This window comes from Tepidicaulis sp., assembly GCF_965222285.1.
GTDB lineage: Bacteria > Pseudomonadota > Alphaproteobacteria > Parvibaculales > Parvibaculaceae > Tepidicaulis.
In genome coordinates, this window is sequence record NZ_OZ244942.1 from 2,691,363 (window position 1) to 2,803,582 (window position 112,220).

The 112,220-nt window shown below is 60.0% G+C and carries 107 protein-coding genes and 1 pseudogene (2 of these 108 cut by a window edge); 33 read left to right on the forward strand and 75 right to left on the reverse strand.

The annotated features are described in order from the left end of the window. A protein-coding gene (locus ACOQOT_RS12850; protein WP_420559651.1) for an NAD(P)/FAD-dependent oxidoreductase crosses the window boundary here: on the reverse strand, nt 1-757 show its 5' portion. The gene continues 623 nt to the left of window position 1, outside the view; the window shows 757 of its 1,380 coding nt (coding positions 1-757); its start codon is at nt 755-757; its stop codon lies beyond the left edge, outside the window. 287 nt (nt 758-1,044) lie between these two features. Here ACOQOT_RS12850 and ACOQOT_RS12855 point away from each other — a divergent pair, with 287 nt between their 5' ends. Both ACOQOT_RS12855 and ACOQOT_RS12860 read left to right on the forward strand, forming a co-directional pair. After that, the gene (locus ACOQOT_RS12855) at nt 1,045-1,617 is read left to right on the forward strand and encodes a sigma-70 family RNA polymerase sigma factor (protein ID WP_420559652.1); all 573 of its coding nucleotides are present in this window, start codon (nt 1,045-1,047) and stop codon (nt 1,615-1,617) included. After that, nucleotides 1,614-2,330 (forward strand): ChrR family anti-sigma-E factor, encoded by a 717-nt coding sequence (locus ACOQOT_RS12860; RefSeq protein WP_420559653.1) that lies wholly within the window; start codon nt 1,614-1,616, stop codon nt 2,328-2,330. Before ACOQOT_RS12855 ends, ACOQOT_RS12860 begins: the two co-directional genes overlap by 4 nt. Before the next feature lie 79 nt (nt 2,331-2,409). Here the strand turns inward: ACOQOT_RS12860 and ACOQOT_RS12865 are convergent, their stop codons facing one another. Further along, nucleotides 2,410-3,837, reverse strand: coding sequence for an aldehyde dehydrogenase family protein (locus ACOQOT_RS12865; protein WP_420559654.1), 1,428 nt, complete (start codon nt 3,835-3,837; stop codon nt 2,410-2,412). 381 nt (nt 3,838-4,218) lie between these two features. Here ACOQOT_RS12865 and ACOQOT_RS12870 point away from each other — a divergent pair, with 381 nt between their 5' ends. Continuing rightward, a complete protein-coding gene (locus ACOQOT_RS12870) occupies nt 4,219-5,538 on the forward strand; it encodes an MFS transporter (RefSeq protein WP_420559655.1) in 1,320 nt (439 codons plus the stop codon). Nucleotides 5,539-5,547: 9 nt separating this feature from the next. Here ACOQOT_RS12870 and ACOQOT_RS12875 read toward each other — a convergent pair whose 3' ends face one another. Further along, entirely contained in the window at nt 5,548-6,945 is a 1,398-nt protein-coding gene (locus tag ACOQOT_RS12875; protein ID WP_420559656.1) for a dipeptidase, read from the reverse strand. A gap of 178 nt (nt 6,946-7,123) precedes the next feature. Continuing rightward, nucleotides 7,124-7,555 carry a hypothetical protein gene (locus ACOQOT_RS12880; RefSeq protein ID WP_420559657.1) on the reverse strand — a complete coding sequence of 144 codons (432 nt, stop codon included), beginning with the start codon at nt 7,553-7,555 and terminating at the stop codon, nt 7,124-7,126. 221 nt (nt 7,556-7,776) lie between these two features. On the opposite strand from ACOQOT_RS12880, the gene ACOQOT_RS12885 reads away from it, so the two are divergent. Then, nucleotides 7,777-9,036: a cytochrome P450 gene (locus ACOQOT_RS12885; protein WP_420559658.1), complete on the forward strand. Its 1,260-nt coding sequence runs from the start codon at nt 7,777-7,779 to the stop codon at nt 9,034-9,036. Between the two features lie 125 nt (nt 9,037-9,161). Continuing rightward, complete coding sequence (gene rimO, locus ACOQOT_RS12890) at nt 9,162-10,511, forward strand: 30S ribosomal protein S12 methylthiotransferase RimO (protein ID WP_420559659.1); 1,350 nt, start codon at nt 9,162-9,164, stop codon at nt 10,509-10,511. A 17-nt stretch (nt 10,512-10,528) separates the two neighbouring features. Here the strand turns inward: rimO and ACOQOT_RS12895 are convergent, their stop codons facing one another. After that, nucleotides 10,529-11,239 carry a glutamine amidotransferase gene (locus ACOQOT_RS12895; protein ID WP_420559660.1) on the reverse strand — a complete coding sequence of 237 codons (711 nt, stop codon included), beginning with the start codon at nt 11,237-11,239 and terminating at the stop codon, nt 10,529-10,531. A 142-nt stretch (nt 11,240-11,381) separates the two neighbouring features. Between ACOQOT_RS12895 and ACOQOT_RS12900 the strand changes: the two genes are divergently transcribed. Next, a complete protein-coding gene (locus tag ACOQOT_RS12900) occupies nt 11,382-12,110 on the forward strand; it encodes an SDR family NAD(P)-dependent oxidoreductase (RefSeq protein WP_420559661.1) in 729 nt (242 codons plus the stop codon). Between the two features lie 72 nt (nt 12,111-12,182). Continuing rightward, a complete protein-coding gene (locus ACOQOT_RS12905; RefSeq protein WP_420559662.1) occupies nt 12,183-13,295 on the forward strand; it encodes a hypothetical protein in 1,113 nt (370 codons plus the stop codon). Here ACOQOT_RS12905 and ACOQOT_RS12910 read toward each other — a convergent pair. The 17 genes and pseudogenes from ACOQOT_RS12910 to ACOQOT_RS12990 form a co-directional block, all read right to left on the reverse strand. Further along, the gene (locus ACOQOT_RS12910; RefSeq protein WP_420559663.1) at nt 13,267-16,482 is read right to left on the reverse strand and encodes an error-prone DNA polymerase; all 3,216 of its coding nucleotides are present in this window, start codon (nt 16,480-16,482) and stop codon (nt 13,267-13,269) included. The genes ACOQOT_RS12905 and ACOQOT_RS12910 overlap by 29 nt on opposite strands. A gap of 6 nt (nt 16,483-16,488) precedes the next feature. Further along, a complete protein-coding gene (locus ACOQOT_RS12915) occupies nt 16,489-18,003 on the reverse strand; it encodes a Y-family DNA polymerase (protein WP_420561949.1) in 1,515 nt (504 codons plus the stop codon). Between the two features lie 31 nt (nt 18,004-18,034). Continuing rightward, nucleotides 18,035-18,862, reverse strand: a complete 828-nt coding sequence (locus tag ACOQOT_RS12920) for an ImuA family protein (RefSeq protein ID WP_420559664.1) — start codon at nt 18,860-18,862, stop codon at nt 18,035-18,037. A gap of 94 nt (nt 18,863-18,956) precedes the next feature. Beyond that, nucleotides 18,957-19,979, reverse strand: a complete 1,023-nt coding sequence (locus ACOQOT_RS12925; RefSeq protein WP_420559665.1) for a threonine aldolase family protein — start codon at nt 19,977-19,979, stop codon at nt 18,957-18,959. 32 nt (nt 19,980-20,011) lie between these two features. Next, on the reverse strand, nt 20,012-20,677 hold the full coding sequence (locus ACOQOT_RS12930; protein ID WP_420559666.1) for a glutathione S-transferase: 666 nt from the start codon (nt 20,675-20,677) through the stop codon (nt 20,012-20,014). 62 nt (nt 20,678-20,739) lie between these two features. Then, nucleotides 20,740-21,642: pseudogene (locus tag ACOQOT_RS12935) on the reverse strand (rhodanese-related sulfurtransferase); the annotation flags it as partial. Nucleotides 21,643-21,773: 131 nt separating this feature from the next. Continuing rightward, the gene (locus tag ACOQOT_RS12940) at nt 21,774-22,544 is read right to left on the reverse strand and encodes a hypothetical protein (protein ID WP_420559667.1); all 771 of its coding nucleotides are present in this window, start codon (nt 22,542-22,544) and stop codon (nt 21,774-21,776) included. After that, nucleotides 22,541-22,939: a phage holin family protein gene (locus ACOQOT_RS12945; RefSeq protein ID WP_420559668.1), complete on the reverse strand. Its 399-nt coding sequence runs from the start codon at nt 22,937-22,939 to the stop codon at nt 22,541-22,543. The genes ACOQOT_RS12940 and ACOQOT_RS12945 overlap by 4 nt, the downstream gene beginning before the upstream one ends. Before the next feature lie 10 nt (nt 22,940-22,949). After that, nucleotides 22,950-23,357, reverse strand: a complete 408-nt coding sequence (locus tag ACOQOT_RS12950) for a hypothetical protein (protein WP_420559669.1) — start codon at nt 23,355-23,357, stop codon at nt 22,950-22,952. A gap of 141 nt (nt 23,358-23,498) precedes the next feature. After that, nucleotides 23,499-24,056: a type 1 glutamine amidotransferase domain-containing protein gene (locus ACOQOT_RS12955; protein ID WP_420559670.1), complete on the reverse strand. Its 558-nt coding sequence runs from the start codon at nt 24,054-24,056 to the stop codon at nt 23,499-23,501. 103 nt (nt 24,057-24,159) lie between these two features. Further along, complete coding sequence (locus ACOQOT_RS12960) at nt 24,160-26,169, reverse strand: BCCT family transporter (protein ID WP_420559671.1); 2,010 nt, start codon at nt 26,167-26,169, stop codon at nt 24,160-24,162. 43 nt (nt 26,170-26,212) lie between these two features. After that, nucleotides 26,213-27,352: a hypothetical protein gene (locus ACOQOT_RS12965; RefSeq protein WP_420559672.1), complete on the reverse strand. Its 1,140-nt coding sequence runs from the start codon at nt 27,350-27,352 to the stop codon at nt 26,213-26,215. Nucleotides 27,353-27,551: 199 nt separating this feature from the next. Continuing rightward, nucleotides 27,552-28,787: a hypothetical protein gene (locus ACOQOT_RS12970; RefSeq protein ID WP_420559673.1), complete on the reverse strand. Its 1,236-nt coding sequence runs from the start codon at nt 28,785-28,787 to the stop codon at nt 27,552-27,554. Between the two features lie 195 nt (nt 28,788-28,982). Then, nucleotides 28,983-30,260 carry an arylsulfotransferase family protein gene (locus tag ACOQOT_RS12975; protein ID WP_420559674.1) on the reverse strand — a complete coding sequence of 426 codons (1,278 nt, stop codon included), beginning with the start codon at nt 30,258-30,260 and terminating at the stop codon, nt 28,983-28,985. A gap of 17 nt (nt 30,261-30,277) precedes the next feature. Next, the gene (locus tag ACOQOT_RS12980) at nt 30,278-31,384 is read right to left on the reverse strand and encodes a sulfotransferase (RefSeq protein ID WP_420559675.1); all 1,107 of its coding nucleotides are present in this window, start codon (nt 31,382-31,384) and stop codon (nt 30,278-30,280) included. Between the two features lie 30 nt (nt 31,385-31,414). Further along, entirely contained in the window at nt 31,415-31,786 is a 372-nt protein-coding gene (locus tag ACOQOT_RS12985) for a hypothetical protein (RefSeq protein WP_420559676.1), read from the reverse strand. 10 nt (nt 31,787-31,796) lie between these two features. After that, the gene (locus ACOQOT_RS12990) at nt 31,797-32,078 is read right to left on the reverse strand and encodes a hypothetical protein (RefSeq protein WP_420559677.1); all 282 of its coding nucleotides are present in this window, start codon (nt 32,076-32,078) and stop codon (nt 31,797-31,799) included. Between the two features lie 409 nt (nt 32,079-32,487). Between ACOQOT_RS12990 and ACOQOT_RS12995 the strand changes: the two genes are divergently transcribed. From ACOQOT_RS12995 to ACOQOT_RS13010, 4 genes are all read left to right on the forward strand, one after another. Further along, the gene (locus ACOQOT_RS12995; RefSeq protein WP_420559678.1) at nt 32,488-32,775 is read left to right on the forward strand and encodes a DUF2282 domain-containing protein; all 288 of its coding nucleotides are present in this window, start codon (nt 32,488-32,490) and stop codon (nt 32,773-32,775) included. A 69-nt stretch (nt 32,776-32,844) separates the two neighbouring features. Further along, nucleotides 32,845-33,780: a DUF692 domain-containing protein gene (locus ACOQOT_RS13000; RefSeq protein WP_420559679.1), complete on the forward strand. Its 936-nt coding sequence runs from the start codon at nt 32,845-32,847 to the stop codon at nt 33,778-33,780. Beyond that, nucleotides 33,764-34,594, forward strand: a complete 831-nt coding sequence (locus ACOQOT_RS13005; protein ID WP_420559680.1) for a DNA-binding domain-containing protein — start codon at nt 33,764-33,766, stop codon at nt 34,592-34,594. The genes ACOQOT_RS13000 and ACOQOT_RS13005 overlap by 17 nt, the downstream gene beginning before the upstream one ends. Nucleotides 34,595-34,599: 5 nt before the next feature. Further along, complete coding sequence (locus tag ACOQOT_RS13010; RefSeq protein WP_420559681.1) at nt 34,600-35,070, forward strand: DoxX family protein; 471 nt, start codon at nt 34,600-34,602, stop codon at nt 35,068-35,070. Between the two features lie 124 nt (nt 35,071-35,194). On the opposite strand, the gene ACOQOT_RS13015 is transcribed toward ACOQOT_RS13010, so the two are convergent. After that, entirely contained in the window at nt 35,195-35,866 is a 672-nt protein-coding gene (locus ACOQOT_RS13015) for a hypothetical protein (RefSeq protein ID WP_420559682.1), read from the reverse strand. Continuing rightward, on the reverse strand, nt 35,863-36,249 hold the full coding sequence (locus tag ACOQOT_RS13020; protein ID WP_420559683.1) for a hypothetical protein: 387 nt from the start codon (nt 36,247-36,249) through the stop codon (nt 35,863-35,865). The genes ACOQOT_RS13015 and ACOQOT_RS13020 overlap by 4 nt, the downstream gene beginning before the upstream one ends. A 141-nt stretch (nt 36,250-36,390) precedes the next feature. Between ACOQOT_RS13020 and ACOQOT_RS13025 the strand changes: the two genes are divergently transcribed. After that, nucleotides 36,391-37,008, forward strand: coding sequence for a LuxR C-terminal-related transcriptional regulator (locus ACOQOT_RS13025; protein ID WP_420559684.1), 618 nt, complete (start codon nt 36,391-36,393; stop codon nt 37,006-37,008). Nucleotides 37,009-37,013: 5 nt separating this feature from the next. On the opposite strand, the gene ACOQOT_RS13030 is transcribed toward ACOQOT_RS13025, so the two are convergent. Both ACOQOT_RS13030 and ACOQOT_RS13035 read right to left on the reverse strand, forming a co-directional pair. Continuing rightward, nucleotides 37,014-38,813, reverse strand: a complete 1,800-nt coding sequence (locus tag ACOQOT_RS13030; RefSeq protein ID WP_420559685.1) for a hybrid sensor histidine kinase/response regulator — start codon at nt 38,811-38,813, stop codon at nt 37,014-37,016. A gap of 101 nt (nt 38,814-38,914) precedes the next feature. Then, on the reverse strand, nt 38,915-39,409 hold the full coding sequence (locus tag ACOQOT_RS13035; protein ID WP_420559686.1) for a hypothetical protein: 495 nt from the start codon (nt 39,407-39,409) through the stop codon (nt 38,915-38,917). A 338-nt stretch (nt 39,410-39,747) separates the two neighbouring features. Between ACOQOT_RS13035 and ACOQOT_RS13040 the strand changes: the two genes are divergently transcribed. Both ACOQOT_RS13040 and ACOQOT_RS13045 read left to right on the forward strand, forming a co-directional pair. Further along, nucleotides 39,748-40,275, forward strand: a complete 528-nt coding sequence (locus ACOQOT_RS13040) for a DUF4142 domain-containing protein (RefSeq protein WP_420559687.1) — start codon at nt 39,748-39,750, stop codon at nt 40,273-40,275. Next, nucleotides 40,266-40,622, forward strand: coding sequence for a cupredoxin domain-containing protein (locus ACOQOT_RS13045; protein WP_420559688.1), 357 nt, complete (start codon nt 40,266-40,268; stop codon nt 40,620-40,622). The genes ACOQOT_RS13040 and ACOQOT_RS13045 overlap by 10 nt, the downstream gene beginning before the upstream one ends. 11 nt (nt 40,623-40,633) lie before the next feature. Here the strand turns inward: ACOQOT_RS13045 and ACOQOT_RS13050 are convergent, their stop codons facing one another. The 3 genes from ACOQOT_RS13050 to ACOQOT_RS13060 are packed head-to-tail and all read right to left on the reverse strand — an operon-like array spanning nt 40,634 to nt 44,210. Continuing rightward, nucleotides 40,634-41,557, reverse strand: coding sequence for a hypothetical protein (locus ACOQOT_RS13050; protein ID WP_420559689.1), 924 nt, complete (start codon nt 41,555-41,557; stop codon nt 40,634-40,636). A gap of 19 nt (nt 41,558-41,576) precedes the next feature. Next, nucleotides 41,577-43,370: a hypothetical protein gene (locus ACOQOT_RS13055; protein WP_420559690.1), complete on the reverse strand. Its 1,794-nt coding sequence runs from the start codon at nt 43,368-43,370 to the stop codon at nt 41,577-41,579. A 6-nt stretch (nt 43,371-43,376) separates the two neighbouring features. Then, complete coding sequence (locus ACOQOT_RS13060; protein WP_420559691.1) at nt 43,377-44,210, reverse strand: SH3 domain-containing protein; 834 nt, start codon at nt 44,208-44,210, stop codon at nt 43,377-43,379. A 257-nt stretch (nt 44,211-44,467) separates the two neighbouring features. Here ACOQOT_RS13060 and ACOQOT_RS13065 point away from each other — a divergent pair, with 257 nt between their 5' ends. Continuing rightward, complete coding sequence (locus tag ACOQOT_RS13065) at nt 44,468-45,043, forward strand: hypothetical protein (protein ID WP_420559692.1); 576 nt, start codon at nt 44,468-44,470, stop codon at nt 45,041-45,043. A 7-nt stretch (nt 45,044-45,050) separates the two neighbouring features. Here ACOQOT_RS13065 and ACOQOT_RS13070 read toward each other — a convergent pair whose 3' ends face one another. Together ACOQOT_RS13070 and ACOQOT_RS13075 are read right to left on the reverse strand one after the other, a co-directional pair. Beyond that, nucleotides 45,051-45,653 carry a hypothetical protein gene (locus ACOQOT_RS13070; RefSeq protein WP_420559693.1) on the reverse strand — a complete coding sequence of 201 codons (603 nt, stop codon included), beginning with the start codon at nt 45,651-45,653 and terminating at the stop codon, nt 45,051-45,053. A 9-nt stretch (nt 45,654-45,662) separates the two neighbouring features. Further along, a complete protein-coding gene (locus ACOQOT_RS13075) occupies nt 45,663-46,676 on the reverse strand; it encodes a DUF4424 family protein (protein WP_420559694.1) in 1,014 nt (337 codons plus the stop codon). Nucleotides 46,677-46,904: 228 nt separating this feature from the next. On the opposite strand from ACOQOT_RS13075, the gene ACOQOT_RS13080 reads away from it, so the two are divergent. After that, nucleotides 46,905-48,218, forward strand: a complete 1,314-nt coding sequence (locus ACOQOT_RS13080) for a flavin monoamine oxidase family protein (RefSeq protein WP_420559695.1) — start codon at nt 46,905-46,907, stop codon at nt 48,216-48,218. A gap of 24 nt (nt 48,219-48,242) precedes the next feature. Here the strand turns inward: ACOQOT_RS13080 and ACOQOT_RS13085 are convergent, their stop codons facing one another. From ACOQOT_RS13085 to ACOQOT_RS13140, 12 genes are all read right to left on the reverse strand, one after another. Next, the gene (locus ACOQOT_RS13085) at nt 48,243-48,953 is read right to left on the reverse strand and encodes a phosphatase PAP2 family protein (protein WP_420559696.1); all 711 of its coding nucleotides are present in this window, start codon (nt 48,951-48,953) and stop codon (nt 48,243-48,245) included. A gap of 2 nt (nt 48,954-48,955) precedes the next feature. Then, nucleotides 48,956-50,677 (reverse strand): phosphoethanolamine transferase, encoded by a 1,722-nt coding sequence (locus tag ACOQOT_RS13090; protein WP_420559697.1) that lies wholly within the window; start codon nt 50,675-50,677, stop codon nt 48,956-48,958. A gap of 17 nt (nt 50,678-50,694) precedes the next feature. Further along, complete coding sequence (locus tag ACOQOT_RS13095) at nt 50,695-51,342, reverse strand: cytochrome b/b6 domain-containing protein (RefSeq protein WP_420559698.1); 648 nt, start codon at nt 51,340-51,342, stop codon at nt 50,695-50,697. A 58-nt stretch (nt 51,343-51,400) separates the two neighbouring features. Continuing rightward, nucleotides 51,401-52,168 carry a hypothetical protein gene (locus ACOQOT_RS13100; RefSeq protein WP_420559699.1) on the reverse strand — a complete coding sequence of 256 codons (768 nt, stop codon included), beginning with the start codon at nt 52,166-52,168 and terminating at the stop codon, nt 51,401-51,403. A 17-nt stretch (nt 52,169-52,185) separates the two neighbouring features. Beyond that, nucleotides 52,186-53,007: an SDR family NAD(P)-dependent oxidoreductase gene (locus ACOQOT_RS13105; RefSeq protein WP_420559700.1), complete on the reverse strand. Its 822-nt coding sequence runs from the start codon at nt 53,005-53,007 to the stop codon at nt 52,186-52,188. After that, the gene (locus tag ACOQOT_RS13110; protein WP_420559701.1) at nt 52,997-53,683 is read right to left on the reverse strand and encodes a TenA family transcriptional regulator; all 687 of its coding nucleotides are present in this window, start codon (nt 53,681-53,683) and stop codon (nt 52,997-52,999) included. The genes ACOQOT_RS13105 and ACOQOT_RS13110 overlap by 11 nt, the downstream gene beginning before the upstream one ends. Next, entirely contained in the window at nt 53,680-55,182 is a 1,503-nt protein-coding gene (locus ACOQOT_RS13115; RefSeq protein ID WP_420559702.1) for an AMP-binding protein, read from the reverse strand. The genes ACOQOT_RS13110 and ACOQOT_RS13115 overlap by 4 nt, the downstream gene beginning before the upstream one ends. Continuing rightward, nucleotides 55,175-55,804, reverse strand: coding sequence for a thermostable hemolysin (locus ACOQOT_RS13120; protein ID WP_420559703.1), 630 nt, complete (start codon nt 55,802-55,804; stop codon nt 55,175-55,177). The genes ACOQOT_RS13115 and ACOQOT_RS13120 overlap by 8 nt, the downstream gene beginning before the upstream one ends. A gap of 69 nt (nt 55,805-55,873) precedes the next feature. After that, nucleotides 55,874-57,313, reverse strand: coding sequence for a sensor histidine kinase (locus tag ACOQOT_RS13125; protein ID WP_420559704.1), 1,440 nt, complete (start codon nt 57,311-57,313; stop codon nt 55,874-55,876). Next, the gene (locus ACOQOT_RS13130) at nt 57,310-57,996 is read right to left on the reverse strand and encodes a response regulator (protein WP_420559705.1); all 687 of its coding nucleotides are present in this window, start codon (nt 57,994-57,996) and stop codon (nt 57,310-57,312) included. Before ACOQOT_RS13130 ends, ACOQOT_RS13125 begins: the two co-directional genes overlap by 4 nt. A gap of 21 nt (nt 57,997-58,017) precedes the next feature. Next, nucleotides 58,018-58,665: a DUF6134 family protein gene (locus tag ACOQOT_RS13135; RefSeq protein WP_420559706.1), complete on the reverse strand. Its 648-nt coding sequence runs from the start codon at nt 58,663-58,665 to the stop codon at nt 58,018-58,020. 304 nt (nt 58,666-58,969) lie between these two features. Then, nucleotides 58,970-59,248, reverse strand: a complete 279-nt coding sequence (locus tag ACOQOT_RS13140; protein WP_420559707.1) for a DUF5676 family membrane protein — start codon at nt 59,246-59,248, stop codon at nt 58,970-58,972. Between the two features lie 252 nt (nt 59,249-59,500). Between ACOQOT_RS13140 and ACOQOT_RS13145 the strand changes: the two genes are divergently transcribed. Next, nucleotides 59,501-60,820: an APC family permease gene (locus ACOQOT_RS13145; RefSeq protein WP_420561950.1), complete on the forward strand. Its 1,320-nt coding sequence runs from the start codon at nt 59,501-59,503 to the stop codon at nt 60,818-60,820. A gap of 51 nt (nt 60,821-60,871) precedes the next feature. Then, on the forward strand, nt 60,872-61,090 hold the full coding sequence (locus tag ACOQOT_RS13150; RefSeq protein WP_420559708.1) for a hypothetical protein: 219 nt from the start codon (nt 60,872-60,874) through the stop codon (nt 61,088-61,090). Between the two features lie 33 nt (nt 61,091-61,123). On the opposite strand, the gene ACOQOT_RS13155 is transcribed toward ACOQOT_RS13150, so the two are convergent. Beyond that, the gene (locus tag ACOQOT_RS13155) at nt 61,124-61,312 is read right to left on the reverse strand and encodes a GDCCVxC domain-containing (seleno)protein (RefSeq protein WP_081875314.1); all 189 of its coding nucleotides are present in this window, start codon (nt 61,310-61,312) and stop codon (nt 61,124-61,126) included. A 140-nt stretch (nt 61,313-61,452) separates the two neighbouring features. Here ACOQOT_RS13155 and ACOQOT_RS13160 point away from each other — a divergent pair, with 140 nt between their 5' ends. The 4 genes from ACOQOT_RS13160 to ACOQOT_RS13175 all read left to right on the forward strand — a co-directional run bounded on the left by ACOQOT_RS13160 (nt 61,453) and on the right by ACOQOT_RS13175 (nt 67,919). Beyond that, the gene (locus ACOQOT_RS13160; protein WP_420559709.1) at nt 61,453-61,866 is read left to right on the forward strand and encodes a hypothetical protein; all 414 of its coding nucleotides are present in this window, start codon (nt 61,453-61,455) and stop codon (nt 61,864-61,866) included. Nucleotides 61,867-61,961: 95 nt separating this feature from the next. Beyond that, nucleotides 61,962-63,221 (forward strand): TolC family protein, encoded by a 1,260-nt coding sequence (locus tag ACOQOT_RS13165; protein WP_420559710.1) that lies wholly within the window; start codon nt 61,962-61,964, stop codon nt 63,219-63,221. Continuing rightward, nucleotides 63,214-64,797, forward strand: a complete 1,584-nt coding sequence (locus tag ACOQOT_RS13170) for an efflux RND transporter periplasmic adaptor subunit (RefSeq protein ID WP_420559711.1) — start codon at nt 63,214-63,216, stop codon at nt 64,795-64,797. Before ACOQOT_RS13165 ends, ACOQOT_RS13170 begins: the two co-directional genes overlap by 8 nt. Beyond that, the gene (locus tag ACOQOT_RS13175; protein ID WP_420559712.1) at nt 64,794-67,919 is read left to right on the forward strand and encodes an efflux RND transporter permease subunit; all 3,126 of its coding nucleotides are present in this window, start codon (nt 64,794-64,796) and stop codon (nt 67,917-67,919) included. The genes ACOQOT_RS13170 and ACOQOT_RS13175 overlap by 4 nt, the downstream gene beginning before the upstream one ends. 142 nt (nt 67,920-68,061) lie before the next feature. On the opposite strand, the gene ACOQOT_RS13180 is transcribed toward ACOQOT_RS13175, so the two are convergent. From ACOQOT_RS13180 to ACOQOT_RS13195, 4 genes are all read right to left on the reverse strand, one after another. Further along, complete coding sequence (locus ACOQOT_RS13180; protein ID WP_420559713.1) at nt 68,062-68,646, reverse strand: hypothetical protein; 585 nt, start codon at nt 68,644-68,646, stop codon at nt 68,062-68,064. Further along, nucleotides 68,643-69,236 carry a hypothetical protein gene (locus tag ACOQOT_RS13185; RefSeq protein ID WP_420559714.1) on the reverse strand — a complete coding sequence of 198 codons (594 nt, stop codon included), beginning with the start codon at nt 69,234-69,236 and terminating at the stop codon, nt 68,643-68,645. Before ACOQOT_RS13185 ends, ACOQOT_RS13180 begins: the two co-directional genes overlap by 4 nt. After that, nucleotides 69,233-70,309: a hypothetical protein gene (locus ACOQOT_RS13190; protein WP_420559715.1), complete on the reverse strand. Its 1,077-nt coding sequence runs from the start codon at nt 70,307-70,309 to the stop codon at nt 69,233-69,235. Before ACOQOT_RS13190 ends, ACOQOT_RS13185 begins: the two co-directional genes overlap by 4 nt. Before the next feature lie 87 nt (nt 70,310-70,396). Then, nucleotides 70,397-71,206 carry a hypothetical protein gene (locus ACOQOT_RS13195; protein ID WP_420559716.1) on the reverse strand — a complete coding sequence of 270 codons (810 nt, stop codon included), beginning with the start codon at nt 71,204-71,206 and terminating at the stop codon, nt 70,397-70,399. Between the two features lie 366 nt (nt 71,207-71,572). Between ACOQOT_RS13195 and ACOQOT_RS13200 the strand changes: the two genes are divergently transcribed. From ACOQOT_RS13200 to ACOQOT_RS13220, 5 genes are all read left to right on the forward strand, one after another. Next, complete coding sequence (locus ACOQOT_RS13200; protein WP_420559717.1) at nt 71,573-72,217, forward strand: N-6 DNA methylase; 645 nt, start codon at nt 71,573-71,575, stop codon at nt 72,215-72,217. Nucleotides 72,218-72,221: 4 nt separating this feature from the next. Next, nucleotides 72,222-73,877: an Eco57I restriction-modification methylase domain-containing protein gene (locus ACOQOT_RS13205; RefSeq protein ID WP_420559718.1), complete on the forward strand. Its 1,656-nt coding sequence runs from the start codon at nt 72,222-72,224 to the stop codon at nt 73,875-73,877. After that, on the forward strand, nt 73,870-76,410 hold the full coding sequence (locus tag ACOQOT_RS13210; RefSeq protein ID WP_420561951.1) for a restriction endonuclease: 2,541 nt from the start codon (nt 73,870-73,872) through the stop codon (nt 76,408-76,410). Before ACOQOT_RS13205 ends, ACOQOT_RS13210 begins: the two co-directional genes overlap by 8 nt. 405 nt (nt 76,411-76,815) lie before the next feature. Beyond that, nucleotides 76,816-77,919, forward strand: coding sequence for a MobV family relaxase (gene mobV, locus ACOQOT_RS13215; protein ID WP_420559719.1), 1,104 nt, complete (start codon nt 76,816-76,818; stop codon nt 77,917-77,919). An 80-nt stretch (nt 77,920-77,999) separates the two neighbouring features. Next, on the forward strand, nt 78,000-78,284 hold the full coding sequence (locus tag ACOQOT_RS13220) for a hypothetical protein (protein ID WP_420559720.1): 285 nt from the start codon (nt 78,000-78,002) through the stop codon (nt 78,282-78,284). A gap of 67 nt (nt 78,285-78,351) precedes the next feature. On the opposite strand, the gene ACOQOT_RS13225 is transcribed toward ACOQOT_RS13220, so the two are convergent. Further along, nucleotides 78,352-79,512, reverse strand: a complete 1,161-nt coding sequence (locus tag ACOQOT_RS13225; protein ID WP_420559721.1) for a hypothetical protein — start codon at nt 79,510-79,512, stop codon at nt 78,352-78,354. Between the two features lie 75 nt (nt 79,513-79,587). Beyond that, on the reverse strand, nt 79,588-79,818 hold the full coding sequence (locus ACOQOT_RS13230; RefSeq protein ID WP_420559722.1) for a hypothetical protein: 231 nt from the start codon (nt 79,816-79,818) through the stop codon (nt 79,588-79,590). 291 nt (nt 79,819-80,109) lie between these two features. On the opposite strand from ACOQOT_RS13230, the gene ACOQOT_RS13235 reads away from it, so the two are divergent. Continuing rightward, nucleotides 80,110-81,276: an AAA family ATPase gene (locus ACOQOT_RS13235; RefSeq protein WP_420559723.1), complete on the forward strand. Its 1,167-nt coding sequence runs from the start codon at nt 80,110-80,112 to the stop codon at nt 81,274-81,276. A gap of 63 nt (nt 81,277-81,339) precedes the next feature. Then, the gene (locus ACOQOT_RS13240) at nt 81,340-83,043 is read left to right on the forward strand and encodes a recombinase family protein (protein ID WP_420559724.1); all 1,704 of its coding nucleotides are present in this window, start codon (nt 81,340-81,342) and stop codon (nt 83,041-83,043) included. A 47-nt stretch (nt 83,044-83,090) separates the two neighbouring features. Here ACOQOT_RS13240 and ACOQOT_RS13245 read toward each other — a convergent pair whose 3' ends face one another. The 4 genes from ACOQOT_RS13245 to ACOQOT_RS13260 all read right to left on the reverse strand — a co-directional run bounded on the left by ACOQOT_RS13245 (nt 83,091) and on the right by ACOQOT_RS13260 (nt 87,495). Continuing rightward, a complete protein-coding gene (locus tag ACOQOT_RS13245) occupies nt 83,091-84,173 on the reverse strand; it encodes an SAVED domain-containing protein (protein ID WP_348323353.1) in 1,083 nt (360 codons plus the stop codon). A 1-nt stretch (nt 84,174) separates the two neighbouring features. Then, on the reverse strand, nt 84,175-84,636 hold the full coding sequence (locus ACOQOT_RS13250) for a Mov34/MPN/PAD-1 family protein (RefSeq protein ID WP_293323555.1): 462 nt from the start codon (nt 84,634-84,636) through the stop codon (nt 84,175-84,177). Further along, nucleotides 84,626-86,227, reverse strand: a complete 1,602-nt coding sequence (locus tag ACOQOT_RS13255) for a ThiF family adenylyltransferase (protein ID WP_348323352.1) — start codon at nt 86,225-86,227, stop codon at nt 84,626-84,628. The genes ACOQOT_RS13250 and ACOQOT_RS13255 overlap by 11 nt, the downstream gene beginning before the upstream one ends. 113 nt (nt 86,228-86,340) lie before the next feature. Further along, nucleotides 86,341-87,495: a nucleotidyltransferase gene (locus ACOQOT_RS13260; protein WP_420559725.1), complete on the reverse strand. Its 1,155-nt coding sequence runs from the start codon at nt 87,493-87,495 to the stop codon at nt 86,341-86,343. Here ACOQOT_RS13260 and istA point away from each other — a divergent pair. Further along, on the forward strand, nt 87,494-89,020 hold the full coding sequence (gene istA / locus ACOQOT_RS13265; protein WP_121881979.1) for an IS21 family transposase: 1,527 nt from the start codon (nt 87,494-87,496) through the stop codon (nt 89,018-89,020). The two genes, ACOQOT_RS13260 and istA, sit on opposite strands and share 2 nt — an antisense overlap. Further along, nucleotides 89,010-89,801 carry an IS21-like element helper ATPase IstB gene (gene istB / locus ACOQOT_RS13270; RefSeq protein WP_121881981.1) on the forward strand — a complete coding sequence of 264 codons (792 nt, stop codon included), beginning with the start codon at nt 89,010-89,012 and terminating at the stop codon, nt 89,799-89,801. Before istA ends, istB begins: the two co-directional genes overlap by 11 nt. Before the next feature lie 226 nt (nt 89,802-90,027). Here istB and ACOQOT_RS13275 read toward each other — a convergent pair whose 3' ends face one another. The 14 genes from ACOQOT_RS13275 to ACOQOT_RS13340 form a co-directional block, all read right to left on the reverse strand. Beyond that, nucleotides 90,028-91,137 (reverse strand): type IV toxin-antitoxin system AbiEi family antitoxin, encoded by a 1,110-nt coding sequence (locus ACOQOT_RS13275; RefSeq protein ID WP_293328711.1) that lies wholly within the window; start codon nt 91,135-91,137, stop codon nt 90,028-90,030. Nucleotides 91,138-91,391: 254 nt separating this feature from the next. After that, entirely contained in the window at nt 91,392-91,700 is a 309-nt protein-coding gene (locus ACOQOT_RS13280; protein ID WP_293328712.1) for a DUF736 domain-containing protein, read from the reverse strand. A 1-nt stretch (nt 91,701) separates the two neighbouring features. Next, nucleotides 91,702-92,010, reverse strand: coding sequence for a DUF2274 domain-containing protein (locus ACOQOT_RS13285; protein ID WP_293328713.1), 309 nt, complete (start codon nt 92,008-92,010; stop codon nt 91,702-91,704). A gap of 5 nt (nt 92,011-92,015) precedes the next feature. Further along, nucleotides 92,016-93,284, reverse strand: a complete 1,269-nt coding sequence (locus ACOQOT_RS13290; RefSeq protein WP_293328714.1) for a TrbI/VirB10 family protein — start codon at nt 93,282-93,284, stop codon at nt 92,016-92,018. Nucleotides 93,285-93,293: 9 nt separating this feature from the next. After that, the gene (trbG, locus tag ACOQOT_RS13295; protein WP_420559726.1) at nt 93,294-94,313 is read right to left on the reverse strand and encodes a P-type conjugative transfer protein TrbG; all 1,020 of its coding nucleotides are present in this window, start codon (nt 94,311-94,313) and stop codon (nt 93,294-93,296) included. 14 nt (nt 94,314-94,327) lie between these two features. Beyond that, entirely contained in the window at nt 94,328-95,026 is a 699-nt protein-coding gene (gene trbF, locus ACOQOT_RS13300) for a conjugal transfer protein TrbF (RefSeq protein ID WP_290891757.1), read from the reverse strand. Then, the gene (trbL, locus tag ACOQOT_RS13305; RefSeq protein WP_420559727.1) at nt 95,026-96,189 is read right to left on the reverse strand and encodes a P-type conjugative transfer protein TrbL; all 1,164 of its coding nucleotides are present in this window, start codon (nt 96,187-96,189) and stop codon (nt 95,026-95,028) included. Before trbL ends, trbF begins: the two co-directional genes overlap by 1 nt. A 47-nt stretch (nt 96,190-96,236) precedes the next feature. Then, a complete protein-coding gene (gene trbJ / locus ACOQOT_RS13310) occupies nt 96,237-96,962 on the reverse strand; it encodes a P-type conjugative transfer protein TrbJ (protein ID WP_290891755.1) in 726 nt (241 codons plus the stop codon). Continuing rightward, nucleotides 96,959-99,403, reverse strand: coding sequence for a conjugal transfer protein TrbE (gene trbE / locus ACOQOT_RS13315; RefSeq protein WP_420559728.1), 2,445 nt, complete (start codon nt 99,401-99,403; stop codon nt 96,959-96,961). The genes trbJ and trbE overlap by 4 nt, the downstream gene beginning before the upstream one ends. Beyond that, nucleotides 99,397-99,660 (reverse strand): VirB3 family type IV secretion system protein, encoded by a 264-nt coding sequence (locus ACOQOT_RS13320; protein ID WP_420559729.1) that lies wholly within the window; start codon nt 99,658-99,660, stop codon nt 99,397-99,399. The genes trbE and ACOQOT_RS13320 overlap by 7 nt, the downstream gene beginning before the upstream one ends. Next, nucleotides 99,657-99,923, reverse strand: coding sequence for a TrbC/VirB2 family protein (locus ACOQOT_RS13325; RefSeq protein WP_420561952.1), 267 nt, complete (start codon nt 99,921-99,923; stop codon nt 99,657-99,659). The genes ACOQOT_RS13320 and ACOQOT_RS13325 overlap by 4 nt, the downstream gene beginning before the upstream one ends. A gap of 74 nt (nt 99,924-99,997) precedes the next feature. After that, a complete protein-coding gene (trbB, locus tag ACOQOT_RS13330) occupies nt 99,998-100,975 on the reverse strand; it encodes a P-type conjugative transfer ATPase TrbB (RefSeq protein WP_420559730.1) in 978 nt (325 codons plus the stop codon). Further along, a complete protein-coding gene (locus ACOQOT_RS13335) occupies nt 100,972-101,400 on the reverse strand; it encodes a CopG family transcriptional regulator (protein ID WP_420561953.1) in 429 nt (142 codons plus the stop codon). Before ACOQOT_RS13335 ends, trbB begins: the two co-directional genes overlap by 4 nt. A 2-nt stretch (nt 101,401-101,402) precedes the next feature. Then, nucleotides 101,403-103,466, reverse strand: coding sequence for a conjugal transfer protein TraG (locus tag ACOQOT_RS13340; protein WP_348323345.1), 2,064 nt, complete (start codon nt 103,464-103,466; stop codon nt 101,403-101,405). A 270-nt stretch (nt 103,467-103,736) separates the two neighbouring features. Here ACOQOT_RS13340 and ACOQOT_RS13345 point away from each other — a divergent pair, with 270 nt between their 5' ends. Continuing rightward, nucleotides 103,737-104,120, forward strand: a complete 384-nt coding sequence (locus ACOQOT_RS13345; RefSeq protein ID WP_293323670.1) for a hypothetical protein — start codon at nt 103,737-103,739, stop codon at nt 104,118-104,120. Between the two features lie 159 nt (nt 104,121-104,279). Next, on the forward strand, nt 104,280-105,665 hold the full coding sequence (locus ACOQOT_RS13350) for a transposase (protein ID WP_420559731.1): 1,386 nt from the start codon (nt 104,280-104,282) through the stop codon (nt 105,663-105,665). Nucleotides 105,666-105,807: 142 nt separating this feature from the next. Here the strand turns inward: ACOQOT_RS13350 and rlxS are convergent, their stop codons facing one another. From rlxS to ACOQOT_RS13385, 7 genes are all read right to left on the reverse strand, one after another. After that, complete coding sequence (gene rlxS / locus ACOQOT_RS13355; RefSeq protein WP_293323664.1) at nt 105,808-107,793, reverse strand: relaxase/mobilization nuclease RlxS; 1,986 nt, start codon at nt 107,791-107,793, stop codon at nt 105,808-105,810. 258 nt (nt 107,794-108,051) lie between these two features. Further along, nucleotides 108,052-108,807 (reverse strand): lytic transglycosylase domain-containing protein, encoded by a 756-nt coding sequence (locus ACOQOT_RS13360; protein WP_293323661.1) that lies wholly within the window; start codon nt 108,805-108,807, stop codon nt 108,052-108,054. Continuing rightward, the gene (locus ACOQOT_RS13365) at nt 108,795-109,373 is read right to left on the reverse strand and encodes a S26 family signal peptidase (RefSeq protein ID WP_293323658.1); all 579 of its coding nucleotides are present in this window, start codon (nt 109,371-109,373) and stop codon (nt 108,795-108,797) included. The genes ACOQOT_RS13360 and ACOQOT_RS13365 overlap by 13 nt, the downstream gene beginning before the upstream one ends. Next, entirely contained in the window at nt 109,366-109,593 is a 228-nt protein-coding gene (locus ACOQOT_RS13370; RefSeq protein ID WP_041535925.1) for a helix-turn-helix transcriptional regulator, read from the reverse strand. The genes ACOQOT_RS13365 and ACOQOT_RS13370 overlap by 8 nt, the downstream gene beginning before the upstream one ends. A 181-nt stretch (nt 109,594-109,774) precedes the next feature. Next, nucleotides 109,775-110,098, reverse strand: coding sequence for a DUF736 domain-containing protein (locus tag ACOQOT_RS13375; RefSeq protein ID WP_293323652.1), 324 nt, complete (start codon nt 110,096-110,098; stop codon nt 109,775-109,777). Between the two features lie 640 nt (nt 110,099-110,738). Continuing rightward, nucleotides 110,739-110,969, reverse strand: a complete 231-nt coding sequence (locus ACOQOT_RS13380) for a hypothetical protein (RefSeq protein ID WP_420559732.1) — start codon at nt 110,967-110,969, stop codon at nt 110,739-110,741. Continuing rightward, a protein-coding gene (locus tag ACOQOT_RS13385) for a ParB/RepB/Spo0J family partition protein (protein WP_420559733.1) crosses the window boundary here: on the reverse strand, nt 110,954-112,220 show its 3' portion. 248 nt of this gene lie beyond the right edge of the window; 1,267 of the gene's 1,515 nt are visible here — the last part of the coding sequence; the start codon falls outside the window, past its right edge; it ends in the stop codon at nt 110,954-110,956. The genes ACOQOT_RS13380 and ACOQOT_RS13385 overlap by 16 nt, the downstream gene beginning before the upstream one ends.

Sequence of the window (112,220 nt, forward strand, 5' to 3'; positions counted from 1 at the left end):
TCACACGCTCGATCCGCGCCCCGAGGCGGACATCGGCCTGCATGTCGCCGGCAAGCGCCTCCACGTAAGTGCGTGAGCCGCCCGCCACCGTGCGCCACATGGGCCGGTCCTTGATGCGCATCAGGCCGTGATTCTCAAAGAACCGCAGGAAGGCGAGCGCGGGATATTGCTCTACCTGCTCCACCGGCAAAGACCAGATCGCCGCGCACATGGGCAAGAGATGATCGCGCTGGAAAGAACGAGAATAGCCATGCGCCTCCAGGAAGACTCGGAGCGGCTGCTCGGCCAGGGAAAGATCGCCGGCAAGACGCGGGCCTGCGCGGTAGAGTTTCAGAATATCCCGGATCATCCGCCACATACGCGGGCGCAGCACATTGCGCCGATCGGCGAAGAGGCCTTTCATGCCCGAGCCGGAATATTCAAAGGCGCCGTTTTCAAGCGAGGCAGCAAAGGACATGTTGCTTTCGGCCGTCGGCACACCCAGATGCGCGAAGAGCTTTACGAGATTGGGATAGTTGGGCGCATTATAGACGATGAAGCCCGTATCGACGGGAATGGAGCCCTCCGCCAGCGGCACATCCACCGTATGCGCATGGCCGCCCAGACGTTCTTCTTTTTCAAAAAGCGTCACCTCATGGCTTTTGGACAGCAGCCATGCGGCGGAGAGCCCGGAAATACCCGAGCCGATAACGGCGATCTTGCGGGAGGATACGGGCCGGCGCGGCGTCTCGGCAGCCTGGAAAAAAGGGCGGGTCATAAAAATCCTCGCTAACTGAATGTAGCCCTCTTACGCGGCGGCAGAGCCCGCGGATCATTGGTCCTCAAGCTGGCGTCATCTAAGTAAAGAAACCATTGCCGTGCATTTTCCGCTCAATATTTAGAGATTGCGGCGTTTTGCTTTAGGGTGATCCGGCAAATGAGCTTTCCCGTAAGAGGTGTATGCGTGCGACCCTTGCCCTTGAGACCGATCTTGCAGGCGCCTGGCTTCCGGCAGGCGGCGCGCATTTGTCTACGCCGCACCGGAACGGTAAAAAGGGCCGGCGCATGAGTGAGGCCAGATCCGCAGATCCGGATATAGCCGCTCTCAACGCCTGCCTGCAGAAGATTGCATCATCAGCGGACCGCGGCGCCTTCATGCAGCTTTTCGACCATTTCGGCCCGAGGCTGAAATATTTCCTGCTGCAAAAGGGATGCACGGACGGCGAGGCCGAAGATCTGGTGCAGGACGTGATGCTGACCGTCTGGCGCAAGGCGAAGCAGTTCGATCCGGGCAAGGCGGCGGCAAGCACTTGGATTTTTACCATCGCGCGCAACCGCTTCATCGACACCAAACGCCGCGAGCGCGTGATGGTCGATTTCGACACCTGCCCGGAAGCCGAGCAGGTGAGCGAGGAAACGGCGGAAGACGAGATCACCCAGAGCGAACTTGCCGCCGATGTCGCCGCCGCCATGGCCGAATTGCCGCAGGCACAAGCAGAAGTGATCCAAATGGCCTTTATCGACGGTAAAAGCCACAGTGAAATTGCAGAGGAGCTGGGCGTCCCGCTCGGCACCGTAAAATCGAGGATAAGACTGGCATTTGCCAGATTGCGTGAGGTTCTGGAGTCCCACAGATGAGCGTTGCAAACTCCCAAAACCTAAAAGCGCCGCAAACGGCCCCCAAGCACCGGTTGGGCGATGAATGGCTGGTGGGGCTGGCAAGCGGCACCTTGAGCGAAGGTGAAGCGATGTTTGCGCGCACCTGCCTGTCCTTCGTGCCCGAAGCGGCGAACGATCTGGCGCTTGCGCAAACGCTGGGCGGCGCGGCTTTGGAACGCGCGCCGAAAGCCGCTCTCAATGCCGGTGCGCGCGCTTCGCTTCTTGCCGCGCTCGATGGCGCGGAGATGGAACCTGCCGCGCCCAGCCCCGCACCCGACCCCGCAACCCGCAAAGAGCGCCAGCAAGGCGGCGTCATGCCCGCCGTGCTGCAGGACTATGCCGGGGGCGATATCGACCGGATGAAATGGTCCTATCTCGGCCCCGGCATGAAAAAAGTGCGGCTCTGGCAGAACGACAAAGGCCAAACGCTCTGGATGCTGCGCGCCCAGCCCGGCGTCAAAATTCCCGAACACACCCATGAGGGAACGGAACTGACGCTGGTCCTCAAAGGCAGCTTCCATGATGCCTTCGGCCATTACGGGCCGGGCGATGTGGAAGAGACCGATGACAGCCACACCCATGACCTCGTCATCGATGAGGGCGGGGAATGTATCTGCCTGGCGCTGACCGACCGGCCGCTCAAATTCAAAGGCTGGATTGCCCGGGCCATGCAGCCCTTTATCGGGCTCTAAACCGGTCTTTCAGGGCAGCACCGCCCAAACAAAAACGGCCCCCGGAAGGGGGCCGTTTCGTTTGTTCTGGCAGGATGCCTTAAGCAGCCGTGTAGCCCAGCATGGCTTTGACTTCGAGGAATTCCTCAAACCCGTGATCGCCCCATTCACGGCCATTGCCCGACTGCTTGTAGCCGCCGAACGGCGCGCCGAAATCGGGACCTGCACCATTGATGTGGACGTTGCCGGTGCGCAGCTGCGCGGCCACTTTACGGGCATGTTCCGGCTCGCCGGACACATAGCCGGAAAGACCGTAAACCGTGTCATTGGCAATCTCGATCGCCTCGGCTTCATCCTTGTAAGGCAGGATGGTAAGAACCGGGCCGAAGATTTCCTCGCGTGCAATCGTCATATCATTGGTGACATTGGCGAAGATGGTCGGGCGCACATAGTAGCCCTTGTTCAGCCCTTCCGGACGGCCGACGCCGCCAGCCACAAGCTGCGCGCCTTCGTCGATGCCCTTCTGGATGAGATCCTGGATCTTGTTGAACTGGACCTCGCTGACAACCGGACCGATCGTCGTGCCTTCGGCGGTCGGATCGCCGGGCTTGACCTGCTCAGCCGTTGCGCGGGCGATTTCCACCGCCTCGTCGTGACGGCTGGCCGGCACGAGCATACGGCTCGGTGCGTTACAGGACTGGCCCGAATTCGTCATCATGCTCATGACGCCGCCGGACACGGCTTTCTGCAGGTCGGCATCTTCCAGAATGACATTGGCCGACTTGCCGCCCAGTTCCTGCGCCACGCGCTTGACCGTATCGGCAGCGTTTTTCGCGACCGCGATGCCGGCGCGGGTGGAACCGGTGAAGGAGACCATGTCCACATCCGGATGCGAGGAAAGCGGAACGCCGACGCCCATGCCATCGCCATCAACGAGGTTGAAGACGCCTTTGGGCACACCGGCTTCATCGAAAATTTCGGCCAGGATATGCGCATTGAGCGGGGCGACTTCGGAAGGCTTCAGCACCATGGTGCAGCCTGCGGCCAGCGCCGGGGCGACTTTACAGATGATCTGGTTGACCGGCCAGTTCCACGGCGTGATGAAACCGCACACACCGATCGGCTCTTTAGCGATGCGGGTGGCGCCGCGGTCTTCTTCGAATTCGTAATCCTTCAGGATTTCCAGCGTCTTGGCGAGATGGCCAAGGCCGGTTGCGGCCTGCGCGGCTTTGGAGAGCCAGAGCGGCGCGCCCATTTCCTCGGAAATCGTCGTGACGATATCGTCATAACGCTTCTGATAGACCTCGATGACCTTCTGAAGCAGCGCCATGCGCTCTTCACGGGTCGTGCGCGAATAGGTCTTGAAGGCTTCCTTCGCGGCGGCGACGGCCTTGTCCACATCGGCGGCGCTGCCGAGGCTGATCTTCGCGAAAGGCTCTTCGGTCGCCGGGTTGATGACCTCGAAATCGTTCGCTTTTACCGGATCGACCCACTGGCCATTGATATAAAATTTGCGGCAGTCCTTCATCTCGTCCTCCGTGTGATGCCGTCCCTGCTGGGTCTTGTTGGGCTTTGCCCAGCTCAGACTAATATTTGGCTGGTTACGATGGCTCTGGCCTGTCCGCTTTTCAAGCGCCCGCTTTTGCTTTTCCCTCGGGCGCCGGGGGAAACCGGAACAGAGCGGTTTGCGTGCCGGAAACCTGACACAGAGCCAGCCCGGCGGTCCAGCAAAAATGGGGTAATTACCCCATTTCCATCAGGTAATTTGTGCTTTCCGGCTACCCGTACAAGGGCTTTAAAGCATAAAACAGGCGCAGCCCCGTTGAAACACAAATGAACCGGCGGGTGCATTTTCAGGCGAAGGCGCATAGACTGCCGCCCGATAACAAATCCGCGAGTCGCCCCGTCCATGAGTTCCCCGCCCCCTGCAGCCGCCCTTTCAGATGCCGACAGCGCCGCGCCCCGTTCAAGGGAAGAGGCGGAAGCGGCCTATGAGGCGCAGGTCTGGCGCGACCTGCCGCGCAATTACGCGGCCCATCTCGTGCACGGGCTTTTGGGGCAAACGGGTTTCCGCCTCGTCCATGCACCCACCTTCGTACCCGCCTATATCTATCTGCTCTCAGGCTCTGAAATTGCCGTCGGCCTTGCCCTTGCCGCGCAATATCTCGGCGCCGCGCTTTCTTCCGTTTTCGGCGCCACTTTGATCGAACACCGCAAACGCGTGCTGCCCGTGGGTTTCGTCACCGGGGGCCTGATGCGTCTTCAGGTGCTCGGCCTGGCGCTGAGCGGGCTTTTTCTTTCAAGCGACTACGCGCTCGCCGCCGCAACGCTGTTCCTCGGGCTGTTCGGCTTTTTCAACGGCATGCAGGCGGTGATGTTCAACTACCTGCTCTCCAAGGTCATTCCCGTGGCGCGGCGCGGGCGGCTGACGGGCCTGCGCAATTTCCTTGCCGGCATCACCGCCTCGGCGGTCGCCTATTTCGGCGGCTCCTATTTCGTCGAGACGAATGCGCTTGGCAACGGCTATTCGGCGACCTTCCTTGTCGCCTTCGCCATGACGAGCGCCGGGCTCTTGATGCTGCTCTTCGTGCGCGAACCGGAACCGCCGGTGGTGCGCAGCCAGTCGAAATTCGCAAGCCGCCTGAAAGAGCTGCCCGCCATGCTGAAGACGGACCCGGCCTATACGAAATTCTTTCTCGCCCGCGCGCTTTCCGCCTTCGGCACCATCGCCGTGCCGTTCTATGTGCTTTATGCGGGCCAGCGCATCGGCCTGTCCGGTTATATTGTCGGCATTCTCTCGATCGCGTTTTTGCTGACGCAAACAGCGACGAACCTTGCCTGGGGCGCGCTTGCCGACCGCACGGGCAACCGGCTTGTCTTCATCGCCTCACTCGGGCTTTGGGTCGCCTCGACGCTGCTCCTGATGGGCGCGGAAGATATCTGGCTCGTCTCCATCGCATTCGGCGGGCTCGGCGCGGGTTTCGGCGGCTGGCAGATCGCTTCGCAAAATCTCGTGCTGGAATTCGGTGCGCGCGAGGATTTGCCTATGCGCATTGCCGTGTCGAATTCGGCCACCTGGGCGATGATGGCGGCGGGCCCCGCCTTTGGCGGCGTGCTGGCCTCGAGCGGCACCTTCGAAAGCGTTTTTGCCGTCGCCATGGCCTGCCAGACGGCAGCGCTATTGCTTGTATTTTTCTTCGTGGATGAACCGCGCCGCCGCAGAGGTTAAAGAACCTGCTCAACCGCCATTCGGCCCCAGCGCATGTTCGGCCGGGGCGATATTTTCATCCGGCAGGAAGGTTTCTTCGGCGTCCGGCTGCATGTCAGCCTCCGCCTCCCGGCGCTCCGCAAGCCGCACCGCAACTTTTTCCACCTCTCCCCAGACGCGCAGCAGATTGCCGCCCCAGAGCTTTTCGATGTCTTCGTCAGAATAGCCGCGCCGGATGAGCTCGGCGGTGACATTGACGGTCTCCGCCGCATTGTCCCAGCCCTTCACGCCGCCGCCGCCGCCGAAGTCGGAGGAAATGCCGACATGGTCGATCCCCATCACCTTCACGGCATGGTCGATATGATCGACGAATTCTTCAAGGCTCGCGCGGTCATAGCGTGCGCCGATTTCCTTCATGCCATTGACGAAAGCGGGCAGCTTGCCGTGCTTGATATAGCTAAAATGCGCATCCCCCGCAGCCCGCGCGACGCGGCTGCGCAGCCCGCGCTCTTCGGCGGCGCGCGCCGCATCCACCTTCACATAGGCCGAGAAAGCAACGACCTGCATCACCCCGCCGGTGCGCGCCAAGGCTTCCATCTGCTCATCGGAAAGATTGCGCGGATGATTGCCGAGCTCGGAGACGGCGGAATGAGAGGCAATGACGGGCGCGGCGGAAACGCGCAGCGCCTCCATCATCGCATCGCGGGAAATATGGGAAACATCGACCATCATGCCGAGCCGGTTCATCTCGGCCACCACCTCGCGCCCGAAAGCGCTGAGCCCCCCATGCTCGATTTCCGCATCCCCAAGATGGGAAAGCGGAATGGAACTGTCGCAAATATCGTTATGGCCGATATGGGCGAGCGTCATGTACCGAGCGCCGAGATGGTAATATTTCTCAAGAAGAGAAATGTCCTTGCCGATCACATAGCCGTTCTCGATGCCGATCAGCGCGGCCTTTTTGCCGGCCGCATGAATGCGCGCCACATCTTCCGCCCGCACCCCAAGCTCGATTTCATCGGGATAAAGCTCTTCGGCCATGCGGCGGATAGCAGTGAATTTCAAAAGCGCCGCGTCTTTAGCCGCTTCATAGCCTTCCGGCGTGCGCGGACCCTGGCCCACATAAACAATGAAGAAGGCCGCATCCATGCCGCCCCGGTGCATCTTGGGCAGATCGACCTGCATGCCCGTCAGGCGGCCGGGATCATGCTCGGGCACTTTCGTATAATCGGGCGGAATATCCACATGGCTGTCGAGCGCAATGACGCGGCGCTGCAAGGCCCGCGCATGGGAGAGAACGGACTTTTCGCGCACCGCTTCAGGCAGGCCATCCTTCAAATGCACGACAAGAGCAATCGGCGCGGCGACAAGTCCGGCAAACCCCAAACCAAAAGCAATTGCCGCCAATCCCCCAGAGGCTTTCCGCATCGCATCCTCGCCTTGCCCGTTCAACGCCAACCGGCCAAGCCTACACACCGCCCGCGCGCTCAAACGCGGGAAGGCTCTTACCGGTGAATCGGGTGCGATGCTGGCACAGACCCGCCCCCCGCGCCACCCATCCGGCATTTTAACCGGCCAGGCCGTAAGGGATGCCCATGCTTAGTGCTTAGCCCTGCATGAGCCGCATGACCTCAAGGCGCAGCACGATGGAAAGCGCCTCGCCCAGCGCCTGGCGGTCCCGCATTTCCAGCCCGCCCTCTTCCAGCGCCTTCTGCCAGCTCTTGACCCAATCGACGGGCGCGTCTTCTCCCTGCCCATGGGCGCCCGTTCCGCAGAGCTCCCCGCCGCGCAGCAGCGCGGCATGAAGGACCGGCGAAATCAGCTCGGCCGCCGCCAAATGGTCGGCAAGAACGGCCAGGTGAGACGCCGGCAGGGCACGGACATCATAGCGCCCGGCAATATGTGCCCAGACGGCAGTCCGTGCCTGTTCCCGGCCGATGAGCCGGACTTGGCCGCGGGGTTTGGGAGTGCCCGGATTTGCAGAGTTTTCTGCGGTTTCAGAAAGATCTTCGACGAAGAAAAGGTCAAGCATGCTCATCAATTCGGGCCTCCATAAGCAGGGTTTGGAAAGAGCATCGCAAGCCCCTTGCCAGTTTTGGCCCGCTTCGCATCTTGCATCGGCGGGCGCGAAACGCGCGGGATGTCCCCCGCCCCGCACCCCCTTGGCAAAAGGCGCGGGATCGGTCATGTTATTGACCAAGTGACAAGTTACAAACACCGGCGCAGACCGGACAATTGTGCTCAGGGGAGGATGGAAGAATGGCGGACCACGCACTCGACAATGAAATGGTGGACCCGAGAACCTTCGGGAAAGAGAACCGGCTGCACGAAATCTATAGCGAGCTGCGCCGGGAGGACCCGGTGCATTGGACCGAGCCCGACGAATACCGCCCCTTCTGGGCCGTGACGAAACATGCCGACATTCTGGAAATCGAACGCCAGTCCGACATTTTTCTGAACGATCCGCGCACCACCCTGCTCACCCGCCAGCAGGAAGCCGATGTGCTGGAATTTACCGGCGGCAGCCACATCGCCATCCGCTCGCTCGTGCAGATGGACAATCCCGACCACCGCGTCTTGCGCGCGCTGACCCAGTCCTGGTTTATGCCGCCCAATCTGAAAAAGATGGATGGCGCGCTTGCCAGCCTGTCCAAGGAATTCGTGGACAAGATGGAAGGGCTTGGCGGGGAATGCGACTTCGTCACCGATGTCGCCGTCTGGTACCCGCTGCGCGTAATCATGAACATTTTGGGCGTGCCGCGCGAAGACGAGCCGCTGATGCTGAAGCTGACGCAGGAACTGTTCGGCTCCTCAGACCCGGACATGCAGCGTGAAGACAAGCAGGCCATGTTCGATTCCAATGTCATCACCGACTTCTTCAACTATTTCACGAAGATGACGGAAGACCGCCGGGCCAACCCGACCGACGATGTGGCCAGCGTCATCGCCAATGCCACAGTGCATGGTGAGCCGATCAACCATATCGACGCCATGGGCTATTACATCATCGTGGCAACGGCCGGCCATGACACGACGTCCTCTTCGACGGCAGGCCTTCTGCTGGCGCTGTTGCAGAACCCGGATCAGATGGCGAAGCTGAAAGCCGATCTGAGCCTCCTGCCCGGCGCCATTGAAGAGGCGATCCGCTGGGTAACGCCGGTCAAACACTTCTTCCGCACCGCGACGCAGGATTATGAGCTGCGCGGCAAGAAGATCAAAAAGGGCGACTCTCTTTTGATGTGCTATCCTTCCGCGAACCGCGACGAGGACGTCTTCGAGAACCCCTTCACCTTCGATATCGAGCGCAAACCCAACAAACATGCCGCCTTCGGCCATGGGGCGCATCTGTGCCTGGGCATGCACTTGGCGCGCATGGAGATCAAGGCGCTCTTCAGCGAGCTTCTGCCCCGGCTCGACCATGTGGAGCTCGCAGGCGAGCCTTCCTGGGTGCAGGCGAATTTCGTCAGCGGCCTGAAGCACCTGCCGATCCGCTATCAGATGCAGCGCAAAGCCGCTTAAATCTTCCGGCCCAAACGCCGGAAAACCGCCAAAAAAGCCGCCTCTCCCGGAAACCGGAGGGGCGGCTTTTTCGTGAGGCTTTATGCCGCTGGAACCAGCCGCGCTTTTGGCGTAGATAGGCGCCCATGAGCGAGACCTTGACCCCCACCGCCCCGCGCCGCCTGGCGAGCGCCCCGAAGATCGGCATTGTGAGCCTCGGCTGCCCCAAGGCGCTGGTGGATTCCGAACGTATTCTCACGCGCCTGCGCGCCGAAGGCTATGAAGTCTCCCCGACCTATGACGGGGCGGACGCCGTGATCGTCAATACCTGCGGCTTTCTCGATAGCGCCAAGGCGGAGTCGCTTTCGGCGATCGGCGAGGCGCTGGCCGAAAACGGCCGCGTCATCGTGACAGGCTGCATGGGCGGCGACGAAGCCTCGATCCGCGATACGCACCCGGGTGTTCTCGCCGTCACCGGCCCGCATCAATATGAAGCCGTGGTCGCCGCCGTGCATGAAGCCGTGCCGCCCGCACCCGAACCCTTCATCGATCTCGTGCCCGAGCAGGGGATCAAGCTCACCCCGCGCCATTATGCCTATTTGAAGATTTCAGAGGGCTGCAACCACCGCTGCTCCTTCTGCATCATTCCGAGCCTGCGCGGGGACCTGGCGAGCCGGCCCGCCGCCCATGTGCTCACCGAAGCCGAGCGCCTTGCCAAAGCCGGGGTGAAGGAGCTGATGGTGATCTCCCAGGACACCAGCGCCTATGGCCTCGATATCGGCTATGCGGCAAGCAGCTGGCGCGGCAAGGAACGGCGCGCCCATATCACCGATCTGGCAGACGCGCTGGGCGAGCTCGGCATCTGGGTGCGGATGCATTACGTCTATCCTTATCCGCATGTGGACGATCTTCTGCCGCTCATGGCGGAAGGGAAAATCCTTCCCTATCTCGACATTCCCTTCCAGCACGCAAGCCCCAGGGTGCTCAAAGCCATGCGCCGCCCGGCCAATCAGGAAAAGGTGCTGCACCGGATCGCCAAATGGCGCGAGATCTGCCCCGATCTCGCCATCCGCTCCACTTTCATTGTCGGCTTTCCGGGGGAGACGGAAGAAGACGTGGACTTCCTTTGCGGCTGGCTGCAGGAAGCCGAACTCGACCGTGTGGGCTGCTTCAAGTATGAGCCCGTGGAAGGGGCCGCCGCCAACGAGCTGGAAGGCGCGGTGCCCGAAGACGTGAAACAGGCGCGCTGGGAACGCTTCATGCAGACCCAGCAGGAAATCAGCGCCAAGCGCCTTGCCCGCAAGGTCGGCACCATGATCGACGTCATCGTCGATGAAGTGGACGGCGAAGGCGCGATTGCCCGCTCCAAAGCGGACGCGCCGGAAATCGACGGCAATGTCTTTTTGAACGGGGATACAGACGTCAAACCCGGCGACATCGTTCAGGTGCGCGTCGAACATGCCGACGAATACGACCTCTGGGCGATCCGGCCTTAAGATTTAAGGTTTAAGGCTCAAAGCCCTGCCCCATCGAAAAATGCGCCAAGTGCGAGCCGTCCCTGCCGCTCAAGGACGGGCGAATATTTCTCGGTATCGGCGCGCAGGCCCTGAACGCTTACGCCTTCCGTCGCGTTGATCTCGCCCGTATGCCCGACGAACCAACGCTCGAGCGGGGCGCCGCAGGCTTCCAGATGAAATTGCAGGCCGAGTGCATGAGTGCCGATTGAAAACGCCTGCACCGGACAAAGCGGGGTCGAGGCGAGCCGCACCGCCCCGTCCGGCAGATCGCAAATATCCCCGTGCCAATGAAGGACGGGCGTGATCTCCCCGCTCACATGAGAAAGCGGTGAGCCCGCGCCTTCTTCCGTCAGCTCGATAGGCGCCCAGCCGATTTCTTTTCCCCGGCCGGGGCGCACATCCGCGCCGAGCGCTTTGGCCATAAGCTGCGCGCCAAGGCAAATGCCGAGCACCGGCTTTTGCGCCGCAAGCCGCGCTTTGATGAAAGCGGTTTCTTCGGCAAGCCAGGGATAATCCGCTTCCTCGTAAACGCCGATCGGCCCGCCGAGAACAAGCAGCAGATCGGGCGCCAAAGGATCGAGCCCTTGCAGTCCGCCCATCGGCACATCCGCATAGGAAAGCGCAATGCCGCGCTCTTCCAGAACGGACGCAATAAGCCCGGCATCTTCGAAACCGACATGAATAAGAGCAAGAGCGCTGCGCGTCATGGAACCTCATCAAACAAGCGTGACTGAAAAAATCCGCCATACCTTCTTATATAAGGGGCAGCGGCGCGGAATGGAAAAGCCAATCTGAAGATTTCCGCTAGATACAACGGATACGCCAGAGAAGACAAAACGGGAGGACGGCATGAGCGGAAAAGTGGCCATCATATTCGGCGTCGGCGCGGTGCACGGGCTGGGCGCGGCGCTCGCGCGCAAATTCGCAAGCGAAGGCATGAACGTGCTTCTTGCCGGGCGCACGCAGGAAAAATTAGGCAAGGCCGCCGAAAGCATTGCCGAAGGCGGCGGCAAGGCGGCAACGGCCATTGCCGATGTGACGCGCCCCGACGAGGTGGCCCGCGCCTTCGATGCCGCCGAAAAGCTCGGCGAGCTCGAGGCCGTTCTTTATAACGCAGGCAATAACGCCATCATTCCGTTTATGGAGCTGACGCCGGAGCGCTTTGAAGAGTTCTGGCGCGTCGGCTGCCTTGGCGGGTTTCATGTCGGCCAGGAAGCGGTACGCCGCCTTTTGCCGCGCGGGCACGGCTCCATTCTTTTCACCGGCGCCTCGGGCTCACTGCGCGGCAAAGCCAATTTTGCGCATTTCGCCTCCGCCAAAGCCGCGCTGCGCAACATGGTGCAATCCATGGCGCGCGAGTTCGGCCCTCAAGGTCTTCATATCGGCCATGTCGTGATCGACGGCGTGATCAACGGGGAGATGGCCCGCTCGCGCTTTCAGGCCTATCTCGACAAGCTGGGCGATGACGGCGCGCTGGAACCCGATGCAATTGCCGAGGCTTTCTGGGCTTTACATGAACAGCCGCGCAGCGCCTGGACGCATGAGCTCGACCTGCGGCCCTTCAAGGAAAACTGGTAAGCGCGCCCTCAAAGCATCTGCGGGATTTTGCCCGGCGGCAATTATGGGTAGGCTGGCAAAAAAGGAAACGCCATGCCAGTCAATCCCTTCGCCCGCATTCTGAACGAAAAGCGCGCGCCTGAAACACCGGAAGCGGCGATCAAGGCCGCCGCCACGCTCTATCATGCCTGGTTCACCGGCCTGATGCTGCATCTGACCTTACGCAAAGGCGCGGAAGTGGCGGGCAAATGGACCTTCCGCCTCTTCCGCCGCCAGCATCTGGAAAAATTCAAATCAAGCTTCGATAAGCTGGGCCTCACTCATCTGCCCGATGCCGTGGCGGCGGCGCAATATCACTATCTCTCGAACTCCGTCGGCGGGGTGGAGGTCGAGTTCATTCCCGAAAGCGACACCAAGGCCTGGGTGCATTTTTGCCATCCGCGCTGGATGTTTCAGGGCACCGCGCTTTGCGGCCTGCCGGTCGAAGTGAGCCGCGGCTTCCTGGAAGGCTGGTACGGGCATAACGGCGTTTCATTGAACAATCCGCGCCTCGGCTTTGTCTGCGTCAGCGAAGATATGACTGGCCAATACGGCCTTGCCGGATATTTCAAGGAGTTCGGCCGCGAACTCGCGCCCCATGAGCGCCTGCAATTTGCGCCGGGCGAGACCGCCCCGCCTTTCGATCCCGGCAAGGCGCCGGGCCTCGATGCGGAAAGCTGGCCGCCTGCCCGGCTTATCAAAGCCAACCGCAATTATGCGATGGAATATATCAAGACCGGGCTCAACGAGCTTTGCGCGCTGATCGGCCCGGCGGAGGCACGCGATATTGCAGGTCATGCCGCCACATTGATCGGCCGGCAATTTTACCGCGAGCTGCAAAGCCTGATGGGACTGCCTGAGGACGATGACAGCCCCGCCGCCTTTGCCCGTTTCATGGAGCGCATGGCGGGCGCGCAGGACGATAAGCTTTCATGGGAAGAAAAAGACGGCGCGCTTTTCTTGCATCTCGATGGCTGGCGGCTGATGCGTGGGCGCGAGAATGTGCCTCATGAAGCCTATGAGGCCTGGATGCGGCTTTGGGAAGGCTGCCTTGCCGTCCATAACCGGTTTTTGAAACTCGACATGATCGCCCGGCAGGATTACGGCGACCCGCACACCGTGCTGCGCATCCGCGCCGTCAGTGAAAATCGCGCGAACCCGGCATGATGCGCTGATTACGCGGATGCCCGCCCGCCCGGCTTTGAGCAGGAATGGGGCGCATCTCCGCCGGGTCGGGGCCCATGAGCTCGCCCAGAAGATCCGTCCAGTCTTCCATCTGCTCGGCCACTACATGGGTGACGCCTTCCTGCTTTTGCAAGCGCCCGCGCACTTTCATGATGCGCGCGCCCATGACGATGCGCCGGTAGCGTTCGAACACCCGCACCCAGATCACGCAATTGACGATGCCGGTCTCATCTTCCAGCGTTACGAAAATCGCCTTGCCGCCGCCGGGGCGCTGTCGCACCAGAACGACGCCCGCCACTTCGACATATTTGCCGTCCGCCGTCTTTTCGAGCCGCGCCGAGGAATGAATTTTCCGCTCTTCCAAAATGGGCCTTAAGAAGGAAAGCGGGTGCGCTTTAAGCGAGAGCCGCAGGGTCTGATAATCGGCCACCACATGCTCGGGCAATCCCATGACCGGCAGCGGGACGGAGGCTTTTTCCTCGCCCTCGTCGCGCGCCTTGGCATGGGCGAAAAGCGGCAGCGGCTTTTCGGTTTTCAGCGCCCGCACTTCCCAAAGCGCCTGACGCCGGTCGAGCCCCATGGAGCGGAAGGCATCCGCCGCCGCAAGCTTCTCCAGCGCCGCAACAGGCACATCGGAAAGAGCGCGCAAATCGCGCAGATCGGCAAACCCTTCCCGGCGCGCCGCCACCAGCGCTTCGGCATGTTCTTCGCTAAGCCCGCTTACTTGCCGCATGCCGAGGCGCAGCGCATGGCGCATGCCCGCCAAAGGCTCGAGCGTATTGTCCCAATCGCTGTGATTGATATCGACCGGGCGCACCTCCACCCCGTGATCACGCGCGCAAGAGACAATTTGCGCGGGCGCATAGAACCCCATGGGCTGCGCATTCAACAGCCCGCAGGCAAAAACCTCCGGATAAAAATGTTTCAACCAGGAGGAAACATAAACAAGCTTGGCAAAGCTTGCCGCATGGCTTTCTGGAAAACCGTAATCGCCGAACCCTTCGATCTGCTTGAAGCAGCGCTCGGCAAAATCAGAGGGGTAGCCGCGCCCGGTCATCCGGCTGATGAATTTCTCCCGCAAGGTGCCGATCGTGCCGCGCCGGCGGAACGTCGCCATGGCATGGCGCAGCTCATTCGCTTCATCGGACGTGAATTTCGCCGCCACGATGGCGATCTTCATTGCCTGCTCTTGGAAAAGCGGCACGCCGAGCGTCTTGTTGAGCACCCGGCGCAATTCTTCCGGATCACCGTGTTCGGGCGCCGGGCCTTCAATCTTGACTTCTTCCTTGCCGCTGCGCCGCCTCAGATAAGGATGGACCATATTCCCCTGAATGGGCCCGGGCCGCACGATCGCAACTTCGATGACAAGATCGTAAAACGTGCGAGGCTTGAGGCGCGGCAACATGCTCATTTGCGCGCGGCTTTCGATCTGGAAAACGCCGACCGTATCCGCCTTGCAGATCATGTCGTAAACCGCCGGCTCTTCCGTCGGCACGCTCGCCAGCGTCCAGCGCTCGCCGTAATGCTCTTCGATGAGATCGAAACATTTGCGGATACAGGTGAGCATACCGAGCCCCAGCACATCCACTTTCAAAATGCCGAGCGCATCGAGATCGTCTTTATCCCACTCGACAAAGGTGCGGTCCTCCATCGCCGCATTGCCGATGGGCACGCTCTCGCATAACGGGCCGCGCGTGAGCACAAAGCCGCCCACATGCTGGGAAAGATGACGGGGAAAACCTTGCAATTCATGGGCAAGCTCAAGCGTGCGGCGCAGATAGGGATCGTTTGGATCGAGCCCGGCTTCGGCCACGCGCTCGGGCTTGAAGCTTTGCCCGCCATAAGAGCCCCAGACCGTGCCGGCCAGCGCGCCCGTCACGTCTTCGCTGAGCCCCATGGCTTTGCCCACTTCGCGCACGGCAGAGCGGGAGCGGTAGGAAATCACCGTCGCGGCAATGCCCGCGCGCATGCGCCCATAACGCCGGTAGATATACTGAATGACCTCTTCGCGCCGCTCATGTTCGAAATCGACATCGATATCGGGCGGCTCGGTGCGCGCTTCGCTGATGAAGCGATCGAAGAGCAGATCCATATCCACCGGGTCGATGGCGGTGATGCCGAGGCAATAACAGACGGCGGAATTCGCCGCCGAGCCGCGCCCCTGGCAGAGAATGTCCTGACTGCGCGCAAAGCTGACAATGTCATGCACGGTCAGAAAGTATGGCGCGTAGTCGCGCTTGGCGATGAGGGAAAGCTCGCGCTTGAGAACGGCGCGCACGTTTTCCGGCACCGCGCCGTCATAAATGCGCTGCGCGCCCGCCTCAACAAGGTCTTCCAAATGGCTTTGCGCGTCTTTCCCTTCCGGCACCGGTTCTTCCGGGTATTCATAGCGCAGCTCATCAAGCGAGAACGTGCAGCGCTCCGCAATCTCCTGCGTCGCAGCAAGGGCTTCTTCATAGCCTTTGAAAAGCCGGGCCATTTCGGCCGAACCTTTCAAATGCCGCTCGGCATTGCCCTCAAGACGCAGGCCGGCCTCAGCAACCGTGCAGCCGAGCCGGATGGCGGCCAGCACATCGGCAAGCGGGCGGCGCTCCGGCACATGATAGAGCACGTCATTCGTGGCAAGGGCGCGCAAGCCGCAACGCGCGCCCAGCGCCGAAAGGGCGGCAAGACGTGCTTTATCGTTTCCCCGGTAAAGATAGGAAAGCGCAAGAAAGGGCGGCTCCCCTTGAAGCGCGCGCAATTGCGCCGCCATTTCTTCAAGTTGCGCCTCGAAAGCATCGTCCCAGACCGGCGGCGGCAGGATGATGACCACCTGCCCGTCGGCATGGGCGTAAACGTCTTCCAGATAAAGATGGCAGGCACCTTTTTCCGCCCGCCCCTTGCCAAGCGTTAAAAGCCGGGAAAGGCGGCCATAAGCGGCCCGGTCCTTTGGATAGAAAATCAGGCTCGGCCCGTCTTCAAGATCGAGCCGCGCACCGACCAGCAGCTTTAGGCCGCGCGCTTTTGCCGCCACATGGGCACGCACCACGCCCGAGAGCGTGTTGCGGTCGGCAAGGCCGATGGCGGAAAGGCCGAGCTCGGCAGCGCGCGCCACAAGCTCTTCTGCGTGGCTGCCCCCTTCCAGGAAACTGAAATTGCTTAAGACCTGAAGCTCCGCGTAACTCATGAAGCCTCACGCAAAAAAGCCATGCAGGAACCAGGAGGGCGCGCCGCCCGGCAAAGCATGATTCTGGGCACGGTCCTGATAAAGCCCGGCGCGGAAGACCCAATAGCGCCGCCCGCGCACATCCTCGATGCGGAAATAATCGCGCACTTCTTCAAAGATACCGTCCTGGAGACGCCACCATTCCGGCGCGATCCGCTCCGGCCCTTCGGCGCGCGTTACCTGATGGGGCACATGGCGCCAGCGGAAATGCATGGGCGGGCCGTCCGGCACTTCCGCCATCACCTCGATCGGCTCGGGCTTCGTTAAAAGGCGCAGCGGCCGCAGCGGGCGCGGCGGCGGGCTGCGCAGAGGCGCGGAAGGAAGAGAGGGAGAAGAAGACCAGGCAATTTCTTTCATGGCCGCCCCCTCCAACGCCGGGCGGCTCTGCACAGCGCGCTCGGGCACATGGCTGTCCTGCGGGCCTTGCAGGCGCAGCGCCTCCGCGCCAAGGCGCACGGACAGCCGGTCGATGAGCCCGGCCAGCGCCTCTTCCTGCCTGCTCGCGCTCCCCCCTTCCTCGTTCTCTGCCCAGCTGCTCTGGCTTTGCGCAAAAGGGGCCGCTTCGTCGGCTGAGAGAATGAAATATTCCGCCCCGAGCCCGAGATCCATCTGCTCGAAACGCTCTTTGAAAAGCCGTGCCAAATGCGCTTCCTCGCGCACCGGCTGCGCCGTGCGCAAAGAAAGCGCCGCCACCTGCCCGTCCACCCGCAGCGCCCGAAAAGTCCAGCGCGTGCCGCCCTGACCTTCACGCACCAGCATGGATTTAAGATCCGCGCTCAAGCGGCGCAGCACTTCCGGCAGAAAACTCAAATCCTGCACCGGCTCGCTATAGCCTGCATGAGCGCGGAAGGACGGGGCGGGATGCAGCGGGTTCAGACTTTCCGGCTGGCGCCCGAGCGCCTGATCGAGGCGGAAAAGCACCGCCTCTTCGGCAACGCGCGAGCGGAACCTGCGGGCGAGCGCCAGGCGCGGCATGGCGTAAAGCTGACCGATCTTGGTCAGGCCAAGGCGCTGCAGCAGAAGCAGCACCTGCGGCTCAAGCCGCAAAGCCGCCATGGGCAAGGCGGAGAGCGCTTCGCTGACGCCGCCTTGCGGGGCGATGGCGCGGGGCGGGCCGAAACGGGCAAGCGCGCTTGCCGCGCCCACCGTCTGCGCCATGCCGAGATAGGCTTTAAGCCCCAGCTTTGCGAACTGGCTTTCCATGCGCGCCAGCATCGCCTCTTCCCCGCCGAAAAGATGCGCGCAGCCCGTCGCATCGATGAGAAGCCCGTCCTCTCCATCTGCCGCTACGAAAGGGCTGTAGCGCAGACACCATTCGGCCAACCCTTGAAGAGCGGCGCGGTCGCCTTCCATATCTGCGGGGGCATGAAGAAGACCGGGCAGCCGCGCCTTGGCATCGGTCAGCATCATGCCGCGCGTCAGCCCAAGCCGTGCTGCTCTCTCATCCACCGCATGAAGGCGCACCGCGCTTTGCTCCTGCACGGTCAAAACGAAAGGCGGAACGTCTTTTGCCTTAGCCGGTGCGCGCGAGGGGGAGAATGGCGGCCTCTCCCGCAGGCGGGCTTTGCGTTTTTGGTGCCGCCGGAAGCGCTCGATCGGCCAATGGGGCAACCATATGGAAACAATGCGTCTCATGATCCCATTCCATCGTGACCCTGAAGGGCATGGGCCCTGCCTTCGCTTTTTCCAGCTCCACCTGCCAGCGCGCGGCGCCGGGCGCGGCAAGGTCATGCACCTGGCGCCCGCTCGGTGCCGGGCGGATGCGCAGCCGGGTCAGCGCGGCACTCGCCTCTTTGCGTTCAAGCGGGCGGATGAGCCAGCAGGGCATCCGGTGCTCCGCTGCCAAAAGCGAAAGCCGCCGGCTTTCGGTGAGCCCGACATCGCCGGCCTCCCCAAGCGCCCCGGCAAGCGCGCCTGCCTTCAAGCCCTCTTCCAGCGCCCAAAGCACATCGAGACTTGAGCGCGCATAAAGCGTGAGAAGGCGCTCCGGCGACACCCTCGCATCCAAAAGCCCCGGCCCGTAGGGCGCGCCGAACTCGCGCCGGTCTTCAAGCCGCATTGCCCATAAAAAGGCGGCCTGCCCCCTTCTCTGCCTTTGCCGCTGCCGGGCCGCCAGCACGGCAAGGGCAAAGCCGCGCGCCGCGCTCATATCCTCATAAGAAGCAGTCAGCTCATGCAGCCCCGGCCGCAGGATGAGCCGCGCCGGGTCTGCTCCTTCTTCACGGGACCGGGCAGCCGGTGCCTCTTCCAGAACCGGCGCGCTCTGCTCGATTTCGGCAATAGACTGCCGAAGCCGCGCCATAAGGGCGCTGCGGGATGTGCCGCGGGTCTCCCCGGACATGGGCTTACCTCTTTCGATATTTCCCTATGTTCTTATTTTGTTCTCATGCTGGAGTCAAGCCGCCAGAAATCCGGAACAGCGACAGAAAGAGGGCTTAAAGCAGCTGCAGCACCGCCTCGACATCCGCTTTTTCAGTGGAAAAAGAAGCAACGAAGCGGGCAAGCGGCCGGCTTTCCCCGGCAATATCCCAGGGCGCGAACTGTACGCCTGCCTTGAAAAGCGCCCGCTGCTGCTCTTTGGAGAGAAATGCAAAAACCTCATTGCCCTCTGCCGGATAGGCAAGCGCGATGCCCCTTTCCTGGAAGCCCACGGCAAGCAAGGAGGCCATCTCGTTCGCCTGCCGGGCGAGCCGCAGCCAGAGGTCTCCTTCCAGATAGGCTTCCATCTGCGCGGCAAGAAAACGGCCCTTGGAGAAAAGCTGGCCGCCGCGTTTACGCAGCCGGGCAAAATCGCGCGCTTTTTCAGGATCGAAAAAGATCACCGCCTCGACACCAAGCGCGCCGTTCTTCGTTGCCCCGAAACAGAGAACATCCACCCCTACCTTCCAGCTCATCTCGGCGGGCGTACAGCCAAGCGCAGCGAGCGCATTGGCAAAGCGCGCGCCGTCCATATGAACGGCCATGTTCTTTTCATGCGCAAGGGCGCTTAAAGCGCGCAATTCATCGAGACTGTAAAGCGTGCCCGCCTCGCTTTGCTGCGTCAGGCTCAAAAGCGCGGGCTGCTGGCGGTGCACACCGCCGGAGCTCCAGAAGGTCAGCGCCTCTTCCAGCGCGGCACGGGTGATACGCCCCGCCTCCCCGCCCACGGGCACAAGCTTTGCGCCATGGGTGAAAAATTCCGGCGCGCCGCATTCATCCACATGGATGTGGCTTTCTTCATGGCAAAGCACGGCGCGGTGCGGAGGTACATAAGTGGAAAGCGCCAGGGAATTGGCCGCCGTGCCCGTTGCCACCAGAAAGGCGGAAAGCTCGCACTCGAAAATCTCGGCAAGGCGCGCCTCGACACGTTTCGTGATCTCATCGCTGCCATAAGAGGCGCTATAGCCGCCCGCCGCCCTTGCCAGCGCCTCGATAACCTCCGGCGCCGCACCGCTCGTATTGTCACTGCCGAAATGCATGCGCGCTCCAAAACAAAAAAGAGGGAGAAAAATCAGACTCGGTCTTCCGGCGGGAAAAGCGGTTCGGGATCGCCGCTTTTCCACTGCGGATATTTTTTCATCACAGCCGCAAAAAGCGCGCTGGACAAGAAGTTTTCCAGCCAGCGCTGCACGCCCGGCAAAGACTGTTCATCGAACCAGGCTTTATCCACGAAAGCAAACTGGCGCACGAACGGCGCGATCGCGATATCCGCATAAGATTTTTTAGCACCGAAAAGGAAAGGCTCATCACCAAGACGCGCCTCAAGCCGTTGAAGAAAGGCAAGGCCTGCCTCCCGGTGTTCTTCCGGCTCCGCGCCTTCATAGCGGTTTGCGTATTTATAGCGGTCGAGATGGGGTTTGAACTCTTCTTCCGTCTCAGCGATCAGCGCTTCGGCCTCTTCACGTTCGCCCGGCGACAGCGCCATCAAGCCTTCCGGGTCGCGCTGCTCCAGCGCCCAGCGCATGACATCGAAACTTTCTTCCACCACCTTGCCGCCGGGCAGGACAAGCACCGGCACCGTTCCCTTGGGCGAAGCTTTCAGCATTTCGGCCGGCTTATCGCGCAGCACCACTTCGCGCAAACGGCAGGGAATGCCCGCGGAGAAAAGCGCCATGCGCGCGCGCATCGCATAAGGACAGCGGCGGAAGCTGTAAAGAATGGGAAGCGGGGCATCCATCAGGAGGCCTCTTTCTTCAAATCCAGCTTCTTCTTCAAATCCAGCTTCTGGCCCGGCTTGTCGCCCAGATGCACTTCGCCGCGCGCTTCGGCAAGTTCCATCTGCATCTGGCGCTGGGCGAAGCGGTAGCGCTGCTCCTCGCTCAAATCCGCATGGCAATGCGGGCAGGAAACACCTTCCATATAATGAGGCGAGGCTTTGTCTTCCGCGCTGATGGGATGGCGGCAACCATGGCAAAGATCATATGTCCCCTCGCCAAGGCCGTGCGTGACCGCGACGCGCTGATCGAAGACGAAACATTCCCCGCGCCACAGGCTTTCTTCTTCGGGCACGGTTTCCAGATATTTCAGAATGCCGCCTTCAAGGTGATAGACCTCATTGAAGCCCTTTTCCTTCATGAGAGCGGTTGCCTTTTCGCAGCGGATGCCGCCGGTGCAGAACATTGCCACCTTCGGCTTGTTCTTCAGCGCCGTGGCTTCTTCCACCCAGGCGGGAAACTCCCGGAAACTATGAGTGCGCGGATTGACCGCGCCCTCGAAAGTGCCGATCTCCACCTCATAATCGTTGCGCGTATCGATGACGATGACATCGGGCGCGGAAATGAGCGCGTTCCAGTCTTCCGGTTTGACATACGTGCCGACATTGCGGACGGGGTCGAGCCCCGGCACGCCAAGCGTGACGATCTCTTTCTTCAGCCGCACTTTAAGGCGCAGGAACGGCATCTCCGCCGCCCAGCTTTCTTTATGCTCAAGGCCTGCGAAACGCGCATCCTCGCGCAGCCAGGAAAGAAACCCGCGCATCGCCCGCTCGGGCCCGGCAATGGTGCCGTTGATCCCTTCATGGGCGAGCAGCAGCGTGCCCTTGATGCCGCCGGCGCGCGCCATTTCCTCGATCTTCGGCTGCAGCGCGGCAAAATCCGGCAGATCGACAAACTTATAAAGAGCGGCGACCAGAAAACGGCTCATCGCAAAATCCCTCAAAAAACTCCGGCCCTTATAGCTCTTTGGCGGGGAAACGTAAAATACCGGCCCTTGAAATGAGACACGAAAAAGCCGGGCAGGAAGCCCGGCTTCATCGCATCCATCGGGAAACAGCGTTAATGGCGAAGGAGCCCGTCCCGCGCCTGGTCCAGCTTCTCGCTGGCCTTGCGCATGGCCTCGGCGGCCTTTTCATCCGCCGCGCGGGCATAGCGCGAGCCTTCTTCCTTAGCTTTGCGCATCACCGCGTCGCGGGCCTCGCCCATCGTCACGTCCTCGGCTCTTGTGCGGGAGAAATACCCGGCCAGCGCCGCCCCGGCGGCAAGGCCGATAAGGCCCGTGACGAGGGGATGGGCCTCATAGGTTTCCTTCACCTTGCGCCCGGCCTGGCGGGAGGCTTCGGCGGCTTCTTCGCCCGCATGACGGGCACGTTCCTGCGCGGCGCGCATTTTCTCGCGTCCGGCAGCCGCCGCCCTTGAAACAGGCCCATGGCCGTTGAAACGGCCCGCCTCGTAGCGCTCATCTTCCGCCGACGGGCTTTCATAAACAAAACCGTCATCGGCGCGCTCATCCGCACTGCGGGTACGTGCCGCTTCTACCGCGCGTTTCGGTTTTTGCGTGCCCAGCGAATAGGCGAGCCAGGCAATGCCCGCCGCCGTCAGAGCGGAGGGAAGCGGGTGTTCCTGCACCGTGCGTTTGGCTTGATCCATCATTTTTCCGGTATCCACATCTCTCAGGCTTTCCAGCGCGAAATCCACGATCTGGTTCGCCGAAATCGAATTTCTGAGCTCGTCGAAATCGGATTGCACGGCCGAGCGGGCCGCACGCACCTGCGCTTGTGCTTCTTCGGCGGTCTCTTTCGGGAAGTCGTTCACCTGTCGCTTATTCATGAGAAATTCTCCTTTATTGCCGATTTGTCGCGTCTGAATTCACGGATCGTGCGGCGGGGCAGAAGGTTCTCGCGGCGGAGCCGGCTAAGGCCCCAATAGATGCAAACCGCACCAATACTGCCGACCCCGACCGCAACGAGGAGCGCGGCCCAAGGCAGACTGAGACCGGCATCCACCAGCACCGCGATAAGCGCGGCGATAAGGCAAAGCAGCGCCGCCAGCGCCAGAAGGAACCCGGCCAGCACGGCCAATCCGGCCCGCACAAGCTGCGATGACTTTTCTTCCGCCTCCCGCTTGAGCAGATCGAATTCCTGCTCAAGGAGGCGGGAAAGGTTACGCAACAGATCGCTCAGGATCTGGGTGATGCCGCGCGGCTCTTTCGGATCTAAGGCCATAGTGCCTCGCTCACGCGCGCGGCGGCCGGCTGTTCAAGAAACGCATGAGCACGAAGCCCGCTGCTGCCGCTCCAAGCGCAAATTCCACGGGCCGCTCTTCGGCAAATGCCGATGCCTTGCCGTAAAGCTCGCGCGGCGAGGAGCGGTCGAGCTCCTGCGATACTTTATCGAGCAGCACCGCCACTTGCTCGGCGCAAGCGCCGATCATGGCATCTTCCGGCTCGACCGTGCGCGCCACTTGGCGGAAATGATCGCCATAGCCGCGCGCAAATTCCGCCGCCGGATGAAAAGGCTCATCCAAAAAGGAACGGGCCTCTTCCTTGGCCTCTTGCGCGTGCTCCCGGAATTCCTTCCAGGCCTCGCTGCTTTCCTGAAACTGCGAGGCGGCGAAATCTTCTGCTTCTTGGCGCGTGACCATAGCTGCCTCCCGTCTCTTCAGACATTACGCGCACCTGCCAAAGCACCGGGCACAAGACGCCGGGCCCGGCAGGCCGTCTAGAAAATAAACGCGCCAAAGCCCGCGCAGTTCACGGAACGAGGCAGCAAAACGGGAGAGAGATCAGGCCGCGCGCTGGTGGCGGCCCTCTTCCACTTCTTCCGCGATTTTGGCAATGAAATGGGGAAGATCATCCGGCTTGCGGCTCGTCACGATGCCCCAATCGGACACGACGGGTTCGTCCGTCCATTTACCGCCTGCATTTTCCATATCCGTGCGGATCGAATGATAAGATGTGACTTTGCGTCCCTTCACGAGACCTGCCTCGATGAGAAGCCAGGGCGCATGGCAGATCGCGCCGATCACCTTGCCCTTATCGGCAAACGCCTTGATGAGCTCCAGCGCCTGCGGATTGACCCGCAAGAGATCGGGATTGATCTGCCCGCCGGGCAAGACCAGCGCATCATAGTCAGCTTCGCTGACCTTGCTGAGAGGGACGTCGACGGGCACCGCCGCGCCCCAATCGCCGCCATCCCAGCCGCGAATTTGCCCTTCTTCCGGCGAGGCGACGTCCACCTTCGCGCCCTTCGCCCGCAGCTCTTCCAGAGGCTTGAGAAGCTCGCTCTGCTCGAACCCATGCGTAGCAAGAATAAGGATTTTCGCATTACCTATCTTCGGCATAACCAGCTCCTTGGATTCTGTGTCAGCTATGCCAGGAAAACGCAAAAAGGGCTCTGCCTGTTCCGGCAAAGCCCTTTCCTTAACGGATTGCGATGGTTGGGCGCTAAGCGCGCACCATATGCAGAAACTGCGCGTGGCGCTCATATTGCGCCAGCGCATCGGCAATGATCTGATCCTGCGTATAGCCCATCACATCGTAATGCTGGCTGCCTTCGGGCAGAAACACCTCGGCCCGGTAATAATGCCGCCCCTGCTGGCTGCGCACATGGCGCTGCTCGACCACGAAGGACGGCGCTTCATAATCGTGCAGTCGGACGGAATAATAAAAATCCTGCTCGCCGCCATGGCTGACTTCGATGTAACAGGTCCGCCCTTCTTCCGCATCGACATTCGCTTCATAGCCGAGTTTCGAGAACTCTTCCGCTGCCCGCTCCAGGGCCGGGCGCACCGTCTCGCGCAGGAAACGCTGCGCCTCGGGCAATTGCGGGTGATGCAGAAGCGCGCGCAAGCGCTGCTCCCAAGGGATATTCACCCCCTGCACCCCCGCACTTGAGGCAGACGCAATATCGAGACTGTTGCGCCGTACCGCTTCGAGATCGAGCGCCTTGTAAAGCCCGTAACAAATGAAAAGCATGATGACGGAGAAAGGCAGCGCCGCCGCGATCGAAGCGGTTTGCAATGCCCCAAGCCCGCCGGCAAGCAGCAGCCCTGCCGCAACGAAGCCTTCGGTAAAAGCCCAGAAGACCCGCTGCCAGACCGGCGCATCGTCCTCGCCGCCGGAGGTGAGCATATCGATCACCAAAGAACCTGAGTCCGATGAGGTGACGAAAAACGTCACGACCAAAATGGTTGCAACGATGGAAGTGATCCCGGCAAGGGGAAGATATTCGAAAAATTTGAAAAGCGCGGTTGCTGTGTTTTCCGACACGGCGGCGGCAATCGCCCCGCCGGCAACGCCGAGATCGAGCGCAATCGCGGTGTTCCCGAACACCGTCATCCATAAAAACGTGAAGCCAACGGGAATGAAAAGCACGCCGGTGACGAATTCGCGGATCGTGCGCCCGCGCGAAATGCGCGCGATGAACATGCCCACGAAAGGCGACCAGGCAATCCACCAGGCCCAATAGAACAGCGTCCAGCCGCCGATCCAGCCTTTCTTTTCATAGGCGTAAAGATTGAACGTCTTTTGCACCACCTCGGAAAGATAAGTGCCGACATTCTGAAAATAGGCTTCGAAAAGGAAAAGCGTCGGCCCGGTGATCAGCGTAAAAAGCACAAGCACCACGGCAAGACCCAGGTTGAGCTCGGAGATACGCCGGATGCCGCCATCGAGGCCCATCACAACAGAGCCCGTCGCAATCAGCGTGATAATCGCGATCAGCACGAGCTGCACGCTCACCGTCTCCGGCACGCCGAAGAGATAAGCAAGGCCGGAATTGACCTGCGAAACACCGAAGCCGAGCGAGGTCGCCACGCCGAACATCGTGCCGAGCACCGCGAAAATATCCACCGCATGGCCGATGGGCCCATGGATGCGCTCGCCGATAAGCGGATAGAGCGCGGAGCGGATGGTCAGCGGCAGATTGTGCCGGAAGCCGAAATAGGCAAGCGACAGGCCGATCACCGCATAGATCGCCCAAGCATGAATACCCCAATGAAAGAAGGTGATGGAAAGCGCCTCGCGCGCCGCATCCACCGAGCCCGGCTCACCCACAGGCGGCGCCATGAAATGCTGCACTGGCTCCGCCACCGAAAAGAACATGAGCCCGATGCCCATGCCCGCGCTGAACAGCATGGCGATCCAGGACCAATAGGAAAACTCCGGCACCGAGCCGTCCGGCCCGAGCCTCACTTGACCATGAGTGGTGAAGGCGAGAAAGGAAACGAAAGCGAGAAAAACCGCCACGCAGAAAATATAGAACCAGCCGAATGTCGAAACGATCCAGTTCTGCACAACGCCGAAAACGCTACTGGCAAGTTCCGGTGCGCTTACCCCCCAAATAACAAAGCCTAAGATCAGGATCGCCGAACCGAAAAAGACCGGCGGATTGATGATCGCTTTGGGTTTCTTTCCTTCTTCGCCGAATTCGGTGCCCTCTGTGCGCATATCCATGAGACGGCCCTTTCTTGTTTTTAATGCGTCGGCATTTCTAGCGTCAGAAATAGAACCCGACATTGATATTGAAACGGTGCTGCCAGCCGCCATCCGTGGCGCCCGGCCCAAAGGCGGTGCCGTAATCGGGGCTGGCATAGGCGTGATTGCGCCCGCTCAAGAGATCGACATAGACGAAAGCGGGGCCTTCGAAATCGAGCGACACGCCGAGCACATTTTGCTGCGTATCGGCAAAGCCGGAGGCGGCTTTCTCCATATAGGCGTAATCGTCATAAAGCGTGAGGCTTTGCAGCCCGAATACGCTCATCTCCCAGCTATGAGAAAGTCCGGCGGAGTAAACATAAGCTTCAGAGGCCACCTGATAGGGAAAGTCATAAGCACCCATAACGACGAACCGGTCGTCCTGGCCCACCGGGTTCTTCAAATCGATATCGTAATAGACCGCCTCGGTGATGATGTTCCAGGGACCGAAATCACCAACCCAGTGCAGGCCCGCCGCAACGCGCGAACCGGTCTCCCCCGTCGCGCCGTTTGGAATTTCTCCATAAAGAAGCGAGAGTCCCGCCTCGCTCGTTCCGTTGCCTGCATGATCGAACTTATAGGCAGCGCGGCCCGTCAGCTGGTTCTCTTCTTTATTGGAGCGGCCCATATCCGAGACGATGTCATAGGAATAACGCGCGCTGTCATTCGACTTGCCGTGATAATTGCCTTCATCGGCAAGAAAGTACGCCGCATCGAAACTCCAGGCGCCCTGCTGCGTGTGATAGGCAAGGCCGAGATCGTAATCGTCCTCAAGGCCGAGATAATAAAAGATGGAAAAGAAATAGCTGTGCGAGGCGAAGGGCAGCGGACCGAAAGGCACCTTCTGCACACCGGCGCGCACATAATCGGTTTCGGAAAACCGGTATCCCGCCCAGCCGTGATGCAGGAAATGCGAGCTGTAATCGGGATCGGCATAATAATAGAGACGGTACTGCGCAGAAGCTTCCCAATTGCCGTCGGAATAATCCACATCCAGGATCGCCGTATCGAAGTCCCAATAATCCCGAGGCTTCGTTTCATCGACCCAGCTTTTATCGAAAAGATTGACGCGGACCGCGCCGCCGATTTCCACCGGCCCGAGTTTCAGCGGCTCACTGTGAGCAGGCAAAGCCGCCAGTAAAAGCCCCGCCGGAAGGAGCATACGCAGACAAAAATGCTTCCGGCTGCGGGGAGCGAATGCACGCCGCATGATGCCTCACACTTATTTTTGCTGTGAGGTGAAGCGTAGAACAAAAAAGAGCCGGGCACAACGCCGCCGCCCGCGTGCATGACGCCGCGTCATGCAAACGCAAAGCGCCGGGTGAGAATAAGCGAGTCACCGCAAACTTTTTTAGCCAGGCCTAAATGCCCGCAACAAAGTTCAAATCGGCTTTGCACACCTGCGCCACCTCGCGCGTCGACATGAAACGGCTCAGCTCTCCGAAAAGCGCTGCAACGCTCACCGGCGCGCCTTGCCGGTCATAGAAAAGCCAGCGATTGGCCCGCGCCGCCGACGGCAGAATGGAAGCGGCAAGCGTGCCCGCGGATTTTTCGCGCGTGCGAATGAGCTTTACCGCGCCGCCCGCGCCGAAAACATGAGCAGCATAAAGCTCGCCGTGATTGGGCGTACGGTCCAGCATCCGCTCCAGCGCCTTGCGGTTGGAAACGGTAAGCTCACCGGCCATCAAAGCCGCCGCATGCGGATCGGAACGCAGCACAAGAAGTTTTTCTCCCGCCTCATCCGAAACGGGCCGGTAGCGTCCGCCCTCTTCTTCAAGCATCTGTGCTTCTTCCGCAAAGCCGTGCTTGGCGCCATGCGCGCCCAGCATCTGATACCAGGTCTGGCGCACGAACTGAAAAGGACCATTGGCCGAAGACGTCGGCGCCTGAGCCGTCAGCACCAAACCGCTCTCGCGCATCGCGATATGAAGAAGATAGCCGGAATTGGCGCCCGTCGCTTTGGAGGCGGCAACGATTGCGCTGAGAAGATCGGGGCCCAGCAAATCGATCGCATCTTCCACAAGCTCCGTATCGGCGGGTTTTGCTTCAGTGGGAACATCGTCCGGCCCCGCAAGGCTGGCCATCTCAGCCGCCGGGTCATCGCTGCCGGGTTTTTCAGCCGGTTCGGAAAGTCCTGCCGTCTCACCCGCAGCCTCTTCCTTTTCTTCGGCAATCACGGTGCTTGCCTGCTGCAATTCGGCAAGCGCCTTGGCAATCGCCGTAATGTCATCGGCGGACAATTGATGACGTTTATCACCGGGCGGCGGGGGCGGCACAACAGTAAGGCCGGTAGAAACGCCGGAGGAAGTGTCCAGTGAAGAGGTTTCATCGGTCTGCGCCTCAGCCGAGGCAAGTTTGACCGGCTCGCCCTTTGCTTTGGAGGCAAGCAGCGTTGCCGTTGCCAAAGCGGACTCCGACGCGAAATCCGACACATCGCGGGCGAGCGATCCGTCTTTCACATATTCCACCGCCTCGGCCACCGGCTCGATTTTCATCAGCTCGGTTTGCGCGCGGCCAAGAGCCGATTGGCCATCGTCTGCGGTAACGTAATCCCATGCCAGAAAGGCGATCAGGAGGAAGGAAAATTTCATCCACATAGCAGGTGCTCCTTTTAAAGCGTGGCGCTGCTGCGCCGTCCTGCCCCCAGTTCGGGATGAAACTATCAGGTCTTCTGTGAACGCCGGCTGGTAGGCCTATTCATCTCGCCTTTATAAAGCGGCCGTTTCATTGCCGAATGCAAAATATTCGCTCGCAATCTGCAAGAATCACGCGGTGCTTGTTGGCGAGGCCCATCACTCCGGCTGCGGCGTGCAGGTTTTCAACGCACCGACAGCGAAGAAACCGTCCGGCAGGAGCACCGCCTTGTTGAGCACGCCGTTGCGTGTCTCGTCATAGCGGTTGTTATATTCCCAAAGCGGCGCGCCCTCTTTGCTGACCATGAAAGCGCGGCCATGTTCCGCCTCGACAATGAGCTGGTCGCCATTTCCGAAAAGCTGATGCTTGCCGCGCCGCCAGCTATAGAAGGGCACATCGTCCGTCCCCTCAAAAACAACCTGCGTTTCCATGGTCGCCGGATCGATCGTCACGATCTGCGAGTGCTCGAAGCCCATATTGTTGTTGTAAACGGAGATCGTGCCGTCGGGGGCAAAATGCGGCTCATGCTGGCGGTGCCAGGGCCCGATGCTGAACCATTTGATGTTGAAAGTGTCCGGATCAAGCACCGCGACCATGTTCAAGGAACGCATGGAAATGAGAAGATCGCCCGCTTCGAACACCGGAAACGCGCCCGCCATCTCCGGCGCCAGTGCTTCGATATGATTGAGATGGAAGGGATCGGGCGACATGCGCAGCCCCGCCGGCCCTTCTTCGGATTGAATGGCCAGCACGCCCTGCAGATTATGCTTCTTGAGCACATCCACCATCATGCCGGCTTCCTTGAGGATGGTCCCGCTTTCCGCGTCGACCTGAACGAGTTTGTCGTCCCGCAACGTCCAGAGCGTACCGTCGAAAGAGCGCGTCACGGCATGGTGGAAATTACCTTCCGTCTTCCACATCACCTTGCCGCAGGAGTTAAGCCGCGCCAGCACACGCCCGGAATCGAAATTGACGACGATGGAGCCGTCCTCGAAGACATCGAGCCCGTGCAGGAAAACGTTTTCAGGCCCCGGCCCTTCCGGATCGATCTCGCTGTAATTGACCGGCCAGGCATGAACCTCCTCGCCCTTGGCATCGAGCAGCAGCACGGAATTAAGTGCTTCGCGCTCCGGCGTAAGGCCAGAGACCATGAGGAGGCGCCCTTCATAAGCGCCTTCACCGAAAATGCGGAAACGGGCCTCATGTCCCTCGCGCATCGGTACAAGATGGCGGTTCGCCTCGAGCCCGAAATCGTTTTTCCAATAGCGCTGGAGATCGCGCACATTCTCGTAAAGCTTCCAGACCTGATAGGCCGGCGGCAGGTTCCAGATACCCGCCACGATGCCGTAGGAAAAAGCCGAGAACACCAAAGCAAAGACGAAGAGATAGACGGGGAGCTTGTCTTTCGTCTCTTCACTGATTTGAGGCATCTTCATCGAAGGCAGGTCCTGCTTTAAGGAATGGAAGGAGAGGCGGCAAAAAGCGGCCCGAAGGCCCGGTAAATCTCTTCGGCGCGGCTGAGCCGCGCCGGATCGTAATCTTCTTTTGCCTCATAAGGCGTCGGCGCGCGGAAGCGGGAAGCGGCAGCACCCAGGCCCGTTTCTTCAAGCCCGCATACCCGCGCAAGGCGCGCAAGGCCCGGTGAAGGGTTCCGGCAAAGCCCGTCATAATCAACGAAGAGCACATGCGAGGAGGGCGTACTGAGAAGCGCGTCATGCGCCGCGGCCCAATAGGCAAGCCAGAAATCGAGCCCCTCTGGATTAAAGGCCGCCGGATCGAGCCCCTCACCCTCCCGCGCCATCCAGCCGCGGAAATCGATAGGCTTCAGCGCCGCGCCGAACTCGTAATGACCGAGCCATTCCATATAGCGGCGGGCAAATGCGTCTTCGGCATGGAGCGCGCTGAACTGCACATGCTGGCGGCGGAGCGAGCGGGCATGATCGAGCGGGCTGCGCACCGGCACGATGATGCGGCAATCGGGGAAAAGTTCGGGCAGCAGAGACAGCCGCGCGATATTCGCATTGTTCTTACAAAGATAGCGCGGCACACCGTCCCCTTCCGCCGCCGAAAGCGCCAGCACTTTGCGGATATGCTGGAAGTAAAACGCTTCGAATTCTTCGTTCCGGTCCTCAGGCCCCCAAAGCCTGATAGAAGCCTTGCCGTATTTCTCCGGCCAATAGGCTTTCCAGACAACTTCCTCGAAGGCTTCCGGACTGTCGAACCCCACCGCCACGCCGTCCCCATGCGCGCGCTCGGCAAGCGCGGCTTCCTTGCGGAACGAACCCGAGAGCCGGTTCCAGGTAAAGGGGCAGAGAAGAAACGGCATGTGCCGGTAGGTATGGGAGGTAAAGTCGGGCAGCTCCGCCAGAATTTGCAGAAGCAGCGTTGTGCCTGCGCGCGGCAGCCCGGCGACGAAAAGCGGGCGCTCGATAGTGATACCCGCACTCGAACCGAAAAGCCCTTCTTCTATATCGGCGAGCGCGATTTGCGCGGGCACAGAGGCGAACGCCAACCGGTGCAAAAGCCGCTCGGCCCGCGAATAGGATTCCGGCCCGCTCATCACACCACCCTTCTCATCGTGCCCACCTTCTCATCGGGTCAGCCGCCAGGCGGCGATCATGACAAGGCTCGAAACGATGATGAACACCCAGTCCGTTGCCGCCGCTTCCGCCTCGCCTAGCGAGACAAGCCCGGCGAGATCGGCAAGGTAAGCCGCGCCAAGCGGCACGGCGAGCGCAACGGCCACCGAGAGCGTGATAAGGAAAAAAGCGCCGAACATGGCAAGCGCCGCTTTCTGCACCGCTGCCTCCTTTTCATCGTCACTGAGCACCGGGTTTCGCATGACGGCAAGCGCGCGGCGCCCTGCCGCCCCCGCCGCTTCGACGCGGGAAACGAGGCCGGTCACTTTCAAGGAACCCATGAAAAGCAGAAGGCACAGCGCGAGAAGGCCGTAAACCAGCATGGCCCTGCCGTCAGGACTTACGGGAAGAGGCAGCGTTCTGGGCGCTCTCCTCCCCTGCGCCCGGAGCGCCGGAAGAAGAAATGGCGCCCGCGCCGGGTTTCTTACGGAAAAGCCGTTTCAGCGGGTACCAGACGAAGCCGACAAGCGCGAGACCCACCGCCGCAATCAGCGCTAGAATTGTCCCGATGGCCGACAGGCCCGTCCCCGGCCCCACATAGGCGAAGCTCGTGCTCGGCACGATGAAAAACGCCGAACTGGCTGCTGCCAGGACAAAAAAATCTCTACGCCGCATGGCCTTCATTCGCTCCTGAAAGAAATGGCACGTCTCACGACTATGTAAACGGCAATATACGCAGAAAGTGCCATAAAAGTGGCGCGAAAAAGGAAGCTCCAAGGCAGACAAAAATGCCGCAGCCACCCCCGCTTTCCTCGCCCTGCCCCAGTTCTAGCCGGATGGGCGCTTGACACCCCCCGCAGGCCGCCCGCACACGCATCCCGCCGGCACGCAAAAGTTGCAAGTTGCAGCCTCACAGGCTCTCACACGAGCTTGATGGAATTGGAAGCAACGTGATTTCCAATCGCCAGCCCCTCTTCCCATTATTTAGGAGCAGAGAGCGCGGTACCCCCCCTTTGCCGCGCCCTGAGTGAGTTGAGTGAGTACCCCCGAAAACGCTTCAAAAAACACTGGATAGGAGAGATCCATGAACTCGAAGACCTCTGCCCTGGCGCTTGCCGGTGCCGTTGCCGCCGCGCTGACGCTGTCGGCGAACACCTCCTTCGCCGCTGACGCAGCAGGCATGGAAAAGTGCTACGGCATTTCCCTCGCCGGCAAGAACGACTGCGCCGCAGGCCCGGGCACGAGCTGCGCCGGCACGTCGAAAGTCGATTATCAGGGCGATGCCTGGAAGCTGGTTCCGGCCGGCACCTGCGCCGACATCGAAACCCCGTTCGGCCCCGGCAGCCTTGAGCCTGTCGACCGCCCGGCTTAATTGACGCCCGGACGCCGGAGCCTGTTGCCCATGTCTTATCCCCCTCAGACATCCCCCCCAGCGGCAACCGTGCCCGATCTTTTGATCGGTGCGAAGAAAGCTCCGGCGTCCACCCCCGCTCCCGCCAAAATCCCCTCCGTCACCGGCGTGGGCCTGAAACCCGGTCATTACCGCGATATTCTGGAAGCCGGCCCGGCGGACATTCCCGCCGCAGGCTGGTTCGAAATCCACGCGGAAAATTACATGGGCGAGGGCGGCGCGCCTCATGCCTATCTCAGCGCCATCCGCGAACGCTTTCCCCTGTCCATTCACGGCGTCGGGCTGTCGCTCGGCAGCAACGGCCCGCTCGATGAAGCGCATCTGAAGCGGCTGAAGGGGTTGGTGGAGCGATACCGGCCCGGCCTCATCTCCGAACATCTTGCCTGGTGCAGCGCCGGGGGGACGTTTTTCAACGATCTTTTTCCCGTGCCGCTTACCCATGAAACGCTCCGGAAAGTCGGTGATCACATCAATCAGACTCAGGATTATCTCTCCCGGCGCATCCTGATCGAAAATCCCTCGACATATCTCAAGACCGTCGACGATGAGATGAGCGAACCGGAGTTTCTGGAATTCCTGAGCGAGCGCACCGGCTGCGGCATTCTGCTCGACCTCAATAATGTCGCCGTCTCCTGCGCCAACAAGGCCGAAAGCACGGCAGATTATCTTGCGCATTTTCCGGGCTCCGAAGTCGGCGAGATCCATCTGGCCGGTCACAGCATCGATACGGGCCATGATTGGGAGCTGCGCATCGACGATCATGGCAGCCGCGTCAGCGAAGAAGTCTGGGCACTCTTTAAAGATTTTTGCGAGCGCTGGGGCCCCCGGCCCACCTTGATCGAATGGGATACGGACGTGCCCGCTTTCCCCGTGCTTCTGGAAGAAGCGGGCAAAGCGCGCGAGATCATGCAGAACGCGGCGGCATTCGGCCCCCTCATGGGAAATTCCCATGCCGTCACTCGCTGATTTTCAGCGCAATTTCGTGCGCGCCCTCCAGTCCTCTCCCAATCACTCGCTGCGCCGGCGCATGAGCGCGCCGGGCGGTGCGCCGCTGGAGCAGCGCTTCGCCGTTTACCGCAACAATGTCTATCACTCGCTGACAGAAGCCCTAAGCGCGGCCTTTCCCGTGATCCGCCGGCTGGTGGGCGATGAGTTTTTCAAGATCACCGCGCGCACCTTTCTCGACCGCGAGATGCCGGGCCGCCCGACACTGATCGGCTATGGGGAAGGCTTCCCCGAGTTTCTGGAAAGCTTCCCGCCCGCCCAGAACCTTGCTTACCTCGGCGATGTGGCGCGGCTCGAACTTAGCTTTCTCAGCGCTTATCACGCCGCCGACGCCGAGCCGCTGAGCGGAGAAGCCTTTGCGCAAATCCCGCCCGAGGCGCTGGAGACGGCGCGGATCACGCTGCACCCGGCACTGCGCCTCTTAACCTCACCCTATCCCGTCTTCGATATCTGGCAGGCCAACCAAGACGGCGCGGCGGCGCCAAGTAAACCCATCAAACTTTCCGATGCCGGCCAATGCGGGCTCTGCGTGCGCCCGGCGCTCTCCGTTCTCCTGAGCGTTTTGCCCGAAGGGGAATATGCCTTTCTCAGCGCGCTAAAAGCGGGGGCATCGCTTGGCGAGGCGGCAGGAAGCGCCGCCGAGATCAGCCAAGATTTCGATCTTGCAGGCGCGCTTGCCCGCGCTTTTCAGCTCGGCCTTTTCGCCATGATCGAAGGGCACGGCATTCCCCTCTCCTCCCCCCAAGGACGCACCAAGGACCCAGCCAAGGATTAAGCCTCATGATCGACACACGCCTCACCCAAGCCCCGGGAAGCGGCGCCGCCGCCCTCGTCTCAAGCCTGATCGCCCTTGCAGAACGTATTCCCGCCTCGGTTTACGCGCTTGCCATGCGCGCCGCGATCGCCTCCGTGTTCTTTCTCTCCGGCCGCACCAAGGTGGAAGGACTTCTCACGCTGAAGTCGAGCACGTTCTATCTCTTCGAACATGAATATGCGCTGCCGGTGATCTCTTCCTCGCTTGCCGCGCATCTGGCGACCTATGCCGAGCATCTCTTTCCGCTTCTGCTGGTGATCGGCCTTGCCAGCCGCTTTTCCGCCGCCGCGCTCCTTACCATGACGCTGGTCATTCAGATTTTCGTTTATCCGGGCGCCTGGTCCACGCACCTCCTCTGGGCCTCGATCCTGCTTTACCTCATCGCCCGCGGCCCCGGCGCACTCTCGCTCGATCATGCGATTGCCCGGCGCATGTGATCGCCCGGCGTCTATGATCGCCCGGCGTTTGGACGGCGCTTGAGACTCCCACAAGCGCCGCAGCGCCTCTTCCTGCCAGAATTAGCCCCAGGCCGGAAGAGGCGCGCCCTTACAGGAAAATCCCTCAGCTTCCACCCGCAAAGCGGGCTTTGAACTCTATCTCCAGAATGCAGCTTTGCGGCGAAAGTCCGCTGCCTTGCGCAGGCGCTGTATAATAGTCCCCCTCCAGCGCCACATGAGCGCGCGCAGGTTCAGGATAAGGCGCGCGGTAAGCGGCAATATCGTTTGTGACGGCCGGCCTGATATCGACCGGCCAATGTGCAGCTGTCTCGTTGAGATAGTAGCGCCCGCCAAGCGGTGTTTCGTGCCAATGGGACGCGGGCGGCCGCTCGGCTTCGAAAGGATCGCTCATCCGGCCATAGGTCTTTTCAAGCGCGGCAAGCACAGCGCTAAAGCCTTGCGCACAGGCGGAAGGCGCCGTGCCGCCCGCCACATACTTCAAACTGAGAACGCCAAGCCGCCCGCCCGGCGCGAAAATCGCCATCGGCTCGAACATCCTGCCTGCGACCTCCGCCCGCTCATCACTTAAAAGCCAGCAGCTCTTTTCCGGAAGCTGCGCCCTGCATTCTTCGGCGCTTGCCGCCGTCCAGCTCACGCCGGGAGAGGCGGCGAGCGTTTCTTCCAGTTCCATACCGGGCGCAAGCCCCCGCCAACCGGGCCCCTCAGCCCGCGCGCTGCCCGCCGCGCAGAACAGCGCCAGAATCGCCGCAAACGCATCTTTCGCAATCTCCTTCATGAGGGTCCCGCATAGCGGTAGAGGACCCAGCGGTAGCCCAGCCCGATGAGCAGGCAGGGAAGGGAGAAAGGCAGCGCCACCATGAAAAGCCCGATGGCGAGCATCGGCAGGTTGAGAGGCGAGAGTATATTGATCGCGAGAAACGCGCTGATAAGCGGGGCGAGCGCCCCGGCGATACCGGCGCGCGCGAAGGAGACGGGCGGACGCATCAAGGCCCAGGAGACAAATCCGCCGAAAAAGGCAGAGAGCGCGAGAAAGGCAGGAAAGTCGAACATATCCGGCGTCCCGATGCCCATATCCGCGCTTGCCGCAAGCATAAGCAACCCGGCGGTCAGCGCCCCTATAAGCCCGAAGCCGAGCGCGTGGAGATACCGTTCATCCATGGCGGCCCCTTTCACTCCTGCACCTTTTAGCCAAGGCCGAGACTGGGATGGCATTTTACGCCCGGCAACTAGTACAATTGCCGTAATATGAACGCGGCGCATTCGCTGGCAGATTTGGGGCAACGCAACCTGGAGAGAAAAGTGCGCAGCGGCCGCATCATTATTGCAGATGACCATCCGGTGTTCCGGGATGGCTTGAGGCGGATCGTGCAAAAAGCCTGTCCGTCGGCCGAGATCGTCGAGGCGGATACGTTCGACGGCGTCGAGAAACTTGCCGAAGGCGGCGAGAGCGCGCCGGATACCTTCGTGCTCGATCTCTCCTTTCCCGGTTTCGAGCAGGCCGCCTCGATCAACAAATTGCGCCGCGCCTATCAGCAATCCTCCATCATCATCGTTTCCATGAGCGATGATCCGGCAACGATCGAGAAGGTCATGGCGGCAGGCGCCGACGGCTTTATCGGCAAGGCGGTGCTGCCCGGGGAAATCGGCGAGGCGATCAAAGCCATTCAGGAAGGTGAGATCATCGTCAAACGGGTTTCCGACGGCCCGGCGCAGCGCGAGGACCCGTTTGCCCATTTGCCGCCCCGCCAGCTCGAAGTGCTGCGCTTCATCGCGCAAGGCAAGTCCAACAAGGAAATCGCCCGCGAGCTCGACATTTCTCCCTTTACGGTCAGGGTGCATGTCTCCGCGCTTTTGCGCGCGCTCAACGTCTCCTCCCGCGCGGCGGCAGCCGCTCTCGCCGCCGAAGCAGGTTATTAAGCGCGCTATTGGGCGGCCGTGCGGCCCGCCTCCATCATCAGCTTTTGCGCCGTGATCGTGGAGCGCAGCTGCGCCGGGCGCACGGGTTTGGCAAGCACCGGCACCGCGTCATCGCCAAGCTGCTTGCGCACTTCTTCCTCGCCGTGGCCGGTGATGATGACGGCGGGAATATCCGCCCCTTCCAAAGCGCGGATATCTTTCAGGCACTGCGCCGCCGTATAACCGCCGCCAAGATCGAAATCCGTCACGATCAGATCACAGCCGGTTTTCTCCTCCGGCAGGCGCGAGGCTTCCGACACCACGCAGCCCCATTTTGCAAGCAGCATGGCGGTTGCCGCGAGCACGCTTTCATCATCATCGATCAGCAGGATATGAAGCCCGCGCAAAGGATGCGCCGGCAAAGCCGGGCCCTGGCGCGGCCCGGCGCCGCGCGCACCGGCCAGGGCGAGCCCGTCGATCATGACGCGTGTGCCCTGCCCGCGCACGGAACGCACCTTCACCTCGAGCCCTTGCAGCGCGGCAAGGCGGCGGACGATGGAAAGCCCGAGCCCCAGCCCTTCCTGCGCCCGCTGGGCCGGCTCGTCGACGCGGTAGAACTCATCGAAAATCTTGCCGACATCCGCCTGAGGAATGCCGGGGCCCTGATCGCAGATTTCAACGCTCAAGCGGCCGCCCCGCCGCCGGCACCCGATCAGCACCTTGCTGCCGGGTGCATATTTGATCGCGTTGGAAACGATATTCTGCGCCATCGTGGCGAGCAGCGCGGGGTCCGCGCTAACCCAAAGATCGCAGGGCACACGGGTAAGGCGGATGCCGGCGTGACCGGCAAGCTGCGCATTCTGCCGGACGACATCTTCCAGAATCTCGCCGATCGCGACGGGAACAAGTTTCGCCTCCACCTTGCCGACATCGAGCGCGGCAATATCGAGAAGCGAACGGAAAAGCCCTGAAACACTGTGCAGCGAGCGGTCGATATTATCGACCATTTGCTGTTCTTCCGCGCCGAGCCCGGCATCGCGCAGGCAGGCGGTGAAAAGACTGATCGCGTGAATGGGTTGGCGCAAATCATGGCTTGCCTGCGCCAGGAAGCGGGATTTCGAGAGGTTCGCCTCTTCCGCATCCCGGCGCGCAAGGTCAAGCTCGCGGGTGATTTCCGTCATCTCCACCAATTGCCTATCAAGACGGCGGGTCAGTTCCACATTGGAAAACAGAAAATCATTCATCCGCACGGAAAGGATCGTCAGGATCAGCGCATAGAGCATGATGAGCGAAGCATTGACGGCGGAAGGCGGAAAATTGGCATGCATGAAATGCGCGCCCGCCAGAAGCGGGATGGAGGTCCACAGGCTGATGAAACAGGAGCGCAGCATCGCATGCTGGGAGGAGACGGCGCCGAGCGCCGTGCCGCCCAGCGCCAGCGTATAAATGAGCAGCACCTGAAAAGAGCCTTGCGCGGCGCCGAAGGCCCCGCCGCCCCAGAAAAGTCCGACCAGCGCCGTGAACGCGCTATGGGCCCAGCCCGCTTTCAGCGCCGAGGGCAGAGGCACCGGCTGGCGGCTGACATAGACCCGGCAGAGCGCGGCAAGACTTGCGGAAAGCACCGCCATGCCCGCGCCCCAGAACAGCACCCAGGGCGCATAATCGAAACTATACGCCAGAAAGAAGCTCGTCAGCGCGATGACGCCCATATGCACGACCCAGCCCTGGAAGCCGAGATCGAAGAGATAATCGAGCTGCCATTTCTCGACCGAGGCAATACGCCGGCGCGCCTCGCGCAGCCGGTCTTTCGTGCTTTGTGCGCTCACGTTCTCATCCCCAAAACGTGCCTCAAGTCTGCCTGCGGCAAGGCCGGGGCTCAAGAAACATTCGCCCGCATCGTTAAGGCGCGTTTGACCTGCAGGCGCTGCTAGGGAGAAAGACAGGCTTTGAGATTGCCGATCGCCTCATCCGCACCGTCGAGCGAGAAGCGCGCCGCCACGTTCCCGCGGTAAATCACCTGAAGCTGCTTCCCCTGCCGCATTTTTTCCACGTAAAATACAGGCGGCATGGCACTGCTGAGGCAGCCATGTTCGCCGCCGAAACATTCAAAGCTCTGATCGAAAAGCGCCTCATCCACCGCAAGCTGCATGAGAAGGGGACCGGCAGGTTCCGGCGGGGCTTCACTTTGCACAGGATCGGGGAAAAGCCCGAAAGCCGGCCCGCCGCCATTGCCGCATTCCACCTCGAACCGCTGGCCCGATTCGTTTTGCGTATAGGCGACACCTTCAAGGCCGGGGCGCGACTCATAGATCCAGGCGCCGCTCTCAACGACACGCGCTTCTTCAGGCACGCAGGCAAAAAGCCCGCCGATTGCCAGCAGGAGGAAACCCCGCAAAACCGCCTTACCCGTCACTCTCATCATCGCACCCATCGCCGCACCGGCCTTTCAGCGCAAGCTTGCCCGGGAGGGCGCACAAAGGCGATTACGCCAAATGTGCTAGTCGCCCGGCGGGAGGTGCCAAGCGCGGCGCATAGGACAAAAACACCCCTCAAACCGGCCTAGGAGGCCCCTGAAAAACCCTACTTTTTCGCGGTTTTTTGCAGATGCTCCTTATTGATTTGCAGATGATCCGGGAGCGCGCCCGCTCAATTGATTACTTCTCCCACCCCGCCCAATCTCCTTCCCGTCGACGGATGCAGCAATCCCTTCAGGTCCTGCCGATCCGACAGACATGAAACGAACCGGGAAAGGAACTCTCCGTGATCAACAAGAAAACCTGTGCGGCCGCCCTCGTGGCCTTCGCCTTCTCCATGCCGGCTGTTGCCGAAGAGCCGATGAACGATCTGGAAATCGCACACACCGCCTATACGGCCGGTCAGATCGACATTCGCTATGCGCATCTGGCGCTGGCCCTCTCGCAGAACGAAGACGTGCGCGCCTTCGCCGCCACGATGGTCCGCGACCACACAGCTGTGAACGACGCTGCCGGCGCGCTCATCACCGAGCTCAATGTCACGCCGCAGGATAACGCCCTCAGCCAAGCACTGGTGAAAGGCGCTGGCGAGAAAGTCGAAGAGCTGACCGGCCTGCGCGGCAAAGCCTTCGACTGTGCTTACGCAACGAACGAGCTCGGCTACCACCAGGTCGTCAACCAGACCGTGGAAGGCAAGTTCATTCCGAACACCACCGTCGAGCCGCTCAAAGAGCTGCTGACGGACGCGCTTGCCACGTTCAAACAGCATGAAAAACATGCTGAAAACATGGTCAGTGGCCTGAAGTGCTCGTAAAGCGCACATATTCCCGCAGGCAGGCCGGCGCCCTTCTGGGTGCCGGCTTCGCCGCGCTTTTCCTCTCCGGCACGCCGTGCGCCAGCGAGACGCCGCGCAGCCATAAGGTCGATATAAGGAAGTTCAAATTCGCGCCTGCCGCGCTGACCATCAAAGCCGGCGACAGCGTGGAATGGACCAACCACGATATCGCCCCCCACACCGCCACCCATGAGGAAGGCGGCTGGGACACGGGCACGCTCTCCCGCGGCCAAAGCGCCGTCCTCACTTTTGAGACGCCCGGCACCTACAGCTATTTCTGCGCCTTCCACCCGCAAATGACGGCAACGCTTACCGTCGAGGCGTGAGAACGTTCCGGTTAGAGACCGGAAACGCTCATGTTTCCGTCTTCTATGAAACGGGAAACAGGTTTTTGGTAAGATGCCCGCAAAGAAATTTCTCGGTTCAGTTCTATCGTCAGCTTACCGCCCGGCCTCCGATAGTTTTGGATAAGCTGTTGAATGGAAACGTTTTCCAGAGCCGGCGCTCCATAGGGCACCTTCTCCTCACCATACAATTGCCGTTCATAGGCAGCAATCTCGCCCAACACCCTAAAAGCGCCGAGATCTTCCAGGGAAACCTCCCCTTGCGAAAGTTGAAGCGAGTTCAATTGTTGTTCTAGAAGTAAACCCAAAGCGAATAGTTGACCCAGCGTTACTCCGGCTGATGCCTCATCGCCTGCTCCTGTCAGAACACCTGCAAGCCCTCCTTGAAGACCGGAGTCGATTCCTTTCAAATCGCTTTCCGCTGCAATAACGGCAATATCGTCGACACGGATCTCCGTTTCAAAATGCAGCAGCCCTTCCTCTTCATCGAAGGAATGGTAGAGCTCGAACGTACCGGAGAAAGTTTCCTCTCCCGTACTGGCCTGCAGAGTGTTTATTTCTGCAGAAGAAAACCCGAGTAACGAAAGTACGTTCGGACCAAAACTGACACCGCTTGCTCGTATGTGGGCTTCGACCGGCACACCCTCATGGAGCTCCACCAAGGACACACGCAGTTCATCTATTTTGGAGAGGTTCAAGAAACGCGCATATTCTGACGTCGCGCGCACCTGTTTCAAGGTCAGGCTGCGGCTCAAAGCCCCGACAGAAACCTTCTCATACTCAATGTGATCCTTGAGAAAGCTACTTTGTATCTGTTGGTCAACTTTTTTGGAGAGACCGCTTTCAACATACGAAAGCCCACCCCAACCTATTACACCGGCCGCGAAGACAGCGCCTATAATATAAAGTTTCCGCATTGCTTTTGCCCATTCTCGCTCAGCGCGGCGTTTTTCCCGCTATTTTGCCATATACAGATTGAAGAATATCACTCGATATGCGCTGAACGTCCGGCACTTGAAACCCTGCGTCTGTGTCAGGTGTCTTTTGCGTATCCCGGTCATCGCCAACCCTACTTGCCAGTATCCGCACAAAACGTTCTTTCATTCTCTCATCTTCGAAATGTGGCGGCGCCGCGAACTCGCTCACCCACTTTTCATAAAGCCAATCCAATTCATCAAACTCCGCGCAAGCATCCTTCGCGCAAGGATAGGCAAATGATGCCCGTAGCAAAGCAGTCCCACGGGGCCCATTCGTCAGAAGTTCGGGACGGCCTTGCACGAAGTACCATTTATCACGCTCAAACGTGGTTTTCGTGGGCGAAGCATCCAAAACAACGCGGCTTGGCCAACGCGCAGCTGTATAATCACTCTCTGGGGCACCCGCTTGCAGCAATACCCCGAACGAAGCGTCTGTATTCCGGCCGGCACTCGCCGGCACCGGATGTACTGGCCGGTTGTTACTGGAGTCAAAAACACGCGCAAGACGATAAAAGCGATCGGGCTGCCTCACGAACTCCCTCAAACGAGCGTTGATCTCCTGAGCTTTCTCGGAAACCTGTGCCGAGAAGTTACGGAACTGGTATTCGGCCGCTGCCACCCGTTGCAGCTCTTCAATCTCGAGCGCTGACAACTCATAAATGAGCATTTCCCTTTTTCTGTCCCAGAAGGTCAGACGTGAAAGCGTTACGTCCAGGACAGGTACATCCAATCGGCCTTTGCCAACCTTCTTCGCTTTGCCAATCGGCGAAAACTCGATATCGACAAGCACGTTTCTGGGGTAACCAGTTTTCTTGATGAGCTGCTCTGCAGTCTTGGGAGAAATTGGCAACGCAGAGAGAATTGCGTGCTCCCCAAGATTGATTTGCAACTCGGGCTGGCCATGCCTCGGAAAAATATATGCCCCGTAGCACGAGCGTGAGTACCGCAATGCAAGCTTCTGCGCGCCGAATGGAGCAATCGGCAACACCTCGGAAGAAAAGTCGTATTGGTCGTATTTGAGCATCAGAGGAAAGATGTATTGCGCACCTAACCGCTCGCTTTTCCCTTCCTGAATCTTGCGAAGTTCCGGCAGCCAGTGATCCCGCAGCCGTTTCCTGTCGAATTCGTTATTGACGTTTCCGTAGGCCTTACAATCATAGATATAAGAGGTGAGATCGACGACCTTGCTCTCGTCGAGGTCTTCTTTTCGGATGTGAGCGACCGCGAAATCGTGCAAAGCCGGATTGCCGACCAGCCGTATCGGCTCCAGCGATGCTATGGACACCTCTTGCTGGTCGTTTTGACCATCATTCGCATCATGCCCAGTCTCGTCGTCTTTTACGTCAGATACCAGAGGCGGCGGAAGATCAGCTGCATTTGGGGGTTCTGATGCGTCCACCGCCCGCGCAACCCAACCCTGCTCTCGTTCAGCTAAAACGATATAGGCAGCCTTCGCACCGCCCTCCTCTACAATGTGAGCTTCATAGGATGTAGCTTTTTCACATTCCGCACCGATAGGCCCGCTTAACTGATTGGCTAAGCCCAACAAAGCAGCCTGGTCACCGCGCAGTAAACTGTCGTCTCTCAAGCGGATCTCCAGATTCAGCTTTTCACTGCACCACGCCTCCCCGGTCGCAACGACATCCACGCCTCGCGAATCGGAGAACGCAATCCGCTGATCGGCAAGGAGGGGAGATGCACCAAGACTGCTGCACAGGGCAAGAACCCAAAGTGTTTTCTTACATCCGGACATTCAGCCTCACCCCAGCTTCCAGGCTCCATCAGGCGCCTTGCAGCTTTCGACAACCTCTTTCTCCGCACCCAATTCATAGGAGACGTCCCGGCAAGTTACTTTCGACTGAACGACGGTTTCAGCCCGTGGAGCGGCATCAAGATCCACACCCCCGGTCATTTCCGGCTCAGCCTCGGCGACTGTTACAGTCTCGGCCGTTTCCAGCGGGCTGATGAAATCTCCGTGGACATAACCAATGGCAACACCGTTCCGTGAAACGAGATGCCAACTACCATCTGCCGTCCGCCCGGCAACCTGAATGCGGTCGCCAGCTTGAAAACCGCCGATAACGTTATTGTCATCGAGATTCGGAGTCGCCCGCAGCCGTAGACTTGCTGTCGCGCGATAAGGCAGCCCCAGAACCTCGAAACCTGCGCCGGGTGCTGCAACTTGCGTAATGCGCTCCACTTTCAGATCACGCTCTGCGGTACGCGTATTGGACGTTGTAATTTTTATGTTTTTTCCCGATTCCGGAGCCTGCCACACACGGCTTTCCCCATCGGGCAGGTCGCGCAACGCATCGTCCGATGCCTGGGCTAGCGCTGTTCTGTCTGTCTGCGACAGAGATTGCGCAATAGCGCTCCCGACCAACCCACCGACGACACCGCCGATAATCGAAGCCGCCACGCGCCCGCTGCCGCTGCCAAATGCTTGGCCGATCGCCACACCGACGGCAGCGCCTCCAAGTGCACCCAAGGTCTGGTTCAGTTCACGGCTATTCTGCGCACAGCCTGCTACCGAGGCCGCCAAAACGAGGGCAATAATTCCCCTAGAGTGCGACATTGACCGATTTTTCTCCATATTGATTCCCTTCCAAGCGGCCCGAACCGAATCGCGGCGTAGATGCGCAACCATTCCCTACCCCGGTTAACAACGAGGTAAAATACATGTTTCGATTTGAGGTGTTTCAAAGTTCCGTGTAGACGAAGAAAGGTGCAAATAGACATGCCAGGGAGCATGCGGGCATTAAGCAATATCCGGGTTAGTGCATCTGTCTTAATTCCCTGACGCCCGAAAGCAGGTCAAGTTTGCCTCTGAAACGATGAAAGAGGCAGTTGATGAGACGGATCCTTGCCCTTGCCGCGCTCCTTGCAGCGCTCCCCTTAGCGTTCAGCGCCGCCGAGGCCTCGAACCTTTCCGGCACCTATCTGATGTTCGGCGATCTGGACGGCAAATGCGCCAATGAGAACTGGAACCGGCAGGGTTTTGCCCGCGCTTGCGCCGGCGTCAATCTGCGCGTCCAGCGATCGGGCTCAGCCTGGGTGGGCAAGGTCGTTCATGCACCGCCGCGCGGGCCCACGGGCTATCAGAACCGCGGCATGGGCTGGATGGCGTTCAATGTGAGACCGAACATGTCCGGCCCCGCTTCATGCATGGCGGGGGGGCAGTCCGCCGCGCTGCTTTATGGCAGTGTCTTCGATCAGGTAAGCGGCATGATGAAGGCGGGGTATATTCTCGCCGTGCCGCGCAGCACCACCTACGGTGCGGGCGCCGATATGGAGATCTATTTCCTACCGGGTGTGAGCGATCCCGTTCTGCCGGGCGGTCAGTGCAACAACCGCGCGACCTACGGCAAAGACCGCTTCACCAAACTGACACCGGATACGGGGCCGATGCCCTGGCACGGCAACTAGGACGGCGTTAGAACTCGCGCCCGCCCGCTGCCGGTTTTTTGGCGGGCGGCTGGCCGCCTTCATAGGAAATAGTGATCTCACAAGTTTGCGCCTTGTTACCGGAGGGCTTCTCGCTCCATCCGGTATCGATGGCGAATTTCTTGAAACCGTTCTCCTTGCTCCACCATTGTTTGAAGGCCGAATAGCGGGAGAAACGGTGTTCGGTGTCGCGGTGCTCATGGCGTTTCAGAGAACCGTAGCGCGTGCCGGCCCGCTCCAAAATCTCGCCATGCTTTTGCGCGCAGCGTGCCTCTGAAATATCCCTGCGCTGCCATGACAGGCGGATGGCGCTTAGCCAGCCTTCCGTGAAATCTTCGCCCACCGCAAAATCGACAAAGACCCGGAAGGGCGTCCCGCCCACCTCCACATCACTTGCCGAATGCAAGGTCTTTTGCGACCCACGGCTTTCCTTATCCCCTTCCTCGAAAGAAAGGCCGGGCACGGCCGCCGCCTCTTCCAGCGTCATACCGAAGCGGTATGCGTCCCAGCCCGGAGGCGCCTCTTGCGCATGGGCAGGCACAGCCGCAAACACCAGGAGGGATACTGAGCAAAGCAATGAGCGCGATGTCATGGCAGGGTCTCACTCCATTTCAAGATGCGGGGAATAGGTCATGAAGATGATGTCCTCTTCCGGCGTGAAATTTTTGGCGGAAAATTCGAGACGCTGAGGACCCGTCTGTTCAAGCGGATGCGGCCAGCAGCTAGCAAAAACGGCGCCGGGCGCACCCGTGTCGATGGTCAGATGAAAATGCCCGATAGGGCCGTTCCAATTCGCCCCGCTCGTCAGCACATAGCCCACTTCGCGGGCAAAATAAGAATAACGCTCTTCTTCCGGCAAAGCGGCGAGCGCCGTAAATTCTTCGTCGCCGAGGCAATAGCGCTCACGAAACCAGCTATCGAACGCATCGAGTTTTTCCGCTTCCTGCCAGTTGCGCATGAAGGAGAGCATGAAAGCCCCGGCAACGGGCTTGTAGCTGTGCCGCACTTCCACCTTCTCACCGGCGGGAAACACCGCCTCCCAGAGATAGGTGATACGCGTTTTCCATTTGCGGCTTTCGAAATTACCGAGAAGACCAAGCTCGGCCATGCGCTCTTTTATGGGCGCCGTGCGCGCCTCATCCCCGTACCAGGTCGAGGGCTGCCAAAGCTCGTCATAAGGCGCGAGCGGCCAGCCTTCTTCGCGGAAAAGCTCCGTAATATTCTCTCCCTCAAGGGAAATGATCTCCACGACTTCCCGCGCTTCGGCAGGCTTGCCGTCAAAGGTGGTGGTAAAATCGATAAACCGTACTTTTTCCGGTGCCGGCGGCCATTGCTCGCCAATGTCATCGGCAAATGTGTCGGGAAACGGAAAGGCGATAGTGAGCGCCGCATCCTCTTCCGTCACGTTTTCAAATTCATAGGCAACCTCGATACGCGAGGGGGAAAGAAACAGATCCTCGCGCAAAAGCCGTACGGCTTCGTTCTCTTCCAGCACGATACCGCCCGCCACGATGCTAGCCGCGCTGTCATTGGCCCGCGCTGGGAAAGCCGCCGCGCCGGTAAAGAGAACGGCAGCCACGAGAGAAAGCGGCAGAAAGGCCGAACCTTTTTTCATGGATAGAACCCCTTCCGGCAAAGCTTCAATGGCGCCTGCCCGCATAACGGCCTTTTATCCATCAGCCTGGCCGAGGCAGCGGCAGGGAACAATTAGTACAGATGCCGTAACGGGGTGGAAGGACTTTCATAAGAAACACTGCCTTTCGCTCAGCCCAGTGCTTAAACTCCCGCCAAGATGAGCAGGGCACCGGTATTCCGGAAAGAGCGGCGGCGGATAATCGCCCAAATGAGCGCGGCCGGCCTTTTGGCGGCTGCCGGCAGCGGAGCGCGGGCAGCTTCCCGCCCTGCCGCGCCCATCCTCATCATAGGCGCAGGCCTCGCCGGCCTTGCCGCCGCAAGAACGCTGAAGGACGCAGGACACGAAATTCTTATCCTCGAGGCACGCGGCAGAATCGGAGGCCGTCTTCATACCTCCCGCCTCTGGCCGGACATGCCCATGGATCTCGGCGCAAGCTGGATCCACGGGATACGCGGCAACCCGCTCAGCGCCCTTGCACGCGCAGCAGGCACAGCGCTGGCCGAAACGAGCTATAGCTCTTCTCTGCTGCTTGGACCGGACGGCGCCCCCTTCCGCGGCGACACCGGCAAAGCCGAAAAGATTCTGCACCGCGCCCTCAAGGCGGCAGGCACGCGCAAGAGCGACATCTCCATCGCACAGGCGCTCGAGGCCTCGCCCGGCTGGCGCGGCGCCTCGGCTGACGAGCGGCGCCTGTTGGATTACCTCGTCAACAGCACGCTCGAACATGAATATGGCGCGCCCGCGCGGCAGCTTTCAGCCTGGTACGGCGATGAAGATGAAACATTCCCCGGGCCGGACGCGCTCCTGCCCGGCGGCTTTGACCGACTTGCCGCATACCTCGCGCAAGGTCTCGACATCCGCTTTCATAGCGAGGTGAGCGGCATCGCCCCCGGCCTTGTAACGCTTGCCGATGGCAGCAGGTTCAAGGCGAGCCGCATCATCTGCACCCTGCCGCTCGGCGTGCTTGCCGGCGGCAATGTCCGGTTCGCCGAGCCGCTTGCGCCCGCGCGCCTGAAAGCGATAGAGACGCTCGGCATGGGGCTCCTCAACAAATGCATTCTCAGGTTCGAGAAGCCTCACTGGCCGGAGGGTCCCGACTGGATCGGCTGGCTGAGCGAGCCGCCAGGTCTTTGGGCGGAATGGGTCTCGCTTACACCAAGCCTCGGCATGCCGGTTCTCGTGGGCTTTAACGCAGGGGATGAGGCTGCGGCTATCGAAAACCTGAGCGACCGCGACACGGTAGCCTCCGCCCATGCGGCTTTGAAGGCCATGTTCGGCACGCGTTTTCCCGCGCCAAGCAGCGCGCAAATAACCCGCTGGGGAAAAGACCCGTTCAGCCTCAGCAGCTACAGCTTCAATGCGGTCGGCACAAACGGCCAAACCCGCCGCGCCCTTTCCGGTGCGGACTGGGGCGGCAGGCTCTGGTTCGCCGGGGAAGCGGCAATGGCGGATTATTTCGGCACCGCCCACGGCGCTTTTCTCTCAGGCAAGCAGGTGGCCGAAGCCATTCTTTCCGGTTGAGGGGCGCCATGGGGCATGGCCGCGCTAGGCACCGCTGACGCACCGCGCCTCTTTCATAAAAAGCGCCATGATGAGGCTCGATATGCCCCAGGCAAGCAGCATGCTGACAAGCGTGTGTGAAAAATAGTGCTGGCCGCGCGCCATCTGGAAGAGCCCCATCAGCCAGCCCATGGCAATGCCCGGCAACCAGTAAATAGCGGCTGGCAAGGATGGCATCCGCAAAGGCTGCAGGAACCTCACCCCGAGCAGGGCAAACCCGCCTGCGGCATGCCCCGCCGGCCAGCACTGAAAATGCGCCGAAGAAGAAAACGGCGCCGCCAGCCGGTCCCAGATACTGAAAGCTCCATAAGGCCCGCCGAAGGAGAGCTCCTGCACCGGACAGGAAACGCCCGTCACCCCCTTCAATAGCCCCGCCGCAAGCGGCACCAAAGCCAGAACGAGCAAGGCAGCCCAAAGCGCGCGGGCATGGGAGCAGGGACGGCCGGAAAGGCGCCTTGCGCAAAGATAGAGAACAAGTAGCGAAGCCGAGGCGACAAGCAGGATTTTCGGCAACTTATAAAACGCCCAGAATAAGAGCCCGCGCTCTTCAGGTTGGACGAGCCATCCGCCTGCCGCCGGGTCGAAGAAAAAGCTTTGCAGCCATCCGTCGAGGAACTGAAGCTCAGGCAGCATAAGAACGAGCACGATAAGTGCCAGACAAATGGCGCTTTCCAGAAAAAGCCCGCTCTTCCGCACGCTTAGGCCCCGTGACCGCCGGGTTGCGGCGCAGCTTTTTCTTCCGCCGCGCCTGCCGAAAAAAGATCGAGCGCGCGGTCGTAAAGCTCGGTCTCCACGTTAAGAGCGCCCAATATCGTATGGAAGATCGCATCATGGGTTGCCGGCAGCCGGGCCCGGCGGGAAAGCGCTGCCCGCTCGATCCCGAACCGTGCCGCATAGCCATCCGATATCCAAAGCAGGAAAGGGATGTGCCGCTGCACATCCGGCGAAAACGCATATGGCAGGCCGTGCAGGTAAAGCCCCATCTCGCCAAGCGACTCGCCATGATCGGAAGCATAGAGAAGGGCTGTGTCGGCATCGGCCCGGTGCTGCTGAAGTACACCGATCACACCGGCCAGCACATGGTCCGTATACCGTATGGAATTGTCATAAGTATTGCGTATCTCGTCCGAAGAGCAGGATTGCAAATTCACCGTGCCGCAGACCGGCGCAAAGATACCGAACCGGGCAGGATAGCGTTTGTAATAGGCCGGCCCGTGCGAACCCATCTGATGCAGCACGATAACCATATCCCGCTTCAACGTGCGCACCCGCCGTTTTAGCGCCTCCACCAGCACTTCATCCGGGCAGCCGGCCTGCGTGCAAAGATCCGGATAGGTTTTTGTGTCCGGCTGTTCCGTCTCGATGCGTGCACAGACGCCTTTGCAGCCGGAATTGTTCTCCACCCACAGGACATCGACGTCCGCGCGCTTGAGAATGTCGAGCGCGTTTTCCGAGCGCATGGCATCGGCTCGGTCATAAACCTCCCGCCCGGCGGCGGAAAACATGCAAGGCAGGGACTCGGCCGTAGAAGTGCCGCATGAATAAGCGTTTTTGAAACTGACAACGCCGAGCGCCGCCAGTTCAGGGTTTGTTTCACGTTCATAGCCGTTAAGGGAAAAGTCGGCGGCCCGCGCCGTCTCGCCCACCACCACGACAAAGAGAAGCGGCTTGCCGGGCCCGCCCATTTCTTTCCCGCGACGCACAGTTTTTGCCAGACGGCGTATCTCCCCGCCGCCCGCACCGCCCCGCTCACCTTCCGTGAGATATTTCGCCGAATAATAGATCGGTGAGGTCGGGTTGATCATATGCCGGAGATACCGGTTGTTCCGGATGAGCGAAGCATAATCCTGAAAGAAGAATGCGCCGCTCAGCCCGATAATGACAAGGCAGGTAACGAGGCTGCCCGCGCGCAGGAAAAGCTCGCGCCGCCAACCCGGCCAGCGCAGCGGCACCCGAAAAATCAGCGCCGCCGGAAGAACGCCCAATAAGAGCATATGAAGAAGAAAGGGGACTGAGAGAAGATCGCCCGCCTCGCCCGTATCGGTTTCAACGATATTGGCAATCATGGTCTGGTCGAACATCACCCCGTAAGAGGAGGTAAACCAGGAGGTAGCTGCCGCCAGAAGAAAAAGCACGGCCAAGACAGGCTTCATAATGCGCGGCAACGCGGCGAGCTGCAGCAGAAGAAAAAACAAAGCGCACAGAACAAGACCGAGAGAGCCGAGAAAGGCATAGTCTTCCAGAGAGCGTCCCGGCCAGGCCTGCCAAATGGTCTGCCATAGCCGGACATTATAAAAAAGCAGCAGCGCCGCGCTTGCGCCAAACGCGAGAAGCAGCGGATGCACTCCCTGCTCCTGCCCGCCTGCGCCGCCTGCCGAACGCCGGCGCAGCGCACTTGATATGGTGGTTTTATAGGTCATGAGGCCTTGCAAGAAACTCAGGAGCGCCGTTTAAAACCGGTCACCATGGCGCGCGGCAAATTCTCCCGATGCGCGATGCTGGAGGCGGCCACCCCCGCCAGATGCAGGAAAACCAGAACGAGTGTCAGATTGGCGGCAAGCTCATGGATTTCTTCCAAGAGCTCCGCACCTTCATGGCCTTCATGGCTACCATCCGTTTCATAGTCATCATCGGCACGGGCCGGCGTGATGAAGGAAATCTCCCGCATCTGGCCGTTGGCAAAAAGCGGGGCAAGCGGCCCCTCGCCTTCTTCGGCGGCAAGCAATGCCATGCCGCTCAGGGCTGTCACGGCAAGCATGAAAAGAAGGGCGATTACCATTGCACCGCCCGCCGGGCTGTGCCCGAGATGGCGCGGAGCACTGCCTGTCAAAAGGCCGCGCAAATAGCCCAGCACCGCGCGCGGCGGCGCGATGAAATTCGCAAAGCGGGCGGGGGCCGGCCCGGCAAATCCCCAAAGAACCCGCAGCATGACATAAGCGCCGATCCCGTACCCCGCCCAGCTATGCAGCCACAAAGGCTCGCCTTCGCTCAGATAAGCCACGGCAAAGCAAAGCGCCAGAAACCAGTGCCCATAACGCACGAGCGGGTCCCACACACGGACCTGATCCTCATCCTTTGCGTTCACGCCCGATCCCGCCTCAAACGGGCGCGGGCCGCTTCCTGTCTCTGATTTTACGGACACCTTAAAACTCCAGCTCGTATTCCAACATCCATTTGACGGTGTCGTCCGCCGTTGCCCCGGTCAGACCGCGCAGGTAGCCGACCTCGGCCTTGATCTCGCCGGGCACACCGTCAAGCTCGAACGCGCCGCCCAGAACGGGGCCGGCCCGGTGTTCCTGATCCTTGCTGCTTTTAAAATCGTGCACAGGCCCCAGCGAGCCGAAGGCCTCGATCCCGGCATAGAACTCATCGGAGAATTCATAATGAATGCCCGCGCCATATTCGACGCCGAGCCCGCTATCGCGCCCTGCGCCTATTTCGCGCTCGAAAAGCAGGTTGGCCCGGGTCACGGTATTACCGATACGCTTTTCGATGAGCGGGCCGAATTCGAATTTATCGGGCTGCCCGCCATCGCCTTTGAGATATTCGACCAGCAAACCGAAATCGACGAAATGCGAACCGTCGCCAATGATTTCCAGACGGTTCTCCCATTTCGTGGCATCGAACCGGGTGTTACCCGTTCCCGGATCGCGCACCCATTCCCCGCCGATCTCGGCAAACCAATAATCTGTCAGCCCGTAGCCGATGCTTGCCGAATAGAACTGCTCGTTATCGAGACTGCTCTTGCTGTCGCTGGTCACGAAGCCGCGCTGCTCAATCTCCAGCGCGCCTTCTTCGACGAGCGGTGAATAAAGCTTCGTGCCCGCCAAAGCCGGGGAAGAAACACAGGTGCAAACCGCTGCAACAGAGGCGGCCAAAGCCAGCGCGCGGGATCCTGCGATATATGTCATCATCTGCCCCCGATACATCACGATACGCGTGCCTCCCTTTCATCGCCTCCAGCCGCAGCGCCGCGATAGGCGGTAAATTGTTTGATGAGCCCCCCATCCACGGCGCCCGGCAGAAGGCGCTGAAGCAGCACGAAGAAGCGCTCGGGACCCGCCGGATAGACACTGCGTTTTTGCTTTTCCGCCGCCCGCCAGATGCGCCGCGCCACTTTGGCCGGATCATCGAGTTTCATCCCGAACGGCTCGACCAATTCCTCGAAAGACTGTGCCGCCGGCGTGCGCACCGCGCGCGGGGCGGCGTATGTCACCCCCACACCGTCAGGCGCAAGCTCGCGGCGCAGCGCATCGGAAAGCCCGCGCAGGCCGAATTTCGTTGCCGAATAGGCGGCAAAAAGCGGAAAGGCGATATCGCCGAACATCGAGCCGACATTGACGATGCGCGGCGCGGCGGCGCGTTTGAGGAAAGGCAGCAGATCCCGGCTGAGAAGCAGCGGCGCGGCAAGATTGGTCTGCAGCATTTCCATCACCGCAGCCTCCGTCATGCCCGCGATGGAGCCGGTGCGCACCGCGCCTGCATTGTTAATCAATATGTCGAGTTTGCCGCCAGCACCTGCAACCGCTTCGGCAATCGCCGTGCGCCCTTCCGCTCTCGTGATGTCCGCTTGAACCAGTATGGGCTCAGAGCTGGCTGGAAGATGGGCAGCCGTTTCTTCAAGTGCCTCCTTGCGCCGCCCGGCGAGAATGAGCCGCGCGCCCGCGCGTGCCGCCTCTCCGGCAAGCGCCGCGCCGATGCCCGAACCTGCCCCGGTAATGACGACCAGCCGGTCTTTCTTACGCCGCATGCTGCGCCTCCCCAAGCCCGGCATCGCGGGCAAGCTTGGCGAACATCTCTCCCCAAAGCCGGTACACCATGTTTGCCGTATCGATGACGGCGCGCCGGTTCTCCTCGCCTTCGACCTGATCGACGAGATTCTCAAAAAAGGCGATATGGTCCTGATCGAGCGCCCCATGCGAGGTGAGGTATGTGAAGCCCTTGGCCTGACCCTCCATCCCGAGGCGCTTGCGCACCGCATCGGCTCCTGCCGACGCGATATCGACGGACGTGCCCTCCAGCACCAGCACCATGCCCAGCATGGAATAGGGATTGACGAACTGAACGGCGTAATAAACGAATGCCACCATCGCGCGCACCGGCCAGTCGCCATCTCCGGCCCGCACCCGCTCCGCGTCTCCGCCGAGATGGGCAATATCGTTCAGGATCCATTCTTCGTGTCCCTGCTCTTCGGAAAGATATTCCAGAAGCGCACTGCGGTAGGTCCTGTCGCCTTTCGGGCAATGGGCGAGCGCATGCGCCAGAAGCGGGCATGTGTGTTTGACGTGATGATAGGCCTCGGTCAGATAGGCGATATAGAGATCGCGGCCGACACCGTTCTGCGCCGCCTCCAGCACGATGGGGATGGAAAAAAACGCGTCCCGCGCGGCCTGCGTCTCCTGAAGAAGTGTATCGTAAAAACTCATGCGGACTTTTCCTCCATGCGTGAGGCGGTTTTGAGCCGGGCCTGACCTTCCGGCCCCTTGATCCAGGTTTCGATTTCCTTGCGCCGCGGACGTCCATTGGGGCTGAGAAGGCCGAATGCCTGCATCTCATCGCCCGTCAACACGGCGAAACTGCGCGGCAGCGCATAATCCGGTATGCCCGTCAAAACGCCCTGCAGCGCCTCGATGATTGCCGCAGGTTCCGCTGTCTGAAAAAAATCGCCGGCAAAAACGCCCGCCACGATGAGCGCTATGGGATAAGGCGCGCCATGACCGCAGAGCACCGCGCGCAAAATACGCGGATCGCCCTGAAGCTGCGCTTCGATCCATTCCGGCTGCACATTGCGCCCATAGGCCGTCACCAGCATCGCGTCTTTCCGGCCCTCAACGATGAGATTACCCGCCGCATCGAACCGGCCAAGATCGCCCGTGCGCCATGGCCCCTGATGATCTGGGGCCCCTGCATAGCCGCTCATGACGCTCGGGCCCGACACCGTGATCTCACCCTCTTCGATCGTGACGGTAAGCCCGTCCAGCACCTTGCCGGCTGTTCCGGCGGCAGCACCGCCCGGCCGGTTGACCGCGACGACCGAGCCGCATTCGGAAAGCCCGTAACCTTCAAGACAGGGAATGCCGAGCGAGGCGGCCGCCTGAAGCACTTGCGGCGGTACCGGCGCGCCGCCCACCGCAACGGCGCGCAGAGAGGAAGGCGCGTGGGCGTCTGCGAGCAACAGCGCGCCCACCCAGGCACGTAAAAGCTCGGGCACCAGCACGCTCACGCTGGGGCGCACCTCTTCAAAGGCAAGGCGGATTGCATCGAGATCGCCGCCCGCGCAGGCCCCGGCGACATGGCGCCGGATAACGGAAAGCCCGCCAACGAGAATGGGCACGTGAATGCCGCACAGTTCTTCAAGCAGCAGAGGGAAGGGAAGAATGGAAAGATAACTATCCGCGCTGGTCGCCGAAATGGCGCGGGCCAAGGCAGCGGAAATATGATCGAGCTGCCGGTCGCCGAGCCGCACCCCTTTCGGCCTGCCGGTCGAACCGGAGGTATAAATAATTCGCTGGCCGGGCCGGTGCGCGCGCAGCAGCCCGGTATCCGCCTTGCCAATAACATCCGGCCCGAAAAGCGTCTCGACTGGGGCAAGGCGGGCCGCGCGGGCTTTGTTGTCCTCATCGCAAAGAATGAGAGAAAGCCCCGCATCCCCTGCCACATGGGCAAGCTGTTCATCGGAAAAGAAGGGTGGCAGCGGCACAAGGCAGCGGCCCGACGCTGTCACCGCAAGATCGGCCACCACCCAGTCGATACCGTTCGCCCCCATCAATCCGACGGGGCCGGCGCCTTCGGCCAGCCTTTCCGCCGCCCCCGCCACACGGGCGGCAAGCTCACGGAAGCTGCAGGACGTTTCATCGTCACGAAAAGCGGTCCGGTCCGGCCACGTTTCTGCGGCGCGCGCCAGGGCGGCAATAACCTCAGCCATGAAGAGCACATTCTTTCAAAGGGGAAGAAAAGGCGGGCGCCGGAGAGGAAGCCGGCGTCAGAGCGGGCACGGAAAGGCTGGCCCGCGGAAAAGCAGCATGCGCCGGGTCGCGCATCAAACAAACCCAGGGGTCCATCTCATAATAGCTGCCCCAGCTTTGCGCGTTGCCGATCCGCTCCGCCCGTGCCGGGACAAGCGCCGTGAAGGGAATGCCAAGCCGCAGGAAGAGCGCACGCAGCGGGGCGGTGATCGTGAAAAGTCCGGCGGTCAGCCCGCGCGCACGGCCATAATCGAGCAGCGCCGCCATAAGCGGAAAAAGCGCGAAGGGCGAGGCGCTGACCAGCGTCGTAATTTCGATAAAGGCGTGGGAAGAAGGCCCGCCCCAAAGCTCCGCCGCAATGTCGCAAAGCGGTTTGTCGAGATAGGCTTCGGAGAAAAACCCGTCCGCGGCAAGTCGGATACCGGCCCCGGCAAGCGGCGCGCCGCCATTGCGCTGAACGACACAGAGCTGTGCGGGAAAATTTTCAAGCTGCGCGCCATAAGCCCGCGCATAACCGGCTTTCAGGAACGCTTCCGCTTCTGCGCGGCCGCTGCTCGCCCGGCCCAAAATCGTGGCTTGCACCTATCCGCCTCCGTTACACATGAGCCCTTTAAGACAGGCTCATGCTGAAGGGGCCGGCTTACACCAACCTTACGGCGCGGAAGGGGCCGCTTCATGGGCAGACGGGTCGGCGGAAAACTCAGGGAAAACAAGCGTAAACAGCGCGCCGCCGCCTGGATTTTGCGCAGCCTCCGCCCGCCCGCCATGGGCCGCCATGATCTGCTGAACGATGGAAAGGCCGAGACCCGCGCCATCCTCCACCTTGCGGTCAGCACGCCAGAAACGGTCGAACACGAGGCCGAGCCGGCTCTTCTCGATGCCGCAACCCCGGTCGATCACGCTTATTTTTCCGGGCCGTTCCACCCTCACCGTCACAGCCTCCCCTGCCGGGGAATATTGCAACGCGTTTTCAATCAGATTGCGCAAGGCAACGGCGATGAAGGACCGGTTGCCGCGCACGAAAAGCGCGCCCTCCGGCGCCTCGAGCGCAACCTCCTGACCGCGCTTCAAAGCAAAAGGCGCGAGCGCCGCCACCGTTTCTTCAGCCACCTCGTGAAGATCCGTTTGTTCATGCAGCGCCAATTGAAAATTATCCGCCTGCGCAAGATGCAGAAATTGCTGCACAAGACGCTCCAGCGCGCGCACTTCTCCCAAGGCTTCGGCGCGGTCGAGCTCGCGGTTTTCCAAATCCGCCCGCAAAATGGTCAAAGGCGTGCGCAGCTGATGGGCGGCATTGGCGGTAAACTCCCGCTGGCGCCGGTACCCGTCCTCGATCTTGCGCAGCGCCTCGTTGACCGCCTCGACGATCGGCAGGACTTCCGACGGGATACCCTCCGTTTCCAGCCGCGCATCGAGAGAGGCCGGCCCAAGCGAGCGGGCAACGCGCGAAACCGCACCAATGGAACGCAAGGAGAGACGCACCGTCAGCACCACCGTTGCAATGATGGCCACAAGAAAAAGCAGAAAAGCCCACCACTGGCGCTCGAAAAACTCCTCAATCACCGTATCGGCCAGCACATCGGAATGAACGGGGCCTTGCGCGACCTGCACCGTATAAGGTTGCTCCCCGAGCCACACCCGCATGCTCGCACCATAAAAAGTTTGCCCGCGCTCCAGATCACGGAATTCGAAATAGCTGACGCGCTCCCTTCCCGCACCCGGGTCGAACCAGTCTTCCGGCAAGTGACCGGCAAGGCGCATCCCGTAATTGGAATGCATCAGCGGCGCGCCCTCCGCATCGGAAATCAAGAAGAGATACTGCCCGTCCGGCGCGCTATAGGCTTTTTCAAGTTCGGACGGCAAGGCAAGCCGCACCTCGCCAGCCTCCCTTCGCAAATGAACCGCCACATCTTTTGCCTGCCATTCAAGCGACCGGTCGCGCAGCGTATCCTGCTCCACCGCCATTTGCACCGAGAGCACGCCGAGGATGATCGCCACCGCTCCGATGACGATGAGAGAAAGCGAAACGGAGAGCCGGCCGGTCAGCGAACTCATCCAGCGCGGGCCTTTCAGCTGCAGCAGCGCTCTCATGAGCCCACCGCCTCGTTCTCGCTCAGCAGATAGCCGACGCCGCGCACCGTGTGAATGCCGACGCTCGCGCCTGCTTTTTCCAGATTGCGCCTGAGCCGGTAAACGCAGACTTCCACCGAGTTGGACGCGACTTCATCGCCGAAGGCATAAAGATTTTCTTCGATCGCCGATTTCGATACGACGCGGCCCGCCCGCCGCATCATCAGCTCGAGAAGATCGGTTTCCCGGCGTGAAAGCACGAGAGGCACCTCTCCTACCGCGACGCTCCGGCCCGTCGTGTCGAGACGGACATTGCCGCAGGCAAGCTCAACGCCGAGCGCGCCCCCGGGGCGGCGCAATAGCGCCCGGACACGCGCGGCAAGCTCTTCCGGCGCAAAGGGTTTGGTCAGATAGTCGTCCGCGCCGAGATTGAGCCCTTCGACCCGCTCCTTGATATCGTCACGCGCCGTGAGGATGAGAACGGGGATATCTTTTCCTTCCTGGCGCAGGCGGCGCAGGAAAACGAAGCCGTCCGTGTCGGGCAGGCCGAGATCAAGCACCAGCACATCGTAGCGCACACCGGAAAGGGCGAGGGCGCCGTCTTCTGCCGTCATGCAAATATCCGCAACAAGACCGGCGCCCTGGACCGTCTCGGCGACGATCCGGGCGATCCGGTCATTGTCTTCGATAATAAGTGCCCGCATGAAGACCGCTATCCAGTGAACCTACTGGAGAATATAGCTGATCTGCGACCCATCCGAACCGGCAAACTGCACTTGTACGAGCACGCCGTTCGCATCGTACCAGAGCTCCCGGTTAAGCTGACCGGTCACAGAATAATGCGTCGCACTTACATTGCGCCCGCCCGCCTCCACGATTTCCGCACCGACCCGCGTCACGGTTACCGGCATATGGCTGCCATCGAGCGTGTTGAGAAGCGCGCTTTGCTTGACGAGTTCCTCGTTCCAGAGCGAGGCGGGAATAACGCCCGGCTCTTCCGGACCTTGGCGGCCATCACCGTCCACAACAAGCTTACCGTCTTCCAGGCGGACGGCGAGATGGTGCGCCTTACCGTCGTCATTGGTTTTGGAATTGAGCTGCACAAGCTGGCCGTCGCGCCAGACCTCATGGCCCTCATGCTCGAACCGGTAAAGCGCGATGCCGAGCACCTTCACCGCCACATCGGTCTCGATTTCAACTTCAAGCGCGCCGCTTTTCTGCTCGAACTCGATCTCATGCGTGCCGATTTCATCGCCTTCGCGCATCACCGTGAAATGCAATTCGCCGCTCGCCGGCACCGCCGCGCCCGCCGTCTGGACCAGGCCCAAGAAAAGCCCCGCACCCAGCACCGCCCCGGCAATTTCCCTTTTCATGCAAAGCCCCTTCCGCATCACTGTTTGGCCGCATCAGAGCCCGGCTCGCTTACGGCATCCTTACGGACTCCGCAGAAATGTGGGGGCGCGGCTTGACGCCTCCCCTTTCCTGGCAAGCAAGGTTAAGGGTATCTGCCATAAGGACGACAAAGGGTATTACCCGTTTCAGCCATGAACCTTCAATTGAGCTCCGCCGGGGTTAGCTTGGGCGTCCCGGCCGCATTGCCAAAACTAGAAATTTGCATTACGGCCGCACTTACCCTGCCTTGGCACAGCAGCTAACCAATGTGGTCTCGCGTCTTCTTTAACCTCTTGCGTGAAAAAAGTTGCGGAGGGGCACGAACACAACGGCGATGTACCAACCGTAGAGATAGGCGCCGATCAACCCGAAAAAGAACCCCTGCACCGTTAGCCATTCAAAACCGGGAAGGAGCGGCGCCCAGGCCTCATACATCCGCATCGGTTCCGGCGCGACAAGGCCGAAGGCGACGCACAAAAGATAGCTAATGAGTAGAAAGAGGGACAAGCTGTGCCCGACGGGCACAATGCGAAGCCGTTTTTCTATTGCTGGCGTTTCTGTCATGGCATCCTCCGGTTCTTTATCGGTCCATCGGCTGCTTTCGCTTTGAAAAGCGTGAACCTATGGCCGTTGATTGTCCAGACTGCAATCCCGGTGAACGGTCATTTAATTTATTCCTAAGCAGATCAAATTGAAGAAACTCTGCAGAGATAAGGCCGTTTGACATAGAACAAACCCGTTCTCCTTGCGTTGCAATACTGGCCGATTCATGCGGGAGTGGGGCTGACTGCTCAAGCATGGCAAACGGAGGGAAAAATGGATAACGAAGACCGCTCTCCCAAATACGCAAAAAACAGTTTGACGCTCGCCGGCGCCGTCATGCTGGGAACGGGCGTGATGATCGGTGCGGGGATTTTCGCTCTAACCGGGCAAATGGCCGAACTTTCCGGTCCGTTATTTCCGATTGCCTTTCTCTCCGCCGCCATCGTCGTTCTCTTCAGCGCGTATTCTTACGTAAAAATGTCCGCCGCTTATCCCTCGGCAGGCGGCATCGCAATGTATCTGCACAAGGCCTATGGAGACACACTGCCCACAGCCTTCAACGCGCTGCTTATGTATTTTTCCATGGTCATCGCGCAGAGTTTCCTGGCCCGCACATTCGGCGCCTACACGCTGCAGCTTTTCGATATGCCCGATAACAGTATTTGGGTGCCGGTCCTCGGTGTAGCGCTTCTGATTGCGGCTTTCCTGATCAACCTGTCAAAGAACCAGATCATCGAAGCCGTCGCTTCATTCATCGGTATCCTCAAACTCGTCGGTATCGTGCTCTTCGGCGCCGTCGGCGTATGGCTGGCGGAAGATATTGCCGCAGACTTCACTCAGGCGGACCCCCGCGCCTCATGGGAAGGGTTTCTGGCGGCCACCGCGCTTGGGATTCTTGCTTTTAAAGGCTTTACAACCATCACGAATAGCGGCTCGGAGCTCACCGAACCCCATAAGAATGTGGGTCGGGCAATTCTGATCTCTATTGCCCTATGCGTCGTGATTTACGCGCTGGTCGGTTTTGCCGTGGCAAGCAATCTGTCGATCGATCAAATCATAGAAACAAAAAACTATTCTCTTGCCGCCGCGGCCCGCCCGGCGCTCGGTGATCTCGGTCTCTGGTTCACCGTTATTCTGGCGATGGCGGCAACAGCGGGCGGCATTATCGCCAGCATCTTCGCGGTGTCGCGCATGCTTGCCATGCTTACGCAAATGCGTCTGGTCGCTCATAGCCATTTCGGCATGCCCGGCAGCATTCAGAAACACACCCTCGTTTACACGGTGGTTCTGGGCATTGTTCTCACGGCTTTCTTCGACCTCACCCGGATCGCGGCACTGGGGATTATCTTCTATCTAATTATGGATATCGCCGTGCATTGGGGCATCCTTAGATATCTGCGTAAAGAAATCGGCGCAAATGCCATGGTCCTGATATCCGCCATTCTGCTCGACCTCATCGTTCTTGGCGGCTTTGTCTGGGTTAAACTTGGCTCCGACATCACCGTGGTCGGCGTCGCTCTGGGCGCGATGGCGGTCATCTTCGTTTCCGAGGTGATTTTTTTGAAACACCGCAAGAGTGAGGGACACCAGTAACAAGGCCCGGCGCAAAAGAAAGCAACCGCTTCCAAGGAAGGAGACGTTTTGATGATGCAAGAAAATATGGCAGGTGCGCATCTTATCTGGATGCTCATCTTGGCGCTCGTTGTTGTCATTCCTTTCTGGCGCATCTGTCAGAAAGCGGGCTATCCGGGCATACTGGGGCTCTTGTCCATCGTGCCCATTGCCAATATCGCCCTGATTTATTTTCTGGCCTTCGCCAGATGGCCTGCGCATAAAAGCGTGCAGCAAGACCCGTCCTCGTAAACCGCACTTCTGCCAAGCAGCCCGCCGGGGCACTCAATGAGCTTGTTTCGGCGGGCAAGGCCTGTCGCCATAGGAACAGAAAACACAGCAATCGCCGGGTAGAGGGCGCAGAAGTCTGCCGCAGGATTTGCATTCGTAGAAATACTGGCACGCATCCGTTGGCATCTGCTCTACGGCTTTATGGCCGCATGCCGGACATGTAATTAAGGATTCGGTCATCATGAGGCCGGTCCCCATCCAAGTGAGCCGGACCGCAAGCCTATCCCTTTGGGCAGATTACGCTTCTTCACAAGATGCGGAGCATATCGCCGCATAACAGGTTTTTCTCTGGACCGGGCGGGCGGAGAGGCTAGGATGGCTTCATGATCCGCTATCTTTTATATCCGCTGCTTGCCTTGGCGCTGCTGGTTGCGCCCGGCACGTTTTTGCCTGCGGATATGGGCCCCTTTGCCGCCCAGGCAGATCAAGGCTCGGCGCCCTCCCCTGACGCAGGGAAAATAAGTGCTGTAGCGGAAGTGAACGCGTCCGCAGGGGAAATGCACGATTGCGGCACCTGCGGCACCTGCGCGGAAAACGGTGACTGCACGGCGGGCAATGGCGACGCCGCCTGCGATAAAACATGCCTTACAGCTTGCAGCACCGGCTCTCTTTCCAGCTTTCATGCCCCGGCTTGCGCCATAACGGCGCGCTCCGGCGGCGATAAGGTCCGTATTCCCGGAAGTCGGATCGCCGCGCATCTTGTCCCCGCCAGCGATCCACCTCCCCCCCGCCTCTAACAGATCACGCGTGTAGCGCCGCTGCGCCGCGCGCGCCCTTCCTCCGGCATGGAGCCGGAAGGATCTCCAGATCTGTTCGAGGAGACGATACTCTCATGACGCCCTTTTCCCGGATCGCGCAAACCGCACTGGTTTGCGCAGGCATCCTTGCCTGGACCTATCCGCTCCACGCGGAAGAAACAGCCCTCGGTTTCGAGGAGGCTGCCCACCTTGCTGCTACAGCACAGGACCCTGCACTCGAGCATTTCGACGCCCGCGCCGAAAGTCTTGAAGAACGCGCCATCGCCGATTCCGCGCTGCCCGACCCGACGGTTCGCACCGGCCTCGCCAATTTTCCCGTCGATACGCTGCGCGACGTTCAAGAGCCCATGACGCAGTATCAGGTTGCGCTGCGTCAGGAATTTCTGCCTGGCGACACACTTGCGCTCCGGGGCCGTGAACGGCACGCGGAAGCAGCGATCGAGCGGCAGAAAAAAGAACTACTGCTCCGCCGGATCGTCTTCGATGTGCGCCGGGCTTGGCTCGATCTTTATCACGCGGAAAAATCCCGCCGCATCATCAAGGCCAATCTCAGTGCGCTCCAAAACCTGGCGAGCGCCCAAACCGGCGCTTTTGCGAGCGGCGCATCGAGCAGCCAGAACATCTTCCGGGCTGATCTTGAAATCGCGCTGATGAAAGACCGGCTTTCCGCACTGGCCCAGCACGGGAAAAATGCGGCGGCGGAGCTTGCCAGATATATCGGCGCGCATGCCAATCGCCCGCCGGTGGGCGAGCTTCCGCTGCTGAACGAACCGCGCGCGCCAGCGGCACTGAAAGAAGCTTTGAGCGCGCATCCGGCAATAGACGTCGAGCGGGCGGCGGAGGAGCGCGAGGAAGTACGTATCGGCCTTGCGAAAGAAGCCTATAAACCCTCCTGGAGTGTGGATGCGGGATATGGCTACCGGGCAGGCGGACGGGCCGATTTCGCCAGTGTCGGGCTGACATTCTCCGTCCCGCTTTTCGCGCAAGGACGCCAGGACCGGCGTTTATCGGCCGCCATGAAAGAGCGGCAAGCCGCGCGCCTCACCCGTCAGAGCCTGCTGAAGGACTTGGAACGGGAACTCGATATCGCCCTGGCCGATTGGCATGAACTCGGCCGGCGCCTGCGGCTTTACGAGCAAGCCGTCACCCGCAGGGCGCACGATGCAGCTCAGGCCTCACTCGGTTCCTATGCCGATGGCCGCGCCGACTTTCCCGAAATCATCCGCGACCGTCTGGCCGTTCTCGATGCGGAACTGACTTATCTCGACCTGCAAGTCGACCGCGCCAAAACCTGGGCCAAGCTTTCCTATCTCGCTGGAGACACACATGAATAGAACTTTCATCGCGATCTGCGCCGGTATTGCCGCCGCTTCGCTTGCGGCCGGATATGGCGCGGGAACCTGGATGGGCGGGAGCACAGGCTCCGCCGGGGCGGGCGCAATGCAAGGCGAGGACGAAATCCTTTATTGGGTCGCGCCGATGGACCCGAATTTCCGCCGCGATGCGCCGGGAAAATCTCCCATGGGCATGGACCTTATCCCCGTCTATGCCGATGGCGATAAAGACAAATCGGACGAGCCTGCGCTGCAGATCAGCGCTGCCGCCGTGAACAATATCGGTGTGCGCACCGCACCGGTGCGACGCGAGACCCTTCCTTTCCAGGTCGACACCGTCGGCTTCATCGCGCCGGACGAAGAGCGTCTTTCCAGCATCAACGTGCGCACCGAAGGCTGGATCGAGGAGCTGATGGTAGAGACCGCCGGAGAACAAGTGGAAAAAGGCCAGGTTCTCTTCCGCCTCTATGCGCCGGAGATTTTGACGGCACAGCGTGAATATCTTCAGGCAAAACGGCTGGGGCAATCTGAAATGATTGCGGCCGGCAAGGAGCGCCTGGTAGCGCTCGGCATGAGCGGCGATCAGATCGAAGAGCTGTCCCAGCGCAGAAAAATCATCCGCCTCGTGGATGTGCGTGCGCCGCGCTCGGGCATCTTGCTGTCATTGGATGTACGCCAAGGAAGTTTCGTGCGCCCGTCGGATGTCGCCATGCGCCTTGCCGATCTTTCCAGCGTGTGGGTCATGGCGGATCTCTTCGAAGCGACCGTGGGGCGCGTTGCCGCGGGCCAGAAAGCGGAAGTCACCCTGCCCTCCTTTCCCGGCAAAACCTGGGAGGGGCAAGTGGACTACGTCTACCCGATGGCCGACCCGCGCACCCGCACCATTCCGGTGCGCCTGCGGCTGGAAAATCCCGACCGGCTGCTCAAACCCGCCATGTTCGCGAATGTCGAGATCGAGGGGAAACCGGCGATGGATACGTTGACGGTGCCGGCCTCCGCCCTCATCCGCCACTCCTCGCAAGACCGGGTAATCGTCGCGCTGGGCGAAGGGCGGTTCCGCCCCACCCCGGTCAAGGCGGGGCTTGAATCGGGCGGGCGCGTCCAGGTTCTGGAAGGCGTTTCGGAGGGCGAGGAAATCGTGACGGCCGCTCAATTCCTGATCGATTCCGAGGCGAGCCTCGATCCGGCGCTTCTGCGCATGACATCGGCTACGCCCGAAGATGAGCTGAAAAATAAGATGGGCAAAGACATGGAAGAGAACATGGACGAAGCCATGGACATGAGCATGGATATGCCGGCAAGCCAGCCGGGAACCGATACGGATGCTTATGAAACCACGGCAAACGTCCTCTCGGTCAATCCGGAAACCCGGCAGGTGACGCTCGACCATGAGCCTGTGGCTGAGCTTGGCTGGCCTTCCATGCAAATGGGCTTTGCCGTTTCCGAGAAAGTCGGCCTCATGGGCATAGAGCCTGGCACAAAAGTCCATGTCCGGTTCCGGAAAAGCGACATGGGATATGAGATCGTCGCGCTGCATCCCCTCTCGGGAATGGCCGATGAGGAGGACGCGGAATGATCGAGTTCCTTATCAGATGGTCGATTGCCAACCGTTTTCTTGTCGTCATTCTGGCCCTTATTCTGGCCGTTGCAGGCGTTATGGCGATCCGCACGACACCGCTCGATGCCATTCCCGATCTTTCGGATGTGCAGGTCATCGTAAAAACCACCTATCCGGGCCAGGCTCCGCAAGTCGTCGAGGATCAGGTCACCTATCCATTGGCCACTGCCATGCTTTCCGTGCCTGGCGCCGTCAGTGTGCGCGGCTATTCGTTTTTCAATGATTCCTACGTCTATGTGATCTTCAAAGACGGAACCGATCTTTACTGGGCGCGCGCCCGCGTGCTCGAATATCTGAGCCAGGTCGCACCCAACCTGCCCGAAGGGGCCCGCCCAGCGCTCGGGCCGGACGCAACCGGTGTCGGCTGGGTTTTCCAATATGCGCTTGTCGACCGCACCGGCCAGCAGGACGGGTATCAATTACGCGCCTTGCAAGACTGGTTCCTGAAATACGAGCTGCAGGCCGTGGAAGGCGTGTCCGAGGTCGCCACGATCGGCGGCATGGTCAAACAATACCAGGTCGTCGCCGACCCCAACAAATTACGCGCGCATGGCATTTCGCTTTCCCGGCTGCGCCGGGCGATCGAGCGCGGCAATCAGGAAACCGGGGGCCGCGTTATCGAAATGGCAGAAGCGGAATATGTGATCCGCGCCAACGGCTATGTCAGCTCGATAGAAGACCTGGCGCAAATTCCGCTTCATACGGATGAGGGGGGCACCCCCGTTCTCCTTCGCGATGTTGCCGAGATCCGGCTCGGCCCCGATCTCCGGCGCGGTGTAAGCGAGCTCGGCGGCGAGGGAGAAGCCGTCGGCGGGGTCGTGGTCATGCGGTATGGCGAGAACGCGCTAGCCACCATCGACCGCGTCAAAGAAAAACTCGCCAGCCTGGCAAAGAGTCTGCCGGATGGTGTGGAAATCGTCACGACCTATGACAGATCTGCCCTGATAGGAAGAGCTGCTTCGACATTACGTGAAAAGCTCATCGAAGAATTCATCATTGTCGCGCTCGTATGCGCGGTCTTCCTTTTTCACTTCCGCTCCTCGCTGGTCGTCGTCATCAGCCTGCCCCTGGGCGTACTGGCCGCCTTTATCGTGATGAGGGCACAAGGGATCAATGCCAACATCATGTCACTGGGCGGGATTATCATCGCCGTCGGCACGATGGTGGACGCCGCCATCGTTATGATCGAAAACGCGCACAAGAAGCTGGAGGGAAGGGAGGCGTCTGGCCCGGATCGCTGGAAAATCATTGGCGAGGCTTGCGCCGAAGTCGGGCCGCCGATTTTCTTTTCCGTGCTCATCATCACCTTGAGCTTCCTGCCCATTCTGACGCTGGAGGCACAAGAAGGGCGGATGTTCTCTCCCCTCGCCTATACGAAAACCTACGCCATGGCCGCCTCGGCAGCCCTTTCGGTGACCCTGGTGCCTGTGCTTATCGGTTTTTTGGTACGCGGACGCATTACCTCCGAGGACAAAAATCCCGTCAACCGGTTCCTGACGGTGCTTTACCGGCCGCTGATCAACTTCGCCGTGGCCCGGCCACTGGTCGTTTTGGCAGCGTCCGGCGTGCTGCTCGTAAGCGCTGCCTTGCCGCTCTCACGGATTGGCTCGGAATTCATGCCGGAGCTGAACGAAGGCGATCTTCTTTATATGCCCAGCGCCTTTCCCGGCGCTTCCGCCGGCACGATGTCTTATCTGCTGCAGCAAACGAACAAGCTGATCAAGATGGTGCCCGAGGTGGAAAACGTTCATGGCAAGGCTGGGCGCGCCGATACGGCAACCGACCCTGCGCCCCTTTCCATGATCGAGACGGTGATCAGGTTGAAACCCCGGTCGCAGTGGCGCGAGGACATGACCCTCGAGAAACTGAAAGCCGAGCTCAACCGGATCGTCGACATTCCAGGCCTCACCAATGTCTGGATCATGCCGATCAAAAACCGGCTCGACATGCTGGCAACCGGCATCAAAACTCCCGTCGGCATCAAGGTTGCTGGACCCGATCTCAATGTGATCGATCAAATCGGCAGCCGGATCGAAAGCATTTTGGAAACTGTCGAAGGCACCTCCTCCGTTTATGCGGAACGGGTAACGGGCGGGCGTTTCGTCGATATCGACATCGATCGGGAGCGCGCCGCCCGTCTCGGACTCAACATCGCGGACGTTCACGACGTCATCCGCACAGCGATTGGCGGTATGGTGCTGGGGGAAAGCGTAGAAGGGCTTGAGCGTTTTCCGATCAGCCTGCGCTACCCGCAAACGGTGCGGCAAACGCCCGCCGCCTTGCGCCTGCTTCCCATCGTAACGGAAGACGGTGCGCATATCCCCTTGGGTCAAGTCGCGGATATCCGCACTGTCGAAGGGCCGAGCATGATCCGCAGCGAAAATGCACGGCTGAACGGCTGGATCTATGTCGACATTGCAGGCCGCGATATCGGTTCTTATGTGGCCGATGCGAAGGAAGCGGTAAACGGCGCGCTCGATCTGCCCGCCGGTTATTCCATTTCCTGGTCCGGGCAGTATGAGTATCTCTTGCGGGCACAGGAACGGCTGATGCTGCTGGGGCCCGTCATGGTGCTCATCATCGCCATGCTGCTTTATTTTGCCTTCAAAGATGTCCGCGACGTGCTGATCATCATGGGCACCCTGCCATTCGCCTTGGTGGGCAGCTTATGGCTGATCGACATTCTGGGATACAACCTCTCTGTTGCCGTAGCCGTCGGGTTCATCGCGCTGGCAGGGGTCGCCATCGAGGTGGGCGTGCTGATGATCATGTATCTGAGGCAGGAGCTGAAGGCCTTGCGTGAACGTACGTTGAACGAGGGCCGCGCCCCATCGCGCGAAGAAGTGGAGAACGCCATCCGCCAGGGCGCATTGCGGCGCTTGCGTCCGATCGTCATGACCTTCCTGACAGTGATCGCAGGGCTCTTGCCTGTCATGCTCCTGGAAGGAACGGGAACGGAGGTCATGGCCCCTATCGCAGCGCCGATGATCGGCGGCATCCTGAGCGCCACGGCACTGGCATTGATCGTCATTCCATCGATCTATGCCCTTTGGCACGGCGGCGCAGCGGCAAAGGCTTAATGTCAAAGAATGCCGCCTGAGGCGCCGCGCTTGGCCGCCAACACAGCTAAAAAGGAAAACGCCGCTGACCTGAGTTACAAGCCAGCGGCGTTTTTTGGTTGCGGGGGCAGGATTCCAACTTTGGCGAAGTCGGCTGAGGCGGCTATGACTTGGCTGCGCGATTCCTACCCGGCTTGATCAACATCCACGGATAAACGATCTCGAGTGGCATCTGACCTGAGAAGCGATAGCCAGTGTTTTTGAGATGCCATGCCCGCCCTGCATTCGCTCCCATACCCGGCAATGTGAAATTCTTGCGCGTGTTTTCGGTCGGCCCAAGCGCCCATATCAAGAGATGTTCGATCTGCTCAATTGAGGGACGCGTTCCTCTTTTATGGTGATAAGGACCGAAATCCACCTCACCTACGGACAGCTTAGTCTCACCCCGCATATTAGCCAGTTTTCTCGCAACAGGATGATTGGCGAAGCGAGTATTCAAGTTCTTGGTAATTCCGACATAAGCGATCCGATCCTTCGAATTCGACCGCCCATGATTCCTCAAGAGCACATACAGATAACTCCGCCCTCTCTCGAACTCCTCCACCGGTGCTGGCTCATAGCGCTCCCATATCCTTGGCCTGCTCCAATCAATCGAAATGTCCTTATACATTGAATGGCCAGATGAGTTTTCGATACCCTCAACACTGCCACCAAAATCCGCCACTCGCAGCTTTTCCGGTTGCGTCATCTCTCCCCCGTTTCTTCTCGTCTACTTTCCCCTGAATGAAGCCTGTCCGAAAGATAATAAAGGCCCCAGAAGGTGACGATGAGCATATGCGTAAAGCTTACAGACAGGATGAATACGGCCACGGGCTTTACATACCCCACGGCGTCCGGACAAATCGCCCAAACTAGGGGCCGGGCCACCTTCCCTGCCAGAACCATCAGAAAAATAAAGACGCTTAACGCAGCGCAATATCCAAATATGAAGCACACGAATTGTCTTCGGCTTAGATATTTTACTGCCTCACCTCTCCGGGCTAGCGTCACCTGCCCTCCTGTTGGATAATCATCGAGTTCTTTTCGTTGATAAGTGGCTATAGCGACAAGCGCGCCAACAAAGAACGGAAACAGGATTGTGACGAAGAGTTTAACATCTTCAAATACACCGGAAGGACCTATGAGTTCTGGTTTGATTGGAGACAGCATATAGCCAGCTGTAACAGCAGCCGAAACTACAAATGCAACAGCATTATACCGCCACCGCTCCTCATACTCTAACCGCAGAAACAAGAAAGGAGACAGCAGCTTCCATCGTGATAAGCCTGTGCCGCTCACATCCAAAGCCTTTTGTCATCCAGAATGCTTTTTAAAGCCTGACAGATACCGCCATGTGTAGCATCATAACACATCGGCATATCAACTCCCGGACTGATCGTCGCTTGCCTTACAAAAAGCTGATCAAGAAGTCCGCTCTTATCCAAGACCAGCTCCCTAAGGGCTGTGCTGGAGCGACCGCGCTCCTCCTTCTCAATTCCGAGTTTTGCCTTTAAGCTCCTGGCTCTCGCATATTCCGCAACATCGTGAATGAGATTCCTAGCGTTCTTTCCCTTGCGATAATTCTCACTGACCTTGACCGTCAACACTTCAACCGGCCGCTCCAATCCTTGCGGAAGATCGTCTGTCGAAGCCTCTTTCGAAACAAAGCGGATTTCTTTGAGGGCACCCTTGTCTATGTCCTCCTGAAGAGTTTCCGACTTCTCAGGATAATCCCTCACCTTCAGCGTGGTGGTGTCGCGCTTTCGCTGCTTCTTGCCCCTTACTTTTTCATCATACTCGTAAGTTGGCCTCGCGCTCTCTTCCATATACTGATTTGCGACCTGCTGGATAAGCGAGATAATTTTGGAGCGTGATAAACCAGTCATCTGCTCAAGCACACATTTCGACAACCCAGCATGTACCCCTCCCTTGTCCGGCGGCGCAATCAGCATATGCGCGCCGAAATCACCGGCCTCGCCGGGGGAGATTTGAAAGACCGCGCGCTTGTCGGTTTTAAAGTCGCGTTTTCCGGGGTCTGCTGCGTGAGGGTTTGCGTAGGAGAATCGCAGGATGTAACAGTCAACTGATCCATTTGTAGAATACGTGTCGATATCCTCCAACCGTACCTCGATCAGTTTCAAAGCAATCTTGTCATCTGCCGAAGGGCTGGCGCCATAATATGGCGCTCCATCCGGCTTAAAGAACATTGAAGCATCGCTGGAAGCCATTGCTTTTTCCAAAGCCGCAATCACATCCTTCAGCGCATACGACGGAATGCCCTTCATGCGTTTTGGACCGTTTACGGGACGCGCCGGAAATTCCGTTCGAAACAGGATAACTTGGCGGTTATCTCTGCGAGGAGCTGTTGCCATCGTATTTCACCAAACCACAGCAACACGCAGCCACCGCAGTCCCCCTTATTTCCACCATGCCAGAACAACCATATCACCATAAAAAGATCACTGAAACCAGCTCTCCGACTCAGGCAGTTTCGTGCCGAGCATGTAGAGGCCACTGTGCACATCGAGGAAGTTCCAGCCGTCATGACCTTCGTGGATTTCTTCGAAGAGACTATTGTTCTCCCACAAGACACCCGGCTCGAAACCATCGTCGTCCAATGGGCCGCCCGACGGTGGACGGGAAATGAGGCGCGCGTCGTGCAGGATTGAAAGGGCTCCGTGGATAGGACCGCCTGGCGGCAATATGATGACCGGCTCAATTAGATCAGCTGCTATGCTAGGCTTCGCAAAAAGTGCCACCATAAACAGCGCCGTTCCATTCCATGCGCCCATATAGGGGGGCCTGTCTGTCGCAACAATTCTTCCCAGCCAACGACCTTGAACCTTGCACATACCATTCAGACTGTCGGGTATGCTGTCTGGCAATTTCACCGTTGAGAAAACCGTATGCCCGCCCCTCAAAGATTGCTCTATCGGATCAGGCCCTCGTTCGTAGTAGAACTTCTTCGCAACGATCAGGTCTTCGTCGTTCCAGTCTTCAAGCAGCTGGGTGGCGGCATCAATGAAATCTGAGTTCAGCTTGGCAAGCCGCCCCCAGCAGATGCCAACGGCAAAGCAGACATGCCAGGGGTTCCTGTCACTAAATTCATCGAGGAAGCCATCAATCTCACCGCGCCCGACTTCATTGAGCTGGTCCCCTGCATCGTGAAGCAGGGCCTGCACTTCGGCTCTGTCTGGCCATCCCGCACGCCCTCCCTGGCATAATTCATTGAAGCGGCGCTGAACGCCGTTTGCCGGGTTTCTGATCAATCCCCCCTCCCTCGATAGATACGTTGCCCTCCAAGGCCCCGGCCACAAACGCCCAATCAGTGCAGAATCCGGGGTGCAAAAGGAAGTCTGGCGCGATAGTGTCATGGGAAACAAGCAATTTTAATTACCTAGCCAAATGCGCGGTATGCTCGACGGTCACTTGCTTTGCGGTTTTCGTTCCCCCGAAAGGTATCCCATCACGGGCGGCAGCACCTTACTCCTGCCGCCGCAAGCAAAGCCAACAGCCTGCGTTCCATTGGAGAGGCAGACTGGCCCCGCCTAGGGGACATCAGAAGACATATTCCATGCTTACCGCACTTGGATATCTTAGTTTACCGAGTTGACAATAACTGCCATGACCTGCTCATGAACCTGATTAAATCAAAAAAACGCGTTGCCGATCACGGAGAGGTATTCACGCCACCTTGGCTCGTGGAAAAAATGCTCGACCTAGTAAAAGGCGAAACGGAGCGGATAGACGCCCGCTTCCTGGAACCTGCTTGTGGCAGCGGCAATTTCCTTGTGCCAATCCTGAAACGCAAGCTTGCTGCGGTAGAGCTAAAATTTGGAAAGTATAATTTCGAGAGGGAGCATTACGCTCTGCTCGGCCTGATGTGCTGCTATGGAATTGAACTTCTGGACGACAACATCGCCGAATGCCGCGCCAACATGCTGGAAGTGTTCGCTGATTATCTCAACCTTAATGAATCCGACGACCTATTTCTTGCCGCTTCCTTTGTGCTGTCCCACAATCTTGTCCATGGCGATGCCATGACCATGCGCAATAAAAGCGGCGCGGCGATTAGTGTCGTGGAATGGGGGTATCTGGGCAAAGGCAAATTCCAGCGCCGGGACTTCCGGCTCGACGTGCTAACCGGCATGGCCAGCTTCAGCGCGGAAGGGTCGCTTTTCGCGGGTCTAGGCAACCACGAAATCTTTAAGCCGACCACATCATACCCGCCGATGACCGTGCGTGAACTCGCGGGCTCTGCCAGCAGCAGAGGGGATTAGCTATATGAATGAACAGGCGCCGTTTACGCTACAGGGACGTAATCCCGATGTTCTGACTTGCATCGCTAACCTCTCCAACGATGAGGTATTCACGCCACCTGAGTTTGCCAATCGGATGCTTGATACACTGGCGGAATCCTGGGCCGCACAGAACGATGGCGCGAACATCTGGGCGGACAAGAATGTGAGGTTCCTGGACCCCTTCACAAAGTCCGGCGTGTTCCTGCGGGAGATCACCGTGCGCCTCACCGCGGGGCTAGCCGATGAGATCCCGGACCTTCAGGAACGCGTCGATCATATCTTGTCGCAACAGGTGTTCGGCATAGGAATCACACACCTGACCGCAATGCTAGCACGACGCAGTGTCTATTGCTCCAAATTCGCCAATGGCGCGCATTCTGTAACTAGACGGTTCAATAGTGCCGCGGGCAATATCTGGTTCGATCGCACAGAACACACGTGGGTGGACGGCAGGTGCAAGTTCTGCGGCGCCAGTCAGGCGGCGCTCGACCGCGGCGAAAAACTTGAGACTCATGCCTATGCGTTCATTCATACAGACAATATCAAGACTCGGATTGCCGAGCTATTTGGAGGTGACATGCACTTCGACGTGATCATTGGAAATCCCCCGTATCAGCTGGGCGATGGCGGGCATGGCACAAGCGCCGCCCCGATCTACCAAAAGTTCGTCGAACAGGCGAAGAACCTCGAGCCGCGCTATCTGACTATGGTCATCCCGTCCCGCTGGTTTTCCGGGGGCAAAGGGCTCGATGATTTTCGCGAGTCGATGCTTTCGGACGACCGGCTACGCTCGATTGACGATTACCTCAGCGCAGCGGACGTATTTCCGGGGGTGGGCCTGAAAGGCGGCGTCTGCTACTTCCTGTGGGACAAGGAAAACCGTGGACCTTGCCGGGTCACAACTCATTTCAAGGATTGGCCCATTTCGCAAGCCACTCGTCCCTTACTCGAAAAGGGCACGGAGATTTTCATACGCTTCAATGAAGGGTTGTCCATTCTTCGAAAAGTTATTGCCCGTGAAACCGGACAAGAGGATGTTCTATCACTACCAGACGAGCAACGTTTTAGTCGGCTCGTCAGCTCCCGAAAGCCATTCGGCTTTGAGACTAAATTTAAGGGAAAAGCCAGGAAGCAGTCGGACGAAGACGTGACAGTCTACCAAAATGGCGGCATCGGCTACATACCACGAAGTTCAATTACGACGAACATAGAACTAATCGATTGCTGGAAGATATTTGTTGGTCGCGCAGCGCCTGGCACTGGAAACAGAGATACCTATCCCCACCGGATTATCAGCACACCGTTTGTTGCCGGGCCAGGCACGATCTCGTCCGAGACTTATCTCTGCATTGGGCCATTTAACACCAAGGAACAAGCCGACAACGCGCTATCTTACCTCGCATGTCGACTTACGCGCCTCTTGGTCCTACTACATAAGCCCTCTCAAGACACGACACGCAGGGTGTATACCTTCGTACCGGCGCAAGACTGGACACAAAACTGGACCGATTCGGACCTATATAATCGCTATGGCCTGTCCGACGAAGAGATCGCCTTCATCGAGAAAATCGTCCGCCCCATGGAACTAGCCAGTGATCTTTTGGGCGACATTTCACTAGGCGACGGTGGCGATGCGTAAACCTACTATCAATGACATACTTGCGGCCAAACCGGAAGCCCGCCCCCGCATCTACGCTTACTCGATTGAAGATGACGCTCACGCAGGCCTTCTCAAGGTCGGGCAAACGACGCGCGACGTAAAAAGACGTGTAGCCGAGCAGTTGAAGACCGCTGCAATCAAGAATTACCGAATTGAGATAGATGAGCCTGCCGAGCGAGAAGATGGAAGCATTTTCTCCGATCACGAGGTGCGCGCAGCTCTGGCCAGGAAAGGGTTTTTAAACAGCGAGCTGGAATGGGTGCATTGCAAGGTGAGCGACGTGAAAACCGTTCTAACCGAGCTTCGGACCGGCAAGAGGTTCAGCGGAAGTCATCACCAGACATTTCCAATGCGCCGGGAACAGGCCGAGGCCGTCGACATTACTTATTCATATTTCATGTCCCGTTGGTCAGAGGACACGCAGGCGGTGCCCCGGTTCCTTTGGAACGCAAAGATGCGGTTCGGCAAAACTTTCACCACATATCAGCTGGCGAAGAAACTCGGTGCCAAACGGGTGCTGGTGGCAACTTTCAAGCCTGCCGTGGCGGACGCGTGGCAGACCGATCTGGAGAGCCATGCCGACTTTGACGGCTGGCAGTACCTGTCGAAAAGCTCCGGCGGCGACCCAACCCAAATCCCCCTTTCCAAACCCGTCGTCTACTTCGGCTCTTTCCAGGACCTGTTAGGTCGCGATTCCGCAGGAAACATAAAGCCGAAGAATGAGTGGATTCACCAGATAAACTGGGACCTCGTGGTGTTTGACGAATACCATTTTGGCGCTTGGAGGGAGACCGCGAAGGAGCTTTTTGAGGGAGAGGAAGAGGCGGTCGCCAAGAAGGAAGCCAAACTGGAATACAACTCCGGTCTCGGCGGCGTGAACGAGGACTTGAATATCCTATCCAACAAAGAGACCGAGTTTCTGCCAATCACAACGCGCGCATACCTCTATCTGTCTGGAACGCCGTTCAAAGCACTCGCGACCGGTGAATTCATTGAAGAGCAGATATTTAACTGGACCTATACCGATGAACAACGCGCCAAGGCAGAGTTCGCAGCCAACCATCCGGACAAGTGGAACCCCTACGGCGCCCTGCCTCAGATGCGGTTGCTCACCTACAAGATGCCAGACGAGCTTCTTGCAATCGCAAGCGAAGGGGAATTTGAAGAGTTCGATCTCAACGAGTTCTTCTCCGCAACCGGCAACGGGAAGGACGCCGTGTTCAAGCACAAGACCTATGTGCAGAAATGGCTGGACATTATCCGCGGTAATTATGCACCGCAATCAATCGAAAGCTTAAAAACCAGAACGCGACCACCATTTCCCTATTCCGATGTACGGCTGCTACCGCACCTGCAACATTCGTTCTGGTTCCTGCCAAATGTCTCCGCCTGTCACGCGATGGCGAACCTATTTACCGAGAAACACAACGTATTCTGGCACGATTACAAAGTGATTGTTTCCGCAGGCGCATCTGCGGGGATTGGCCTGGACGCTTTGCCTCCTGTTAGACAGGCTGTCGGCAGTGGCTTCGACACCAAGACCATCACACTGTCATGCGGCAAACTGACCACCGGCGTGACAGTGGCGCAATGGTCTTCCATCCTTATGCTGCGCAATCTAAAATCTCCTGAAACTTATTTTCAGGCAGCATTCCGGGTGCAATCGCCGTGGTCGATTAAGAACCCCGATGGTGACGCCCCCAACGAGGAAGAAGTTCTCAAACCTATCTGCTTCGTGTTTGATTTCGCGCCCACGCGCGCGTTGAGGCAGTTGTCGGAATACGGCATAGGCCTATCGCCAGGCGCAGCGAACCCCGAAGATGCAGTGCGTGAGCTCGTTTCCTTTCTGCCCGTGCTCGCATATGACGGCGCGAACATGACGCAGATCGATGCGGGCGGCATTCTCGACATCGCAATGGCCGGAACATCGGGCACGCTACTCGCCCGAAAATGGGAATCCGCACTACTAGTCAATGTGGACAACGACACATTGCGCCGTGTTCTTGATGACCCTAAAGCCATGGCAGCTGTGGAACGCATAGAGGGCTGGCGTTCGCTTGGCGACAATGTGATCGAGACGATTATCAATAAAAGCGATAAGGTTAAGGAACTCAAAGATAAAGCAAAGGATCGTGAACTAAGCACCAAAGATAAGAAACAGCTCAGCGCTGAGGAGAAAGAATACAGAACCAAGCGCAAGCTCGTTCAGGAAAAGCTGATCAAGTTCGCCACACGTATTCCCGCCTTCATGTATCTGACAGACTTTCGCGAGAACACGCTAAAGGATGTCATTACTAAGCTGGAACCGGACCTTTTTCTCGCTGTGACAGGCTTGACAGTAGCAGATTTCGACCTCCTGGTCGGCCTGCGAGTGTTCAATACCGAACGGATGAATGAAGCAGTCTTTGCCTTTCGCCGCTATGAGGATGCTTCACTGCGCTACACGGGGATCGAAAGTCATGAGGGTCTGACCCATTACGGCCTCTACGATACGGTCGTGGCAAGGGAATAAACAGACCGGCCTTTTCAGGCATGCGAGAGCGAATGCAGCGCCTAGTAGGCGCCCCATTCAGCGCCGCAGAGCGCCATAGAACGCCGCAAACGGCGCCCTAGACTTAGCCGCATTCCAGGAGCGGTTTTCCTGGCGCGGGGTGTCGGGGGCACGCAGCCCCTGACTTGCTCTGCAAAACGCAAGGGTCCAGGGCAACGCCCTGGCGCGGGGGTTGCTGGGGGCACGGAGCCCCTGGCTTGCCGCTTTGGCGGCATGCGGGTCCAGGGCGCAGCGCCTGGCCCACAGGAATTTCGCCTTGGCGAAATTCCGTAGTGGGTCACTACGTTAAATCTTCTCCGATAAAATTTGCCTTCCTTCCCTTTGTTCCTATCTCCGTCCTGCTATGGCGGGATGGGGAAATGCGATATGGCATATGCAATCTTTCGAGCGGAAAAGATAAAGTCCTGGCGGCTGCTGAAAAACGCAAGCGGCCACATGAACAGGACGATCCCGACACCTAATGCAGACCTATCACGGCACAATCCCATTCTCTCGGGCTCTGGCAATCCAGATGCAGATGTAAGGCGGCACATAATTGATGCCGGACTCGATCCATCCAAACTGCGCAAAAACGGAGTGATTGCCGTGCGTCTCCTCGTCACCGCCTCCCCGGAATATTTCCGGCCTGGCCGCGTGCAGAATGCCGGAGAGTGGGATAAGGACCATCTCGACGCATGGCTTCCGCGCGCTCAAGAGTTTTTACAGGAAGAATTCGGAGATAATCTCGTTTCTTCAATCCTTCATCTGGACGAGTCCACCCCTCACATCGACGCGATATTTGTTCCACTCGACCGGAGTCCGCGGAAGAAAGGAGCGCCTGTTCGCCTGAACTGCGGACGGTGGCTCAATGGCCGCGCAAAGCTACGGGCGCTGCAAGACCGATATGCGGAGGCAATGAAGCCATTGGGTCTGCAGCGCGGCCAACAAGGTTCGCGGGCTCGTCACACCGAAATCAAAAAATACTACGGCACCCTCAAGTTTCAGGCAGAGGAAGCCAAAGAAGCGTCCACAATCACCGCTCTTGCAATGCGCGATGCCGTAACGAAACAACAGGCGGCCAAGCAAGAGCGGGCAAAAGCCGAAGCCCTGAGCACCGGAATCGAAGCGTATTGCGATGGGCGGATTATCGCCGCAACCGGCACCGAGGCGAAGCCGACCTTCAAGGTTCGTAAAATGGCACCTGAAGAGGAAAAACGCCTCATCGATAGGATAAAGCCCGCCTGGCTCGATGTCTGGAGAACCGTGCGCCGCCTCTCGGCCCTAATAGAACGCAAGGCAGAGGCTGCGAGAAAGAAAGCGCTTGAGAGTGTCCGCACCATACTGTCCGCAGCAGAGCAGGTTCAAAGTGCGGCTGCCTCTCTGGGAAGCGAATTGACCGCAGAGCAATCTGCCCGCCAGACAGTTCTTAAAGCCGCCTTAAATAAACTTGGCTCTCGGCGCCACAACACCCCATCTTCGCCTGAAAAGTGATTAGCTGATTTGGGTTCGCTTCTCTCAGTCCTATCTCGGCGTATCCGCAATATCGCGGATATCAAAGAGGAACCCATCAAATGACAGAGAAAGAGTTTGAACAGCTAATCACCGCCATTCTCGTAGCGGCACACCCTTGCACAGATCGCGAAGCGGAGGTGCGCTTTATACTGCTGTGGGCCAAATACAAAAGGGATTACCCAGATGATGGGCTAAAGCCCCTGCTCGAAGCTGCAGGTAAACTCGGTTTCGGCTCCTGGAAAGACCGCCCGAATGACCCTACGACACTGCAGCACCTTCAGGTGGCGACTACGGTAGCGCTGAAAAAATCAGGGCAACCCCGGAATGCCAGAAAAGCAAACTAAGTCGAAAAGAAGAGCCCCAGCACTTGGCTGGGGCTCTTCTTAAATCTATCCTTATATGCTTCGCCTATTAAAGACGGAGCCACTCCCGATATTTCTTATGCTGATTGGGTTCAATGTATTCCAGCTTAAGCAGAAGATCGAGAAGTTTGTCCAGAAACGGAATAGCTTTCTTGCGCTTTCCGTATACGATGAACTGATTCCCCTTGATCGTTTCGATATAATTCCGTGCGAGGACCTTTCCATCCTTGCCACGCTTCTCTTTCTTGAAGAATGGCACTCCGCGAGACAGAGTGATTGGGAACGCATCTTCAGAATGGATGTGGTCAATATGACGCCCACCATTATCCATTGGGGCAAGAAGAACCACAATTCCAGAATTTCCCTGGTCCACCTGATGCTGAGCGTACTCCGCCCAAGTTGCCCAAAGACGACGCGAGTAAGGAGGGTTGCACCAGATGCTGTCTCCTCGCCACGCACGGCCAAGAGAACCAAATGGCAAGTCGTTCGTAAACCGGGATTTGGCGGGAACTGAACCAACTACCTTGCGGGGACACCGCAGACTCGGCGGCGTCGAACCCCATTGAGGTTTTTGCGAGGATTGACCGCCGAATTTTCCCGAGCTGTGCATAGAACACACATCGATGTCGAACTCGTCGACACCCAACGCCTCCAGCACCAAATCGACCAAAAACACCGGCGTGTAACATTCGTCTCCCGCCGAAGTGGTTCTTTTTCCGTTATTGTTAGATGCCAGCCTGTTGAAACGAGCCGCAGCACCTGGCGCGATTGTGACAGACTTCAGAAAATCCGGCACAATACGGAACTCTTCCTGGCAAACCACCGGCTTACAGTTTTCCTTTGCCATGACCGGCTCGAAGTTATCGTTATAAGACACGAGACGACGAATGCGCGCCTTACCTGTGACGAGCTCTGCGGAATAAATTACCGCTCCCCTGAACAGCTCGGCAACATATTCTTCAATTGGCAAGGTGGGCTTTCCTCGCTTCAAAACAACGGAATTTCCGTTCTCGTCCGCGTGAAGAGTGAGCTCCGGCATGACACGCCCGTTCTTATCTTCCAAGAACTTTAGGCTGACGCCAACTTTCGTCCCCTGCTTAAAACCGGTTCTCGCCAGGAGGTCGTCTCCAAGCTTGATGTCCACATAACCAGCCTTGCTGACCCTGCGGTTGACTGTAAGAAGCGAAGGATTCGAAGGATTAATCGACATAACTCTTTTCCTTATGTTCACTAGGTTTTGGGATCGAGCGGCATTTGCGCTCACCAACCGGTGCGGAAATGACGATCAGGCCCAGAACCTCTCTCCCTTCTCTCCCTTCTCTCCCTTCTCTCCCTTCTCTCCCTTCTCTTTCTCCTCTGACCCGCTATCATTGGCTGCAGCACCAGTGGCGTCGCTCGCAGCTTGCGCGGCTATCAGCTCTACAATCGGCAGCAGGAGCGCAGTCTTCCGCTCCATTACTTGACACTGGCTTTGGATATTGTCGTTGGCAGGCTTGGCGATTTGATATCGGGTCATGGCGGCCTCGTCTTGGAGTTGCAACGTCCCGCCAACGGCTCTTTCAGCTCGGTCGGCGGGCTTCGCTTGCGTTAAGCCCACCGACCGAGCCTCCCCCCTTCACTTCCCAAAACACCCCCGACTGACAGTCCTCATGAAGTGTGTTTGTGGGTGCGCTCTAAAAACTGGCTGCCGCTGCGAACACACCCACAAACACACCCTGAAAGGGGGTGTTTATATAATTTTCAAAATTTCAACTTTTTGCCTCCACCCTTAGGGGCATATTTGAAACTTGAAAATTAGAGCAGAGAGATGCCTGCCAACCAAACGGCCCAGGAAACGACGGAAAGCACGCTCGAATGGAAGAAATTCTCAAATCTAGAGCTTCATTGGCCGGACTGGTTGATTAAGGATGTTTTGCCGAGGGAAAGCCTCATCTGCATTTTCGGGCAACGAGGCAAAGGAAAAACTTTTCTCGCCCTAGATTGGGCTTGCTCAATCGCGACTGGAAATGACTGGTTGGGCCATCCCATTGGTCATCCCATTAGCCCGGAAAAACCTCGGTCTAATCGCATTGCATATGTTTTGGCCGAACGACCAGATGGGCTTTTGCGCCGCATTCATGGTTGGATCATGCACAGCTACGATATTGAGCATGATAAAGATGCTCAATCTAGCAAAGAAATGGAACGATTGGTTCAAGACAAAGGCAAAGAACTATTCGACATCGGAGAGGGGCGATTCTTCTTTGCTGAAATTCCACACAGGATAGATGAGTCAGAAGAACTCGACAAACTTTGCCGTAAATTGAAAGAGATTGAACCTATAGACCTTATCGTTCTTGATCCAATGATCTCGTTTATGGATGGAAATGAAAACGAAGCACGAGATATGCAACGGCTGGTCGAAGGCCTGCGCGAGATATCATCAACGTTTCACTGCTCTGTCCTTGTGGTTCATCATGAAGGCAAAAAAGCAAATGGCGCTCGGGGTTCTTCCGCACTTGAGGCGGGCATGGATACAATCCTCAACCTCAAAGGCGTCAACCAACATCGAACCATTATAGAAATGACGAAGCAGCGCGAAGCTGCGGAAATGCCCGATATCGAAATCAGCTTTAAGTCACAAGAATACAGTGAAGACAAGCCGCTGGGAAAATTCCCGCAAATGGTGACCAACACCAAACCGCAAGATCGACCGCACAAAACTAATCAGAAAAGTGACAAAACCCCACAGCCCAACAAAGCTTTACGGAAATCGGATATACGCTGTAAGGAGGAGAACGACGCCATCAAACAAGCCATAAAACAACTACAGCGTGAAGGGAATGCCACGGTGGACACCATATTAGAGTGCGTCGGCAAGAGCATGAGCATATCCCGGAGTACACTGAACTCTCGTATAAAGAAGCTCGACGAAGATGGCCACATTTCAAGTCCAGGCAAGATCGGAAAAACTTTTATCTACACAATTCCCTAAAAAGATGCGTCACTAGAAGCTGGATGATTTTGTGACAGCACCATAAAACCTAGAGAAGTCCTTATGTTCCGCGTCGCCATTTACGCCCGATTTTCCGACGAACGCCAAAATCCCACAAGCGCTCAAGATCAAATCGCACTTTGCGAGGAGCACGCAAACCGGCAAGACTGGAAGGTTATCAACCGTCTTACAGACGAAGCCATTTCTGGCACTGTGCGCAGCCGCCCAGGCTATCAGGCGTTGCGGACGCTCATACAGTCGGAAGCCATCGACATTGTAATGGCCGAGGCCCTGGACCGCATTTCACGTGACCAAGAGGAAACCGCCAACCTCTCCAAACTTTGTGCCTTTCACAACGTAAAGATGTTCACGCTGTCGGAGGGCGATATTACCGAACTGCATGTCGGGATGTCGTCCACCATCAATGCCATTTACCTGAAGCAACTGGCGGAGAAGACTCACAGGGGTTTGGAAGCGCGGGTCAAGAGCGGGAAGTCCGCAGGCGGACGCTCCTATGGTTATCGAATTCCAGTGATGAATGGCGTGAAGGCAACTGGCGATCTTGAAATCGTGGAAGAAGAGGCCGCGACAGTCCGTCAGATTTTCACCGACTATGCCAACGGCCTTGGTCCTAAGAAGATTGCCGCCCGCCTGAATATGGAAGGAATACCGTCACCCAGCGGCAAGCTTTGGAAAGCGAACACGCTTCTTGGCAACCGCCAGCGCGGCACGGGCATTCTCAACAACGAGATTTATATCGGCAAGCGGATTTGGAACAGACTGCGCTATGTGAAAAGCGTTGACGGCAACCGGCGCGTCTCCCGGCTAAACCCGCCTGAAGAATGGCAGACTGAAGCCGTCCCTCAATTGCAGATTGTCAGTGATGAACTTTGGGCCAAGGTAAAGGCCCGCCAAGGCCAGATCGATCAGACCCGGAGTGCCCGCGATACCGGCGACAGGCATCATCTTTCGGGAGCTCATGCAGCAAGACGTCCAGCCTATCTTCTGAGCGGCCTCCTGCATTGCGGCAAATGTGGTGGCCGCATGAATATCGGCGGCTCCCGGCCCAAGCGGTACTACTGCGCAAATGCGCGGGAAAAAGGCCCAGCAGCCTGCGAGGGAATGCCCGGCATCGCCCAGACAAAGCTTGAGGAAATGGTTTTGGGCGGTATTCGTGACGAGCTTATGCAGCCCGAAGCCGTGGCCGCTTTCATCGAGGCATACGAACGCAAGCAGCGGGAACTTTACTCACAGAAACAGATTGCCGAACGACGAACGGAAAAAGCACTGAAATCGACCGAACGCCAGATCGGCAACATCATGGCCGCAATACGCGAAGGGATATTCACCGCGTCAACGAAATCAGAACTGGAAGCTTTGGAAGAAAAGAAGGCCGCGCTCACGCAAGAGTTGGCTGGGCAACGCGAGCCTGTCCCGGTGATTCCCAAGAACATCGCCAAAATCTACAAAGGCAAAGTGGAAAACCTCGTTTCCACATTGAACGATCCCTCCACCCGGTCCCAGGCCATCGACGCAGTCCGCACCCTTTTGGACCGCATCGTCATTCATCACGCCGGGGACAAGGACACCCATGAAATTGAACTTGTTGGGGAATTGGCCGCCTTGCTGGCCTTAGGCACCAACGAAAACGCCGCAGCCTATAAGGCTACGGCGCATTCGCTAAAGTTGGTTGCGGGGGCCCGCAACCGACGATACTTGCGGTTGACGGAACTGAAGATTCCAAGAATGCGAACAAGATTTGAGTAAGTTTACCGTTAGCGAAAGTCCCAAGCGACTAACTCGACGACGTCCCGTCAAGCGATAACATTTGGTCTCAGACGACCAGCTACTGGCATCTGGATTGACCATGTGAATGGAGGTGCCGCCGTTTGGTCATACTGGTACACAATGAGAGACGGCAAATTTCGTTTGTCGTAGAGACTTCCGAAACGCAGAACAAGGCTATTCGGCCCGGCAAAAAACAGGTGAATGGTTCTAACGCCTCTATTGCCAAGCGCTATAGCTGTATCAAGAAACTGCTGCCCCAAGGCCAACTGCTTTTGTTCTGACCAATGAGCATCCATAGGCGCAGCCTCAATATCCGCGTGCTCCAGATGCACTAGCGGAAGCGCGCCACACTTCAATAGAGCTCCTTGTGTGTCTACTCGATAAGAGACCGAGACGGCGAGAACAACCTCGGCCGTACCGTCAGGAATGTCTCCCATGCCCGAGACTTCAAATCTCCTGCCATCATCCTCGGAATTAAGTTCTTGCCACCGCCGTTCATGCCGATTCCAATCCATAAACATGACAGAAGCTTCGTCATCGAGCAGGATGCCCGCCAGAAATGAAAGAGGAACTGGTGCAAGTCCGCCTGCCACATACAAAATATCTCGGCGATCTGCCCCATCTTCCCGCGTGTCTAGCTCTTGGCGCAACGTCATCAACCGATCGACAGCAGCTTGCGGATCAACGATCAATCCGTCGTTTACGCGTTGCCGCAGGTCTACCAGCACTTGCTCTCTTCTTCCGGGCAAGGAATGAGGAATGGCCTCGGCCAAGGGAGAGCCATTCCAGTCCCGAAGCCCTCGGAACTCCAAGACGAACACACGCTTGCGGCCCAGACTTTGATGCTCACGCCAGATCAATATGAGGCCGACGACAATGAGAGTCGCTGCCGCAATGTACGAAAGGGTCGTGAGAATGACCGAAGCTTGACCGGCTTCGTAGTTGAATGTCAGTGGCCCAAATTCGGTTGGAATGCTGACACTAAATACGTTACCTGCGATTAAGAGAGCCAGAAGCGCCACACCTCCTCTGACGAGGAAGTAACCAATTGAACGCTTCCTGAAGGTCCAGTCCGCCAGCGCCCTTATGACATAGTCTAGTGTTCCCATTCTATTCACAATAATTGACTTCTACTCTAAAAGCCTCTTCACCTTTTTGGAACAACAAAGCTGAGCACTCTAACGGCGTCCATAATCTAGTCTTTGATATAAGCAAAATAGCAAAATCTATACTTCGTTCACTCTCGACCAACTCTCGCATCGAGCAGCAATCATCAACGCTGGGTATGACGGGAAACCTCGGATGTGAATGCCATTCTCCCAAATAATTGTAGCGTCGATAATCGTCGCCGGTCCGAGCAAAGAATGAGCGTAGAGCAGCTTGGTGATATTCTGTACTGCGCACAAAGTGCGCCGCCCCTCCTGTTTGATCATCGACTGAGAAATCGGCAAGCCTAAAATGCCCGGGCGCTATCTGTTCGGCCATCAGAATTCCGCCTATCTCACGACGTCCTGCCCACCACAAACGGCGGCGCATTCGGCGTCGCAGGCTGGCAGGAAATTCAATCTTCATCTTGTCTTTCTGCCTCAGAAGCTAATTCCGCAAGCAGTGCTTGCAATTCTTCTGACGCATTCGCTTCTGCCATAGCCCCCCAAACGCCTTCCTTGGTTAGCTCAATCGGCCATGTGTCGAAAGGAGCTTGAAATATCCACCCCTGCCTGAGTCCAAAGGCGTAGGCAGAAGCAGGAAATATAGAGTTGTCGGGGCGGACGAGAGAATCCAGAGCAAACCGGGTGAGATGAGCGGCGACAATCGTTACGTCTGCGTCATCAGCGATAAGAGGCGGCGCTTCTGGTCCTTCCGCCCCATACCCGATGTCGGAATCCTCGTAAGGCCACGGCTGCTGCCTCGCCGCATACCACGACGCGATTTGGTTTCGCGCAATGAGGGGCGGCGGATCAGAGTCAGGCCGTGCGCGCGCTACTACGCCGCCTATCCCTCCGGCATACACAAGCCCCCATATCAGTGGCGTCCTATGGGAGCAGCCCACTGCTGCGCATAGGTTGAAAACGTTAGGATTGGCCGTTGCATCGATCAGCAGGCTGCATTCCGACATTTCGTTCAGCACACTGGTCGTGTAGCCGCTGCTCTCTTGCCCTCCGAGAAGAAGGGGCTTGACCATTACTTCGCAGTTGGCGCTGATCTCCAGAAGTTTGTGTTCGAGTGCGTTTGATTTGTGTGTACCTACCGCCCGGAGATCAAGCTCATTGCGCACCATATTTCCGGGAAGAACGACGTCCGGATCGACAAGAAGGAAGGATCGCACGCCTGACCTGGCAAGCGAGACCGCAACTTTCGAACCCACCGAACCGCAACCGACAATAGCCACTCGCTTGTCGGCCAGCGCATCGTACTCTGCAGGAAGTCTGCCCCCTTCATCGGAAATTTCCAGAGTCGCGTATTTGTAAACGTTGCGTTCGTCACCAAGAATTGTGATCAGGAGAATTTCTGAATCGTCGATCAAGAACACGAAGGGCCAAAATTCTTCTGCGGCTTCTTCGAACCATTCCTCGACACCTAGCTCGGAACAAAGACTAAGAATGCTCTCCATGGTTAGCTTGCGGGGAAGCGTCGTGCCCCGAGGCAGTCGAAGGACATGCGCCTCCTGTTCCCGCATCCCTTTAGTGAGCAACGGCTGCTCGGCCCAATCGGGCGCGTCCTTCACGCCAATTCGAATTGGATAGACAATCCACGCTGAACCGTAATTATGTTCAGAAACCGCGGCCGAGAGAGGCTTACCTTCTTCAACGGCAAGAAAAGCTTCTTTAGCGGACGGGCTGAGAAGCACGCGCAAGTGTGAAGATCGAAGCTTTTGGCCCATCGTCTCTCGATGCGCAGACGGGACTTGCTCGGTATCTGTTTCTCTTTCCCCACTGAGCAATCGATAGGCGCTTTCAATCATCATCGCGCCTGTAACGTCCTGATGCCAATTGTCGGCGCGCCACTCGAGACATAGCTCTCCGCCCGAGCCATACTGGTGCTCTGACAAGCGAATTTTTTCACGCGGCCGGACGATTGGCGGCGTTTGTGGAAAATACTCCGGAAAATAGATAGACAGCGGGAAAGACTCGTCCTCGGCCACGATGTCGAAATCTGCGGCCAATCGAAGCCCGTCAAGTCGCCAATGGAGATTTTGCAACCAAGGCGCTTGTTCAGAGAGGTCAGCGATCTGAGATCGTTCCTCCCTAGCGCGGCCAGGCTGTACCGCCCACCAGATCAAGCGAAACCCTTGGGGGTCGTTGGCATTCTAGGCTGATCAGGGAACGAGACCGTACTTCCGATCACCGGAGCAACCGATGACTTCCGCAGCAATCCTCCGCCCGTTTTCGCTGCCCGCTCTCGTACGCGTTCAGCCAGAGCATCTCCCATAGCAGGGGCTACTCTCTTCGCGATTTCTGCCTGTTCAGTCAGGTTGGCGGCATTGAGGAAGTCTGAACGTGCTTGCTGAAGCCATTGAAAAAAGGCTTCAGCCCGCTCGGGATGTTCCACCCACTTGTCTGCAAAATTTTCAAGTGGGTCAGTTGGGTTGGGAATTACATATTGCCCACCGATTTTCTGAATGAAGCTATCCATCTTTGTGAGGATGGAAGTGAGAGCTTCACCGATAGTCGCCTCACCTGCATAAGCATGAGCCGCCAAGGTGGTGATGATCACTGATATAGGCTTGATTTCGCTATTGCCGGCAAAGCGCCAATCACGGTGGCGCTTCAAAATCATTATGGCCGATTGCAAGGGTGTCTGAACCCGATAGACAGGTATGTCTTCAACACTGGCACGCACAGATTCAGCGAGCGCCCGGCGACGGGTTTCAAATATTTCACCCATGCGCTGAACGAACCATCCGCTGTAACCCTTAGGATTCGAACGCTGCCATTCGGCCGTCATCATTGCGTAGTCAGCGCGTTCGTTGTCCGTAATTGCGATGGCCGTCTGCGTCCAACGGGCGTCAAACCCACTCGTCTCAAGCAACAGTCTTTGGCGATTGGCATCAGGGAGCGCCGGAACAATATCCATATGAAATTGAGCGCCGTCGGCATAATTTAGCACCCAACAGCGGCGGCCCTCACGCACCGGCTTTGTCATAGACTGAGCGCGATGATAGGAGTGGATTTCAGCGCCAAGCAGCTCCTTCAGTTGTTTCTGGGTCAAATCAGCGGTCGTCAGCCCACGAAATTCGCATATCGAGTCAACGTCGTAATCTTCGCGGTCGTCGATGGGACGAATTGCCGTTCCGAGCCGGAAAGAACCCTGCACATTGTTGATTGCCGCTGAGATCTGACCCGGTATTGGGGGATTTTTCCACTGAGATTTGACCCATGTTTGAACGCTATCCTGCTCGTTTTGGGCAGGAGATTGAGGAGTGTTGGACATGGCGTTTTTGAGCGTTATCCGGCGCTGGCATTTCCGGGATGGTTTTTCGATCCGGGAGATAGCACGGCGCACGGGTCTGTCCCGGAATACCATTCGCAAATATCTTCGGTCCGATACGGTTGAGCCGAAGTTCAAAGTGCCCGAGCGGCCGAGCAAGATCGATCCTTTTGCCGAGAAGCTATCGGGCTGGCTGAAGGCTGAGAGCCGCAAACCGCGCAAGCAGCGGCGCACAGTCAAGCAGATCCATGCCGATCTGGTCAGCCTTGGCTTTAAAGGTTCCTATGGTCGGGTGGCGGTTTTTGCCCGGCGCTGGAAAGAGGATCTCCAGCGCCAGCAGAACACCACCGGCCGCGGCGTGTTCGTTCCCCTGGCCTTTGAGCCTGGAGAAGCTTTCCAGTTCGATTGGAGTGAGGACTGGGCGCTGATCGGGGGCGAGCGGGTCAAGCTGCAAGCGGCCCATACCAAGCTCTGCTACAGCCGGGCCTTTGTGGTAAGGGCCTATCTGCTCCAGACCCACGAGATGCTGTTCGACGCCCACAATCATGCCTTCCGCGTGCTGGGCGGCGTGCCCCGGCGCGGCATCTACGACAATATGCGCACGGCCGTGGACAAGGTTGGCCGTGGCAAGGCCCGGCAGGTCAATGCCCGGTTCTCGGCCATGGCCAGTCACTTTGTGTTCGAGCCCGAGTTCTGCAATCCGGCCGCCGGCTGGGAGAAGGGGTTGGTGGAAAAGAACGTGCAAGATGCCCGGCACCGGCTTTTCCAGCCCATTCCGCACGCGAACTCGCTTGAGGAGTTGAATATCTGGCTCGAGCATCGGTGCAAGAGCTTGTGGGAGGAGACCTCTCACGGCGTTGAACCGGGCACCATTGCTGATGCCTGGCGGGTCGAGACCCAGTTCCTGATGGCTGTGCCAAGGCCCTTTGACGGGTTTGTCGAACACACCAAGCGTGTTTCCCCAACGTGCCTGATCCACCTGGAACGCAATCGCTACAGCGTGCCGGCCTCTTTCGCCAACAGGCCGGTCAGCGTCAGAGTCTATCCGGCGCGCATCGTCGTTGTCGCCGAAGGACAGACGATCTGTGAGCACTTACGGATCATCGACCGCCATCATGGAACCGGGCATACTGTTTATGACTGGCGCCATTACCTAGCCGTGGTCCAGCGAAAGCCCGGTGCCCTGCGCAATGGTGCACCCTTTGCCGACATGCCCGATGGATTCCGGCAGTTGCAGCGCCATCTTCTGAGCAAACCCGGTGGCGATCGCGAGATGGTCGATATCCTGGCCCTGGTTCTCCACCATGATGAACAGGCCGTGCTCGCCGCGGTCGAGATGGCCCTTGAGGCCGGGGTGCCCACCAAGACCCATATTCTGAACCTGCTGCACAGACTGGTCGATGGCAAATCGACCGTGATCGCACCCGTCGAGGCACCACAAGCCCTTGTCCTGGGCAAGGAACCGCAGGCCAATGTGGAACGCTACGATACCCTGCGTGCGGACAAGGAGGTGCGCCATGCGTCATGATCCGGCAAGCGCAGCTCTGGTCATCATGCTCAAAAGCCTCAAGATGACAGGCATGGCCCAAGCGATCAGCGAGCTCACCGAACAGGGGTCTCCGGCCGTCCAGGCAGCCGTTCCGGTTCTCTCCCAGTTGCTCAAGGCCGAGATGGCCGAACGGGAGACAAGATCGATTGCCTATCAGCTCAAGGTGGCACGGTTTCCAACCTACAAGGACCTGGCCGGCTTCGATTTTGCCAGCAGTGAGATCAATGAGGCCCTGGTGCGCCAGCTTCATTCAGGGGCTTTCATCGACAAGACCGACAACGTGGTGTTGGTGGGCGGGCCGGGAACCGGCAAAACCCATATCGCCACAGCGCTGGGCATCCGGGCCATCGAGCATCACCGCAAGAGAGTGCGCTTCTTCTCGACCGTGGAACTGGTCAATGCGTTGGAACAGGAAAAGGCTCAAGGCAAGGCCGGACAGATTGCCAACCGGCTTGTCCATTCCGATCTGGTCATCCTCGACGAGCTTGGATACCTGCCCTTCAGCGCATCAGGAGGGGCATTGCTATTCCATCTGCTGAGCAAACTCTACGAGCGCACCAGTGTCATCATCACCACCAATCTCAGCTTTGCCGAATGGGCCAGCGTGTTTGGCGACGCCAAAATGACAACCGCGCTGCTCGATCGGCTCACCCATCACTGCCACATTCTCGAAACCGGAAACGACAGCTTCCGCTTCAGGAACAGCTCGGCCCAGGCCGCAAAAACCAAAAAAGGAGAAAGCACCGACTTGACCATCTAACCAAACCCAAATCATATCCACGAGGCGGGTCAATTCTCGGTGAAAATACCGGGTCAGATCTCAGCGGCAATCAACAGGTCCGGGATCAGGTAGCGGGGAACGAGCCCACCGACGAGATAGACGGACCTTTTCCATGGTCCCAAGCCGTGCAGCAGCGTAACTAGAACTCGCTCGCAGCTTTCTGTAACGGCAGCACTGTAACCGTCCTGGGTTGTAGGCTTGGCCATCAGAAACCGATCCTTTCGTGGCGCAGGTGTGCCGCCATCTCGCGGGACCGCCCCTCACCCGTCAATAGGTCGAGATAGACCTGCACCGGGCTCGCAAGCCAAGCATCATCAACACGTTCTTTGAACAGAAACTCGCCCGATGTCGGCGTCTCTATGACGTTCAGATTTGCGCCTTCGCCGACGCTGCGTGCGCCGAGTTCGGCCAGAGCTTCCTCGGCCGCCGACCCCGGCTTCATACGGCATGCGACCTGCGAAAGCGCTGAAAGGAAAGGAGAATAACGCTGCGCGGCCGCTTCCCGCGTGATGACGTAGGAAACCTCATGCTCCCGGCATGCCGCAGCGAGGCGCCTGATAATTGTGTCCGGTTCACCACGCGGTACGTAGTAACGGCGTTCACCACGCAGCCGTGTCGCCTGCACCTGTTTGCTCCATTCGTCCAGGAGGGCCGTGGGGGCGATCAGGCGCCGCTCTTTGGCGGGACCTTGCCCGCGCGATTCGAGCCAGTCATAGCGCTCTAGCGAGATCAGGGTTTCCGAAGCGGTCGAAGGTGCAACCTCAGCGATCTCGGCCAACGCCGTCGCCCCGAACCATTCACCGCGCTTGACGAGTAACGTGTGGACTATCTGGGCGCGCTTGCCCTTGAACAGGGAGCGAACCGATTTTTCGAGGGTTTTCGGCGGCGGCTTTTCCACGAAGATGTAGGCGCCGGGGGCGGGTACGTAGAGGCTGCCGCCGGTATCGTAGTAGCCGACATTCTCGTGCCGCAGCAACTCCCGCGCGCCCTGAGATATCGATTCGGCCGCCAAGAACGGAATGTTGGAAGCGCCGTGCTCTACCCCCTCACGGTGGACATAGCGGTCAAGCTGCCAGAGGATTTGTCGCACGTCGCGCGGGTAGACCGATTTTTTGACCTCGATGAGAAGGACGATATTGCGCCCACCAACATCTAGGCGCATTTCGGCGTCAATCCTGTACTGACTACCAGAGTCGAGGCGTTCAACGACCGGCTCCGATGCTTCAACTTGCGGCAGCCCCCCAAATGCTTCCCGGAGATGTTCCAGCACGTATTGCTCGTTCCTGCGGGTATTCTCTAACACGATTTGAGCCATTTTCGCTGCACAGCATATAACCGACTTATAGTGCATATACGATAAAATAGCAATATTCACTGCGCAGCGAATTTTGAGGTGGAAGCGAAAGCTCAAGAAATGTTGCTTTGGGTCACAAGAAGCCTTGGCCAAGGTCGCGCCTACTGAACGAGTACCCTGCTCGCACGGGCGACAAACCGCGCACCACCTTTTTGTTAAACACAAATTATTATGTAGATAAATATAATTACATTAAATGTATGGTAATATACAAATTAGCTAGAACCTCGCCTCCAGACGAGATGAGCCTCCTGACCATCCTCTGCCGGAAACAGCGCCGCATGAACGGGCGCCGCAAGTACCGGATCGTCGAGCCGGACACTCAGATACTCTTTCTCACCGCCCCGCTCCCGCCAGGCGGCGCCGACCTCGGAGCGGCCGACATAGAGCTTGAAGGCCGGCGCCCGTTCACTGTCGCGATTGTCGTTCGGCACAAAGCGCAGCTTTGCATCGATGATGAGGGTCCGGATGGTGCCGGACCAGCCACCCTCCTTCGTAGGCGTGAACATCCCGATCACAGACATCTCAATCCTCCTTATCGGTTGGCGGCAACGGCGCGCGAGGTGCACGTCCTCTCGATCCCGGCTGAGCGATACCGGTGCCTTTGCCCTCTCCTTCCGGCAACGCCTTCCGTGCCTTGGCAAAGCCACGATCAGCCTCCAGAAAACTCTGCAGCATGTAGGGAATGAGCTCCGGCACCGATTCAGCCTCGCCATAGGTCTCGCGATAAAGCGCGGCATAGGCCTGCAGCGCCTTGTTGAGATCGGGTGGCGCGATGAAGGTGATCTTGACCGGCGTGCGGTCGGGGAGTTTGCCGAGTTTCAGGTCGGGCATGGTTCTCATCCTCGATAGGGACGCAGGATCAGGTCCTTCTGCACGATGACGCGGATCGGCCAGCCGGGCCTCACCGTGATGGTCGGCTGGATGTTGAGATTCTTTTCGGTGAGGCGCTGGCCGGCCTGCGAAACGTTTTGCTGCGTCGACTGGCGGATCGCGCGCAGGAGATCGCTCTCCTCGCTGCCGAAACCGAGCTCGGTGCCAACGCCCAGAAGCGTCGCCAGCGCCACGCCCTTGACGAGCGCCCATGTGTGGTAGTCGACCTCGTCAGCGACGCCGGCATAACCGGTGGCATCCGTCGCCGGCAGATTGTCGATCACGATCGAGGAACCATCCGGCATCACGATGCGATGCCAGACGAGCAGCGCCCGCGACTGACCGAAGGCGACGACACTGTCGTAACTGCCGATGAGCCTCGATCCTTGCGGAATCAGCAAAGCCCTTCCGCTCACCGTGTCAAAAATATTTTCTGTGATCTGGGCAACCACAAGGCCCGGCAGATCGGAGTTGAGCCCCGTGATCAGGCTCGCGGCGATGACGCTGCCGGCCATCAACTGATGCGCCGAGACCGGTTCCTGCAGCGTGTGGCGGTTATAGATGTCAGGATCCGGTCCCCGGTTCATAAAATCGAGCTTGCGCTGCTGATGGTTCTGGTCGCGCTCCGGATCGAGGTTGAGACGCTCGTCGACTGCGGCGACAGCTTGAAGACCTGTGCTCTCCCTCGCATCAGCCACTCTCGATTGCGAAGCACGCCCCTCGCCGCTTCCGCTCCCCTTCAATTGAAAGAACACGCCTGCTTCCGCCGCCTGCCGCGCCTGTTGCGCTAGTCTGAGCCTTTCGGCGCGAGCGTCGTTCTCCTCGGCGCTCGGCACGAAGGTCGGGCGGAGGCCGGCGCTATTGTCGATGCCGAGTTCCGCCTCGCGCCTGAGGATCGGGCGGCCAAATTCGCCGGGAAGCGGCGCGCCGAGTTCGGGGATCGGCTTCGGGATCTCGTCGTAGCTCACGGGCAGCGCCGCCAGCCCCTCCGCCCTCTCCTTACGCTCCGGGTGGTAGAGCTCCCCACCATCCGGCGCCGCGAGACGAAAGCTTGAGCCTTCCAGCGCCAGAAAGGCGAGCGCGAAAATCGTCGCCGAGCCCGTCGCCGCGACGCCGATGACGACACTGCGCCGGAACCGTGTCACACGGCGCGGCTTGGCGCGCAGCGCCAGCGTTTCGGGATCGACTTTCCCCGACGACTGCGTCTGACCCTGAGGCGAGGCGGGACCGGCCATATCTCTCTCCTATCGTCCCGGCCGCAGCCGCGAGGGGCGATCATCGACGACGCCCGCTACCCTGTCGGTGCGGCTGATGCGCACCACCTGTTGCGGCGCCTCGCCGAGGTGCAATTCCGCCGCCGCGAAGAGGCGATCGACAATGTAGTAATGGCCGCGCAGCCGGTAATTGACGAGTTCGCTGCCGCCCGAGGGGCCGACCACGAAGAGCGGCGGTGCCTCGCCCTGATCGAACCGCGCGGGAAACTCGATATAGACTTTCGAACCGTCATCGAAGGCGCGGAGCGGCCGCCAGGGCGGATTATCGCCCGTGATCTCGTAGCGGAAACGGAGCGCGGCGAGATCGATACCGCTTGCGATTGCCGATGCCGCTTGCGCCCTCGCGTTCCGCGCCTGCAAGGCGAGCAGCTCGTCGCGCGGATAGGTCCAGGAGAGTGCGGCCATGGCCGTCGCCTCGGTGCTCTGAAGCGCCAGACGATAGGCGCGGCGATCGGTGGTGATGACGAGATTGGTCTCAAGCCCGGCGGCGAAAGGCTTCACCAGCACATGGACACGTTTGCCGGTGCCGGAGCCACTTACAGTATCGCCGATCACCCAGCGCACCGTGTCACCCGCCGAGACGGCGATGAGTTCCTCGCCCGGCTGCAATGCGATATCGCTGACGCGCTCCGGCGTCGCATAAAGCCGGTAGAGCGCGCCTTCAGTGAAGGGATAGACCTGGATCGCATTGATATAGCCATCCCGCATGGGTTCGATCAGCGCCTCCTTGTTGGCGGCATCGACCCGTTCCGTCGGCACCCGCTTGTCGGGCTTCGGTTTCGCCGTATCGAGAGGCTGCAACTGACCCGGCAGCGGCAAAGGCTCCGGCAGGGCGACGATCTCGACGGGTTTCGGGGGCTGAGGTTCGAGCTGTGCCGGTTGCAGGTCGACCGCGCCATAGCGGATCTGGGGTGGCGGCACCTTGTCGGCACAGGCGGTCAACACAAGCGCCGAGATGCTTACCATCAAGAACGAACGGATCGGGGTCATCTGGTTCTCCTTGGTCAGGGGGCTTCACCGGCGTTGAGTTCGCGTGACCAGTCGAGCGCCTCGACATAAAGGCCGAGCGGGTTCTTTCGGAGCGTCTCGGCATTGCGGGGCGGCCGAATGCCGATGGTGAGAATGGCGGTCCAGTGGGTCGTCGCGGCGAGGCTGCCGCGCTCGTAAAGCCGCTCGCGCCATTTGACCTGGAAGGAGCGCTCCGAGACGCGGACGACGCTGGTCACCTCGACGGATACATTGCGCGTGCCGACCGATTTGAAGGGATCGCTCTCGCGCGCGAATTCGTTGAGGAATGTCGCCGCCCTGCCGGTCGCATGGTCGTAGGCTTCGAGCCAGTTCTTCCGCAAGACGATAGGGTCGGAGGAAAGCGAGCGGACATTCGAGATGAAGCGCGCCAGCACAAAGGCGATCTGGGCATCTCCCGGCGTATAGGCCTCGATAGCGGGGCGCACAGCGCGGACCTCGCCCGAACGCTCGATCTCGACCACGTACGGGGTCACGTGAGACTGCAGCGATTGCCAGTAGAGGCCCGCCGACAGCCCGGCGCTTAGCGCGAGACATCCAAATGCCATCAGCCGCCAGTTTCGCGCCTGAACGCGCGCCGCGCCGATGCGCTCGTCCCAGGCTTGTGCCGCCTTCTGATAGGGGGTGACCGGTTCGGGGGTGCGGCCATATCGCTCCGTGGCACGTTTGAAGAGCATCAGGACCTCCCATCGTCGAAGGAAGGATTGGCGCCGGCACCCGGCCGGTCGCCTTCGCGGATCGCCTGCATCGCGGTCTGGGTATGGGTGCGGCGGCGCTGCTCGGCCCGGAGACGCCGCGCCCAGTCGGGTGTCCCCGCCGCCATGCTTGAAGACATTCCGGCAGAAGACGATGCGGCCATGCCCGGTACAGGCCCCATCCCCACCGCACCGGCCGTCGCGGTGCCCATGCCGGTGCCGGCCCGAAGTGCCGAAAGTCCGGCCGCACTTCCCATCCGGGCCGCCCCGAGCGCCATGCCGCCGGCCAGCGCCGCACCGGCCGCAACGCCACCGGTCGCCCCGACCACCGCGCCTGCACCAAGCTGCGGCGCGCCGGAGACGAGGCCCGCGGCAATGCCGGGCCCGAAAATGCCGAGCCCGAACAAAGCGAGCGAAGCCAGCACCAGCGCCATGGCGTCGTTGAGATTGGGCTCGCGGCCCTGAAGCGCCGTCACGAAATCGGTGAAAAAGCCCGAACCGATGCCGATGATGACGGCGAGCAGCATCACCTTGACGCCCGAGGCGACGACATTGCCGAGCACACGCTCGGCGAGAAACGCCGTTTTGGTCCAGAGCGCGAAGGGCACCAGTACGAAGCCCGCCAGCGTCGTCAGCTTGAACTCGATGATGGTGATGAAGAGCTGCACCGCCAGGATGAAGAAGGCGGCGATGACGACCGTCCAGGCGAGTACCAGCACGATGATCCTGACCGCATGGTTGAAGAAACTCGTGAACCCCATCAAGGAGCCCGCCTGTTGCAGGAGCGGCCAGGCCGCCTCGAAGCCGATACCGGCGAGATAGCCCGGCCGGAGCAGGTCGTCGGCGGTGAGCTCGTTCTCCGCCGCATGCAGACCGAGGCCTGCGAAGGAACGGAAGATGATGTCGGCAAGGCCTGCAAAATTATTCAGGATCAGCGCGAAGACGCCGACATAAAGGACCTTCCGCAGGAGACGGCCCAGCACATTGCTCTCCTCCATCGCCCAGAAGAGACCGGCCAGCGTGATGTCGATGCCGATCAGGATCGCGGTCAGGAAGGCGACATCGCCCTGCAGCAGTCCGAAGCCGCTGTCGATTGCCTGGGTGAAGGCTTCCATGAACCGGTCGATGACGCCAAGATCGTCCATGCCGCTCGCTCCTCGCCTCTTACTCTTCGTTTGTCACTCTTCGATTGTCACCGCGCCCCGTAGGCTTTTCCCTCGCCCATGAAGCGGTCGAAGCTTGCGCGGGCCTGTTCCTCGGCCTGGGCCTTGCGTGCCGCATCAAGCGCTTCGGCGCGATATTGGGCCGCCATCAGGCTCTGGATCTGAAGCTGTTGTTTCGTCGAAAGCGCGAGCAACTGGTTTGCCGCCTGCTGCGCCTGAAGCGCACCGACCGCGCCTTGCGAGGCGGCGACCAGCGAGACGAGCGCCGCCTGGTCGCTCTCGACATTGCGCGCGATGCCCGCCTGCAGGCGCATCGTGTCGCCGTAGGCCGACATGGCATCGCGCCAGCGCTGTTCGGCATCGGCGAGAAGCACGTCGTGAGTGACCTCCGCGCCGTAGCGCTCGGGATAGCTTTGTTCCAGTGCCTCTTGCGTCGCCTCGATGGTGAAGGCGATGCCCCGCGCCTGATCCATCAGCTGACCGATCCTTGTCAGCCCCGAGACCATGCCCTGCAGCGTCGAGAGATCGAGATGCTCCAGGTTCCGCGCCATATTGTCGAGCATCACGGCCTCGTTCTGGAGCGAGCGGATCTGGTTGTCGATCTGCTCCAGCGCGCGCACCGCCTGCAGCAGGTTCTGCACATAGTTGGTGGGATCGAAGACGGTCATGGCCGTTGCCGGACGTAGGTATGCCGTTGCGAGACCAGCCGAGAGGCAGAGAGCGAGCAGCACGGCCCGCAACGTCTTGCGCGTCATGAGGACGTCTCCGATGAAGAAATTTTCGCTGTATGGATGTCGATGAGATCGGCGGCCCAATCGAGGCCCTTCGCGGCGAGAAATCTCTTCGCGAAACCCGCTGACCCCGTCTCATTCAACACACGACCGATGAGTTTCCGGTCGGCGGAAGAAGACGCGCCGCAAAAGGTGAACGCCACGGGACCGAGCCAGAGTTCGAAAAGCCGGTTGCCGCGGCGGGATTGGAGATAGTAGTGCCGCTTCGGCATGGCTTCCGCGATCAGCTCGATCTGACGGATGTTGAGACCGAAGCGTTCGTAAGCCGCCCGCGCCTGAGGTTCGATCGCGCGATCGTTCGGCAAGAATATCCGCTGCGGACAGCTCTCGATGAGGACGGGCGCGATGGCGCTGTCGGCGATATCGGCGAGCGACTGGGTCGCGAAGACAACAGCGACATTCTTCTTGCGGAGTGTCTTCAGCCATTCGCGAATGCGGGGCGCGAAGATCGGATCGTCGAGATAGACCCAGGCCTCGTCGAGGATGAGGAGCGTCGGCGCGCCGGTGAAGCGTTCCTCGAGGCGATGGAAGAGATAGGTCAGGACCGGCATCACCGCCCCCTTCTCATGCAGCAGCGCCTCCATCTCGAAACACTGGATGCCGGATAGCGCGAGCCCGTCCTCGGCCGCGTCGAGCAGATGCCCGAAGGAACCTTCCAGCGTATAGGGCGCAAGCGCCGCCTTGAGCGCATTCGATTGCAGCAGCACGGAGAGACCGGTCAGTGTGCGCTCCCCGCGCGGTGCCGAGGCGAGGCTCCCGAGCGCCGACCAGACGGCATCCTTCACCTCCGGCGTTACCTCGAGTTTCTCATGCGTGAGAAGCGCGCCGATCCATTCCGCTGCCCAGCCACGTTCCGCCGCTTCGTCGATACGGGCGAGCGGCTGGAAGGCGAGCACGGCCTCACCATCACCGGTGCCCAGCGCATGATGGGCGCCGCCCATGGCGAGAATGGCGGCACGCGCCGAGAAGCCCTTGTCGAAGAGATAGATCTGCGCATCCTCGTAGCGGCGGAACTGCATCGCGATCAGCGCCAGCAACACCGATTTGCCGGCGCCGGTCGGGCCGACGATCAGCATATGGCCGACATCGCCGATATGGGTCGAAAGACGGAAAGGCGTCGCGCCCTCGCTTTCGGCATGGAGCAGGACCGGACCGTCCAAATGCTCGTTCCGCGCCGGCCCGGCCCAGACCAACGAGAGCGGCATCAGATGAGCGAGATTGAGCGTATGGACGATCGGCTGCCGGACATTGGCATAGACATGACCGGGCAGACTGCCGAGCCAGGCCTCGACCGCATTGGTGCTTTCGCGGATCACGGTGAAGCCGGCGCCGGTGACCGCGCGCTCGACGGCGCGGCGATACTCGTCCGCGACTTCGGCATCCTCATCGCCGACGGTGATCGTCGTCGTCAGATAACCGAAGCTCACATGATCGCCGCCCAGCGCCTGCAGCGCGAGATCGGCATCCACCACCTTGTTGTCGGCATCCGTATCGAGAAGCGGTGCCGGTTCGTTGTACATGACCTCGCGCAAGAGGGCCGTCACCGATTTGCGCTTCGCGAACCATTGCCGGCGGAGTTTGGTCAGTTCCCGCGTCGCCTGGGTCTTGTCGAGCGCGATGAAGCGCGTCATCCAGCGATAGGGAAGCGCCAGATGATTGAGCGCATCGAGCAATCCCGGCCGGGTCAGGTTCGGGAAGCCGAGGATCGTCAGCGTCCGCAGATGCCGCGCGCCCAGCATCGGCTCGAGACCGCCACTCAGGGGCTCGTCCACCAGTACCGCATCGAGATAGACCGGCGTTTCGGGCGGCACGATCCGATGGCGCTTGGAGGAGACGGCGCGGTGGAGATAGGTGAGCGTCTCCGCATCGTCGAGCGGATGGAGCTCCGGCATGAAGCCCTTGAGGAGATCGGCGATCCGGTCGGTCTCGGCGATGAAGCCGTCGAGATCTTCGCGCCAGTCGCGCGTGCTGTCCGCCCTCTCCTTCTCGATGAGCCACCGCTCGGCCCGCGAGACCGTGTCCGCCAGCGGCATATAGTAAAGTGTGAGGTGGCAGGCGCTCTCGAAATGCGCCTTCTCCACGAAGCCCGCGCGGCGCTCGCGGTCGACAAGCCATGACGCGGCGTCGGGAAAGGCGCTGTCGGGATAATCCGCCGCTGCGAAGCGTTCGGCCTCGAAGAACAAGGCCCAGCCCGAACCGAAACGGCGCGCGACATTGTTGAAGCGGGCCGCGACGCCGATCAGTTCCGCCTCCGTCGCGCTTTCGAGATCGGGGCCGCGGAACCTCAGCGTCCGCTGGAAACCGCCATCCTTGTTGAGGATAACGCCGGGCGCGACGAGTGCCGCCCAGGGCAGATGATCGGCGAGGTGGTCCGGCTTGCGACGGTATTCGGCGAGGTTCAGCATGAGAGATACCCCTTCTGCCGCAGATGACGCGCGAGCACCTGCCCGAATTGCGGATCGCGCTTCGTCGCGAAGACGCAAAGCGTGTGACCGGCAAGCCAGAGGACAAGACCCGCAATCCAGAGTTGAAGGCCGAGACCGAGCGCGGCCGCCACCGTGCCGTTCAGGATCGCCACGCTGCGCGGCGCGCCGGCGAGCAGGATCGGTTCGGCAAGGGCGCGGTGAAGCGGCACTTCGAAGCCTTCAAGATGGCCGCTCATGCGATCAGCGCCCCGCCGCCGAAGGAGAAGAAAGAGAGAAAGAAGCTCGAGGCCGCAAACGCGATCGACAGGCCGAAAACGATCTGAATGAGACGCCGGAAGCCGCCCGCCGTATCGCCGAAGGCGAGCGTCAGTCCCGTCACGATGATGATGATCACGGCGACAATCTTCGCGACCGGCCCTTGCACGGAATCGAGAATCTGCTGCAGCGGCTGCTCCCAGGGCATGCCGGTGCCGGCCGCCTCTGCGGCGCCGATAAACATGAGGCCCAGGACCAGGGACAGCGCGCCGGTTCGGATGAGACGAGTGAGCACGTACATGAGGCAGTCCTTTCGGGTCAGACAGAGGAGCGATGTGGGCCGGCGGTTTCGGTGACGAGGTAATCGCCATTGGCATCGAGGCCGGTGACTTGGGCGATACAGCCGACATGGCGCGCGGCCCCTCTTCCCTCGATGAAGACGACGAGATCGATCGCCTCGGCGATGAGGCGGCGCGGCACGACGGCGCTCGACTCCTGGACGAGCTGTTCAAGCCGGTAAAGGGCGGCACGGGCCGAGTTCGCATGCAACGTCGCGATGCCGCCAGGATGGCCGGTGTTCCAGGCCTTCAGCATGTCCAGCGCCTCGCCGCCTCTCACCTCCCCGACTATGATGCGGTCGGGCCGGAGGCGGAGCGTCGAGCGGACGAGATCGGCGAGCGAGACCACGCCGGGTTTGGTGCGGAGCGCCACGCAATCGGGGGCCGCGCATTGAAGCTCGCGCGTATCCTCGATCAGGATGATGCGTTCGTCGGCTGTCGCCATTTCGGCGAGAAGCGCATTGGCGAGCGTCGTCTTGCCGGAACTCGTGCCACCCGCGATCAGGAGATTGCGCCGCTCGGCGACGGCGTCGCGTAAGGCGCTCGCCTGCTCCGGCGAGAGGATGCGGTCGGCGATATAATCGTCCAGCGTATGGATCCGTGCGGCGGGTTTGCGGATCGCGAAACAGGGTGCGGATGCCACAGGCGGCAGCAGACCCTCGAAGCGCTCGCCGCTTTCAGGCAACTCCGCGCTCACCACCGGGTTGCCGGCATGGACTTCCGTGCGGACATGCGAGGCCACAAGCCGGATGACGCGTTCGACCTCGGCCGGCTCGAACGCCACGCCCGTATCGACCCTGCCCTCGCCCAGCCGGTCGAGCCGGAGACTGCCATCGGGATTGACCATCACCTCGACGACCATGGGATCGGTGAGCGCGGCGGCGATCGCCGGTCCCATGGCGGTCCGGAGCATCGAACGGCGCCGCTCTCTCGACTGCGCTTCGGCGTGACCGCTCATGACGCCTCCTCCGTCTCGCCGCTGCGCAGGATCGTGTCGCGGCTCAGATCCCGCCTGCCGCCCGCGAGTTGCCGCCCGACCCGGTCGATAAAGGCCTCGAAACGGTCGCGGCCGACCGCACGGGCCGTCTGATCGGGCTCGGGCAGCGGTGCCGTGACGGTCAGCTGATAGCGGACGAAGAGCCCCAGGCTCTCCATCACGATCGCGAGATCGCGCTCGATGCGGTTCAATTGCCCGCTCATGCGGTCGAGCCGCACCTTGAAGAGATCGTCGAGCTCCTTCGCACCGCGGCGCGCGAGATAGGCGCGCAGCGCGTCGCTGACGATCGCGGATTTGGACGAGCCGGGCTTCGCGGCGAGCTTCTCGAGCTCCTCGGTCAGCGCATCGTCGAGATAGAGATGATGGCGGGGCTTCATCGTGCGCACCTTCAAAATCCGGGAAGAAGCTCTTGCGAAGCGCGTTGCCGGTCGCCGTCGCTCCCCGCATTGGCCGCATAGGCGCGTTTGATCGCGCTGCGTCCGGCGCGTTTTCCCCCATCCATTGCCTTGGGATCGGCACCCGCATCGCCGTCATCGTCGAAAAGGCCGAGCGTCGCCTCGCGAGGTTCGCGCGGCTTCGCGACCTCCTTCGCCTGCAGGCCCGGATGGCGCTGCTGCTGCAGCCCGCCTTCCTCTTCCGCCAGCCCGGCATCGGGATCGGGTACACTTGTGGCGGCGAGCCGATGATCGAGCCCACGCACCTGGCCGCTCCAGTCGTCGGGACGGGCGGCGGGCCGGTCACGGTAACCATTCTCGGCAAGGACCGGCGCCGGCTTCACCCGCTCGGTGAAGTTCCTGTCCTCGTAATAGCGAAGCTTCTTCGCCCGGATCGGCGCGAGGCCCGAGACCAGCACCAGCTCGTCGGCCGGCGGCAATTGCATCACCTCACCCGGCGTCAGCAGCGGGCGCGCCGTCTCCTGCCGCGAGACCATGACGTGGGAGAGCCAGGGCGCGAGCCGATGACCGGCATAGTTGCGCTGCGCGCGGAGTTCCGTTGCGGTCCCCAGCGCGTCCGAAATGCGCTTCGCCGTCCGCTCGTCATTCGACGAGAAGGCGATCCGGACATGGCAGTTATCGAGGATCGCATTGTTCTCACCATAGGCCTTGGATATCTGGTTCAGGGACTGCGCGATCAAATAGGCCCTGATCCCGTAGCCCGCCATGAAGGCGAGCGCCGTCTCGAAGAAATCGAGCCGCCCGAGCGCCGGGAACTCGTCCAGCATCATGAGAAGCCCATGACGCCGGCGCTTCGCCGGATCGCCTTCGAGCTTCTCGGTGAGGCGCCGCCCGATCTGGTTGAGCACGAGACGCACCAGCGGCTTCGTGCGCGAGATGTCGGCCGGCGGAATGACCAGATAGAGCGAGACGGGCCGTGCCGCATCGACGAGATCGGCGATCCGCCAGTCGCAGGCCGAGATGGTCGCCGCGACGATCGGATCGCGGTAAAGCCCCAGAAACGACATGGCGGTCGAGAGCACGCCGGAGCGTTCATTGTCGGACTTGTTGAGGACCTCCCGGGCAGCCGACGCCACAACGGGATGGACCTCCGGGCGGTCCGGCGTGCCCAGATGGTTCGTCGCCATCATGGCGCGCAGCGTGTGCTCGAAGGAGCGTCGCGGGTCCGACAGCAGCGTCGCCACCCGGGCAAGCGTCTTCTCTTCCTCCGCATAAAGGACATGCAGGATCGCGCCGACCAGCAGGGCGTGGCTCGTCTTCTCCCAGTGATTGCGCCGTTCGAGCGCCCCTTCCGGATCGACCAGGATATCGGCGATGTTCTGAACATCGCGGACCTCGTCGGGGCCCTTCCGCACTTCAAGCAGGGGGTTGTAGCGGGCGGAGCGCGGATCGGTCGGGTTGAAGAGGAGGCAATGGGAAAAGCGGCTCCGCCAGCCGGCGGTCAGCTGCCAGTTCTCGCCCTTGATGTCGTGAATGACGGCAGACCCCGTCCAGGAGAGCAGCGTCGGGACGACAAGCCCGACGCCCTTGCCGGAGCGCGTCGGCGCGAAAGCCATGACATGCTCCGGTCCGTCGTGACGGAGATAATGCTCGCCCAATCGTCCGAGAAACACCCCGGCCGCGCGGAAGAGCCCCGCCCGCTCGATCTCGCCGCGCTTCGCCCAGCGCGACGAACCATAAGTGGTGACGAGTTTGCCCTGCCTGGCCCGCCAGAGAGAGCCGACAATGGCAACCGCGCAACCGGCGACGCCACTCGAAGCCGCGATCGCACCCGCTTGCGCGAAGATGTCCGGCGCATAGGCCTCATAGGCATACCACCACTCGAAGAGCCGCCAGGGGTAATAGACGGGCCATGACAGGAGAACGAACCAGGGCGCGCCGAGACGCGTCTGGAAGCCGAGTGCGAAGGCTGCCCATTGCGTCGCGGTCCAGACACCCAGAATGACGATCGCGAAGACGATCAGCGCCTGACCGATCAGAAGTTTTGTCGGGGTCATCCGTCTCTCTCCATCGCGCCAAAGCTCGCGAGAACGAGAGACAGGATTCAATCGGAAGGAGGATTCTGAAAATCGCCTTTATCTGCGCCCTCACGCGACGATGAACGCAGACGAGAAAGAGAGCGCCCGTGAGAATGCATGAACGTGAGAGCAAGGACTCTGGAAACGCGAATTCACGAGGTGTAGAATCCAATAACGAGCGTTGATGCACGAAATCGTTTGCACCGCTCCGATGAAGCGAGAACTCACAGCAACAGATGGAGATCCGACATGATCGCCATGCTTCTGCTTACCGTCTTCGGGCTCGGCGCCTTCTGTATGCTGCTGTTCAGATGCGCGGTCTATGCGCTTCCGGTCATGGTCGGGCTTTCGACCGGTTACTGGGCGATCACATCAGGCGCTGGCATAGTGGGTGGCGCTCTCGTCGGCCTGGTCGTCGGCGGCCTCGTCTTCGGCCTTGGGCAGGCAGCGCTCGCGACGAGCCGCTCTCCGCTGCTGCGGTTCCTGGTTGTGGGGGTATTTGCAACGCCTGCGGCGCTGGTGGGCTACGGCATGATGCTGGAGATATGGCAACTCACCATGTCTGCCAGCATTTGGCAGCACGCGTTCGGGGTTGTCGCAGGCCTTGCAGTCGCCATCGCGACGGCGGCCTGACTTCTGGACGAAAACCCTTTGCCAACAGGCGAGAAAAACGGCGCGGTCTCACCCCGGCTCTGAATGACTGCTTTGCGCCGATTGTGTTGATTAAGTCGGCGGTTGAACCGGCTTCTGGAGCGTGATTCCATCGTGCTGTGCTGATCGGAGGGCAGAGCGATGATGGGAACACAGGCGGTGCCGGCGCAGCTGTTTTATGACTTCTGTCTCGACGATCATGTTCCTGACGATCACCTGTTGCGACGTATCGACCGGTTCCTGGATCTCGAGGCGGTGCGCGCGGAGCTAAAGCCCTTTTACAGCATGATCGGCCGGCCCTCGATCGATCCGGAACTGATGATGCGGATGCTGATCGTGGGCTACAGCCTGGGCATCCGGTCCGAACGGCGCCTGTGCGAGGAGGTCCATCTCAACCTGGCTTACAGATGGTTTTGCCGTCTGGGGCTGGACGGCAAGGTGCCCGACCATTCGACCTTCTCGCGCAACCGGCACGGCCGTTTCCGGCAGAGCGATATCCTGCGGCATCTGTTCGAGACGGTGGTGGAACGCTGCCTGCGCGAGGGGTTGGTCGGTGGCGAAGGCTTTGCCGTCGATGCGAGCCTGATCGCGGCGGATGCCAACAAGCAGCGCTCTGTTCCCGGCGACGAGTGGCACCTCAAGGACCTTGGCCCGGATGCGGGGCAAGCCGTGCGTGAGTATCTGGCCACACTGGACGATGCGGCCTTCGGCGCCGCCAGCGCGGCGAAGCCGAAGTTCGTCTCGCCCTCGGATCCGGCCGCGCAGTGGACCGGCGCCCATAAGGGGCATGCCTTCTTCGCCTATGCCACCAACTATCTGATCGATACCGAGAATGCTGTCATCCTCGACGTCGAGGCCAGCCGCGCCATCCGGCAGGCCGAGGTGTGCGCTTCGCGAACGATGATCGACGGAACCAATAAGCGCTTCGGCCTCAAGCCTCGGCATCTGGCGGCCGACAGCGCCTATGGATCGGCGGCGAACCTCGCCTGGCTGGTCAAGGAGCGGCAGATAGAGCCGCACATCCCCGTCTTCGATAAATCGAACCGGACCGACGGCACCTTCTCGCGCTCCGACTTCGTCTTCGATGTCGAGCAGGATCACTACACCTGCCCGGGTGGCAAGCTGCTGGTGCAGTTCAGACGGACCTATGCGACGCCGCGTTCGGGCATCACCAAAGACGGAACGCGGCTATACCGGTCGAGCAAGTCCGACTGCCAGAACTGCACCCTCAAGATGAAGTGCTGTCCGAACACGCCACAGCGCAAGGTGCCGCGCGACATCGACGAGGATGCGCGCGATGTCGCCCGGGCTCTGGCGAACACGCCGGCCTATGAGCGTTCGCGGCATCGGCGCAAGAAGGTCGAGATGCTCTTCGCCCACCTCAAACGCATCCTCAAACTCGGCCGTCTGCGCCTACGCGGACCGAAGGGCCCCAGAGACGAGTTCCTCCTCGCCGCCACCGCGCAATACCTGAGGAAGCTGGCGAAGCTTCGAGCAATGCCGAGCCATGGCCCTGCGGCGGCATGAAGCCACACCGGCCGGGTAACCGGCCCGCCGTCATAAGGCCATCAGGCATCAGGCCCCCGGGCAACGGGCCCGAAATCATCGTCCCACGGACGAACTGACGATCTCGCAGCGACTAAATCAACAATATCGGCGCAAAGCGGACCTATGAAACCCCTGACCCTCTCTGCCTCCCGATCATCCACGACACCCTCCCCTCCCGGACAATCCCCGAGACCTGCTTGCCGATATGCCGCTCCAGCACCGGCCGCCAGGGCACGAGCGTGAACTCGCGCGATTTCTCGATGACCGCGAAACGGCCGCTGCCGAGATCGACATGCCGGCGATAGGTCCCGGTCGCCTTTTGCCCGGATTCGGCTTCGACGTAGGGCAGACCGAGTTCGCCCGAGAGTTGCCCCGCCACACGCAGCAGTTCGCGGCGGCGCAGGATGCCGAGCATGTTGGCGCGATAGACGATCCGGTCCTGCTCTTCCCGCGCCAGTTCCTGCCCGACCAGCCATTGCCGGCGCAACGCAAGCGCGCCGCGGACATCTCCGCCAAAGCCCCCTTCGCGCAAGGGCTCCGGCTTTTCCGCCACCAGCTCGCGATCAAGCCAGGTCGCGCCATTGGCGGTCACCTGTCGCTCTAGCGGCCAGGCGGAAAGCGTCTCGACGAGGACAGGACTCGATCTTGCCAGACCGCGCTCGAAGGATGCGGCGCGTTCCAGGTGATCGGGCGCGATTGCCCAGCTTCCGTCAGGTTCACGCTCAACCAATCCGCCCTGCCGCCGCATCGCTTCCAGCCGCCGGATGTGGGTTTCGACGAAGTCGCGGCTCGTCGTCGGATCGTGGCACAGATGCGCGTCGATGTCGTAGCGGCCGCCATTCGCGGCGGCGATCTCCGCGATCGTCCGGTCGACCTCTCTTGGTTCCACCGGTTTTGGCGTGATCGCGACGATGGCGCCGTCCGGCAGAGCTTCCACAGATTCTGACCGGCCGATATCCACGTAATGCGCGCGGCCGTCGAGCCCGTCGACGATCAGGTAGTGACGGTCATTGAGTTCGTCCGACAGTCCCCGGCCAATGACACGACCGACAATGCGCCGCGCCTGCCCACCTGCCGGATCGTGAACCGCATAATCCGACGGCGCGCGGGCGAGTCCTTTCTCGGTCATTTCGCGGTGAAGCGTCTTGATGACGTCGCCACGTTCGCCCATGCGGCGAAGCGCCGGTTCCAACCCCTTGGCAAGCTTCCACGTTCCGGGCGTGACCTCCTCCGCCAGTCCCAGTCGCTTCAGCTTCTGCAGCCGGCCCGCCCGCAAGGTTTGCCGGAACGCATCACCTGCGGTCATATCAGAACGGACGTGACCTTCGTCATCCGTCTCCTTCAACAAACCGCGATCGAGACTGGTGAACCGTTCCTGTTCGACTTCCCGCGCGAGGTTCGCCTCAATCTCGAGATCGCTGCGGGGGCCGAGATCGAGGGTGACAATTTCGGCGGCGCGTTCGCGCATGCCTGTCGACAGATAATCCCGCGCGATGACGAGGTCTTGTCCGCGCTCGTCCTTGCCGCGGAGCATGATGTGGGTATGGGGATGGCCGGTATTGTAGTGATCGACCGCGACCCAATCGAGATGCGTCCCCAAATCCTCCTCCATGCGGGCCATGAAGCGCCGCGTGAAACCCTTCAGTTCCTCATATTGCGCTGCGTCCTCGACCGAAACGATAAAGCGGAACTGGTGCCGGTCGCCGTCGCAGCGTTTCAGAAACGCCTCGCCGTCCGCCCGGTCGTGCTCGACGTCGTAAAGCTCGCCCGGCAGCCCCTCGCGCGTCACGCCGTCGCGCTGGATATAGCGGAGATGGAGACGCGCCGCTTTCTGACCCTGCCCCTTCAGCTTCACGATGCGGGATTTGACGACCACGCGCCGCGCGCGAAAGGCAGCATGGGTTCCGCGCGATGCGAGGACACGACCGATGCCGGCGCCGCGGCCGATGCGATTGCCCTGGAACCCCGCCCCCGGCGACGTTCCACCGAAGCGGCGACCGCCCGCCAGCGCCGCCGATTTCAGCACCCGCTGCTGGTAGCGGCGTTCGGCCTTTCCGTCGCGCGCTCCGATCCGGCCGAGACGTGGTTCGAATTTGTCGTCCTGCATCGTCTCCTCTCCGCGATCGCCACCTATCATCAAAAAATGATCGGCTTTTGCTGGCGGACAAGACGGCGCCATGAAGATCGAAGAGACACAGGGACTTGGCGCGACAATGGCGCCACGCCTTCGGCGCATGGCGCCGTCAAAAGAGATGTGCAGACAGGAACATAAGCCCCTCATGGCGCCGTTCTTTTATCTTGCCCTCCCGCGATATCGAGTTCACCCCACGCTCACCTGCGTCGATGCCCTTTCTCCTGGGACTGACTAACGGGAGATGCTGAAGAGCTGCACGAAGAGATCGCCACCACCGGCAGCGAAGTCACCGCGCGATTTGCCGTCAGAACCGGCAAAGAGATACCGCTTTCGACGCTGAACCGTATCGTTCGTCGAAGCAACTTCGGGGCGCGTTTCATGCCCGTCGAGCGGGAAGAAAAGCGATTTTCCGGAGGCGAAAGACACGCGTGCGGTTGCCAATGAGACGACTGCTTTGTCGTCTGTGGGGACGATTTCAACACGCGGGAGAACCACCGCGAGATAGGCGTGGGTCTCTTCGGGAAGGCTCCGCTCGCCCTTCAGATAGGCCTGATAGCGTGTCGGCCCGGCATGATAGGCGGCAAAAAGTCCCGGAAAGCCGAAGCGGTCGCGCATCTCACTCAGATAGGCCGTGCCCGCCAGAATATTGTCGCGCGGATCATGCGGATCGGGGCCGAGCCCATGTCGCGCCCGCAGTTCGGCATAGGTCGCGGGCATCAGCTGCATCAGTCCCATTGCGCCCGCAGGCGATGTGATCGGCGCGTCGTTCAGCAGAGTCCGGCCACCGCTTTCCGCCTCGATGACGGCCTCGATCCAGTGCGCCGGAATACCGAAATGCCGCGCGGCTTCGGCGATGAGGGGCCGCCATCGCGCCATGTTCCTTGCTTCCGGATCGACCACTATGCTCATGGTGGCTAGTGGTGTGAGGCCATGCTCCGGCTCTGCGCTGCGGATCGCATGGGCGAGAACCAGCGTCAGAATATCCATAGCGGTACCAGCCTGCCGATGACGAGCGCCCGCTCGACCAGCCCGAAATACCGCCCATCGAAAGAGCTGGGTTCGCCTTCGGCGAGCAGCAAAACATGATAGCCGCCGAGCCTCTCGCAGCCCCGCCAGCGCGGCATAAGGCGGCCCTCGCCGTCCAACTCCAGCCGCCGCACCGCGTGCCGCCCGTTGATCGTGAGGTCGTTGCCGGTCATGCAGACCGTATCGAACCGGCTGGCCGCAACGCGCTTGATCAGCAGGGCATCGCGCGCGAGATAGTGCCGTTCGTCGGCAATGCGTCGTGCCTCTTCCGGCAAGCGCGCCAGCACAAGATCGCCCCGGACAAAATCCGGCGAGAGACGCAGATAGAGCCCGCGCGGGGCGCTGGCGCTTGCGTTCCAGACGAGACGCGGCAGTGGGTCGAGAAGCGCCGTCGCGCCGATCAGGCCGATGCCGAACACAGTCCAGAGAAGAAGACGCCTGCGGCGGTGCGGGTGTTTCGGGCCGCGCGGAGACCGCATGGGCACCAGCGCGCCGCTCTCGGCGATGAGGGAGAGCCGCTCACTCATCGGAGGTCGAGCGCTTTGCCCGCTCCCGCGACCAGGCGTCGAGATCGTCGATGTGATAGCGCACATAACGGCCATGCTTGCGGTATTCGGGGCCACCGCCGACGACGCGCATCTTTTCCAGCGTGCGCTCGGAGAGGCCGACATAGTGCGCGGCCTGCGGCGTGTTGAGAAAGGGACTGCCCTTCTTGGCATTCGCAGCCCGGGTCGCGTCGTCATCCATGGGGCACCTCGCATGTAACCCACGCGCGAATCGCGCAAGGAAGCCCCACCACGGCAAGGATCGGAAAAAGAGGTCCGGTGACCGAGCGGCGAATATCCGGCCACGTCGTTTCGCCAGCGCAACAGATCGCAGAAGGGAAAAGCCTCCGCGCCCGGAGGGACGCGGAGGCGATGGTGTGACGTCAGTCGACGGGATTCCAGATCAGCGCGAAGGTCTCGTCGTCATCCTGACCGGCGGCGCGGCCGAGATTCGCGTAGAGCCGGCGCGGCCCGAATTCCGGGGCGGCGAGGCTGAGGCTCACATAGTCCCGGCCCGAAGTTTCGCCGGTACGCGTCCAGCCCGCGCCGATCTCGACGCCCTGCGTGAGGACGCGGAAGTCCGGCTGCGCCTCGGCGCTTTTCGCCGCATTGGGCACGATATCGATCTCGGCGCGGATGGTCAGTGTCTTCAACTGGCCCTTGTAACCGCCGCTCGACTGCTTGGTGACATATCCGATTGCAGGCATGGTCTTTCTCCTTCGATGAACGCCGAGGGGTCCATTCCCCTCGCGATGGCGAACCCCGATGGGCGCGGCAGCCGCCCGCCGAACCGGAGGCCGGAGCGCAAGCGCAGGACCCGAGCGCCGGGCTTTTTTGAAGCGAAGCGACCCCGCGAGGAGCGCGCGGCAGCGCGCGGGGAAAAAAGCCCGGCGCGACGGTTTCGGGCGGGCGGTAGCGCCCATAGGTATCGCCGCTCAAGCGAGGGAATGACCCCGGTGACGCCCCTGCCGAAGGAGGAGAGAGCCCTTGCAATCCATGCGCGCCAAGCTTCCTGAGGCGGACGGGCCGGATGATGAAGGCCGGAGCGATAGATCGATTCAACACCGAAGCGACACGCCGACAACACCGGAAAGCGCTCATGCGGGAGAGTAGGATGCGGCAGATGCGTGGCGAAGAGCGAGCGATGAGAGCCCTGCCTTACCACCGGAACGCGGCCAAGCGCGCCCACATCGCGTTCCCGCATGTTGCTTGACGACGGCTTCACTGCCTCTGAAATCATGTCCGCGATCACGCCGCCCTCGCGACTCCGGAGCGCGGCAGGCGATGAATAACGATCTGTTCGCTCATGAAAAAGAGCGGGCGGCGAAGGACGACGCCCGCAAAGTTTTAGGCCTTCCCGAAATATCCCGCGACGCGATGCCATGCCTCGGCGGGCGCGAAGTCGCCATCCTCGCGATAGGCCCGCGCCGGAACATGCATCCAGCGCGGCAGCCATGTGCCGACCTTCGCCCGGCCATTCGTGCCTGCGAGACAGTCGCGGATGATCTGCTTCTGGACGGAGGCCTTCTCGGCGACATTCTGGTCGGCGACACTCTTTCCGGCTATGTCGGCCAGCATCGCATTGATCGTGCTCCTGTCGCGCAGCAGTTCGAAGAAGGGCGCGTCCGGCTCCCAGACCGGGCCATGTCGCGCTTCAGCACCACCGCCAGCGCCTCGACCGCCGCGCTCCCGACCTGCAATGTCTCGCCCATCACAGTGGCGAGCACATTCATGACCTCCTCGTCATTGAGCATCAGCAGCTTGGCGAAGAGGGCGATGGTCGCCTCCGCGTCGCCGTGCGGCGCGGTGAGGTTTTCGCGCTCTTCCGGAAGACCGAGCAGGGCCCGGATATTGGCCTGCCAGCCCCGGAAGGCACGTTCGGCGACATTGGCCGCGAGGCTCTTCGCGATGGCGTCGGACGCCGCTTTCTGCGGCTCCGGCGTCACCTGCCAGAGCGCCGATCCGGCGATGACATGCGCGAGCATCAGCCGCAGCGCGATGCCGGGATGGTCCAGCAATTCGGCGCGCACGGCGGCATGGCGATGCAGTTCGATATAGTTGCGCATCGCTTTGGTCACCTCGGGCCGGGCGGCGCGGACCTCCGCTGCATCATTGCCCGCGCCCTCGTGTTTTGCCTTGCGGCGCGCCTCCGCGCGGGAGAGATATCCCTCATGGAAACTGACCTCGCCGCGGCCTGAGACCTCGACATAGACCTTGCCGCCCTTCTTCTTCGGGACCTTCTCGTAGTCCCATGCGGGGAAGTGCTCGCCGGGCTCCATAACGATCACCTCACTCCAGCCCGCCTCGCGCAGCGCGTCTGCTTTGGCTGCAATGGCCTCGCCCTGCTTGCGCCAGAAGAGGTCCGGATCGGCGAAGTACCCTTCCTCGCCGAAAAGATCGGTGACGATTTCGCCCTCGTAAGTATCGAGCGGGAAGAGCGCCGCGCCGGTCGCAATCGACTGGCCGCCGAAGAGCCATTGCTTCAACCGGTGGCCGGTCGGACAGGCGTTCCGGTCCGCCTTCCAGAGCTTCCACCATTCCTTCTGCTTCGCCTGCGAGGCAAGCGTCAGATGGCGGATCGATGCGGCGTCGATCTTCTCCGCCCGATAGGCCGCGCGGATCGGCGCGATCAGCGTGCCGAGCGCGAGGCGGCGCTTCACCATCAATTCGGTAAGACCGAAAGTCGCGGCGATGTCGGCGACGGATTTCCCCTCGCGGGTAAGCCGCGCGAAACACTCATACTGGCTCATCTCGTCGGGATCGAGACGGGCGATGTTCTCGATCAGCGAGGCTTCGAGCGCGGCGGCATCGTCGCCGGACTCCATTACG

Bases quoted from the DNA above. Each gene is read 5' to 3' on its own strand.
- ACOQOT_RS12910 (WP_420559663.1), bottom strand. From the start codon at position 16,482: ATGAGTTACGCGGAGCTTCAGGTCTTAAGCAATTTCAGTTTCCTGGAA.
- rimO (WP_420559659.1), top strand. From the start codon at position 9,162: ATGAGCGAGACCTTGACCCCCACCGCCCCGCGCCGCCTGGCGAGCGCC.
- ACOQOT_RS13200 (WP_420559717.1), top strand. From the start codon at position 71,573: ATGAACCTGATTAAATCAAAAAAACGCGTTGCCGATCACGGAGAGGTA.
- ACOQOT_RS13070 (WP_420559693.1), bottom strand. From the start codon at position 45,653: ATGACATCGCGCTCATTGCTTTGCTCAGTATCCCTCCTGGTGTTTGCG.
- ACOQOT_RS12925 (WP_420559665.1), bottom strand. From the start codon at position 19,979: ATGCATTTCGGCAGTGACAATACGAGCGGTGCGGCGCCGGAGGTTATC.
- ACOQOT_RS12995 (WP_420559678.1), top strand. From the start codon at position 32,488: ATGAACTCGAAGACCTCTGCCCTGGCGCTTGCCGGTGCCGTTGCCGCC.
- ACOQOT_RS13065 (WP_420559692.1), top strand. From the start codon at position 44,468: ATGAGACGGATCCTTGCCCTTGCCGCGCTCCTTGCAGCGCTCCCCTTA.
- ACOQOT_RS13180 (WP_420559713.1), bottom strand. From the start codon at position 68,646: ATGACGCAACCGGAAAAGCTGCGAGTGGCGGATTTTGGTGGCAGTGTT.
- istA (WP_121881979.1), top strand. From the start codon at position 87,494: ATGGCGTTTTTGAGCGTTATCCGGCGCTGGCATTTCCGGGATGGTTTT.
- ACOQOT_RS13155 (WP_081875314.1), bottom strand. From the start codon at position 61,312: ATGATGACCGAATCCTTAATTACATGTCCGGCATGCGGCCATAAAGCC.
- trbG (WP_420559726.1), bottom strand. From the start codon at position 94,313: ATGACCCCGATCCGTTCGTTCTTGATGGTAAGCATCTCGGCGCTTGTG.
- ACOQOT_RS13140 (WP_420559707.1), bottom strand. From the start codon at position 59,248: ATGACAGAAACGCCAGCAATAGAAAAACGGCTTCGCATTGTGCCCGTC.
- ACOQOT_RS13110 (WP_420559701.1), bottom strand. From the start codon at position 53,683: ATGAGTTTTTACGATACACTTCTTCAGGAGACGCAGGCCGCGCGGGAC.
- ACOQOT_RS12865 (WP_420559654.1), bottom strand. From the start codon at position 3,837: ATGAAGGACTGCCGCAAATTTTATATCAATGGCCAGTGGGTCGATCCG.
- ACOQOT_RS13320 (WP_420559729.1), bottom strand. From the start codon at position 99,660: ATGAGCGGCCATCTTGAAGGCTTCGAAGTGCCGCTTCACCGCGCCCTT.
- ACOQOT_RS13360 (WP_293323661.1), bottom strand. From the start codon at position 108,807: ATGGATATTCTGACGCTGGTTCTCGCCCATGCGATCCGCAGCGCAGAG.
- ACOQOT_RS13050 (WP_420559689.1), bottom strand. From the start codon at position 41,557: ATGCGGAAACTTTATATTATAGGCGCTGTCTTCGCGGCCGGTGTAATA.
- ACOQOT_RS13130 (WP_420559705.1), bottom strand. From the start codon at position 57,996: ATGCGGGCACTTATTATCGAAGACAATGACCGGATCGCCCGGATCGTC.
- ACOQOT_RS13080 (WP_420559695.1), top strand. From the start codon at position 46,905: ATGAGCGCGGCCGGCCTTTTGGCGGCTGCCGGCAGCGGAGCGCGGGCA.
- ACOQOT_RS13230 (WP_420559722.1), bottom strand. From the start codon at position 79,818: ATGACCCGATATCAAATCGCCAAGCCTGCCAACGACAATATCCAAAGC.
- ACOQOT_RS13280 (WP_293328712.1), bottom strand. From the start codon at position 91,700: ATGTCTGTGATCGGGATGTTCACGCCTACGAAGGAGGGTGGCTGGTCC.
- ACOQOT_RS12855 (WP_420559652.1), top strand. From the start codon at position 1,045: ATGAGTGAGGCCAGATCCGCAGATCCGGATATAGCCGCTCTCAACGCC.
- mobV (WP_420559719.1), top strand. From the start codon at position 76,816: ATGGCATATGCAATCTTTCGAGCGGAAAAGATAAAGTCCTGGCGGCTG.
- ACOQOT_RS12975 (WP_420559674.1), bottom strand. From the start codon at position 30,260: ATGAAGATGCCTCAAATCAGTGAAGAGACGAAAGACAAGCTCCCCGTC.
- ACOQOT_RS13170 (WP_420559711.1), top strand. From the start codon at position 63,214: ATGAATAGAACTTTCATCGCGATCTGCGCCGGTATTGCCGCCGCTTCG.
- ACOQOT_RS13220 (WP_420559720.1), top strand. From the start codon at position 78,000: ATGACAGAGAAAGAGTTTGAACAGCTAATCACCGCCATTCTCGTAGCG.
- ACOQOT_RS12950 (WP_420559669.1), bottom strand. From the start codon at position 23,357: ATGGTCACGCGCCAAGAAGCAGAAGATTTCGCCGCCTCGCAGTTTCAG.
- ACOQOT_RS13350 (WP_420559731.1), top strand. From the start codon at position 104,280: ATGATGGGAACACAGGCGGTGCCGGCGCAGCTGTTTTATGACTTCTGT.
- ACOQOT_RS12900 (WP_420559661.1), top strand. From the start codon at position 11,382: ATGAGCGGAAAAGTGGCCATCATATTCGGCGTCGGCGCGGTGCACGGG.
- ACOQOT_RS12930 (WP_420559666.1), bottom strand. From the start codon at position 20,677: ATGGATGCCCCGCTTCCCATTCTTTACAGCTTCCGCCGCTGTCCTTAT.
- ACOQOT_RS12955 (WP_420559670.1), bottom strand. From the start codon at position 24,056: ATGCCGAAGATAGGTAATGCGAAAATCCTTATTCTTGCTACGCATGGG.
- trbJ (WP_290891755.1), bottom strand. From the start codon at position 96,962: ATGACGCGCAAGACGTTGCGGGCCGTGCTGCTCGCTCTCTGCCTCTCG.
- ACOQOT_RS12870 (WP_420559655.1), top strand. From the start codon at position 4,219: ATGAGTTCCCCGCCCCCTGCAGCCGCCCTTTCAGATGCCGACAGCGCC.
- ACOQOT_RS13020 (WP_420559683.1), bottom strand. From the start codon at position 36,249: ATGGATGAACGGTATCTCCACGCGCTCGGCTTCGGGCTTATAGGGGCG.
- ACOQOT_RS12875 (WP_420559656.1), bottom strand. From the start codon at position 6,945: ATGCGGAAAGCCTCTGGGGGATTGGCGGCAATTGCTTTTGGTTTGGGG.
- ACOQOT_RS12860 (WP_420559653.1), top strand. From the start codon at position 1,614: ATGAGCGTTGCAAACTCCCAAAACCTAAAAGCGCCGCAAACGGCCCCC.
- rlxS (WP_293323664.1), bottom strand. From the start codon at position 107,793: ATGCAGGACGACAAATTCGAACCACGTCTCGGCCGGATCGGAGCGCGC.
- ACOQOT_RS13210 (WP_420561951.1), top strand. From the start codon at position 73,870: ATGCGTAAACCTACTATCAATGACATACTTGCGGCCAAACCGGAAGCC.
- ACOQOT_RS12985 (WP_420559676.1), bottom strand. From the start codon at position 31,786: ATGCTGGTTTACGGCCTTCTCGCGCTGTGCCTTCTGCTTTTCATGGGT.
- ACOQOT_RS13075 (WP_420559694.1), bottom strand. From the start codon at position 46,676: ATGAAAAAAGGTTCGGCCTTTCTGCCGCTTTCTCTCGTGGCTGCCGTT.
- ACOQOT_RS13190 (WP_420559715.1), bottom strand. From the start codon at position 70,309: ATGGCAACAGCTCCTCGCAGAGATAACCGCCAAGTTATCCTGTTTCGA.
- trbE (WP_420559728.1), bottom strand. From the start codon at position 99,403: ATGCTGAACCTCGCCGAATACCGTCGCAAGCCGGACCACCTCGCCGAT.
- ACOQOT_RS13245 (WP_348323353.1), bottom strand. From the start codon at position 84,173: ATGGGAACACTAGACTATGTCATAAGGGCGCTGGCGGACTGGACCTTC.
- ACOQOT_RS13240 (WP_420559724.1), top strand. From the start codon at position 81,340: ATGTTCCGCGTCGCCATTTACGCCCGATTTTCCGACGAACGCCAAAAT.
- ACOQOT_RS13015 (WP_420559682.1), bottom strand. From the start codon at position 35,866: ATGAAGGAGATTGCGAAAGATGCGTTTGCGGCGATTCTGGCGCTGTTC.
- ACOQOT_RS13145 (WP_420561950.1), top strand. From the start codon at position 59,501: ATGGATAACGAAGACCGCTCTCCCAAATACGCAAAAAACAGTTTGACG.
- ACOQOT_RS13010 (WP_420559681.1), top strand. From the start codon at position 34,600: ATGATCGACACACGCCTCACCCAAGCCCCGGGAAGCGGCGCCGCCGCC.
- trbL (WP_420559727.1), bottom strand. From the start codon at position 96,189: ATGGACGATCTTGGCGTCATCGACCGGTTCATGGAAGCCTTCACCCAG.
- ACOQOT_RS12990 (WP_420559677.1), bottom strand. From the start codon at position 32,078: ATGCGGCGTAGAGATTTTTTTGTCCTGGCAGCAGCCAGTTCGGCGTTT.
- ACOQOT_RS13135 (WP_420559706.1), bottom strand. From the start codon at position 58,665: ATGAAAAGGGAAATTGCCGGGGCGGTGCTGGGTGCGGGGCTTTTCTTG.
- ACOQOT_RS13100 (WP_420559699.1), bottom strand. From the start codon at position 52,168: ATGACATATATCGCAGGATCCCGCGCGCTGGCTTTGGCCGCCTCTGTT.
- ACOQOT_RS13055 (WP_420559690.1), bottom strand. From the start codon at position 43,370: ATGTCCGGATGTAAGAAAACACTTTGGGTTCTTGCCCTGTGCAGCAGT.
- ACOQOT_RS12960 (WP_420559671.1), bottom strand. From the start codon at position 26,169: ATGGATATGCGCACAGAGGGCACCGAATTCGGCGAAGAAGGAAAGAAA.
- ACOQOT_RS13275 (WP_293328711.1), bottom strand. From the start codon at position 91,137: ATGGCTCAAATCGTGTTAGAGAATACCCGCAGGAACGAGCAATACGTG.
- ACOQOT_RS13285 (WP_293328713.1), bottom strand. From the start codon at position 92,010: ATGCCCGACCTGAAACTCGGCAAACTCCCCGACCGCACGCCGGTCAAG.
- ACOQOT_RS12905 (WP_420559662.1), top strand. From the start codon at position 12,183: ATGCCAGTCAATCCCTTCGCCCGCATTCTGAACGAAAAGCGCGCGCCT.
- ACOQOT_RS13105 (WP_420559700.1), bottom strand. From the start codon at position 53,007: ATGCGGCGTAAGAAAGACCGGCTGGTCGTCATTACCGGGGCAGGTTCG.
- ACOQOT_RS13005 (WP_420559680.1), top strand. From the start codon at position 33,764: ATGCCGTCACTCGCTGATTTTCAGCGCAATTTCGTGCGCGCCCTCCAG.
- ACOQOT_RS12920 (WP_420559664.1), bottom strand. From the start codon at position 18,862: ATGTCCGGGGAGACCCGCGGCACATCCCGCAGCGCCCTTATGGCGCGG.
- ACOQOT_RS13160 (WP_420559709.1), top strand. From the start codon at position 61,453: ATGATCCGCTATCTTTTATATCCGCTGCTTGCCTTGGCGCTGCTGGTT.
- ACOQOT_RS13380 (WP_420559732.1), bottom strand. From the start codon at position 110,969: ATGCTGGCCGACATAGCCGGAAAGAGTGTCGCCGACCAGAATGTCGCC.
- ACOQOT_RS13345 (WP_293323670.1), top strand. From the start codon at position 103,737: ATGATCGCCATGCTTCTGCTTACCGTCTTCGGGCTCGGCGCCTTCTGT.
- ACOQOT_RS12885 (WP_420559658.1), top strand. From the start codon at position 7,777: ATGGCGGACCACGCACTCGACAATGAAATGGTGGACCCGAGAACCTTC.
- ACOQOT_RS13250 (WP_293323555.1), bottom strand. From the start codon at position 84,636: ATGAAGATTGAATTTCCTGCCAGCCTGCGACGCCGAATGCGCCGCCGT.
- ACOQOT_RS13205 (WP_420559718.1), top strand. From the start codon at position 72,222: ATGAATGAACAGGCGCCGTTTACGCTACAGGGACGTAATCCCGATGTT.
- ACOQOT_RS13325 (WP_420561952.1), bottom strand. From the start codon at position 99,923: ATGTTTATCGGCGCCGCAGAGGCGGCCGGCACCGGCATGCCCTGGGAG.
- ACOQOT_RS12895 (WP_420559660.1), bottom strand. From the start codon at position 11,239: ATGACGCGCAGCGCTCTTGCTCTTATTCATGTCGGTTTCGAAGATGCC.
- istB (WP_121881981.1), top strand. From the start codon at position 89,010: ATGCGTCATGATCCGGCAAGCGCAGCTCTGGTCATCATGCTCAAAAGC.
- ACOQOT_RS13125 (WP_420559704.1), bottom strand. From the start codon at position 57,313: ATGAGAGCGCTGCTGCAGCTGAAAGGCCCGCGCTGGATGAGTTCGCTG.
- ACOQOT_RS13060 (WP_420559691.1), bottom strand. From the start codon at position 44,210: ATGGAGAAAAATCGGTCAATGTCGCACTCTAGGGGAATTATTGCCCTC.
- ACOQOT_RS13225 (WP_420559721.1), bottom strand. From the start codon at position 79,512: ATGTCGATTAATCCTTCGAATCCTTCGCTTCTTACAGTCAACCGCAGG.
- ACOQOT_RS12965 (WP_420559672.1), bottom strand. From the start codon at position 27,352: ATGCTCCTTCCGGCGGGGCTTTTACTGGCGGCTTTGCCTGCTCACAGT.
- ACOQOT_RS13365 (WP_293323658.1), bottom strand. From the start codon at position 109,373: ATGAGTGAGCGGCTCTCCCTCATCGCCGAGAGCGGCGCGCTGGTGCCC.
- ACOQOT_RS13235 (WP_420559723.1), top strand. From the start codon at position 80,110: ATGCCTGCCAACCAAACGGCCCAGGAAACGACGGAAAGCACGCTCGAA.
- trbB (WP_420559730.1), bottom strand. From the start codon at position 100,975: ATGAGCGGTCACGCCGAAGCGCAGTCGAGAGAGCGGCGCCGTTCGATG.
- ACOQOT_RS13090 (WP_420559697.1), bottom strand. From the start codon at position 50,677: ATGACCTATAAAACCACCATATCAAGTGCGCTGCGCCGGCGTTCGGCA.
- ACOQOT_RS13260 (WP_420559725.1), bottom strand. From the start codon at position 87,495: ATGTCCAACACTCCTCAATCTCCTGCCCAAAACGAGCAGGATAGCGTT.
- ACOQOT_RS12945 (WP_420559668.1), bottom strand. From the start codon at position 22,939: ATGGCCTTAGATCCGAAAGAGCCGCGCGGCATCACCCAGATCCTGAGC.
- ACOQOT_RS12880 (WP_420559657.1), bottom strand. From the start codon at position 7,555: ATGAGCATGCTTGACCTTTTCTTCGTCGAAGATCTTTCTGAAACCGCA.
- ACOQOT_RS13115 (WP_420559702.1), bottom strand. From the start codon at position 55,182: ATGGCTGAGGTTATTGCCGCCCTGGCGCGCGCCGCAGAAACGTGGCCG.
- ACOQOT_RS13165 (WP_420559710.1), top strand. From the start codon at position 61,962: ATGACGCCCTTTTCCCGGATCGCGCAAACCGCACTGGTTTGCGCAGGC.
- ACOQOT_RS13370 (WP_041535925.1), bottom strand. From the start codon at position 109,593: ATGGATGACGACGCGACCCGGGCTGCGAATGCCAAGAAGGGCAGTCCC.
- ACOQOT_RS13290 (WP_293328714.1), bottom strand. From the start codon at position 93,284: ATGGCCGGTCCCGCCTCGCCTCAGGGTCAGACGCAGTCGTCGGGGAAA.
- ACOQOT_RS13375 (WP_293323652.1), bottom strand. From the start codon at position 110,098: ATGCCTGCAATCGGATATGTCACCAAGCAGTCGAGCGGCGGTTACAAG.
- ACOQOT_RS12940 (WP_420559667.1), bottom strand. From the start codon at position 22,544: ATGAATAAGCGACAGGTGAACGACTTCCCGAAAGAGACCGCCGAAGAA.
- ACOQOT_RS12970 (WP_420559673.1), bottom strand. From the start codon at position 28,787: ATGTGGATGAAATTTTCCTTCCTCCTGATCGCCTTTCTGGCATGGGAT.
- ACOQOT_RS12980 (WP_420559675.1), bottom strand. From the start codon at position 31,384: ATGAGCGGGCCGGAATCCTATTCGCGGGCCGAGCGGCTTTTGCACCGG.
- ACOQOT_RS13340 (WP_348323345.1), bottom strand. From the start codon at position 103,466: ATGACCCCGACAAAACTTCTGATCGGTCAGGCGCTGATCGTCTTCGCG.
- ACOQOT_RS13035 (WP_420559686.1), bottom strand. From the start codon at position 39,409: ATGATGAGAGTGACGGGTAAGGCGGTTTTGCGGGGTTTCCTCCTGCTG.
- trbF (WP_290891757.1), bottom strand. From the start codon at position 95,026: ATGCTCTTCAAACGTGCCACGGAGCGATATGGCCGCACCCCCGAACCG.
- ACOQOT_RS13175 (WP_420559712.1), top strand. From the start codon at position 64,794: ATGATCGAGTTCCTTATCAGATGGTCGATTGCCAACCGTTTTCTTGTC.
- ACOQOT_RS13150 (WP_420559708.1), top strand. From the start codon at position 60,872: ATGATGCAAGAAAATATGGCAGGTGCGCATCTTATCTGGATGCTCATC.